The organism is Globicatella sp. PHS-GS-PNBC-21-1553, from assembly GCF_033564055.1.
Classification (GTDB): domain Bacteria; phylum Bacillota; class Bacilli; order Lactobacillales; family Aerococcaceae; genus Globicatella; species Globicatella sulfidifaciens.
In genome coordinates this window covers 1,095,755-1,211,097 of the sequence record NZ_CP085470.1, presented here as the reverse complement: position 1 = coordinate 1,211,097, position 115,343 = coordinate 1,095,755, and the positions used below count along the sequence as shown (strand labels likewise).

General features: G+C 33.2%; 99 protein-coding genes, 2 tRNA genes, 1 other RNA gene and 5 pseudogenes (2 of these 107 running past the window's edge). 13 read left to right on the top strand and 94 right to left on the bottom strand.

Annotated features, from left to right (window positions below; all coding sequences use genetic code 11):
* Both LB888_RS05685 and pgeF read right to left on the bottom strand, forming a co-directional pair.
* On the bottom strand, positions 1-468 hold the 5' portion of the coding sequence (locus LB888_RS05685) for a lactate/malate family dehydrogenase (RefSeq protein WP_318753901.1). 495 nt of this gene lie to the left of the window's left edge; 468 of the gene's 963 nt are visible here — the first part of the coding sequence; it begins with the start codon at positions 466-468; its stop codon lies off the left edge, out of view.
* A 91-nt stretch (positions 469-559) separates the two neighbouring features.
* Complete coding sequence (gene pgeF, locus LB888_RS05680) at positions 560-1,303, bottom strand: peptidoglycan editing factor PgeF (protein WP_318753900.1); 744 nt, start codon at positions 1,301-1,303, stop codon at positions 560-562.
* Positions 1,304-1,644: 341 nt separating this feature from the next.
* Here pgeF and LB888_RS05675 point away from each other — a divergent pair, with 341 nt between their 5' ends.
* A complete protein-coding gene (locus tag LB888_RS05675; RefSeq protein WP_412928324.1) occupies positions 1,645-2,256 on the top strand; it encodes an NUDIX hydrolase in 612 nt (203 codons plus the stop codon).
* 333 nt (positions 2,257-2,589) lie between these two features.
* Here LB888_RS05675 and LB888_RS05670 read toward each other — a convergent pair whose 3' ends face one another.
* The 18 genes and pseudogenes from LB888_RS05670 to LB888_RS05585 form a co-directional block, all read right to left on the bottom strand.
* Complete coding sequence (locus tag LB888_RS05670; protein ID WP_318753897.1) at positions 2,590-4,863, bottom strand: beta-glucosidase; 2,274 nt, start codon at positions 4,861-4,863, stop codon at positions 2,590-2,592.
* Between the two features lie 119 nt (positions 4,864-4,982).
* Positions 4,983-5,726 (bottom strand): helix-turn-helix transcriptional regulator, encoded by a 744-nt coding sequence (locus tag LB888_RS05665; RefSeq protein WP_318753896.1) that lies wholly within the window; start codon positions 5,724-5,726, stop codon positions 4,983-4,985.
* Between the two features lie 39 nt (positions 5,727-5,765).
* Positions 5,766-8,177 (bottom strand): carbohydrate binding domain-containing protein, encoded by a 2,412-nt coding sequence (locus tag LB888_RS05660; RefSeq protein WP_318753895.1) that lies wholly within the window; start codon positions 8,175-8,177, stop codon positions 5,766-5,768.
* Positions 8,178-8,206: 29 nt separating this feature from the next.
* Positions 8,207-9,052, bottom strand: a complete 846-nt coding sequence (locus LB888_RS05655; RefSeq protein WP_318753894.1) for a carbohydrate ABC transporter permease — start codon at positions 9,050-9,052, stop codon at positions 8,207-8,209.
* Positions 9,042-10,007, bottom strand: coding sequence for a sugar ABC transporter permease (locus LB888_RS05650; RefSeq protein ID WP_318753893.1), 966 nt, complete (start codon positions 10,005-10,007; stop codon positions 9,042-9,044). Before LB888_RS05650 ends, LB888_RS05655 begins: the two co-directional genes overlap by 11 nt.
* Positions 10,008-10,089: 82 nt before the next feature.
* A complete protein-coding gene (locus LB888_RS05645) occupies positions 10,090-11,454 on the bottom strand; it encodes a carbohydrate ABC transporter substrate-binding protein (RefSeq protein WP_318753892.1) in 1,365 nt (454 codons plus the stop codon).
* 498 nt (positions 11,455-11,952) lie between these two features.
* Positions 11,953-12,795 carry an ROK family protein gene (locus LB888_RS05640; RefSeq protein ID WP_318753891.1) on the bottom strand — a complete coding sequence of 281 codons (843 nt, stop codon included), beginning with the start codon at positions 12,793-12,795 and terminating at the stop codon, positions 11,953-11,955.
* Positions 12,796-12,928: 133 nt separating this feature from the next.
* A complete protein-coding gene (locus LB888_RS05635; protein ID WP_318753890.1) occupies positions 12,929-13,750 on the bottom strand; it encodes an aldo/keto reductase in 822 nt (273 codons plus the stop codon).
* Between the two features lie 100 nt (positions 13,751-13,850).
* Complete coding sequence (uxuA, locus tag LB888_RS05630; RefSeq protein ID WP_318753889.1) at positions 13,851-14,927, bottom strand: mannonate dehydratase; 1,077 nt, start codon at positions 14,925-14,927, stop codon at positions 13,851-13,853.
* A gap of 11 nt (positions 14,928-14,938) precedes the next feature.
* Positions 14,939-15,304: a hypothetical protein gene (locus LB888_RS05625; protein WP_318753888.1), complete on the bottom strand. Its 366-nt coding sequence runs from the start codon at positions 15,302-15,304 to the stop codon at positions 14,939-14,941.
* 20 nt (positions 15,305-15,324) lie between these two features.
* Positions 15,325-16,527 (bottom strand): mannitol dehydrogenase family protein, encoded by a 1,203-nt coding sequence (locus tag LB888_RS05620; protein ID WP_318753887.1) that lies wholly within the window; start codon positions 16,525-16,527, stop codon positions 15,325-15,327.
* Positions 16,528-16,548: 21 nt separating this feature from the next.
* Complete coding sequence (locus tag LB888_RS05615) at positions 16,549-17,298, bottom strand: Nif3-like dinuclear metal center hexameric protein (protein WP_318753886.1); 750 nt, start codon at positions 17,296-17,298, stop codon at positions 16,549-16,551.
* Positions 17,299-17,302: 4 nt separating this feature from the next.
* Positions 17,303-17,668: a Lin0368 family putative glycerol transporter subunit gene (locus tag LB888_RS05610; protein ID WP_318753885.1), complete on the bottom strand. Its 366-nt coding sequence runs from the start codon at positions 17,666-17,668 to the stop codon at positions 17,303-17,305.
* Between the two features lies 1 nt (position 17,669).
* On the bottom strand, positions 17,670-18,041 hold the full coding sequence (locus tag LB888_RS05605) for a Lin0368 family putative glycerol transporter subunit (protein WP_412928316.1): 372 nt from the start codon (positions 18,039-18,041) through the stop codon (positions 17,670-17,672).
* Positions 18,028-19,636 (bottom strand): annotated as a pseudogene (locus LB888_RS05600) (glycoside hydrolase family 43 protein). The gene LB888_RS05605 and the pseudogene LB888_RS05600 overlap by 14 nt, the downstream one beginning before the upstream one ends.
* A gap of 12 nt (positions 19,637-19,648) precedes the next feature.
* The gene (locus LB888_RS05595) at positions 19,649-21,580 is read right to left on the bottom strand and encodes an alpha-glucuronidase (protein ID WP_318753883.1); all 1,932 of its coding nucleotides are present in this window, start codon (positions 21,578-21,580) and stop codon (positions 19,649-19,651) included.
* Positions 21,581-22,122: 542 nt separating this feature from the next.
* On the bottom strand, positions 22,123-22,878 hold the full coding sequence (locus LB888_RS05590; protein WP_143412017.1) for an ABC transporter permease subunit: 756 nt from the start codon (positions 22,876-22,878) through the stop codon (positions 22,123-22,125).
* A complete protein-coding gene (locus tag LB888_RS05585) occupies positions 22,878-23,513 on the bottom strand; it encodes an ABC transporter substrate-binding protein (protein ID WP_318753882.1) in 636 nt (211 codons plus the stop codon). The genes LB888_RS05590 and LB888_RS05585 overlap by 1 nt, the downstream gene beginning before the upstream one ends.
* A gap of 278 nt (positions 23,514-23,791) precedes the next feature.
* Here LB888_RS05585 and LB888_RS05580 point away from each other — a divergent pair, with 278 nt between their 5' ends.
* Positions 23,792-24,970: an ROK family transcriptional regulator gene (locus LB888_RS05580; RefSeq protein ID WP_318753881.1), complete on the top strand. Its 1,179-nt coding sequence runs from the start codon at positions 23,792-23,794 to the stop codon at positions 24,968-24,970.
* A gap of 70 nt (positions 24,971-25,040) precedes the next feature.
* Here the strand turns inward: LB888_RS05580 and LB888_RS05575 are convergent.
* From LB888_RS05575 to xylA, 7 genes and pseudogenes are all read right to left on the bottom strand, one after another.
* Positions 25,041-25,994: pseudogene (locus tag LB888_RS05575) on the bottom strand (aldo/keto reductase).
* A gap of 93 nt (positions 25,995-26,087) precedes the next feature.
* Positions 26,088-27,119: a sugar ABC transporter substrate-binding protein gene (locus tag LB888_RS05570; RefSeq protein ID WP_078755175.1), complete on the bottom strand. Its 1,032-nt coding sequence runs from the start codon at positions 27,117-27,119 to the stop codon at positions 26,088-26,090.
* A gap of 35 nt (positions 27,120-27,154) precedes the next feature.
* The gene (locus LB888_RS05565; protein WP_318753880.1) at positions 27,155-28,111 is read right to left on the bottom strand and encodes an ABC transporter permease; all 957 of its coding nucleotides are present in this window, start codon (positions 28,109-28,111) and stop codon (positions 27,155-27,157) included.
* Positions 28,112-28,120: 9 nt separating this feature from the next.
* A complete protein-coding gene (locus LB888_RS05560) occupies positions 28,121-29,602 on the bottom strand; it encodes a sugar ABC transporter ATP-binding protein (RefSeq protein ID WP_311920792.1) in 1,482 nt (493 codons plus the stop codon).
* Positions 29,603-29,612: 10 nt separating this feature from the next.
* A complete protein-coding gene (locus tag LB888_RS05555) occupies positions 29,613-31,229 on the bottom strand; it encodes a glycoside hydrolase family 43 protein (protein ID WP_318753879.1) in 1,617 nt (538 codons plus the stop codon).
* A 274-nt stretch (positions 31,230-31,503) separates the two neighbouring features.
* On the bottom strand, positions 31,504-32,976 hold the full coding sequence (gene xylB / locus LB888_RS05550) for a xylulokinase (protein ID WP_318753878.1): 1,473 nt from the start codon (positions 32,974-32,976) through the stop codon (positions 31,504-31,506).
* Between the two features lie 23 nt (positions 32,977-32,999).
* Positions 33,000-34,307, bottom strand: a complete 1,308-nt coding sequence (gene xylA / locus LB888_RS05545; protein WP_318753877.1) for a xylose isomerase — start codon at positions 34,305-34,307, stop codon at positions 33,000-33,002.
* A 317-nt stretch (positions 34,308-34,624) separates the two neighbouring features.
* On the opposite strand from xylA, the gene LB888_RS05540 reads away from it, so the two are divergent.
* Entirely contained in the window at positions 34,625-36,319 is a 1,695-nt protein-coding gene (locus LB888_RS05540; protein ID WP_318753876.1) for a PrpR N-terminal domain-containing protein, read from the top strand.
* Positions 36,320-36,454: 135 nt separating this feature from the next.
* Here the strand turns inward: LB888_RS05540 and LB888_RS05535 are convergent, their stop codons facing one another.
* On the bottom strand, positions 36,455-38,821 hold the full coding sequence (locus tag LB888_RS05535; RefSeq protein ID WP_318753875.1) for a phosphoketolase family protein: 2,367 nt from the start codon (positions 38,819-38,821) through the stop codon (positions 36,455-36,457).
* A gap of 301 nt (positions 38,822-39,122) precedes the next feature.
* Here LB888_RS05535 and LB888_RS05530 point away from each other — a divergent pair, with 301 nt between their 5' ends.
* Positions 39,123-39,680: an IS66 family transposase gene (locus LB888_RS05530; RefSeq protein ID WP_412928315.1), complete on the top strand. Its 558-nt coding sequence runs from the start codon at positions 39,123-39,125 to the stop codon at positions 39,678-39,680.
* Between the two features lie 209 nt (positions 39,681-39,889).
* Here the strand turns inward: LB888_RS05530 and LB888_RS05525 are convergent, their stop codons facing one another.
* The 21 genes and pseudogenes from LB888_RS05525 to LB888_RS05425 all read right to left on the bottom strand — a co-directional run bounded on the left by LB888_RS05525 (position 39,890) and on the right by LB888_RS05425 (position 62,731).
* Positions 39,890-41,275 carry an ABC transporter substrate-binding protein gene (locus LB888_RS05525; protein WP_318753874.1) on the bottom strand — a complete coding sequence of 462 codons (1,386 nt, stop codon included), beginning with the start codon at positions 41,273-41,275 and terminating at the stop codon, positions 39,890-39,892.
* A gap of 15 nt (positions 41,276-41,290) precedes the next feature.
* Positions 41,291-42,235, bottom strand: coding sequence for a carbohydrate ABC transporter permease (locus LB888_RS05520; protein ID WP_318753873.1), 945 nt, complete (start codon positions 42,233-42,235; stop codon positions 41,291-41,293).
* Between the two features lie 14 nt (positions 42,236-42,249).
* On the bottom strand, positions 42,250-43,110 hold the full coding sequence (locus LB888_RS05515; RefSeq protein WP_318753872.1) for a sugar ABC transporter permease: 861 nt from the start codon (positions 43,108-43,110) through the stop codon (positions 42,250-42,252).
* On the bottom strand, positions 43,107-44,597 hold the full coding sequence (locus tag LB888_RS05510; RefSeq protein ID WP_318753871.1) for a DUF5696 domain-containing protein: 1,491 nt from the start codon (positions 44,595-44,597) through the stop codon (positions 43,107-43,109). The genes LB888_RS05515 and LB888_RS05510 overlap by 4 nt, the downstream gene beginning before the upstream one ends.
* A complete protein-coding gene (locus LB888_RS05505; RefSeq protein ID WP_318753870.1) occupies positions 44,525-45,460 on the bottom strand; it encodes a DUF5696 domain-containing protein in 936 nt (311 codons plus the stop codon). Before LB888_RS05505 ends, LB888_RS05510 begins: the two co-directional genes overlap by 73 nt.
* Positions 45,453-46,040, bottom strand: a complete 588-nt coding sequence (locus tag LB888_RS05500; RefSeq protein ID WP_318753869.1) for a YIP1 family protein — start codon at positions 46,038-46,040, stop codon at positions 45,453-45,455. Before LB888_RS05500 ends, LB888_RS05505 begins: the two co-directional genes overlap by 8 nt.
* Positions 46,041-46,216: 176 nt before the next feature.
* Positions 46,217-47,506 carry a hypothetical protein gene (locus tag LB888_RS05495; RefSeq protein ID WP_318753868.1) on the bottom strand — a complete coding sequence of 430 codons (1,290 nt, stop codon included), beginning with the start codon at positions 47,504-47,506 and terminating at the stop codon, positions 46,217-46,219.
* 9 nt (positions 47,507-47,515) lie between these two features.
* Positions 47,516-48,385, bottom strand: coding sequence for a carbohydrate ABC transporter permease (locus LB888_RS05490; protein WP_318753867.1), 870 nt, complete (start codon positions 48,383-48,385; stop codon positions 47,516-47,518).
* An 11-nt stretch (positions 48,386-48,396) separates the two neighbouring features.
* Positions 48,397-49,284: a sugar ABC transporter permease gene (locus tag LB888_RS05485; protein WP_318753866.1), complete on the bottom strand. Its 888-nt coding sequence runs from the start codon at positions 49,282-49,284 to the stop codon at positions 48,397-48,399.
* Between the two features lie 15 nt (positions 49,285-49,299).
* Positions 49,300-52,113 carry an extracellular solute-binding protein gene (locus LB888_RS05480; RefSeq protein WP_318753865.1) on the bottom strand — a complete coding sequence of 938 codons (2,814 nt, stop codon included), beginning with the start codon at positions 52,111-52,113 and terminating at the stop codon, positions 49,300-49,302.
* A 72-nt stretch (positions 52,114-52,185) separates the two neighbouring features.
* The gene (locus LB888_RS05475; RefSeq protein ID WP_318753864.1) at positions 52,186-52,425 is read right to left on the bottom strand and encodes a DUF6171 family protein; all 240 of its coding nucleotides are present in this window, start codon (positions 52,423-52,425) and stop codon (positions 52,186-52,188) included.
* Between the two features lie 3 nt (positions 52,426-52,428).
* Positions 52,429-53,870: pseudogene (locus LB888_RS05470) on the bottom strand (alpha-N-arabinofuranosidase).
* An 11-nt stretch (positions 53,871-53,881) separates the two neighbouring features.
* On the bottom strand, positions 53,882-55,387 hold the full coding sequence (locus LB888_RS05465; protein ID WP_318753863.1) for an alpha-N-arabinofuranosidase: 1,506 nt from the start codon (positions 55,385-55,387) through the stop codon (positions 53,882-53,884).
* Positions 55,384-56,594 (bottom strand): annotated as a pseudogene (locus tag LB888_RS05460) (arabinan endo-1,5-alpha-L-arabinosidase). The gene LB888_RS05465 and the pseudogene LB888_RS05460 overlap by 4 nt, the downstream one beginning before the upstream one ends.
* Positions 56,595-56,596: 2 nt before the next feature.
* Positions 56,597-57,547, bottom strand: a complete 951-nt coding sequence (locus LB888_RS05455) for a family 43 glycosylhydrolase (RefSeq protein ID WP_318753862.1) — start codon at positions 57,545-57,547, stop codon at positions 56,597-56,599.
* Positions 57,548-57,552: 5 nt separating this feature from the next.
* Positions 57,553-58,962 carry a glycoside hydrolase family 43 protein gene (locus tag LB888_RS05450; RefSeq protein ID WP_318753861.1) on the bottom strand — a complete coding sequence of 470 codons (1,410 nt, stop codon included), beginning with the start codon at positions 58,960-58,962 and terminating at the stop codon, positions 57,553-57,555.
* Positions 58,940-59,554 (bottom strand): DUF624 domain-containing protein, encoded by a 615-nt coding sequence (locus LB888_RS05445; RefSeq protein ID WP_318753860.1) that lies wholly within the window; start codon positions 59,552-59,554, stop codon positions 58,940-58,942. The genes LB888_RS05450 and LB888_RS05445 overlap by 23 nt, the downstream gene beginning before the upstream one ends.
* 4 nt (positions 59,555-59,558) lie before the next feature.
* The gene (locus LB888_RS05440) at positions 59,559-60,392 is read right to left on the bottom strand and encodes a carbohydrate ABC transporter permease (protein WP_318753859.1); all 834 of its coding nucleotides are present in this window, start codon (positions 60,390-60,392) and stop codon (positions 59,559-59,561) included.
* Positions 60,393-60,404: 12 nt separating this feature from the next.
* Positions 60,405-61,304 carry a sugar ABC transporter permease gene (locus LB888_RS05435; RefSeq protein WP_318753858.1) on the bottom strand — a complete coding sequence of 300 codons (900 nt, stop codon included), beginning with the start codon at positions 61,302-61,304 and terminating at the stop codon, positions 60,405-60,407.
* Positions 61,305-61,394: 90 nt separating this feature from the next.
* Positions 61,395-62,600, bottom strand: a complete 1,206-nt coding sequence (locus LB888_RS05430) for a sugar ABC transporter substrate-binding protein (RefSeq protein WP_318753857.1) — start codon at positions 62,598-62,600, stop codon at positions 61,395-61,397.
* Positions 62,601-62,605: 5 nt separating this feature from the next.
* Positions 62,606-62,731 (bottom strand): hypothetical protein, encoded by a 126-nt coding sequence (locus LB888_RS05425; RefSeq protein WP_318753856.1) that lies wholly within the window; start codon positions 62,729-62,731, stop codon positions 62,606-62,608.
* A 199-nt stretch (positions 62,732-62,930) separates the two neighbouring features.
* On the opposite strand from LB888_RS05425, the pseudogene LB888_RS05420 reads away from it, so the two are divergent.
* Positions 62,931-63,820 (top strand): annotated as a pseudogene (locus LB888_RS05420) (ArsR/SmtB family transcription factor).
* Positions 63,821-64,335: 515 nt separating this feature from the next.
* On the opposite strand, the gene LB888_RS12170 reads toward LB888_RS05420, so the two are convergent.
* The 17 genes from LB888_RS12170 to LB888_RS05345 form a co-directional block, all read right to left on the bottom strand.
* Positions 64,336-65,088 (bottom strand): hypothetical protein, encoded by a 753-nt coding sequence (locus LB888_RS12170; RefSeq protein WP_412928314.1) that lies wholly within the window; start codon positions 65,086-65,088, stop codon positions 64,336-64,338.
* Between the two features lie 2 nt (positions 65,089-65,090).
* The gene (locus LB888_RS12165) at positions 65,091-66,269 is read right to left on the bottom strand and encodes a glycoside hydrolase family 127 protein (RefSeq protein ID WP_412928313.1); all 1,179 of its coding nucleotides are present in this window, start codon (positions 66,267-66,269) and stop codon (positions 65,091-65,093) included.
* 15 nt (positions 66,270-66,284) lie between these two features.
* Positions 66,285-67,538, bottom strand: a complete 1,254-nt coding sequence (locus tag LB888_RS05410; protein WP_318753855.1) for a glycoside hydrolase family 27 protein — start codon at positions 67,536-67,538, stop codon at positions 66,285-66,287.
* A gap of 79 nt (positions 67,539-67,617) precedes the next feature.
* Positions 67,618-69,045, bottom strand: a complete 1,428-nt coding sequence (gene araA, locus LB888_RS05405; protein ID WP_318753854.1) for an L-arabinose isomerase — start codon at positions 69,043-69,045, stop codon at positions 67,618-67,620.
* A 16-nt stretch (positions 69,046-69,061) separates the two neighbouring features.
* Positions 69,062-69,757: an L-ribulose-5-phosphate 4-epimerase gene (locus LB888_RS05400; RefSeq protein WP_318753853.1), complete on the bottom strand. Its 696-nt coding sequence runs from the start codon at positions 69,755-69,757 to the stop codon at positions 69,062-69,064.
* A gap of 10 nt (positions 69,758-69,767) precedes the next feature.
* Positions 69,768-71,357, bottom strand: a complete 1,590-nt coding sequence (locus tag LB888_RS05395; RefSeq protein ID WP_318753852.1) for a xylulokinase — start codon at positions 71,355-71,357, stop codon at positions 69,768-69,770.
* A gap of 114 nt (positions 71,358-71,471) precedes the next feature.
* Positions 71,472-72,005 carry a substrate-binding domain-containing protein gene (locus LB888_RS05390; protein ID WP_318753851.1) on the bottom strand — a complete coding sequence of 178 codons (534 nt, stop codon included), beginning with the start codon at positions 72,003-72,005 and terminating at the stop codon, positions 71,472-71,474.
* A complete protein-coding gene (locus tag LB888_RS05385) occupies positions 71,968-72,528 on the bottom strand; it encodes a GntR family transcriptional regulator (protein ID WP_318753850.1) in 561 nt (186 codons plus the stop codon). The genes LB888_RS05390 and LB888_RS05385 overlap by 38 nt, the downstream gene beginning before the upstream one ends.
* Positions 72,529-72,745: 217 nt before the next feature.
* Positions 72,746-73,087: a hypothetical protein gene (locus LB888_RS05380; RefSeq protein ID WP_078755150.1), complete on the bottom strand. Its 342-nt coding sequence runs from the start codon at positions 73,085-73,087 to the stop codon at positions 72,746-72,748.
* Between the two features lie 581 nt (positions 73,088-73,668).
* A complete protein-coding gene (locus LB888_RS05375; protein ID WP_318753849.1) occupies positions 73,669-76,722 on the bottom strand; it encodes an LPXTG cell wall anchor domain-containing protein in 3,054 nt (1,017 codons plus the stop codon).
* A 220-nt stretch (positions 76,723-76,942) separates the two neighbouring features.
* Positions 76,943-78,253, bottom strand: a complete 1,311-nt coding sequence (locus LB888_RS05370) for a sugar ABC transporter substrate-binding protein (protein ID WP_318753848.1) — start codon at positions 78,251-78,253, stop codon at positions 76,943-76,945.
* Positions 78,254-78,312: 59 nt separating this feature from the next.
* Positions 78,313-79,146 carry a carbohydrate ABC transporter permease gene (locus tag LB888_RS05365; protein WP_318753847.1) on the bottom strand — a complete coding sequence of 278 codons (834 nt, stop codon included), beginning with the start codon at positions 79,144-79,146 and terminating at the stop codon, positions 78,313-78,315.
* Between the two features lie 4 nt (positions 79,147-79,150).
* Positions 79,151-80,080, bottom strand: coding sequence for a sugar ABC transporter permease (locus LB888_RS05360; protein ID WP_318753846.1), 930 nt, complete (start codon positions 80,078-80,080; stop codon positions 79,151-79,153).
* Between the two features lie 18 nt (positions 80,081-80,098).
* A complete protein-coding gene (locus tag LB888_RS05355; RefSeq protein ID WP_318753845.1) occupies positions 80,099-81,547 on the bottom strand; it encodes a tagaturonate epimerase family protein in 1,449 nt (482 codons plus the stop codon).
* A 2-nt stretch (positions 81,548-81,549) separates the two neighbouring features.
* On the bottom strand, positions 81,550-82,641 hold the full coding sequence (locus LB888_RS05350) for a glycoside hydrolase family 105 protein (protein ID WP_318753844.1): 1,092 nt from the start codon (positions 82,639-82,641) through the stop codon (positions 81,550-81,552).
* Between the two features lie 506 nt (positions 82,642-83,147).
* Positions 83,148-83,351: an MATE family efflux transporter gene (locus tag LB888_RS12160; RefSeq protein WP_412928323.1), complete on the bottom strand. Its 204-nt coding sequence runs from the start codon at positions 83,349-83,351 to the stop codon at positions 83,148-83,150.
* A 112-nt stretch (positions 83,352-83,463) separates the two neighbouring features.
* Positions 83,464-84,141 carry an MATE family efflux transporter gene (locus LB888_RS05345; protein ID WP_318753843.1) on the bottom strand — a complete coding sequence of 226 codons (678 nt, stop codon included), beginning with the start codon at positions 84,139-84,141 and terminating at the stop codon, positions 83,464-83,466.
* Positions 84,142-84,234: 93 nt separating this feature from the next.
* On the opposite strand from LB888_RS05345, the gene LB888_RS05340 reads away from it, so the two are divergent.
* From LB888_RS05340 to LB888_RS05330, 3 genes are all read left to right on the top strand, one after another.
* The gene (locus tag LB888_RS05340; protein ID WP_318753842.1) at positions 84,235-86,484 is read left to right on the top strand and encodes a helix-turn-helix domain-containing protein; all 2,250 of its coding nucleotides are present in this window, start codon (positions 84,235-84,237) and stop codon (positions 86,482-86,484) included.
* 87 nt (positions 86,485-86,571) lie between these two features.
* Complete coding sequence (locus LB888_RS05335; protein ID WP_318753841.1) at positions 86,572-87,066, top strand: transposase; 495 nt, start codon at positions 86,572-86,574, stop codon at positions 87,064-87,066.
* Positions 87,067-87,284: 218 nt separating this feature from the next.
* Positions 87,285-88,115 (top strand): IS3 family transposase, encoded by an 831-nt coding sequence (locus LB888_RS05330; RefSeq protein ID WP_318753840.1) that lies wholly within the window; start codon positions 87,285-87,287, stop codon positions 88,113-88,115.
* A 108-nt stretch (positions 88,116-88,223) separates the two neighbouring features.
* On the opposite strand, the gene LB888_RS05325 is transcribed toward LB888_RS05330, so the two are convergent.
* The 8 genes from LB888_RS05325 to LB888_RS05290 form a co-directional block, all read right to left on the bottom strand.
* Positions 88,224-88,649 (bottom strand): hypothetical protein, encoded by a 426-nt coding sequence (locus tag LB888_RS05325; protein WP_318753839.1) that lies wholly within the window; start codon positions 88,647-88,649, stop codon positions 88,224-88,226.
* Positions 88,650-88,654: 5 nt separating this feature from the next.
* Entirely contained in the window at positions 88,655-89,602 is a 948-nt protein-coding gene (locus tag LB888_RS05320) for a pectinesterase family protein (RefSeq protein WP_318753838.1), read from the bottom strand.
* A complete protein-coding gene (locus LB888_RS05315; RefSeq protein ID WP_318753837.1) occupies positions 89,589-90,503 on the bottom strand; it encodes an alpha/beta hydrolase family protein in 915 nt (304 codons plus the stop codon). The genes LB888_RS05320 and LB888_RS05315 overlap by 14 nt, the downstream gene beginning before the upstream one ends.
* An 11-nt stretch (positions 90,504-90,514) precedes the next feature.
* Complete coding sequence (locus LB888_RS05310; RefSeq protein ID WP_318753836.1) at positions 90,515-91,795, bottom strand: glycoside hydrolase family 28 protein; 1,281 nt, start codon at positions 91,793-91,795, stop codon at positions 90,515-90,517.
* Positions 91,796-92,002: 207 nt separating this feature from the next.
* Complete coding sequence (locus LB888_RS05305; RefSeq protein ID WP_318753835.1) at positions 92,003-93,502, bottom strand: extracellular solute-binding protein; 1,500 nt, start codon at positions 93,500-93,502, stop codon at positions 92,003-92,005.
* Between the two features lie 67 nt (positions 93,503-93,569).
* Positions 93,570-94,166, bottom strand: a complete 597-nt coding sequence (locus tag LB888_RS05300) for a DUF624 domain-containing protein (RefSeq protein WP_318753834.1) — start codon at positions 94,164-94,166, stop codon at positions 93,570-93,572.
* A 12-nt stretch (positions 94,167-94,178) separates the two neighbouring features.
* The gene (locus tag LB888_RS05295) at positions 94,179-95,087 is read right to left on the bottom strand and encodes an ABC transporter permease (protein WP_318753955.1); all 909 of its coding nucleotides are present in this window, start codon (positions 95,085-95,087) and stop codon (positions 94,179-94,181) included.
* Positions 95,036-95,167 carry a hypothetical protein gene (locus tag LB888_RS05290; RefSeq protein ID WP_318753833.1) on the bottom strand — a complete coding sequence of 44 codons (132 nt, stop codon included), beginning with the start codon at positions 95,165-95,167 and terminating at the stop codon, positions 95,036-95,038. The genes LB888_RS05295 and LB888_RS05290 overlap by 52 nt, the downstream gene beginning before the upstream one ends.
* 237 nt (positions 95,168-95,404) lie before the next feature.
* Here LB888_RS05290 and LB888_RS05285 point away from each other — a divergent pair, with 237 nt between their 5' ends.
* From LB888_RS05285 to LB888_RS05275, 3 genes are all read left to right on the top strand, one after another.
* Complete coding sequence (locus tag LB888_RS05285) at positions 95,405-96,283, top strand: carbohydrate ABC transporter permease (RefSeq protein WP_318753832.1); 879 nt, start codon at positions 95,405-95,407, stop codon at positions 96,281-96,283.
* A 119-nt stretch (positions 96,284-96,402) separates the two neighbouring features.
* On the top strand, positions 96,403-96,900 hold the full coding sequence (locus LB888_RS05280; RefSeq protein ID WP_318753831.1) for an IclR family transcriptional regulator: 498 nt from the start codon (positions 96,403-96,405) through the stop codon (positions 96,898-96,900).
* Complete coding sequence (locus LB888_RS05275) at positions 96,897-97,187, top strand: IclR family transcriptional regulator C-terminal domain-containing protein (RefSeq protein ID WP_318753830.1); 291 nt, start codon at positions 96,897-96,899, stop codon at positions 97,185-97,187. The genes LB888_RS05280 and LB888_RS05275 overlap by 4 nt, the downstream gene beginning before the upstream one ends.
* A gap of 976 nt (positions 97,188-98,163) precedes the next feature.
* On the opposite strand, the gene LB888_RS05270 is transcribed toward LB888_RS05275, so the two are convergent.
* The 10 genes from LB888_RS05270 to tadA form a co-directional block, all read right to left on the bottom strand.
* A complete protein-coding gene (locus tag LB888_RS05270) occupies positions 98,164-99,276 on the bottom strand; it encodes a glycoside hydrolase family 105 protein (protein ID WP_318753829.1) in 1,113 nt (370 codons plus the stop codon).
* Positions 99,277-99,291: 15 nt separating this feature from the next.
* Entirely contained in the window at positions 99,292-99,606 is a 315-nt protein-coding gene (rhaM, locus tag LB888_RS05265; RefSeq protein ID WP_318753828.1) for an L-rhamnose mutarotase, read from the bottom strand.
* A 13-nt stretch (positions 99,607-99,619) separates the two neighbouring features.
* Positions 99,620-99,757, bottom strand: a complete 138-nt coding sequence (locus LB888_RS05260; protein ID WP_318753827.1) for a hypothetical protein — start codon at positions 99,755-99,757, stop codon at positions 99,620-99,622.
* Positions 99,758-99,869: 112 nt separating this feature from the next.
* Entirely contained in the window at positions 99,870-100,505 is a 636-nt protein-coding gene (locus tag LB888_RS05255) for an AraC family ligand binding domain-containing protein (RefSeq protein ID WP_318753826.1), read from the bottom strand.
* Positions 100,506-100,512: 7 nt separating this feature from the next.
* A complete protein-coding gene (locus LB888_RS05250; RefSeq protein WP_318753825.1) occupies positions 100,513-101,808 on the bottom strand; it encodes a TRAP transporter large permease in 1,296 nt (431 codons plus the stop codon).
* Between the two features lie 2 nt (positions 101,809-101,810).
* Entirely contained in the window at positions 101,811-102,284 is a 474-nt protein-coding gene (locus LB888_RS05245) for a TRAP transporter small permease (protein ID WP_318753824.1), read from the bottom strand.
* 12 nt (positions 102,285-102,296) lie between these two features.
* Complete coding sequence (locus LB888_RS05240) at positions 102,297-103,295, bottom strand: TRAP transporter substrate-binding protein (RefSeq protein WP_318753823.1); 999 nt, start codon at positions 103,293-103,295, stop codon at positions 102,297-102,299.
* A gap of 547 nt (positions 103,296-103,842) precedes the next feature.
* Positions 103,843-104,436 (bottom strand): rhamnogalacturonan acetylesterase, encoded by a 594-nt coding sequence (locus LB888_RS05235; protein WP_318753822.1) that lies wholly within the window; start codon positions 104,434-104,436, stop codon positions 103,843-103,845.
* 278 nt (positions 104,437-104,714) lie between these two features.
* An RNA gene (ffs, locus tag LB888_RS05230) (signal recognition particle sRNA small type) lies at positions 104,715-104,810 on the bottom strand.
* Positions 104,811-105,226: 416 nt separating this feature from the next.
* Entirely contained in the window at positions 105,227-105,724 is a 498-nt protein-coding gene (gene tadA / locus LB888_RS05225; protein WP_318753821.1) for a tRNA adenosine(34) deaminase TadA, read from the bottom strand.
* Positions 105,725-106,164: 440 nt separating this feature from the next.
* Between tadA and LB888_RS05220 the strand changes: the two genes are divergently transcribed.
* Complete coding sequence (locus LB888_RS05220; RefSeq protein WP_318753820.1) at positions 106,165-107,034, top strand: helix-turn-helix domain-containing protein; 870 nt, start codon at positions 106,165-106,167, stop codon at positions 107,032-107,034.
* A gap of 183 nt (positions 107,035-107,217) precedes the next feature.
* Positions 107,218-108,096, top strand: a complete 879-nt coding sequence (locus LB888_RS05215) for a LysR family transcriptional regulator (RefSeq protein WP_318753819.1) — start codon at positions 107,218-107,220, stop codon at positions 108,094-108,096.
* Positions 108,097-108,382: 286 nt separating this feature from the next.
* Here LB888_RS05215 and LB888_RS05210 read toward each other — a convergent pair whose 3' ends face one another.
* The 10 genes from LB888_RS05210 to LB888_RS05165 form a co-directional block, all read right to left on the bottom strand.
* Positions 108,383-110,884 (bottom strand): ATP-dependent Clp protease ATP-binding subunit, encoded by a 2,502-nt coding sequence (locus LB888_RS05210; RefSeq protein WP_311920722.1) that lies wholly within the window; start codon positions 110,882-110,884, stop codon positions 108,383-108,385.
* Between the two features lie 13 nt (positions 110,885-110,897).
* Complete coding sequence (locus LB888_RS05205; protein ID WP_101813770.1) at positions 110,898-111,365, bottom strand: CtsR family transcriptional regulator; 468 nt, start codon at positions 111,363-111,365, stop codon at positions 110,898-110,900.
* Between the two features lie 104 nt (positions 111,366-111,469).
* Positions 111,470-112,018, bottom strand: a complete 549-nt coding sequence (locus LB888_RS05200) for an ECF transporter S component (protein ID WP_318753954.1) — start codon at positions 112,016-112,018, stop codon at positions 111,470-111,472.
* A 676-nt stretch (positions 112,019-112,694) separates the two neighbouring features.
* Positions 112,695-112,780: transfer RNA gene (locus LB888_RS05195), tRNA-Leu, on the bottom strand.
* Positions 112,781-112,817: 37 nt separating this feature from the next.
* Positions 112,818-112,890 (bottom strand) — tRNA-Thr (locus LB888_RS05190).
* An 81-nt stretch (positions 112,891-112,971) separates the two neighbouring features.
* Entirely contained in the window at positions 112,972-113,493 is a 522-nt protein-coding gene (gene msrA, locus LB888_RS05185; protein WP_318753818.1) for a peptide-methionine (S)-S-oxide reductase MsrA, read from the bottom strand.
* 11 nt (positions 113,494-113,504) lie between these two features.
* On the bottom strand, positions 113,505-113,687 hold the full coding sequence (locus tag LB888_RS05180) for a hypothetical protein (RefSeq protein ID WP_318753817.1): 183 nt from the start codon (positions 113,685-113,687) through the stop codon (positions 113,505-113,507).
* 11 nt (positions 113,688-113,698) lie between these two features.
* Entirely contained in the window at positions 113,699-113,896 is a 198-nt protein-coding gene (locus LB888_RS05175) for a hypothetical protein (RefSeq protein WP_318753816.1), read from the bottom strand.
* Positions 113,893-114,816: a D-alanyl-D-alanine carboxypeptidase family protein gene (locus LB888_RS05170; RefSeq protein ID WP_318753815.1), complete on the bottom strand. Its 924-nt coding sequence runs from the start codon at positions 114,814-114,816 to the stop codon at positions 113,893-113,895. Before LB888_RS05170 ends, LB888_RS05175 begins: the two co-directional genes overlap by 4 nt.
* Positions 114,817-115,343, bottom strand: partial view of a HAMP domain-containing sensor histidine kinase gene (locus LB888_RS05165; protein WP_318753814.1) — the end only. 559 nt of this gene lie beyond the right edge of the window; only the last 527 of its 1,086 coding nucleotides appear in the window; its start codon lies beyond the right edge, outside the window; it ends in the stop codon at positions 114,817-114,819.

The following is a 115,343-nucleotide window of genomic DNA, read 5'->3' as shown; positions in this document are numbered from 1 at the left end:
TCTTGCGGAATCTAAACTACAACCGGTCCCAATCACTTTATTTTTAGGATAGTCAAACTCGGTGGCCGCCATATACACGACGGTATCAGCAGGGTTTGTAATAAATAATAAAATTGGCTCATGAGTAACCTGAGTAATATTCGTCATAATTTCTCGAATAATATAGGCGTTTTGAGTTAACAACGCTTGTCGATCTTCTGGTAGTTCACCATTGGGATAAACATAGGACGCTGCAATAATACAAATATCGACATCGATTAAATCACTATATTGTCCCACATAGATTTTAGTATTATGCCGACTTAATAATCCTGTCGCATGGGCCTGATCCAACGCCTCACCAGTAGCCAATTCTGTACGGGGATCAATTAAAATAATTTCTGAAAATAAATGGGAATGAAGCGCACTTGCTAATACTTGCGTCCCCACATGTCCTACACCTATAATCGCTAATTTATGAGTTTTCATCCAATCGCCTCTCATCGTTTTTTAATTTTAATGATATACTAATTCATCTAATTTTTCAAAAAAATTTTACCCCAGGATAATCAGTTCATTTTTATGAAGGCAGCATGACTAGTAAGGCATTTAATTGGTAATCTTTACCTTCTTTTCTAGCTGAATGAAGTCTCTCACTCACAAATGTTGACTCGGTAGAAAAATCAATATTTTCTATTTTTACACCCGCTAATTTTAAAACTTCAATGTTGGCCTGGATCATATCTAAAATGAATTTGTCACCTTTTGCTTTAAAATAACGATCGCGATGACCAATTGCTTCAAAAGCCTCATAGACTTCTGAACCTACCTCATAATGCTCTTGGTCAATTGAAGGACCGACATAAGCAATTAAATCAGAGACATCGGTTCCAAAATGATTAACCATCTTAACAATCGCTTGCTGACTAATTTTTTGAACGGTACTACGCCAACCCGAATGAAGGGCTGCTATTACCTTACTGATAGGATCATAAATAACAATCGGTGTACAATCCGCCATCCGTACTAAAAGAGCTACACCGGCTTCAGCTGTAATAAAGCCATCTGTTTCTGGTGATAGTGGGTAACCTGCAAACAGAGGATGTTCACCTTTATCTGCATTGACAATCTCTACATTTGCACCATGCACTTGGTTACCATGATGAACTTGCTTTGGCTCTATGTTTAACGCTTTTAATATTTTATTTAAAGATTGACGATAAACTTCTTCGCCAACTAATTGTTTAAAATTTAGCTCACTCCCTCCAATTGCATGGATAATTTGATAGTTGTTTAATTTTTTTGACGGTTGTTTAATAATCATCTGCCTCACTCCTAGCAATATATATTTAGAAGGTCATTTCACACCCTTCTGATCGTCTCTGTTTCTCATAATTTTACCGAACAATATGTCATGGATAAGGTCTTACCCGCTATTAGACTGGACAATTTTGAAGAAATCGAACAGGGTGACAATGGTAAGCAAACGAAGCGTACTAGCTAAGCCTCATTTGAATTCATAAAATGTTCAATTGTTCCTTCATATTACTTTTTTTCAATCTTAGCACGAAGTGATTCAAACTGTCTATTTGACTTTAAAATTTGTTTCCGATAAGATGAGATTAATGTATTTCGAATTAGAAAGGAGTCGCCATGTTAAATAATATTGAACAAGCGTTAATCAACTATCAAGCAAAACCCATTAGTCAAAAACGTATATATGCTGTCTTATTGCCTTTAATTAAAGTAAAGAACGAATGGCATGTCTTATATGAAATCCGAAGTGAACAAGTGCCACAACCTGGTGATGTTTCCTTTCCTGGTGGAGCAGTTGAAGCCAATGAATCACTTGTCCAAGCAGCGATCCGCGAAACGACTGAAGAATTAAACATCTCAGAAAACCAAATCCAAATTCTAGGAGAAATCGATTATATCGTCAATGCTCAAGCGACCATTCATTGTTTTGTCGGCAGACTTTTGATAGACGATTATCAACAAATTACCCCCAATGAAGAAGTTGCTAAAATATTTTCCGTTTCTTTAAAAGACTTAATTAATCATCCACCTAGATACTATCAATTAGCGTCAGAAATCGTCCCTAATGAGGATTTTCCATTTAATAAAATCCGTAATGGCAAACAATATCGCTTTTCGCAACGTAGTAATGCGATTCCTTTTTATGATTTAACAGATGAAACAATCTGGGGAATGACAGCTCAATTCACCCATCGTTTCACGCAAATTATCACTCAAAACAAAAATAACAACGTTGAATAACGTAGTGCCTTGTTTTCAGTACAAGGATTACGTCCACTCAACGTTGTTAAAATTAGGTTCTATAATTTTTAGTGTTGGCGGAAGCTTCACCAGCGCTATTTTTATATGCAAAAAGCTCGTGATTTCCTCTAAAAATTAAGTTGTACACAAAAAAATATAGAGCCTTACTATTTTACCAACATTACTTGCCTTAGAGCTCATTTTTTATCATTTCTCCCGCTACAAGTTGTAGAACCATTTTTCTTACTAAAATTCTTTGCTTCTTTTTGAGAAAATCAATAAAAAATATATAACCTAAGTTTATTCACATAGGTTTTCAATTAACCTAGCCTTTTATTTTTTTATTAGATTTAAAACATTCAAAGCTGAATGTTGCACTTCTTTTAAAGTAATTCCATCGAGATGCTCTAGCGATTGAATTAAAGAATCATCAGATTCCTTTGTTACAAAATCTTTTCCACCAGGCATTAAAATATCAACTTGTGCTCTGACTCGATAAGCATTGTTTTCAACATGTTCGAAATTTGGGTCTTTAGCCATTCGCATCCACCAATCAGTTAAGATACACCCTTGATATTTCCATTCATTACGTAAAATTTCTGTTGCTAAATCAAAATGATAATGAGCCCATACCCCATTTATCTTATTATATGACGACATGATTGAATAAGGATTAGATTCCTTCACGCAAATTTCAAATCCTTTTAAATAAATCTCACGCAAAGCACGTTCCGATACGCGCGAGTCATTATAATTTCGATTTGTTTCTTGATTATTACATGCAAAATGTTTTGGGCAAGCTGCAACTTGATTGCTTTGCACCCCCATAACATAACTTGCAGCCATTTTACCTGTTAAATAAGGATCCTCTGAAAAATACTCAAAGTTTCGCCCACCTAAAGGATTTCGATGGATATTCATCCCTGGTGCTAAAATCATATCGGAACCTAAGTCCAGTAATTCTTTTCCAAATTCAATCCCTATCACTTCCAGTAATTCTAAATTCCACGTACTTGCAAAAGCAGTACCACAAGGTAAAAGTGAAGCGTAATAATTTAAGCGAATACCTGCTGGACCATCTGTGGTAATAACCGGAGGAATTCCTTTTTGACGTAATGATTCAATCGTTCCACCAAACATTCCAGCATTCCCTTTCGGACCAAAGGAGCTATTCATTGGTCCTTCACCGCGCGTTAAGGCGTCTAACTCTTCTTTAGAAAAAGAATGAATCAACTCTGATACTGTTTTACCGGTATCTAAGAAAGTCTCTTCAGAACTTACTTCTGATAAACTTTCCAGATGCTGCAACACTCTTTCCTTTACTGATTCTTTTTGTAAAGTTACGGGTTGATAAGTTTCAATCAATTGTCCTTCTTCCAACGTAGCAACTAAACGATTAAAATTTTCCACTGGAGCGGCAATTTGTTTCAATTTTTGAATTACTAATAATTTTTCTAAATGATAATTGCCCACCAATTCTAAGTTTATTAGACTATCGCCCACATAAAATTGATACTCTCCCGCCTCAAGAACATAGCTAAATGGATGACCTGTTACACCACTATCATCATAGGAAGCTAAGTCTTGTAGTTTAATTTCAAAATTCAAATTCTCTGTTTCACCAGGTTGAAGAAGCTCTGTTTTTTGAAATTCAATTAAATTGCGTTTAGGTTTTCCTAATTTTCCTTGTGGAGGCTCATAATAGACTTGAACCACCTCTTTACCCGGCATTTCTCCAATATTAGTCACAGAAACATTAATCGTCACACTTTTATCATTTACTAATAATTCTGAATCCATAGCAAACTGAGTATAACTTAACCCATAACCAAATGGATAAATAACTTTTTCAGGATGGAATGTTTCAAAATAACGGTATCCGACATAGATATCCTCTACATATTCTACATACTCTTCATGACCAAACTGTTTAGCACTTGGATAATCTTCGTAATGACGCGCAATCGTGTCTGGCAATTTAGCTGAAGGATTCACATCTCCCATCAAAACATCCGCAATCGCATTGCCACTTTCCATACCACCTTGCCAAGCAAATAATATAGCTGAAAAGGCATAGTTTTCCGTCCAGGATAAGTCGATGACATTTCCACTATTGATAACTAAGATGACTTTTTCAAAATAATGGGTCACTTGATCAATCATTTGCTTTTCTTTTTGAGTTAAATAATAGCTACCTTCTTCCAAGACATTTTCACGATCTTCACCAGCCGCGCGTCCAATCACTATTAATGCAATTTCGGAATCTTCGCTAGCTGACTTTACTTCTTCATTCGTTAACGTCATTTCCTCTAAGAAGCGTGGCCATTGTCCCCAAATACCATCTTCTACTATATTATTAGCAGAAAATGTTTGATATTTTTTTATTAATACTTTATTTAATAATAAATCTTTTTCTTCTAATCCCTGAATAACATTGACTAAATAAGGTGGATTGACTTCTCCACCAGAACCATATCCTACATAAAAATAGTCTATTTGAGAACGTCCAAAAACTGCTAATTTGCTTTGTGCTTTTAAAGGTAATACACCCTCATTTTCCAAAAGGACAATACTTTCTGCTGCTGCTTGTCTCAGTAATGCTGACATTTTAGGATTGATCTTTTTTCTCCTAAAATGCCCTCTTTAATATTTATATGTTGTACTAATTCACTTACATTATCTTGGTTACTCATTGGTTTCCTCCCTACTTCCACTCACATTATTGACTATTTTTCTAATGTCATATAGTATTTATCGCGAAATTTCTTAGGTGTAATACCCACAAATTCTTTAAAATGCTTGATAAAATGGCTTTGTGATGAGAAAGAAAATTTGTTCGCTATATCCAATACGGACTCATCAGAATACCTTAATAAATTCATCGCCAACTTTATTTTTTGTTGATTAATGTACTTACTGATAGGCATTCCCATTTCTGATTTGAATAATCTTGACAAATAGCTTGGTGTTACATCCAATTCCAATGCAATATCCTCAACTAAAATACGATCTTGAATATGCGTATAAATATAATTTTTACATTCTACAACATGTTTGGAAATCGCATCACTAATTTTTAACATTCGCATTTTATTAGTAAAATCCCAAACCATTTCATCATGAAGCTCATGAACTTCTTCAATCGTTTGTAAATTATCTAACTTTTGAATATAATAATCACTTAAACGAAAAGCGCGTTCAGGTTCCATTCCGTAATTACTACAATATCTTGTTACCATGGCGGTAGTGATGACAAAATGATATTTGATATTTACTAAAGGATTTTTGGATAGTTTACCTACGCCTTCAACTTCAATAAATTTATTTGCTCGTAAATTTTTATCTATCGCACCCAAATTGCCATCTGCTACTGCTTTATAAAATAAATACTCTTCAGATAATTTGCGGTGTTTTATCCCTATTTGCTCTAAATCGGAATTAATAATCCATTTATCATTCAACGGGTTCATTTTTACACCTCAACTTCATTCCATTTATTGTCTTCTCTTTTAGTTTACTTCTTCTAATTCAATATCGTCAATAACTACGCGATGTTCTTGTTCGATGACTTTATCTTCCACGGCACCTAACGAAATACTCAACATTGCTTTCAAATCATCGGGTTCTTCCATCGTAAATTCATATCGATACTCTTGATAGTCAGCTTTTAACGGTACAATCTGTTCCGGCAAATAAGTCGTCCATACATCATCTGCTTTCCCATCTCGTTGCAAAGCATACATAATACTACGTTCTACACTACTTTTGGCCTTGAAGGTTAAGCGATATGTCTTCCCTTTTATTAAAGGAACTTGTTCTTGAATCAATTGAATTTTCCATGCCTGGTCACCGGTATTATAAATCGTAAAATCAGCTGCATTGTCCTCATTCAAGCTATCCACCACAACCGTTGCATTAGCAGAAGCATCAATAAAAGGATTATAACCTGTTAAGCCAGCATTAAAGCTACCATTTTTAATTAAACGATTTTCTTGCACTTTTACATTATCGACTCTGACTTCATTCACATTATCAAAAGTTAACGTTAAATCGGTATTATTGAGTTGTTCTTCCTCTAAGGTAAAACTATAACGATAAGGATTTAACCCTTTTTCTACAGGTAACTCGAATTCAGATTCACCTATCTTGCCTTTTAATGTGAAGTTTTCTTCAGCTTCAACATCTAGTGAAAATTCATATTCTACCCCTGCATCTAATGGTAACTGTTCTTGAAGTAATGTACTCGTCTTGCCACCAGCAACAATTAAACGGCGACCGTCTTCCAAAGGTGAAATAGCTTCTTCTAAGGCACCACCATCCCATTGCCAGAAACCAATATGATAATCGCCTTCTTGGAATTTGCCATTATAAACATAGTTGCCATCTGATAATACGGTTTTACCTTCTGTCGTTTCAGAACCTTCAGTTTTCTCTAAACGCTTCACACTGACGTCTTTTAAGTAAAATGGAGTGGCTTCATCGTAACCACCTAAATTAAATTCTAATCGTCCATTTTCATCTGAAGCTTCATTCATTGCAAATTCAAACTCAAACGTCTGGGGCTCTGAGGTTAATTCAAATTCTTGATCCTCAAAATATCGAATATAACCATTATCTGGACCAGTTACATTCACTCTACCCAAACGTTCTTGGTCACTCCATGCCGTAAAGCTAACTTGATACTGATAATTTTGTTCCATTGGCAAATGAGCTTGAACTAACTGAACACTATAATCCACCTCACCATTAGCAGTGGTATTAATCGATAACTGATTATCCGCAATACTCGCTTCTGCCTCGCCACCTTGCGTCGTCAAGAAAATCCAATTGTCTTCATCCGATAATTCTTCACTTTCTGAAAAATCACCATTAACAATATAATTACCTGATTCATCGGCTTCACGTGCAGCAAATTCTTGTGTAGGTTTTTGAACATTTTCATCATAAGCTTCTTTTTGATAGACTCTGACATAATCAATATCATAGGATTGACCTTCAAATTCGGTTGAATCGTCTGGATAGCCAACCCAGCTACCACCTACTGCTAAATTTAAAATCACATAAAATTCTGAATCAAATGGCGCAGGGTAGGTAATTTCACCTTGTCCTTCGGTTTTTGAATACCATTCGCTTTCAGAATGAATCAGTTGTCCATCGACAAACCAATTGATTTTTCCAGGTAACCATTCGAGCGCAAATACATGATACTCTTCACTAAAATCCCCTTCAGTCAATTGCATTTCACCTTGACTTTCACGATGTGGATTGCCGTAATGGATTGTTCCATAACTTTTAGTCGTATCACTACCATGCACTTCCATGATATCAATTTCACCACAACGCGGCCACTGTCCATAGACATTTTCATCTGCAGACATCAACCAAAATGCAGGTAAATAGCCTTGCCCTTTAGGGACTCTTACTTTTGCTTCAAAAAAACCATATTTAAAATTTTGTTTGTTTTGTGTATTAACACGACCAGAATAATACAGGTCTTGACCATCAACCGACTCTTTTACTGGTTGAATTACTAATTTTCCATCATTTACTTGTAAAACTTTTTCATCATCAATATATTCTTGCCACTCTTCGTTCACCCAACCTGGCTCATGCAATTCAACATTCCAATCATCACGATTTAGCTGATCTCCCTCAAATTCATCGCCCCATACAAAGTCATACTCTTCAAAGTTAACTCCTTGCTCTTGGTATTTTTCAAGGTACTCACTAGCGTATTCCACTTTAGATGTTCCTTCATTTGAGCTTTCTGTCGTTGTTGAATCGTCTGATTTAACTGCTTGTGTTTCAATCGATGTTTCTTCCACACTTGTTGAATCCTCTGCTAAGATATTAATCGGTGTTAAATTTCCTAATGCCATAACCGATAATAAAGACAACCATTTCTTTGAACTTTTTTTCACCTATAACAGACCCCTTTATCTATATATTTTTATTCCTTCACACTTCCTAAAGTAACACCAGCAATGATGTACTTAGATAGCAACAGATAAACAATCACAATAGGAATGATAGCAACCACAATCATCATATAAACCTTCGCCATATCGAAGTTCATAAAGTCCGCTCCACGTAAAGTCGCAATTAAAACTGGCACAGTCATTTTGTCTTTTGAGTCAATAATCAATGCTGGAATAAAGTAATTATTCCATGCTCCTACGAAAACGAAAATGGCTTGAACCGCAATCGCCGGCTTCATTATCGGCAACACAATCCGATTAAAGATAGCAAACTCTCCACATCCATCTATACGAGCCGCCTCAACAATTGATAGTGATAAGGAAGCTTGTAAATAGCTGTACATAAAATAGAAAACGGCTGGGGAAGCAATTGAAGGTAAAATTAATGGCCATAAAGTATCATTTAATTTCATATTCGTAATTAAACGTAAGAATCCCATCGCCGTTACCTGAGTTGGCATGACTAAAATTGCCATAATAAATGTAAAAGCTAATTTTTTTAATTTAAAATCATAACGATAGATACCATAAGCTGTTAAGGCTGAAAAATAGGTACAGATTACCGCTACCGCAGAAGAAACCCAAACACTATTCGCAATCCCTCTAAACATTGGGAAAGTACCGTCATTAGCAACTTTCTTTAAATTTTCCCAAAAGAATTTTCCTGGTAAAGCTGAGAAGCCTTTTTGTAAATCAGCGTGAGAACGAGTAGAATTAATTAACAAAATATAAAAAGAGAACAAACAAAGGATTGATAAAATAATTAACACAATATAGCGAAAAACCTTACTTACCAAAAAATTATTTTTATTTTGCATTTGTTAACACTCCCTTTTTACGACTTTGTTTTGCTTTTTCTCGCATCATTCCAGTCGGATCTTTCTCTTCTAACATTTTATAAACGAAATAGCATAAAATACCACTTACGATAAATAAATAGACAGATAATGCCCCAGCCATACCATAGTTTTTACTCTTCAAGTGACTGTTTAAGAACATAATTAGAGTCATGGAAGTTCTATTTGGCGAACCTTGTCCATTCGTTAAGATTTGTGGCACGTCAAACATTTGTAACCCACCAATAATCGAGGTAATTAAAGTATATGCCAATATTGGTCGAATTAATGGCAATGTAATATGGAAAAATTTTTGTAATGGCGTACAACCATCCATTTCAGCAGATTCAAATATTTCCTCATTAATCCCTAAAATAGCAGCCATTAATAATATTGCGGTGTTTCCAAACCACATTAAAAAGTTCATAAAAGCAATCATAGCGCGGGTTCCAAAAGGCGTTCCTAAAAAGTCAATTTTTTGATTAATCCAACCTAAATTTAAAAGAATTGAATTGACCGGCCCATTAGTTGAAAATAGCGCGAAAAACATCATAGCAAAAGCAGAAGCCATAATTAAGTTCGGTAAGTACATTACGACCTTAAAAAATTGCAGACCTTTAATTTTTAATCTTTTGTCTGTAAACCAAACAGCTAATAACATAGCAACTACAATTTGCGGAATAAATCCTAATAACCATAAAATCATGGTATTAGTTGCATAACGCAACATATCAGATTCTAATAATGCCTGATAATTTTTTAACCCTACAAAATTTGGTCCAATTTGACGAATTCCTGATCTAAAATATTCAAAAAAACTAAAACGAATGGTATCTAACAATGGTATTAAAGAAAAAATAAAGTAAGTTATGAAAAATGGTAGAATAAAGTAATATCCCCATCTTGAGTAATCGACTAGCTTTTTATTTTGTTTCATATTCATTCCCTCCAAGAAATAAAGCGAAGTAAAGCAAGTTATCGACTGCTTACTTCGCCTTATTAAATATTATTTTACTTGATTATTCTGGCCATTTAATTTCAGTAATTTCTGGATGGCGTTCTTTAATCGCAGTTTCAAAGTTTGCTTTTGCTTCATCAAATGTAACTTGATCTTGGAAGTAATCGCCAAATGCATTTTGAATTTCTTCCACACACGCTTGATCATAAGCTGATAATGGTGCTACTTTAATATTTTCGGCAACAGGTGTAAAGTAAGTAAATGGATTTTGTCCACCTAAGAATTCATGTGAGAAGGTATCATCTTCACTTACTTCTTTCATACCGCTTTTAGTATTGGTAAAGTCTAAGTACTCTTTAGAAATCTTCATTAAGTTATCTTTATTTGCTGTTAATTCCATGATAATTTCTTTTGCATGTTCGACGTTATCTGTTCCAGCAGCTGCATGAATGTAAGAACCACCCCAGTTATATTCTTGAGGAGGAGTAGTCACTGCCCAAGAACCAGCTTCGCCATCCCAGTTTGGTTTTAATACGAAGTCGATACCCCAAGCAGGGAATAAGAAAGCAAATGACTTAGATTCTGAACCCATTGCTTTATTCCAGTCATCATTCCATTGCGCTTTTACTGTCTCATCAAAATAACCTGCGTCTTTCCATTCTTTAGAATCATTTACCCAATCAAGAATTTTTTGATCGACATTAATGACAGTTGAATCTTTTTCAACCCAAGGATGTTCAATCGCATTACCATATAAGCGGAAAGTATCAGCATAAGAAGAGAAAACATGGTAACCTTTAGCTTTTAATTCATCCGCTGTTTGTTTTAAGACATCCCAATTTTCAGTCTTTTTAGCAATTTCTGCTGGGTCATCGGTTCCAAATACTTCTTTCGCAATATCACGACGATAAACTAATAGCCCTGGTGTTCCTTGCCAAGTAGAACCTCTTTGAACACCACTTTGATCAGAAGGTGTTGATTTAGCGAAATCAAATTGGTCCGCTAAATCTTTTTCTGGGTCAATACCTAAATCAATTAATGGCATTGCCACATCAACTGCTTCGTCTACGTATTTATTAACATAGTCGGTTTCAGATAAGAAAATATCCACTTTTTCATCGGCACCAGCGTCTGCTTGTCTTAATAATGCCTCGTCTAATTTTTGTTGATACACACCATCTTGGTTAGGATTTACAATCCAGTGAATTTCAGTACCATCTGTTAATTTAGTTACGGTTCCATCTTCAGATGTACTCTCTACTTTAGAATAAACTGCCGTTACACGGTCACGGAACTCATTGTTCCAAGAATAAATATTAATGACTTTACCTTCTTCAGCATTTACCTTAACTAAAGATGCTGCAGATGATAATAAAACTGAACTAAGAGTCAATGCTAAACAACTTTTTGCCAACAATTTTCTCATAAAAACCCTCCTAAATTTTTGCCATTAATTACTTAATGCCATTTGATGTCTTTATCATATCAATATCTTATGATAGCGTTTACCATGTTTCTGACAAAAATACCATATTGATGACATTAAATTATCCGCTTACATTAATAAAAAATATAATATTTTAAAATAATTTCAAAAATATTCAAATTATAATGTTTATTAGAAACATTATATAAACACTGTTAACACAGTATTTTATCTGTTTTTCAGCTAACATTAATGTTTTATATTTTATTCTTAATAATGTTGATATTTTATCATTATAGCAATAAAACCGCATAAAAATGACATTTTTATCATCAAACAGGTACAAAAAATGACATTAGAAGAAAAATTGATTTTTCATTTCCAATGCCGTCCAATAAAAATAAATTGAAATTGATTAATATTAGTTAATCCATAAATGAATCTAGTCACTTAAAATTTAAAATCGTAAACTATCTTCCATTTATCTCAATTATTGCTCTAATCTTTTGTATTTTGATAATTAACCGCCGCACCAATTAAGTTCGCATTTTGCAGAAATTCACAACGATCAATCTTAATCTTCAAATCACCTGCACCGTTTGCTTTTAAATAATGGTCAAGCTTTACTTGAATCGGTGCCAGAAAATCATCCCTTTGTGAGATGCCCCCTCCAATTAAAATGAGTTCAGGGTCTAGCATTAAGGCCACATTATACATACTTCTAGCCAAAGTATCATAGACTTCCTCAACACCTACCTTCGCTTGTTCATTTCCTTTAGCTGCTAAGTCAAATAACTCTTTACCGGATTCAAAATGATAGCGTTTAGCTGTTTCTACCGGACTAGCAATTTGACTCAATGTTTTTTTACCATCCATTAACATATACCCTATTTCGCCACCAAATAGATTCGCCCCTTTAACAAGTTGTTTATTGATACTAACAGCTCCACCAATACCCGAACCAATAATATAAAAAACGACATTGTTTAAGTCTTTTGCTCTGCCATAATAAAGTTCTGCTAAAGCCGCTGAATTCGCATCATTTTCGATGGTTACTTGTTTATTAAATAACTCTGTCAATTCTTTAACAATTTCAAAATTATGGATATAAGGAATGGCACTAATGCCTCTAATCACCCCTAATTTTGAATCGACAGAACCAGGCGAGCTAATACCGACCCCTTCAACATCAGTGAATTTAGTTGCCACTTGTCTCATTTGTTGTTTCATTTCATCCCAAGTTGTTGGAGTTTTAAACGATCCAATATTCGTTATCTTGTCGTCATCCCAAACACCATATTTGACAGCTGTTCCTCCCATATCAAAACAGAGTATTTTCATTTTTCTTCCCACCTTCATCAAAATAAACTAACCTTCTCTCTTTAAAGATTAGTTTATCATTTTTGCGTTCAAGTGACTAGAGCGCTTTCTTATATCCTATATTTTTTATCAAAACTTCCCAATAATTTGCATTTTATTGAATAGAGTCTAAATATTCCATATCCTCTAATTCAATTTCAAAATCTAATTTCGCATTCTCAATAATATATTTTTCATGAACAGATTTTGGTAGAGGTAAAATGTCTTTTTCTAATAAATAGCGAATACAAATTTGTGGAATTGATTTATCATATTTAGAGGCCATCTTTTCAATTTGTTCATTGCCTAATAGTCGCCCAGTAGCAATCGGTGAATAACCTTCAACTAAAATATCATTGGCTTTACAAAACTCTAACACTTCAGGGTTGGTTTTTCCGATATGATATATAATTTGGTTGACCATTGGTTTTACTTTACAAGCTTCCATAATATTTTCTAAATCTTTAACATCAAAGTTTGATACGCCAATCGCTTTGATACTTCCTGCCTCATAAGCTTCTTCTAATGCACGCCACACTTCACGGTTTTCTTCAAAATATTTCAAATTTTCCGGATTTTCATGCATGATTGCCCATGGACGTGGGGCATGAATTAACATTAAGTCAATATACTCTAAGTCTAATTCTCTTAAAGCTTGTTCAATGCTCTCTTTGGCTTCTTGATAAGTTTTACGTTCCGCCGGCACTTTAGTGGTTACGAAAACATTCTCACGTTTTTGACCTGAATCTCTAACTGCTCGGCCAACCTCTATTTCATTACCATAAACAATTGCAGTATCAACATGGGTATATCCATTTTTTAAAGCAAATAACGTTGCATTATAAGCATCTTCAGGCGCTGATTGCCATGTCCCTAATCCTAATTTGGGAATTTTAACACCATTATGCAGTGTAAAAGTTTCCTCTAAAATTGTCATTGTGTATCCTCCTAACATTGATTGCTACTTTAATTATAATGGTAACGCTGTCTTTTGTATAGAAGAAGTATTTTTTTAATTTATTTATTGCAACATTGTATTACTTGGTTGTTAATTTTAAAGTATCCCAACATCCATTTAAATACATGACACCTAAAGCTCTGTCGTATAAGCCATACCCTGGTCTTACATTACTCTCGTTTTCTCCAAAAATATGTCGGCCATGGTCAGGACGGATAAAACCATCAAATCCAACTTCATATAGAGCTTTTACTACCCCAAAAATATCCACTGTACCGTCTTGGGTTCTATGAGACACTTCACTAAAGCTACCAGTATCGTCTACTCTAACATTTCTTATATGCATAAAATGAATTCTATCTGAGAAATCATGAATCATTTCAATCAAATTATTGTTTGTATTCGCTCCCAAAGAACCAGTACAAAATGTTAAACCATTATACTTACTAGTATTTACATCTAGAAGTTTTTTAATATTGTCTTTGTTACTTACTAAACGAGGTAATCCAAAAATAGGAAAAGGTGGATCATCAGGATGAATAGCCATTTTAATATCCCATTCTTCGCAAATCGGAATGATAGAATCTATAAAATATTTAAAATTAGCGCGTAATTTTTCTTCTGTTATACCCTCATATGCTTTAAAAAGTTCTTTAATACGGGTCATTCTTTCTGGTTCCCATCCGGGTAAAGTCAAATCTCCTTCTCCTTGTTTAAATAAATCTAATAATTCATTTGGTTGAATTGATAAAATAGTATTTTTATCAAAATAAAGTGCAGTTGATCCATCCTCTAAAGGATGAAACATATCTGTTCTCGTCCAGTCGAAAATAGGCATAAAATTATAACAAACTATTTTTACATCATTTTTTGCTAAGTTTATTAAAGTTTGTTTATAGTTCTCAATATATTGATCTCTAGTGGGTAGACCTAACTTAATATCATCATGAATATTTACACTTTCAACTATACTCCCACTTAATCCTGCTTTATGAATAACTTTTAATTCTTTTTGAATTTCTTCTTGAGTCCATACTTCGCCTGCCATTTTCTTATGCAAGGCCCACACAACTTCTTTTACACCTGGAATTTGCTTTATATATTCTAATGGTATGGGATCATTTCCTATTCCATACCATCTAAATGACATTTTCATCATTTCACCTCTTATACTAAAAATTTTTCCAAGGTTCTTCTTACAGATCCTGTACCTTGATTCATTTCCATATAATACTGTTTAATCCTATTAGATAAACCTATTTGAACCAAATCAACGCCAAAGATTTCTTTCCTAGATAATAATCCATCAATTTTATTCAGATGTTCTTCAGAATCGTAATCTTGATCACTAAAAATATTTTCAATTTCTTCTAATAACGGATCAGGACTTTGTTCAATTTTCTCTAGTTCATCGTTTGTTCCCTGTAGGTATCTCAGCCAACCAGCAATAACCAAGGGTATACCAACTAATTTCTCTAAATTTTTCTCTTCATTCAAGTATTTTTTTAAAGTTTCACCAAACCTTACACTCATTTTTTGAGATGTATCGGTGATTATTCTTTGGGGGTATCCGGAATAAACTTATTTGGGAGCCGAACCATGATAACCTCATCTAGAAATGTTTTGGGATCAATAATGATTGGGTCTTTAACTACAGGTAGACCTTCTTGATAACCAATTCTATTAATTAATTTTAATAACTCTACATCTTTCATTTCATCTGCAATTGAATGATACCCTAATAAACATCCAAAGATAGCTAGACCTGTATGCAATGGGTTTAAACATGTAGTAACTTTCATTGTTTCAATTAAATGAACTGTTGATCTATCAGTAAAAATAATACCCACCTCTTGAAGTGGTGGTCTACCATTAGGAAATGAATCTTCAATTACTAAATATTCCGTTTCCTCCCCATTAACAAACGGTGCTACATATGTGTTTCGACTTGTTGTAATCGGTTGTATCTCTTCAAACCCATCTTGTTCAAGTTTCTCTGCAATTTGGGTTGAAGGTCTCGGTGTAATTTTATCAATCATTGTCCATGGAAAAGAAATGTAATTTTTATTATTTAAATATCTTAAAAATTCTGACTCAACTAAATTGTTTTCTACCCATTTTTTTGCATACATCATAATGGAATTTTCTAAAGTCTCTCCATTTCTAGACATATTATCCATGCTAACTATTGCTAATGGATATGGACCGCTTTTAAATCTTTTATATAATAAACTAACTAATTTTCCTAAATAGCTTTCAGTTCCATTTGGTCCTGATTCAAAATCATTTTTTACATTATGAAAATAATTTCCTGATGAATCAGACAATTTATAACCTTTTTCTGTGATTGTTAAGCTAATAAATTGCAAACTTGGATTTTCAAAATAATTTACTAAGTTTATAAAATCATCTTCATCCCTTTTCATTTTTAAATATTCTGCTACACTAGCTAAAATATCTTTTTCAATTGCTCCGTTGGATTTCAAAGTCACGTTTATAGTTAAATTATCATACTTTTTTAGATAGTCTATAAGTTCATAGTCAAATCCCTCAGCTACTATAATCCCTCTATCCGTTAATCCTTGATTTAACATTTTTTGTTGAGCATTTGCCAAAAAAGCTCTGAATATATTTCCTGCACCAAAGTGAATCCATTCTGGTGATTTTTTCGTATTATAAATCATTTTATCTATATCAAAGTTAGGATTTTTGTATATTGAATTTTGTTTTTTTACAAGTTCTTGAGTTAAAATCATTCTCTTCACCTCCACTAACATTTACAAATAAGTTACTTTTAACGTTGGAAATTTTTGTTTTAAATTATGCATAAACATTTGCATACCATATTTTTCACTTACCTCATGTCCAATAATAATTAAAGATTTTTTGTTAGAATTTAAAGTATTATAATCCTTAATATAGTAAGGAATTTCCCATTCCGGACCTTCTCCATATATTATCAAATCAACATCTTGATTTTCTATTACAGGAATTAGATTTTCTGAACTACCTCGGTAGCCGACAAGAACACAGACTTTTTTAATGATTTGATTATCTTCTCCAAAATGTTTTATAGTTGAAACCTCTAAGGATTCTTTAACTTTTTCAACATATTCTTTTAAATATGTCGGTGAAATTTCACTAATAGTATAATACGAGCTTTGAGTAATTACTCTGTCAGCTAAATCTAATTGTTTTACAAGTCCTTCAGTGATAGTGTCTGGCAATATCCTATGAACCATGTCGTGATGTCGGTAGATAGTTAAATTATGTTTTTTAATATAGTCCTGTTTTTCTTGTGCTAATTTGCTATTTTCTAAAAATTTTTTATTATCATGTGAGTAGTAAATTCCCTCATGCGAAATAATAAAATTTGCACCTATTTGTAAGGATTTTTTTAATATTTCCATAGTTGCTAAAAATGTAACCACTACTTTTTTACACTCTTGATCAGTATTTCCTTCAACTAAACCATCCACATCCGTCTGTTTAAATAAATCTATCTCTAAAATCTCTAGAATTTTCATGTTTTTACCTCATAAAGTGTAATATTATTCCGGCTAACGTACCGCCAACAATTGCTTGTATTAATAAAGACCAGTTGATTAATTTAAGAATGTTCAGAGTTTGGTTTTTATTTTTCAATTGAAAAATTGATTTTATCATGACTCCTATCTCAGCTGCTAAAGCCATATCAATCCAAATTGGCCCACTTTGGACTATCATATGTGAATCAATACCATGATTTAGTAACCAAAATAGGCCAATTAAGGAAAAAGATGTGAAATAACCATTATAAATAACATTATCTTTAATAAATTCATTAAAAAATCTATTAATGACGAAGGAGTACATCATGGCACCTAAAAATGTTATAATCATTTCTTTTCCGGACATATTAATTCATCTCTTCTCTTTCTGATATATATGCCATAATTCCGCCTATACATCCACCTAATAAGACAACTATAAAAGTAGGAAATGATTTATATAATCCATCCACACCCGTTTGTAAAAAATCTCGAACAATACCTGCAGTAGCAATGCCTAATGCCATATCAATAAAACTTAATTTTTCATCATTCATAATCAGTTTCATATTATGATTAATATTCCAAAATAGTCCTATAATAGCACCACTAGCTAGCATTCCTCCAATTAATCCTAATTCATCGTACATAGGTCCCCAAATACTCATTACAAATAACCCTGATAATAAAAATCTCAAAACATTAAAAATATTTTGCTCATATCTGTCACTCTTCAACATATGAAAAATAGTCGAAATCTGCATGCAATTTTTGACCAGTTAAATCTACAGCATGAACACCAACGAATGCTCCGGTAAAGAATCCACCCGATTCAACATAATCATCTGAAAGTTTAATACTTTCAAATTGAATCTCTATTTTATTCCAATTTATTCCATCAAATGAGTATGAATAGTTATAACTCAATCCATCAACATCAACAGCCAAATACACACCAGAAAGTGAAGTAGGAATCTCTATCTCTCTTCCTTCAAGTTCGTTCTTTAATTTAAATTGATCACATGAAAGAATATCTAATATGCGTCCTTTTTCTTCATTCATTGTCACATGAATGGATGTCCAGTTTTTTATTGAATAATAATTAACTAATCCCGCAAATTGTTGGTATGTTTTAGGTGAAAACTCTACATATGTTTCTGCTCTAAACTTTAAACTTTGCCATCTTCTTGCTACCATTGATTGCTGAAATAGGTTATGTGGTGAACCACCACCATATAATCTTAAATAACCAGGTCGTTCTGTTAATGAACCCATTTCCTCATTAAAAGGTATTCTTAACGTATTAAAATGGATATTTAAGGTGGAATCTTCAAAATCGTCTTTTTCTAAATAAGTATCTTTCCATTTAACCTCTTTAATTTTAGGTCCATTAATTTCTAGAGAAGGATAATTTCCTCCTTCAACATATGGCCAATCATTTTCCCAATATAATCTTTGAATTGCAGTTTCTCTACCTAATGGGCAATATCCTCTAAATTCTGAAACTCTCGTTCCCGCCTTATTAATGGGTCTTCCTGTTAAATGAACTAAAAAACATTCATCCGTATGAGTCTTAACAATGGAAGCATGGCCAGCTTTTTGAAGAGGATTAAATGGATGCAAAGCTGAAGATATCAATGGATTATCTGGATGAACTTCATAAGGCCCATCTATTGTTTCACTTCTAGCAATTGTCGCTGCATGTTCGTATTTAGTTCCTCCTTCAGCTGTTAAAAGATAATAATATCCATTAATTTTATATAAATGAGGTGCCTCAGTTAATCCCCATTCTGTCCCTTTAAAAATTATCTTAGAATCCCCAATTAATTTTTTGCTTTTTATGATCATATTCTTGTAAAGAAATTCCATAGAATCGATGATTGTATGAGCGGTAATCCCAAACCATATTTACTAAATATTTTTTCCCATCCTCATCATGGAATAAAGAAGGATCAAAACCTGAGCTATTTAAATAAATGGGATCACTCCACTCACCATCAATAGTGTCACAGGTAATTAAATAATTATTTACATCTTTGAATACATCTCCTTCAACAACTTTTACATCAGAATAAATCAACCAAAATTTTCCATCACTGTAACTCAATGCTGGAGCCCAAACACCACCAGAATCACTGTTTCCACGCATATTTATCTGGCTCTCTCTTTCGACTGGATGTTTGATTAACTGCCAATTTTTTAAGTCTTTGGAATGATGAATTTGAACTCCTGGAAACCACTCAAATGTAGATGTTGCTATATAATAGTCTTCTCCTACTCTACAAATACTAGGATCCGGATTAAAGCCTTTTAAAATTGGATTAATAATTTTCATATTTTTCTCCTTTTATAAATATATCTTTCGTCCATTCTCATCTTCTATCCCTGATTTTCTATAAAAATAAGTATTAATTTGATCTCTCCATTCAATACTTAGCCTATATTGTTCATTTAATCTGTCCAAAACATTTTCAAAATCGACGTGATCAACTACATCTTTAAAGTTTTTCCATTGTTCGATATATTTCTTTACTCTTTCTACACCTTCGAAATGATTATCATAAATATCTTGAATTAATGTTTTTCCATTTTGTAACACATGGGTATATGGAACGTGGTGGAACCATAGTAATAAATCATCTGGGCATGTTTCTAAAGAATTATAATAATCACATATTTCATCTGAATATTGCTCGACATATCCTGTTCCAGTTTTTGATCTATCGACACCAACACCATCTCTATCAGCAAAATGGTATGTCCCCCAACGATCAAATTCATAACCATCTATATCCGGACCATAATGATGATTAGGTCTGCACATGAAGCCAACACCATTTGGGGCATTATACAATTGGTAAGTTTCTCGAGATGTATTCAAAATCTCTTCTAATATTTCCGAATAGTCATCAGTTAGATTAAACGTTAATTTTACCCATTCTTTAGATATTTCTTCTGTTGTCAGACAATTATTCCAAGCTAAGCGTCCGTACGCATATAGATTTATTTGCATTAACTTATGTCCAGTCCAATTATTATCTGTTCCAACTACACCTACTGCACAAATCCCCGAATGTTCGCTAACAGGTGAATTTTCTTTTATCATGTCTTTTACGAAACTTCCTACTCCATTGTGTTGCGTATCGAAATCTAAAGCTTCTTTCCAAACGGGTACTTGATAATATATTGCTTTTTGTTGCCCTGTATACTCTTGAGTTAATTGAAACTCAATAATATGGTTCGTTTTTTTCAAAGCTCCAAATAAAGGTGAAACAGGCTCTTTCACCTGAAAATCAAGTGGTCCCAATTTAATTTGCAAGATGACATTATTGTTAAATTTTCCATCGTATGGCATAAAATGATCATAAGCAGCTCTCGCTCTGTCGGTACTTCTATCTCTCCAATCTTGTGTACTATTATAGACAAAGCAACGCCAGATACATAATCCTCCGTGTTCTTCTAATAGTCTGCCAAACATATTTGCACCATCTACATGTGATCTATTATAAGTAAATGGGCCAGGTTCTCCTTCAGAATCTGCCTTTACTACAAATCCACCAAAATTTGGAATATAGCGATATAATCTATCAATTGTTTCTTTCCAAAAATGTATCACATTTTCATCCAAGGGATCTGAAGTATCTAAATTTCCCACTCGCTTGGGTGAAGCAAAATTAATTGAAAGGAACATTTTTATGCCAAATCTATTAAAAATTTGATTTAAAATTACTAATTCAGGTAAAAATTTTTCTGTTATTAACTCAGTCTCTATCTTATGCACATTTACATTATTGATTGAAAGAGCGTTAATACCAACCGATGCTAATAATCTTGCATACTCTTCTACCAATGTAAAATCTCTTCTAAAAGAGTTATCTTTAAAGAATATTGATTCACCCGCATAGCCTCGTTCTATTGTTCCATCCATATTATCCCAATGATTAATCATTCGAATGGATTGGTCTGGATTTGAAATTATTTCCTCATACTTATTTTTTAAAATTTCTCTTCTGTACAGAGTATATAACCCATAAAGTAAACCCATGGTATTCTTTCCGATAATTTCAATTATTTCATTTTTATTTATTATTTTAAAACCATCTTTAATGAGATCTGCGTCATTTTGAATTTTAAACTTTATAATCCTTTTCCCATTTGAATGATTTTCTTTACAATTATCAAATAACAATTTAATTTCTCTACTAATTTGTTTAGTAATATCATCGACTTGATCTATTACAAAGCCATCAAAACCTTTTACTTTTTTTCTAACCAACACTTATCCATTATTTTTCTCCTTTCGTAGCTTAAACATAATCTCTAAAAAGAACGGAAAAGCAATAACAATCAATATAATTAAGTAAAATCTTCTCTTTCGTCTTGAGATCAAATATTGTTCTGTATATTAATTCTAAATTTGAACCAACAACAAATACAGTGGTAATAAAAAATAAAATTGAAAATACTTCTAATTCCTTAAAATAACTAATTATACTTATTTCAATAATTATAATTGAATTAACTAACATAATAAGGAGCATTTCTAAAAAATATCTTTTTGTCTCATCAAAAATATTATTAACAACATTTTTCAACTTCTTATGTTTTATTGCCAAAATATAAAACCAAAGACTAATTGTGAAGATAATATTACAAATTAAAAATATTACCAGATTATCTCTACTAATTCGAAACACAATAAATATAACTATCACTGGAATATTTATAATATAGAAAACCAATATACGAGGTAATACTTTATAAATCCATAACATTAAATCTATTAAATATTTTGATAATAAGTCTATAATATTCATTAAACTAACCTTTTATACCCGAAGAGGTAACACCTTCAACAAAGTATTTTTGAGAAGAAAAATATAATAATATAGCTGGTAGTAAAGATATTATTGACATTGCCATTATTTGATTCCACTCAACTACTCCACTACTTGTATCTATATTCATTTTCAATGCCACAGAAACTGGATGTTTTTCAACAGAAGTAATATAAATTAACGGTCCTAAATAATCATTAAAACTCCATACAAATTGAAATATTACACAGGATACTATTGCTGGTTTTAAAGAAGGTAAAAGTACCTTTGTCAAAAATGGTGTTTGTTGCATATTAGGTACTTCTAAACCATATTCATACCCTTCTTTTACTACTCCGTCAATCTGTTCATCCTCAGTTAGTACTTCAACGGCAATTTTAGAAGCTGGAATACCTCTCGACGTACCCATCAGCTTAATTCCTTCTGGATCATTTAATATAAAATTGAGGAATTTAGCACTTAATTCAGGATTTTTGGTATTTTTAGAAATAGAAAATAACATTGTTGGTTTTGACATTGTTCCATCAAATTTAGCATTCTCTATTACTGGCATTGGTGCGATTACTAGTTCTTGATTAGTTTCTTTTAATGTTGCCTCGTTTGATTTTAAACCACCATTCCACTCTAGTACGCCTGCATATTCACCATTAATATACTTAGCATTTTGAGCAACTGATACAGGTTCAGTTCCTACATTTTCAAGATATGATTGTCGAGATACAAACACTCTAGAATCCACTAAATCCTTATACCATGTGCTTCCTTATAATCCTCTTCTGAATAATTTATATTTCCGTTCACATCAAATTCAGGCTTTCCAGTCTTTTGCTGTAAATAAAGAGTAGCAGCAAATTTTGGTGTTGGTGATACTAAAAGGAAAGAGCCTTCTGGTAGTTTTTTTGCTATTTCCTTGTATTCATCCCAAGTAGTTTGTATTTCAGAACCAAGTTTGTCAAGAATTGTTTTATTCATAGCAATAATGAGAACATTTTCTACTTGCGCTATCCCTTGTAAAATCCCATTAGATTCCCCAAATTTAAGAAATTCTTCATCAAATTGAGATAAATCGATAATATCTTTTAACTCATTTATATCATAAAAACCATCTCCGTTAGGAGAAAACTGATCAATCCAGTTATATAGAACAGTCATCACATCAGCTTCTGTACCACCAGCGAATTGTGTAGTAAAATTTTCAACGAGACTACCAAATCCCGAATATTCTGGTTTTATTTTAGTATCTGGATTAAGCTCTTCAAACTTTTTAATTGTCTCTAATGTTAATTGATGTCTATCATCATTGCCCCACCATGAAACTCTTATTTCTTCTGCTGATGCAGCTATAGGATTTAATATCGTAGAAGTTATTCCCACTGTTAATAATGATTTAAAAAAACTTTTTTACTATTTTATTCATAATATTACTCCTTTTTCTATTTTGATTGTCATATTCCAATTAATAAATTACCTAAGTATCAATTATCCCTCCTCATCCCATTATTGACTCAGGTTTGTTTGTGTGTTAAACTAACTTATATATGAATTGTATCCCTTTTCATAATGGGGGTCAATTGTTTTTTGTAAAAACATTTAGTCTTTTTTTGTTCTCTTTCTATGATATAATTATTACACGAATAAATAGGAGATATTTTATGATTTCATCAGTATATAGTATTAGAAATAACAACGAATCTTTAGTATTAAAAGCCATCATTGAAAATGGCCCTATCTCACGAGCAAGCCTTTCGGAATTAACTACTTTAAACAAAGCTTCTATCTCATCAATTGTTAAAACGCTGATTGAGGAACGTCTTGTTAATGAAACCGGAATCGGTGATGCTAGCTCTATGGGAGGTCGTAAACCGATTTTATTAGAATACAATAGTTCCTCAGGAGCAGTTGTTGCCATCGATATTGGCTACAACTATATCAATGTTCTGGTTGCTTTCTTAGATGGAAAAATCATTTTGGAACAACAACTAAGAAAAATTGAAATTAACACAAACACCATTAATGACTTATTAACTGACATTTTAGACTATGTTATAGAAAATGTTCCCAAAACAAATAAAGGGATTATCGGATGTGCACTTTCAATTCATGGTATCACGCAAAACAACACGATTAATTTTTCGCCAATTTATGATTTAATTGGGGATGATTTATACCAATTCTTATCCAATAAGTATGACTTCCCATTTTACTTTGAAAATGAAGCCAACTTAGCAGCTTTGGGTGAGTATACCTTCGTTTCTCGCGCGGAAGATTTACTATGTATTTCGATTCACGGTGGAATTGGACTAGGTATTATTGAAAATGGATTACTTCATCATGGCAATGCTGGAAAAGCTGGTGAAATAGGACATTCAATCATTTTCCCTGATGGTAAAGCTTGCCGTTGCGGTAACAAAGGCTGTCTAGAAAAATATGCGTCTCAACAAGCAATTTATGAGAGTGTATCGGAAGCCTTCGACATTAATATTGATAAAATAAATTCAGATTATTTGGTTAAAATGTTAAAAACCGAACAAAGATCTGCTCTTTTAGATTTGCTAAGAGAAAAAGCCATGTACTTAAGTTTATGTATTAATAATATTATTCTTTTCCATGACCCAGAAGTTGTTTATATTGACAGTTCTGTATATGAAAAAATCCCTGAATTGCTAGAGTTCATTCACGATTCATTAAATAGTCGTTTCACAGAAGGCGTTAAAATAAAAACTTCCGCATTTGAAGGACGCTCTACTTTATTTGGAGGGGTGGCACTGGTATTACGTAACTTCTTAAACATTCCAGTCTTTAAACTCCGCAATTATTATCAAGAAAACTAAATATTTTCATTAAATAACACCTATCAAACTGACTGTTCTCGTCGCTTTGATAGGTGTTTATTTCTACACTCTAATAATCTCCACGAATATGATTATGGACTTCATTCCAATAAAAATCTTTCAATCGTGTGAGTTCTTCATCTGTGTAGTCTTTAGCGTTAAAGACCTCAAGATTACTTTTAACTTGTTGAATGTTTTTAAATCCTGGTATTGCCGCTGTGATACCCTTTTGCTGAACAACCCATTTTAAAGCTGCGACCGGCATACTAATCCTTTCTTCTTTAATCCATTCTAACTGATTAACCAATTCAATACCTTTTTTGAATGGTAAGCCACCAAATGTTTCTCCAACATTGAAAGCTTCACCGTTCTGATTATAATTACGATGATCATTTTCAGGAAAAACAGAGTTAATGGTATATTTCCCTGTTAATAAGCCACTTGCTAGGGGTACCCGTGCTAAGACCCCAACGTGTTTTTGTTCTGCTAATTTTATCATTTAATCAATGGGCTTTTGTCTTAGCATATTAACAATTACCTGAAGACTACTAGCTTTGGTATTATTTAAGACAAATTCACCTTGTGCATCTGTTTCAACACTGACACCATAATAACGTATTAACCCTTCTTTTTGTAATTGTTCTAACACATCAAATACGGCTAACTGTTCTAATATTTCAGTACTGGGGCAATGAATTTGATACAGATCTATCGAATCCACACCAAGGTTCTTTAAACTATTTTGAGCATAACTTTTTACTTTCTCATACGTATAATTATCTGGGTTAGTAAAATCATCTTTCCGTCCAAATTTAGTTGCAATATAAATTCTTTCTGTTCGTTCTTTTAAAACTTCTCCTAGAATCTGTTCGCTTTTACCCATTCCATAAACATCAGCCGTATCAAAAAAGTTTACGCCTTGATTAATTGCATAATGAATTGCTTGTTTAGCATCTTCTACAGATACATTGCCCCAGTCACTTCCCATTGCCCATGTACCAAAACTTAGTTCACTGATTTTCATATCGGTATTACCTAGCTGTTTATAATTCATTTTCATGCTCCTCTCTTTTTAAAACTTAAGACCGCAACAAATGTCACGGTCTCATATTCAATATTATTCTGTTGTATCAGTAGATTGTTTTTGTTTTTCTTTACCGTACTCTACTAATTCTTCTGCACGTACAAACTTAACATCGATAGGAATATTATCTTCTAATTCTTCACCATCAATTGCTTTAACTAAGTTTTCAATTACTTGAACTCCAATGTTATAAGCGTCTTGGTCAACAATTGCTGTAATACGTCCGTCTTCAATTCCTTTTTCCCATGTTGGAGTGTAGTCAAAACCAAAGTGTAAGATTTCTCCCGCTTTATTTTGAGCTGCTAAAGCTTCCATAACTCCTACGTCTGGACCTTCTGAACCTAAAGAGAATACTAGTACTAAATCAGCATTACCAGTAATTTGGCCTTCTAATTGTTCTTTTGAAACTGCAGCTTGGTCTTTATCTTGAATGGTTTCCAAGAATTTAAAGTTAGCAGCATCGTCACCCATTACTTCGTTAAATCCTTCTTTTAATCCTTTTTCACGAGCAATCATTGTCGGTTGTGCACGGTCTACACAGACAACAGAGATTGAACCAGAAGTGATTCCTTTTTCTTTCAATTCTTCTGCTGCTTTCATCCCTAAATCACGACCTGCGAGAACATTATCTGTTCCTACATAAGCAGTACGATCTTCGGGGTTTTCTAAATCAGCATCAAATGTTATAACTGGAATATTAGCGTCCATAGCTGCTTTGATAGGCGCCTTAAACATATTAGCTTCAATCGGTGCAATCGCAATACCTGCAGCTTTATTCGAAACGGCTTCATTAATGAATCCAATATGTTTTTCATTTTTTTGCGCTTCTGCTGGGGGTGAAGTTTTGACAACTAAATCATATCCTAATTTCTTAGCCGTATCTTCAGCCCCTTTTCTCATTGGGTTCCAATATGCACCAATATCAACGATTGGAATAAAATATAATGTTTTATTTGCTTCTCCAGAATCTGCTGTTGTATTATCTGAAGAACCTGTATTACCGCAAGCTGCTAAAAAAGTTGAACTTGCTAATAAACTTAATAACATTTTTGTTATTTTTTTCATGCTAAATGCTCCTTTTTCTTTTTTAAATGATTTTTTTAGCTGTTCATTTCAGCTTTTCTTCTTAAATAATCGATGATAATAGAGAACACAATGACAACACCTGTTACCACTTGTTGCATAAATGCGTTAACGCCTAGGATTGCTAACCCATTATTAAATAGTTGTAATGTGAAAATACCAACTACCGCACCACCAATAGTACCAACACCGCCACTAAATTGTGTCCCCCCCATAATCGAAGCAGCCATCGCTAGTAGGTCTAGCCCTTGGCCTTCATTAGGACCACCGACGTTAAGATTACTCATTAATAAAATACCCGCAATTGCTGCTAATGCGCCTTCAATTGCAAACATTTTAATGACATGTTTATCGGTTTCAATACCAGATAAACGTGCTACTTCACTATTAGAACCTACTGCATAGCAGTAACGTCCAAAACGTGTATTTTTCATAATATATGAGAATAATACAATAATTAAAATAAAAATTAATGTGTTAGTATAAATGATATTACCAACTACTTTAGTACCTGCGATTTTTCCAAACCAATCTGGGGTACCCGTAACATAAATTCCATTTGTTATGAACATAATGATACCGCGAATAACATAATTAGTACCTAAAGTTAAAATAAACGAAGGTAGGTCTAACTTTTTAATTAAGATACCATTGATTGTCCCAAAGAAAACCCCAATTAAAATAGCAATTGGAATGACTAAAATAGGCGACCAACCTAATGAACCTAAGTAAACTGCTGTGGTCCCTGTAAAGGCTGCAATAGATGCAATTGATAAATCCACATAACCGGTTATCAATACCATACAGTAAGCCACTGTCATAATGCCAACCGGTGGAATTTGTCTAAAAAAGTTAGAGATATTACCTGCTGACAAAAACATAGGACTTAATAGCGAGAACATTATAAATAAAATAACTAAAACGACATATACCGAGTACTGTAAAAATAAATTTTTAATATCAAATTTTTTCATCTTTATCACCTATCCTAGCGTTGCTAATTCCATTATTTTTTCTTGTGTACTTTCTTCGATGGACAGCTCACCTGTTAATCTTCCTTCGTTAAGGACATAAGTTCGATCGACTGTTCCTAATAATTCCGGAATTTCACTAGAGACTATAATAACCGCTTTGCCATCCGCTACTAACTGATTAATAATGGCATATATCTCACTTTTAGCTCCGATATCAATACCTTTGGTAGGTTCATCAAAGATGTAAATATCATTTGAAGTATTTAACCATTTTGCAAGTACAACCTTTTGTTGGTTACCTCCTGATAAGGAAGATACTGGCTTGTCAACACTACTAATTTTTATTTGTAGGTTTTCAACCAATTCATCAACTTTTTTCTTAACTTCCTTGTGATTAATAATATTAGATTTTAAGGCTGTCATATTAATATTGTCTTTAATAGAAAGTCCCAAAGCAACACCTTGGTTTTTTCTATCTTCCGTTAATAAACAGATTCCATTGTTGATTGCTTCTACTGGTGATTTAATATTAACTTTTTGTCCTTTTACAAATATTTCCCCGCTTTCAACAGGATCTGCTCCAAAGACTAGTCTCATTAATTCCGTACGGCCACTCCCCACCAAACCTGCAAAACCTACCACTTCACCTTTTCTAACGTTAAATGATACATTTTTTACTGCACCTTTAGTATCTGATAGATTTTTTACTTCTAGAGCAATTTCACCAACCTCAACATTTCTTTCTGGATATAAGTTATCCAAGTTACGTCCCACTAATTTTTTAATAATTTCTTGGTCTGTTAAGTCTTTAACATTATCTGTACTTATATATTGTCCATCACGTAATATCGTGATACGATCACATAATTGGTGGATTTCCTCCATTCTATGCGAAATATAAACACTTGAAATACCTTTTTGTTTTAAAGCATTGATTATAATGAATAGTACTTCAACGTCTTTATCTGATAATGAAGTTGTTGGTTCATCAAAGATGATAACTTTAGCGTTTAAACTGAGTGCTTTTGCGATTTCAATCATTTGCTTACTTGCAGTTGATAATTTATAAACCACGTCCGTAGGTTTAATATTGACTCCTAACATATTTAAATAATATTCTGTATTATCATGTAATTTTTTGTAGTCAACGATTCCTAATTTTTCATTTTTATATGGTAATCGTCCCATATAAATATTTTCTGCAACTGTTAATGATTCAGCCAAGTTAAATTCTTGATGGACAAATCCAATTCCCAAATCTTTAGCAATTTGTGGAGAGTGGTTTTCTATCATTTGGTTTCCGAAGAGAATTTCCCCAGAATCTTTTTGAATTACTCCACCAAGAATGTTCATTAAAGTTGATTTCCCTGCACCATTTTCTCCCATTAAAGCATGTATCTCACCTTTTTCTACTTCTAGTTGAACATTCTTTAATACTTTTACTGGTCCAAAAGATTTGTTAATATCTTTCATAGAAAATAGTATTGTCATTATTACACCTCTAATCCAATTCTTGATACTTGAAGTAATCTATGTAAGATTTCAATCCATATCCCGAATAGTCAATATTAGCCATTCCTACAAAAGCCCCTGTAAAGAAACCTCCATAGTGCATATTGACATAATCATCTGATAAAATTTTAGCATCTAAAATGATATTAGTTGCTTTCCATTCTTTTCCATCGAATGAATACTCATAGGTATAATGAGTCGTTCTTACCTTACTTCTTAAATAGACATATTCTACATTTTCGGGGATTGCAATTTTATTTTTTGCAAAATAACTTGTTAATTGTCCATTATCACTTTGTAATATTTCTAATGATTTACCTGTGTTTTCATCCCAAGTTATCGCAATCATTGACCAATGATTAGAATTATAGTAATTAACTAATCCTGAAAGTTGTTGGAATGTTGTCGGTTCATACTTAATTTTTATTTCAGCATCAAATTCAAATGCTTGCCATCTTCTTGCAACTAGAGAATTTGTATGTAAATTATTAAATGATCCTCTACCATTCAATACTAAATGGCTATCTTTAATTTCTCCCATTTGAGCATCAAATGGTACTCTTACTGTATTGAAGTTGATATCTAGCTCGTCATTATCAAAGTCATCAAACTGACTATTAACTTGATTTCCTTCGATTTCTGCAGTTACAAAACTAGGCGCTTCGACTTCTAGTGAACCTTGTTTTCCACCGACAATATATGGCCAATCGTTTTCATCCCACTCTACTTTTTGTATAGCTGTTTCACGACCAAGTGTACACCAACCTCTTGGATCTGTGACCGATTCTGTCTCATGGTGCCAAGGTCTACCAGTTAGATGTGCGAAGTACCATTCTCCGGTTTGAGTTTCTACTAAAGATCCATGTCCACATTTTTGTAATGGATTTCTCGGAGAATCAAAAGCAGTTAAGAAAATATCAGGTTGACTTTCGTACTCCCCATATAGTTCGGTACTTCTTGCCACCACTTGTTGATGTGTATAAACTGTTCCACCTTCAGCACAGAATAAGTAATAGTATTTTCCAATCTTATAAATATGGGGTGCTTCGGTCAGTTTAACTTCTGTCCCTTTCCAAATAATTTTGCTTGTTTCTGGTAATAAACGTTTTTCTTCATGTGAATATTCCGTTAATTTGATTCCATGAAACGGATGCATGTATTCGCGATGATCCCATTCCATTTGTACGAGATATTTTTTGCCATCTTCATCGTGGAAAAGAGATGCATCAAATCCAACACCATTTAATACAATTGGATCACTCCAAGGTCCCATAATAGAAGGTGATGTAATTAAGTAGTTTGTAACATCTTTAAATGAGCCTTCCACAACTTTTACATCACTATAAACAATCCAAAACAATCCATCTGCATATGAAATATCCGGTGCCCAAACCCCACCAGAATCTGGATTCGCTTTCATATCTAATAAAGTTGTTGTAGATAATGGATGTGTTAATAATTCCCAATTAATTAAATCTTTTGATTGGTGAATTTGTATACCTGGGAACCATTCGAAAGTTGAAGTAGCAATATAGTACGTATCATCTACTCGAATCATCGATGGATCCGGATTAAATCCTTTCAAAACTGGATTTATTATTTTCATTTTAGATACCTCCAAATTATTATTGAGTTCGTTAGTTCTCTAAACTAACTAAAGTATACCGTTTTTTGTCTGATTTGTAAAGGCTTTTTTTATATAAATTCTTAATTTTTCGCTATTTCGAACTTAATAGAAATTTAGCTGACCAATTTTTTGCTTTCACTAATTCATAAATGTTTTCAATATTTTCATTATAATTTTTCAACTCTCACTAAATTGATTAACAATAAATGAATAAAAGATGTTGGTGAAAAACACCAACATCTTAACTAAGGGGCTAAATTTGTTTAATTGCAGGATATACTTTTTGATATCTTTCATAAACTTCTTGATATTTCGCTACATTGTCGGCATTGGGTTGATAATTCTTGTCATATTTCACAAATTTAGAAATACAATCTTCTACAGAATCCACCACACCACTACCAATGGCAGCCAACATCGCTGCACCTACACCTGGTCCTTGCTCTGTTTCTAGTGTAATAATCTCAGCGTTAAATATATCTGCTTGCATTTGCAACCAGCCTTTATTTTTGGCTCCACCACCTACTGATACTAACCGATCAAACTCTTGATTGGAAACATTACTCATAATCATTTGGGCGTCTTTTAAAGAGAAAGTAATCCCTTCTAAAACTGCTCTGGCAAAATGTTTTAATCCATGACGAATATCGATATTGGTAAAACTTCCACGAATTTCACTATCATTATGCGGAGTACGTTCCCCGGTAATGTAAGGGGTAAATAATAATCCTTCTGAACCTGGTTCTATTTTATCAATCCCTTCAAGTAATTCTTCAAATTTTAAATTGCTTGCAAAGGTATTTTTGAACCAGTTTAATGAATTTCCAGCTGCCAAAGTCACTCCCATAGCATAATATAAATCGGGAGCACTATGATTAAACAGATGGACTTTCCCTTTATAATCAACATCGGCTGTTGGTTCACTTGCTAAGAACACGCCACTTGTTCCAATTGAAATCATACCTAAACCTTTATCAACTATCCCTGCACCTAAAGCAGCACACGCATTATCAGCTCCGCCGGCATGAACACTCACATCATGAGTAAAGCCATAACGTTCTTTTATGTCAGTTGTAATGGAGGCTACTTTATCGATTGAACGATGCAAGGTTGGTAAAATGGAACGGTTAATATTAAATTGGGTTAAAATTTCTTCCGACCAATCCAATTTTTCTATATCCAATAATAGAGTACCTGCAGCATCCGAATAGTCCATTGAATATTCTCCTGTTAGAGTATGAACCAAATAATCTTTTGGTAACATTAAATGCTTCGTTTTCTGCCAATTTTCTAGTTCATTTTCTTGAACCCATAAAATCTTTGGTAATGTGAAACCTTCAAGTGCTATATTTTTAGTAATCGCTAATAACTCTGGTCCAAATTCAGCCATAATGGTTTGACATTGTTTAGTGGTTCTAACATCATTCCATAAAATCGCCGGTCTTATCACTTCGTTATCATGGTCAAGTAAAACTAAACTATGCATTTGACCGGAAAAACTAATGGCAACAAGACGATCTGAAAAATCATCAACACGATGGTTCAACTCATCCATTACATTAAACATAGCCTCTTTCCAATCCAATGGATTTTGCTCACTATACCCTGGTTTAGGCTGTAATAAAGCATAATTTTGATCAGCGGTGGTGATTAATTCGCCAGATTCATTAAATAATAAACCCTTTAATGACCCTGTTCCTAAGTCAATACCTAAAACATAACTCATCTGTCCCACCTCAACTTTCTAAATTAGAACAATAAATCGTTTAAACGAGACTTCACAACTTCTAAATGACTTGATTCTAAATGGATGTCTTGATTTTCTAAAGCATAAGCTGTTAGGCTTTCTAAATCTTCTGCTCCATCTACAATGCGTTTACCAATTCCTTCAGTATAACTTGCATAGCGTTTTTCACGTAATTCATCTAAATAACGTGTTTCTTTTAATTTCGCTGCCGCTTTTAAGCCACGTGCATAGGTATCCATTCCGGCAATATGCGCTAATAATAAGTCTTCCATTTTATGTGATGATCGTCTTACTTTCGCATCAAAGTTAATACCACCCGGTGCAATACCGCCATTTTCTAGGATTTCATACATGGTAAAGGTCGTATCATACACATTTGTTGGGAATTCATCTGTATCCCAGCCTAATAATAAATCTCCTTGGTTGGCATCAATTGATCCTAATGCTTGATAGTTACGCGCAACATTTAATTCATGTTCAAATGTATGACCCGCTAATGTCGCGTGGTTAGCTTCTAAGTTTAATTTGAAGTCCCCTTCTAAACCGTATTTTTGAATAAAGGCCATCGTAGTTGCTGCATCAAAGTCATATTGATGTTTTGATGGTTCTTTTGGTTTTGGTTCAATTAAGAATTGTGGTTTATGACCAATTTTTTCGCCATAAGCAATCGCCATTTTGAATAAACGCGCAATATTATCTTGTTCTAATGCCATATCAGTATTTAATAATGACTCGTAGCCTTCACGACCACCCCAGAATACATAGTTTTCGCCACCTAATTTTTTACTGATGTCTAAACCTTTTTTCACTTGGGCTGCCGCATAAGCAAATACATCTGCATTATTAGATGATGCTGCACCATTGTTATAGCGTGGATGAGAGAACATATTAGCGGTATTCCATAATAATTTAATTCCTGTTTCATCCATTTTCTCTTTAATTAAATCGGTAATTTCATCTAAATTTTGGAAGAATTCTTCTAATGAATCCCCTTCTGGTGCAATATCCACATCGTGGAAGCAGAAATATTCTACCCCTAATTTTGTTAAGATTTCAAAGAAAGCCTCTACACGATTACGCGCTGTATCCATTGGTGTTTCACCAAACCAAGTACGTTCATTAACCGGGTTACCAAATGGATCGCTACCATCTTGGGTCATGGTATGCCAATAAGCAACCGCAAAACGTAAGTGCTCTTTCATTGTTTTACCTAAAACCACTTCTTCTGGGTTATAGTGACGGAAAGCAAATAAATTATTGGTTTCTTTGCCTTCGTATTTAATTTGACTAATCTCTGGGAAATAACTCATTTTTCATTCTCCTCTTCTTTTTAGGTTTGTTTGTCTAATAAACTAACTAAATAAATTGTAACGTTTTCAAATGTTATTGTCAATACTTTTTATAAATTATTTTTTTATTCTTAATATAAGCATCATTAAAAATAAATGTGTTGTTATTCATCTTTTTTTAATATCTGATGCATTTTCAACTTAATACGATTATTATCGGTTCTTTTTGAATAGCTTTTTTGACGTTTACAAAAATTAAATTTATTTTTGTAAAAAAGAACCTGTTTCGTTATCTTTAAATGCTATAATCTGTTCAAAACGAACAGGTGGTGTATAATATGAAAATTAATCTTTTAATTATTTGTAGCGATTCAACCATTATCACTAAAATTCAACAAGTCATGCATGATTTTCCTGAAATTAACTATCTAATAGAGAATTTGAGTTATCAAAATTTAAAAAACTTTTTAATAAGTACACGCGATCAATTTGATGCCCTTTTAGTTCACGGTATTTTTAACCAACCGATTGCTGAGGAAACCGGCTTACCAACCTATTATTTACGTGAAAATACAACGGATATCTTAATGACTATAAAGTTAGGTCAAAATAATTTGCATCAAACGATTATTTATACTACTGATTCTCTTTATAAAGAAACTAAACAAGTTATTGACTCCCTCGATGTCACAATACCCATCATTGCGATTCATTCGTGGGAGCATTTGACGGATGAATTAAATAAATTATCCGAGAAAGAATATTCTACACTGATTACTGATTCCTATTTATATCCAATTACTCGCTTAACTGCTTATGAAACTTTAACTTATTTGATCTCTAGCGAAACCATCAATCGTCTAATAAAACATATCATTGAAGTCATGTTACCTATTAAAAAAATAAAATTTTATAATTCACTGTTAAAGTATTTACTTACTAAGAATCAAATTGACTATTTAATTTATGATGATCAACAACAATTATTATTAGAACACGAAACATTACATTTTAAATTACCTATTTCTCCTTCCATATTAGATTTATCCAATCAGAATTATGAAACAGAGATAGATAAATTTGTTTTTGAAAATCAAATTTACCATCTATATTCTAAAAAGAAAAAGCAAAATATTGTTGAACTCGTACATCCTGCAGTAACGCTTCATTCTCTAACAACATTTAATGACTTATTGCCAAATAACTACCTTCGACCTGTGTTAAATAAATATTTAGATAATATAAAGTTTAGTAAAATTGCTACGAACTATTCCTCATTCTTTGTCTATGGTAATGTGAATACCTTAAAAAGCTTGATGGGTATAGTAATCAGTCAACACAATAATTTAACCATTCAGAATTATTATCTAATTGATTGCCGTCGACTTGATTCAAACTGGTGGGTTCTCGCTCCAATTTTGCTATCACAATACAATTCTCGTTATATTTTTCAACATACTGAGTTTCTGTCCGAATTTGACCAAGATAAATTAATACAAGTTGTCAATAATAACTTACAAAATGAACTTTCGTATTGTGTTTACCTTTATGAAACTGAGGAGTCAAATACCGTTGTACGAAATTCAATTTATTATCAATCTTTTCCCATACGAATGCTCAATCTAAATGAGTATGTTGATTTTGAGGTAATTATCCGCTTGATGACGCATCATTATTGTCAGATAATGGATAAAACCATCTTTCATTATGATCAGCCTGCACTTGAACTGCTTGAATCTTATCATTGGCACTTAAATTTTGCTCAGCTTGAAGCAGTCATTAAATGGATTGTTGCTTCAAATGAAGAAATTCGTGTGACCACAAATCGCGTAAAAGAAAGTCTCAAAATTGTCCAAATGAATCAATTTAAAAAATCGTTTCTCAAGGATGCAACAGTGACCAACAATCTTAAACTAGATGAATACATTCAAGAAATTATTCAAACAAAATTAAAAGAATTTGGTAATAATAAAGAAAAAACTTTACAAGCATTAAACATCAGTCGTAGTCGGTTAAATCGCTATTTGAAATAAATTAATCCATCATTGGCAAGGGGGAGTGACTAATATTCTTTAAATCCAATTCGACATTGAGCCAAATAAACAAGCCCCTTAGGTAAACAATTATTACCTAAAGGGCGTATGCATGATACAGAATAAATCAGAGCCTTATTTGGTTAATGGTTCCCATTTCCAATCTAAAACTTCCGGAATATCACTTCCATGTTCACGGATATAATCTGTATGATAGGCAACAGTATCTAACATTTTTTCTTTAAACGCTCCCGCTGCATCACCATAAACAGCCTCAGCTGCATCTTTTGCTAAATGGAAACGATCGAGTTCTGATAATACACGCATATCAAATGGTGTGGTAATATCCCCATTTTCACGGTAACCGTGGATTGAAATATGATGATTTTGACGTTTAAAGAACATATCGCGAATCATACCTTCATAACCATGGAAAGCAAAGATAATCGGCTTATCAGTGGTAAATAGATTATTGAACTCATCGTCAGTCAATCCTCTAGCATCAACATCTGGATGTCGTAATTTTAATATATCGACTATATTTATAAAGCGAATCTTCATTTCAGGGAACGCTTTGTTCAATATTGATATTGCTGCGAGTGCTTCTAAGTTTGGCTCCGTACCGGCCGCTGCAATGACTACATCTGGAGTTTCCCCATTATCTGTAGATGCCCAATCAATTACTTTATAGCCTTTTTCCACCAATTCTTGCGCTTCATCAGCTGAGTAGAATTGCGGACGTGGATGTTTTGAAGAAACAATTAAATTAATTTTATCTTCGTCTTGCAAAGCTTTATCCATTACAGCTAATAAACTATTAGTATCTGCTGGTAAATATTCACGAATAAATTCAGGTGTTTTTTCAGCTAAATGTGTCAATAAACCTGGATCTTGGTGCGTATAACCATTATGATCTTGTTGAAATACTGTCGATGTCGCAATCAGGTTTAATGACGGATAATTTTTACGCCATGGTGCATGTGTTTTAGACTTACGTAACCATTTAAAATGTTGGGTAATCATTGAATCGACTACTCGCAAGAATGATTCATATGAAGCAAAGAATCCATGACGTCCAGTTAAGACATAGCCTTCTAAGAATCCTTCTGCTTGATGTTCGGATAATTGTGAGTCAATGACACGACCAACTGGTGAAATCCATTCATCATATTCTTTATTCACACGCCCTAACCATTGGCGGTTTGTCGCATCAAATACATGTTGTAGACGATTAGATTTTGTTTCATCTGGTCCAAAGATTCGGAAGTTTTTTGGATTTTCTTTTATTAAATCAGCCGCATATTTACCTAACTCAATCATATCTTGTGCGATTATTTCACCAGGTTGTCGTATGTCTAACGCATGTTTTCTCCAATCGGCTGTGTTCATCTTTTCAACGATCCCTGCATTCGTTACAGGATTCATTGACATTCTACGATGGCCTTTCGGTGAAAGAGCACGAATTTCTGCTTTAATATATCCTTTTTCATCGAATAATTCTTCGGGCTTATAAGATTCTAACCATTCCACCAAATATGGAGCAGTCGTCATATCTTTCCCTGTAACTGGAATTGGAACTTGATGGGCTCTAAAACCTCCTTCAATTGGTTCACCATTCCATTCTTTTGGCCCCGTCCATCCTTTAGGGATTCTTACAATAAGTACTGGCCATTTTGCTTGCGTTGCTACTTCCGCTGGTTGTTTTCTTGCCTCGGTTTGAATATTTTTAATTAATTCAATTGCTTCATCTAATTTTTTGGCCATTTGCGGATGAACCACTTCAGGATCTGTTCCACCTACAAAAATAGGGGTCCAGCCCAATCCATTGAACATATCCATTAATTCTTCATTAGTTTTACGTTCTAAAATAGTTGGATTATGAATTTTTCCACCATTTAAATATAAAATGGGTAAAACAGCACCGTCATTCACAGGGTTGATAAATGTATTTGAGAACCATCCAGCTGCTAGTGGTCCTGTCTCAGCTTCTCCATCTCCAACCACTGTTGCTGCAATTAAATTTGGATTATCTAAAATCGCACCGGTAGCATGAGAAAGCGAATAACCTAATTCTCCCCCTTCATGAATTGACCCTGGCGTTTCAGGCGCAGCATGTGAAGCAATTCCTCCAGGAAAAGAGAAAATTTTACATAATTGTTTAAAACCAGCTTCATCTGGTGTGATTTCTGGATATAGTTCTGAATATGATCCATCAATAAATGAATTTGAAACCATCACTTGTCCACCGTGTCCAGGTCCTTCAATATAGAACATATCTAAATCATACTTGTTAATTACACGATTTAAATGAGCATAAATAAAATTTTGACCTGAAATAGTCCCCCAGTGTCCAATTGGCGTTAATTTTACATCTTCACTTGATAACTCTTTACGTAATAAAGGATTATCTTTTAAATACATCTGTGCCACAGAGATATAGTTCGCTGCTCTCCACCATTTATCTACTTTTTCCAAGTAGCTTTTATCATCATAATTAGTCATTGTTGACTCCTCTCAATAAGTACTGCTTAAATCTTTAGTTAGTTTGTACTCCAAACTAACTTATGAGTATATTGTAAAATAACAATAAGTTTATGTCAATAGTTATATAAAAAATTCACAAATAAAGCCTCTAGAGTTGTCAAACATATGTTACACATACTGAAACTTCTGATGCCGTAGACCTAACGACTAACTATTCTTTCGTCAGGCATGCGTTGGTATCAGTAATGAACATTTATACGCCACTTTACATCGCTGGCTTTATACAGGTGAAAAAGGTTATCTTCAGGACTACTTCAAAGTGCGACTCAACGATCCGTCGCTACCCGACTCTTCGAAACAAACGCTTCAAAAGGTTCGTCGCTATCTAATAGGCAATTGGGATTCTATCCAAAGACAAAGGGACCCTCAATATATCGGTTGTAGTGCCGAAGGTCACGTCAGCCATTGGTTAAGTGCTCGTTTAAGTTTGCGACCGCTAGGATGGAGTACAACAGGAGCAGAAAACATCGCTAAAGCCATCCAATACGCACTAAATTATGAAAATACTTTTAAAACATTATTGGAAGATGGCCATTTAGTCTTATCGAATAACTTAGCGGAGCGAGCTATAAAGAACTTGGTGATTGGTCGAAAGAACTGGTTGTTTTCCAAGAGTTTTGAAGGGGCTCAAACGAACGCTGTCATTCTAACAATGATTGAAACAGCGAAACGACATGGACTTGATTCAGAAAAATATATAAATTATTTACTGACCCACTTACAGAATGAACCCATTTTTGAAAAAAATGAGGTCTTAGAGGCTTATTTGCCATGGAGTGAAATGGTCCAACGTCATTGTCAGTTAAATATCCAATAAAAAAGTAAATCCACTTCCTTTTTTGATTAAAAAATTTGGAAGTGGATTTTTTTATGTATCAAGATACTCTGATATGGGACGCTTACATGGGATTTAAGTTTAAATAAGTTATATTTTGTAATAAAAAATAATACTAGCAAGATGCCAATTATCCATCGACATCTTGTTTAGGAGTTTATTATTGTTGTTACTTTACACTTTCAAAGTCTTTAGAAGATTTCTCTCATAGCTGCTTCATGATATTGATTTAACAAGTCTGTTAATTCTTTGGCAATATCATTTGGATTTAATTCACCAGCTGCTGCAGCTTGCTCAACATTTCCATATTCACCATTGAAGTAAACTTCTTCTAAGAATGTTTGGAATCCTGGAATCACTGCTCCAGATAATGGGATAGGTTCTTTCGCATATTGTAAGAATTCCCCATAATATGGATTATCAGGTAAACCAGCTGCAACTTTGTCCCATAATTCTTCATTTTGAACTAGAGGTAATCCTTCAGGATAAGGAAACACTTTATTACCACTGTCATCAACCAAAGTATCAAAGGCTTCTAAACGCACTGACCATCCATCAGAGCCCCAACCCATGAATTTTAATAATTCATATGCTTCACGTGGATGTTCTGTTGCACTCGAAATCCCACCCATGTCAACAAAGGCTGGTTTATGTAAAGTAGTCGCATTTTCACCACGAGGTACTGGATAAGGCACAAATTTAATCCCTTTATCAGTAAATTCTTTTGAATTAAAGAGATCTTTTGTCCACCAAGCGTCTAATTGCATTGCGATACGTCCTGAAGAAGCAGACCACATTAGGCGATCACCAAAAACTGCTTCTGCTTCATCAGAATCGAACAGTGGCGCATGCACTCCGGTACGGATATATTCTGCTTGTTGGCTTAAAGCTTCAGCCCATTCACCAGTCATATCGAAGGTTTCACCATTCCAACCAAACTCGCCTTCCGCATCGTTTTTAACAATTGGTGCCATGGTCAATAGTAAAGTAAAATCATTGTAACCAAAAATTCCTTGTTCAGGAACCGTCATTGTTTGCATTAATTCGATCATTTCATCATAAGTCCAATCCGTACTTGGCATTGGCACATTTAATTTCTCAAAGACTGCTTCATCTAAAAAGATAGTATACGGTTGATAAGCGACAGCTGCTGCTAATTTACGCTCGCCATCTAAATAACCTTTATCTTGTAAAGTAACCAACACATCTTCTGATTCGGGGTCATTTTCCCAATATTCTGTCATATCACCTAGCCATCCATTTACAATCGGAACATCCACATTACCTAAATACCAAAATGCATCTGGCATTTCTCCAGCAGCAGCTAAATTTGATAATGTATCCATATAGCCATCTAATTGCATATCTATGATTTCTACTGTAATATTAGGATATTTCTCCATAAATCTTTCTGCTTGCAATTGCTTCATATCGGAATGAGCCCAACTTGCAAAAGTTAAAGTAATTTCTTCTTCTGTCATAGGGGCTAGTTCAGCATGAGCAATATTTCCAACAAATAATGTTGAAGCTAATGATGTCATTAAGATTGTTGTTAAAACTTTTTTAAATAAATTCATATTTTTCTCCTCTTTCTATTCTCCAGTAATACCCGTTCGATCAACACTTTCAGTAAAATACTTCTGTAAACAAACGTAGGTGATAATGAGTGGAATCAATGTAATCATCGTTCCAGCTAATACAATGCCTTCGTTAATAGTCATCGATCCTGTCTCTTTTACTGGATAAATTAATTCATAATTTTGTTGAAATTTCTGTAAGTTTAGCAACATTGTGGTCCATTTAGTTCCTCTGGGATTTCCAGTAAGATATAAATTCATTAAATAAACTTCATTCCAATACCACACAAACGAAAAGAGAAACACAATTATACAAGCTGGGATTGCCATCGGTAATCCAACTCTATAAAAATTCGTCCATTCATTGGCGCCATCTACTTCAGCTGCTTCATAAAGAGCTTTCGGTGTTTGTTTGAAAAATTGATAATATATCAAGACGAAGATGGTGCTTTTAATGCCTTGTCCTAATGCTGCTGGGATTAAAAATGCATAGGCTGAGCCCACTAATTTTAAATCTTGATACAACACATAAGTTGGCATCATTAAGACTTGCGGTGGCACTACTAAACTGAAAATCATGAAAAATAATAATGTTTTCTTAAATCTAAATCTAAACCTCGCAAACCCATAACCCACTAAGGCGGTGACACATACTTGAAAAACCGATGGCACAATTGATAAAACAATACTACCATAAAGCGATTTTTTGATATTTAAGACAGATAGTGCCCTAGTATAATTATCAAAATATAAAGTAGAAGGTAGCCATTTAATTGAACTGTCTAATAAATCATCTAATGACATAAAACTACTCACGAACATATATAGCAGTGGATAGACATATACAAAGCCGACAATCGATAACAATGTATAAACCACCACTTTATTAAACAAACCCATGCGACTATTAGTACCTAACAAATATTTTTTCAATTTTGTAAGGGGATGATTTTGTTTCATTTTTTGACTCCTTCCTATTTATTTGACTTTGGTCTGAATAATAAATAAATCACCCCCACCATCGCAAATACGATTAATGCGTACATCCACGCCATCGCAGATGCAAAACCATAGCCTCTCGTCGCTGAGAACATATTGACATAAATCAGATTAATAATATTATTATCATTACTATTGGCTAATGTTATCAGTGTATACATCGCATTTAAAAATATCATCGGTTTTAACGTCGGGAGCGTAATTTTCCAAAAACAAACCCAAACGGATCCCCCATCAATTTTGGCTGCTTCATATAAACTCTTATCGATTTTTTGCAAACTCGCAATAAATATCAAGATTTGAACGCCTGAATTCCATAAAATAATAATGATTTGTGAAAACAAGTCTAAAATCGGTGTCACTAGAAACATCGGCATAATATTATTCAATAATGCACCAATACTTACAGTGTCAAGTATCGGAATACTGGTAGCACCTTGACTCATTAATTGTTGTAAGACAGGTCCAGAGGCAATGACGACTGGCAAGAAGAAGATTGATCTAAAAAAGCCTTTAAACTTGATTTTCGTATTTAGTAAAAGTGCAATAATTAATGAAAAGACGACGATTATAGGCACTTTTAGTAATGACGATACGAGAAAGGCCAATAATTGTTGCACAAAAAACATATCTTTCAACCAAATATCTTGATAATTGAGAAAACCATCAAAACGAAAGGCTCTGCCCGTGGGACGAATCCGAATTGTATTCAAACTATAGTAAAAAGATTGAATGAGGGGCCAAAAAACGAAAATTAAAAAGCCGATTAACCAAGGTAAAATAAACATTAACCCAATTTTAGCTTTTCTTTTTGAAATGCTTTTTTTACGTTTCATTTTTCCACCACCTTATATGATTTTGGCTCTAGTTGAATACCATCCATTTCAGCGACGGCGCCATTATGATTCACATAAATAACAATATGATTATCATACTCTACGCGCGCTAGCCCTTTGTCTTTTTGATAAGCGATGATTTCTGCTGTTTTAACCTTTTCGTTGATTGCATCTAATTCTTGATATAAGTCCACTAGACTTTCTTCATAATCTGAAAACATCGAAGTATAAACGTGTGCATAATTGGTATTATGTAATAGACTCGAATTATTGATTGTTAAAAAGTACGAAGGTTGAACCCCAGTTTCTACCATTTTCAATAGAAAGTCGACATAATTAGATTCAAAATTGAGATATTCGGAATATAATGGCACCAACCCTCTTAATACCAATGGTAAAAATGGCACGCTTTCATCTTCAAAAATATATCCTGACGAATCTAATGGCACATTTATCATCGAATCGATATATTGCCAATAAGGTTGAATTGGTTGATTTAAAACTAATGAGCGCTCATTCGATATTGTAGCAATAGCTTCTTCAAAAATCATTCGTGTATGAACACGGTCATAATCTTGATTGTTCTTATAATATGAAAAGAGATATTGACCGATGCCAGAAATCATAAAATTCAATTGGGTATTAAAATGATCAAGTTTTCTTCTTAATCTAGACACTGCTTCTTCTGGAGCTAAATATTGATAACTGCTAATCACTTTTTCCCCAGTATATTCACTGAATTGTTTACGATTAATTTTATCCATTGTCACACTATTAATACCTATCATCGATGGCGTATATCTTAAAGGATGGTCATGTAAATATAATTTGCTCGTATCATTCAGCGCGGCACTCAATTGTTCCAGCCCACTTAAGCCTCCCAGTAAATTAGATACTTCAAAATTATTTGAATAGGTAGCGCCACTTTCACCATCTTTTTGCCAACCAAATAGTCCAATAAACTGACTGGTCACGCCTTTTGATGTTAAATTCGTTATTGCTTCTCCAATCTCTTCAAAGGTCGACATCACTACTTGCTGATAATTTAATAAACCATTTTCAATGTCATTGCCTAAAAAATCAAGTCGGACTGAAAAATCAGTCGGTTGAGTTTCAAATTTATACCGATCAATTAAATAGTTGCGATAGGTTGACGCCATGCCAAACAAATTAGCATGATCATCGCGCATAAAACTATAGCGTATTTTCACACTAATATCATTGCGATTCTTTTGCCTTTGGGTAATAGTACCACTTGATTGACTAGTTGCTTGCGTATAAAATTGTCTAAAGATGTATTTCCCTGTTATCCAATTATAAGGGAGGATGGCACCACTCGGATAAGCTTCAATTCGCGAATGCACATCACCCTCTTCAATCATCCCGATAAAACCGAATTGTTTATCCTCATGCATCATACCAAACACTGGGAATAATATATCATAAGGCTTTTCGGTAGTAACCATCCCATACAGCTCTGATAACACATAGGATCTTCTAAACCGAGATTGCTACCATAAATCATTTCAGAATAGGGTTGACGATACTTGCCATTATTATCAGCCAACTTGATAGTAGCGCCGCTCCCATCGGGTATAAACATAAAACCGCTTACTTCGGCTAACTTGCTATAACCTAACATTGGATAAACATACATATTGCCGATTTTATAATGGTCCGATTTTTCTTCAATTGAATCTTTAGGCACTTCAACGATTAAATTATTTTGGTCGAGGGCGACGATTAAATCAAATTGAATTTCTAACTCTGGATAATGAATCTGAGCTTTAAATCCATCACCCGTTTTAATCAATTCGATTTCTGGATTGCCTTGAATCATATCTACTTGATTATAAACAATATTATTATCAACTAAATATTCAATAACGACTGCACTTTGAACAAAGCTTTCCCATTTAACATTACTTTTCACTGGTTTTTCAACTGTTGAATACATCACCGCACCATTTTGAGCGTCTTGTATGATAATGGATAAGGTCTTATCATCTAAGAATAACCTCAAGTCCTCATTTTCAGCTATTAGACGATGAGAACCGATAGTCTTAATATTGGTTGCAAATTTTTCTTCCCGATTATCTAAAAAATCCACATCTTCATCTAAAAATTGTTCAATCGGTTCTTCTTCTACGATAACCATTTCTGTTTCTTCAGCATCTTCCACGGCGACTTCTGAAGATTGGACTTCTGGAACGTATTCCTCAGTCACTGTCTGTTCATTTTTTTCCGGTTCTTTTGAATTTTCAAAATGTAAATAGACGGTAATGCCTAACAAAGAGATTACATAAAAGATAATAACAAAGTACTGTCTATATTTTTTAATCTTATCCATATCTATTCACCACCTCTGAAAATACTGCCATAATAAATGATACAAGTTGAATTGATAAAGTATACACAATAAAAATTGTTAATGAAAGTACGAGCACAGTAAATAAAGTTAAAAATATCGTGCGAATCATTTCTAAATATCGATAACCATTTAATTCAGCTAAGCCAACAAACATTATGGCAATGACCCAGGTAATAATTAATACACTACCAAAATCAATAATAAAACGTTCATTAAGTGTTAAGACATTGCTCAAGCCAATCATTATCCACTGTAATATTATATAAGGCGTTAAGCTATACACTACGGTATGAAGAGTTTGTTTAAACGTACTCTCTCCATCGGTAATCGTCACAACTAAATACGAACACATAGTCGTAAATAATATCACAACCGTAATGGTTAAAATATCAAGCGGGATATTATATTCACCTTCTTGTAAAGGATTAAAAATATAACCCCAAAAATATTTCCTAATAATGAAGGTGAATAAGAATAAACCATATAAAATTGCGGTCGATACATGACTTGTTTTATTCTCAAAACGAATTCCATAGGCACCATCAATGGGATGTTTCATATAATACCAGGCAAATTCTATCTCGGCCCATAGCCGTTGCCTTCTATTTGAAGGATTTATTTCAGTTTTTTGATAAATTGAAAAACTCTTAGGCTCCCGTTTCTGGTGTCGGGTCAATAATTTGAATAAAGCCCAAATAGCGATTAATCCCAATAAAATCATTGGAATATATTTTCTTAACCAAACATTACGAATTTCCCAAAAAGAGTCAGAATAACCTTCTTTGGTTTTGGATTTTCTAAAAAAGTCAAAGCATCATCATAATTATTTTCACGATAAAATGCTTCAGCCAAACCCAAATTAGCAAAATCGAATTGCGAATTAAGTGCTAAAATCTCTTCCCATAACGCTTTACTTTCGGTATATTTCCCATCTCGGTACAAGTCCAATGCTTGGTGTAATTTATCAGCAAATTCGGTTTTTTCAAATAAATGGATAGCTCCTTTTTGCTGGTCTAATACATAGACACGATCATGATCGTCGACCGCAATCGCACTCCCTCTACTTGTTAACCCTTCCCGTTGATAACCAACATCTGGTCCTGAGAATAAGAATAATAGGTTCCCTTCACTAGAATATTCATAAATATATCCATTTTCACTTAAAACATAAATATTATCGTAATTGCCCATTGTAAGAGCACTTGGATATTCTAAATAATTTGGATCAAGTAAATTTCTCCCACCCATATTCATTTTCTTCAGGCTCTCATTGACATTTTTTCCTGTGGTAACCGTATAAACAAGGTTCTGCTGATCAATCGATAAGTTGGTAATACTATTCGGTACGGTTGATAACATACGGTCCCTTTGATCATCAGTAAATATCACTTTCCGAAACTTGGTAAGTAATGATTCTCGTGCAGTATTAGGTGCAAAATATCCTAAAAAGCTACCTGGTACATCCGCATTCAGCATGATTAACCCATTATTATTACCACGTGAGATGACATAAATATTTTCACGACTATCAATCGCCAATTTTAATGGATAAAAAGTCGCATTCTTACCAAAAGAAGGCGTTTCAGGTCGCTCAAAAACGCTTTCGATTTGATGATTTTCATCAAAGACAAATACTTTTGAAGCTCGTTCATCTGCGACAAAAATCTTTCCTTCTGGGGAAACGGCAATACCAGATGGATACATTAGTTCTTCGTGGGTCACTTCTGCTATTAATTCACCACTTAGACTCATAATCAAAATGCGCCGATTGCCGGTATCAGCAATATATAGGTTGTCTTCTGGGCCGATTTTTAAATCTCCAGGTCCATTTAACTTAATATCTCCCATATCTAAAGTGCCGATTGCATTATAACCCGCTTGTGTTTCAACGTATTGTCCATAGCCATCTTGCGTATAGGTCTTATAAGCATCCTTTGCAGAAGCTGTCGACAGAAAGGTCACACTATTCACCATGAAAATGAGAAGTCCAAACATCAATTTTTTGAACAAATGCTTAATATTCATCGGCACCACCTACTTAATACCGGAATGACTCATTGTATTCATTACTTTACTTTGTAACAATACAAAGAGAAGAATATTAGGTAAGAACATAATCAGTGATGCGGCCGCTGCAATCCCTTGCCCTACTACAATATTCGTTTGGGTGGCAAAAGTTCCTAAGTAAAAGGCTAATGTCCGTTTGGCCTCATCAGTAATAAATAAATCCGATGTTTCCATATTATTCCACACCACTTGGAAAATCAGCAAAGCAGCTGTTGCAATTGCCGGTCTAATCAATGGTAAAATCACTTTTGAAAAGATTGTCCACTCACTCGCACCATCTATATAACCTGCTTCTATTAACTCATTAGGTATCTGATCAATAAATTGTTTGATTAAAAACAAGCCAACTGGCATTGCCAATAAAGGTAAGATATGCGCCAAAATAGTGTTTTCCATTCCTAAAACACTAATAACTAAATATCGAGGAATGGTTACCGCTGTAGGGACAAACATTAAGGCCGCATTGTTTAACTCTAAGCCCCATTTTTTCCCGCGGAATTCTTTCTTAGACAAGACATAAGCCGCCATTGAAGAGATAAGTACAGAGACAAATACCACTATAATGGTAATCACTATACTGTTAAAGAGATATCTCGAAAATGGCACATTGGTTTGCTGTGAAGCTTTGAATAAATTCTCAAAATTATCGAGGGTTGGTGACTTAACAAAAAAAGTTGGTGGGAAAGCGAATAATTCTCCCATCGGTTTAAAAGCATGATTCACTATAAAAATAATCGGAAGTACCATAAAAGCAACAAAGGGTGCTAAAATGATGTAATATTTGATTTGACTCTTATCAAATCGAGATGGATTAATTCCTACTTTTCTTAATGCCATTAATTTCCCTCCTAACTACCAAATAATTTTTTAGCCAAGTAACTAAATGCATAGATAATAAATAGTAATACGACTGAAGCCGCTGCTGCATAGCCCATTTCATAACGTAGGAAGCCATAGTCATCAATATGGTTAACTATTAATTGACCCGCATAACTACCCGTGACCGGATTGGCTCCTGTCAACTGCACTCCAATTAAACCGTTCGAAAAGGCACCCACAATGGCCATTACCGCACCAAAGAGCATTTGAGGTTTCATTGAAGGTATCGTAATATAGATAAGTTCTTGAAAGCGATTAGAAATACCATCAATCGCACCTGCCTCATATAATTCACGATCCCCATTGACAATTCCTGCCATCATCGCTAAAAAGCCGACTCCCATACTGCCCCAAAGTGCAATAATAATCATAATCGGTAGTATTAAACGTGAGTCCGTTGTCCAAATAATAGGCTCATTAATTATCCCTAAGCTGAGCAATAGACCATTTAAGTAACCGGATTCATTTCCTGAAAATATAATCTTCCACACAACGACCATCGCCACACCAGATGTCATCGAAGGTGAATAAAAGATTAAAGAAAGAATCGTTCTTGGTAACTTAGGTAACTGCGCTAAAATCCATGCCAATAAAAAGCCCAATATATAACCACCCGGTCCCACTATAATGGCAAAGGTAACCGTATTAGGTAAAACATACTGCATAAATATTTCATCTTGAGTCAGAATATTAATGTAGTTTAATAAGCCGACAAATTCTGGTGCTTGAACCGCATTATAGTTGGTAAAGGATAAAGAAATCGCTAATACCACTGGAATGATAATAAAAGTAAAGAAGACTAATGCATAAGGAAGTAAGAATAAATAAGGCGCTTTTTTATTTTGATTGTGTCTCATTTCTTGCTTCCCTCCTTAATCTTTAATATTTAGGTCTGCTGGCATCTGATATTCTTTAATCCATTCACCATCACGCATAAACCCAAATTCTTCTAATTTTTTCAAAATTTCTCTATCGATTCGCTTAATCGATAAGTCATTCGATTTTCTTAAATTATCACCATCTACTACTACTGAAGTGTAGAGACGACTTACTTCACGTTCAACCATATAGCCACCAAGGACTCTGGGAACTTCCATAATCCATTCGCTTTGCATTAAGATCGTCTCCTTATGTTGGGAGCTCCAAGGCAATTCTGCAAACGCCTCTAAATTTGCTGTATTCCACATATACTCTTGCCCATAGTAAGTTTGGAGTGTCGTTCCAAATTGTAATTGAACGTCTTTACTATGCCACCACTTTAAGAATTCCCAAGCATTGTCTTTTTGTTTGCTCGCTTCAAACATAATGCTACTTTCAGCACCTCCAGAAGACCAACGTTCAATTTCTTGATTTTCATTTTCATAACCAGGAATTAACGCAATATCCCATAAATTGGAAATTTCCGGAGCAGCATTTGACATTAAAATATAAGATCCAAAATCAGAAATCCCCAATGGCAAAGTCCCATTTCTAAATTCTTGATAAAAACTTGGGACATCAACTGGCAAACTATACACAGTAAATAAATTCGTTAATTCTCTCATCCCTTCAATGGTTTTATCTTCAGCTAATCCTGATTGTAAAATCGATTCTCCAAAGAAACTGCCACCATTTTGATAAACAATTGGCATCGTCCATGGGAAAATCTTAAACGAGGTTCCTAAAGCTGCAGTCGGATAAAAGATGCCCATCCCTCTTTGTTTTAAGACTGGCATCATTTCCGCCATCTCTTGAATCGTGTCCGGTATGGTCATGCCTAACTGCTCTAAAATATCTTTACGGTAGAACATGACATAAAAATTCATCGTTTCTGGAATCGCATAAGAATGTTCACCTATCATTCCAGGAATTAATAGATTAGGTGCAACCTTGCTAACTACTTCTTCATAATCCTCAAACTGTGTCAAATCCGCTAACGCATCGCGAATCGCTAAGTCAAATGGTAAAGCATAGCCAACACCCAAAGCGATATCAGGCTGTTTTCCTGCACTATTAGCCAAAATCAATTTATTTTGGTTTGGCATTAATGAAAAATCTACTTTAATCCCAGTCTCTGGCGTAAAATATTGATCAGCCATCGTTTGTAAAATTTCAATATATTGACGTGGACGATTCACCCAAACTTGTAAATTTTCTGAGTTCGTATTAGCTGAATAATCTTGTTTTTTAAATGAATAATAGAAACGGCTGACACTATCGACTATATTGGTGAATATTGACGGGCTTTTAGCCTCTACCTCATTTTGATGAACCCATAACTTATCAATTGAGATTCCATTATTAAGTTGAGATTGTAATAAAGCTGCTAATTTTGAAGTGACGGAGGCCCCTCCCTTAGCCAATTCGTTCCATCGATTTGCAATGGTCCGCGGTTTAGATGCTAATTGGCGTAATTGATCTTCAGCTAATTCAACTTGACTAAACGCTCCCGGTATAGCATTACTATTCGCCAATATTTTGACGTCTGCTAATACTTGATTTAAACGATCTGCCCAATGAATTAATTTATCTGGTACATTATCAATATATTCATTTAAGTCAACGTCACGGTTCTTATCCATCACGCCACCTAATATTAATTCTATTTCTTGGGACAATTGGTTGATTTCTGAAATAACAGTTTCAATTTCAATAATAATGTCTTGCAGTGGTTCTCTTGTAATCTCAAAAGATAGACGATGCTCGCCTTTGGTTAATGACAAAGCAATAGGTAATCCTTGATTATTAGTAAAGGTATGCACATCATAACTACTGGTATAGGGAATCCCGTACGCTAGTAAATCATCAGCATAATTCGCACCATCAATTAATATCTCCAGAAACACTGGAAAATCCACTTGTGCTGACTGCTCATAATTTAATGATAGAAAATACTGACCATCTTCTGGAACCTCAAATTGATATTCAATTTTATCTCCAGCATTTTTAAACGAATTTCCATCTAAAGTATTTAGCACTTTAAATTCATTATCATAAGGCGACAAACGATTATTAAAGACACTAACAGGTCTAATGTAAGGGGCATTTTGTTGATAAATATTTTCTCCTTCAATTTCAATGCTGATATCGTTTGCTTCCACTTCATTTCTCACTTTATCCGTTACCGCAATTGTTTGATTGGTTTCTAAAGTGACCGAAAAAAGTTCAATCGAACCTTCGATACTCTCGATTTCAATCTCATGGCTTCCTTTTGTTAAATAGACAGCTAAATTATTACCGAATAAACCTGTTTTATCCACTAAATGTGCTTGTTGATTTTGTGCAACCCTTACGACATCTGGCACGATTTCATTACCGAAACGATCCGTTTGTACCGCACCTTGACGCGTCCATTCTGTTCTCAAAACCAAATTACTTGCCTCTGAAAAAGGGACTACACCATCTATTTTCATCTTATATGAAAAAGGTAAAATGGTATCTGAATTGCCTTGGTATTCAAAATTCAAATGATACCAAGCCGACTCAGCAACCGTTATTGTAAACGTATTGGATCCTTGATTTTCAACTTTAAGTCCTTGGTCAAATTCAACTTCAATTGCTTCACCATCATAAAACGGTTCACTTTGATACTGCTCAACATAATGTTGGTAGCCGATACTTTCCTGCGCTAAAACATGCTGTCCTGAACAGAAAAGAAGTAATAATGAAATTAATATTCTCCCAAAAATTAAATAATATTTATTCATACTGACACCTCTATTAAATTGGACGTCGTATTCCAATTACTTGTTTCATTCATTTATCCCATCATTATTTTTTTACTTCCAATAATTCATCGGACAATGTTTAGTTGATAATGCGGTTCTGAATTTATAAAAGCAACCGCAAACGCTACATGTATGCTCTTGACGATAAGGGCAACTTTCACAGATAAGTTGTCGCTTTCGCCATTCATTTTCATTGACTAGATTGATTTCCAAGGCCAATTGTTCATTGACTAACGCTTCAATATCTGTCGCTAAAAATGCTGCTTGTCGCTCGCAATCCTTACATGACATTGACTACACTTCCAACTCAATCGTTACTACAGACATCGGTGGCAATTGAAGCTTAAGGGTTTGTCCATCAATGGTCGCATCATTAAATGTTTCAATCCGAACGTGATTAGGATTTTCAAACGTATTATGTGCATCCATTGTCGCAGCAGTTAAAATTTTTCCTTGATAGTTATTTATGTCAGAATCCAATTTTAATTCAAGATTTTGCGACGCTTCAAGTCCAAAATGACAGATTGAAATCGTCATTTTATGCTCTTTTTGTGATATCGATAAAGAAATATTTTCAGGTAAACCTCCATAATACTCAATTAATTCAGCATCTTGATGATTTTGATATAAATCAAAAACATGGTACGTAGGTGTTTTAATCATCGCTTGACCTTCAGTTAAGAGTAGAGATTGCAACACATTGACTGTTTGTGCTAAATTCGCCATATGTACTCTATCGGCATGATTATTAAAAATATTCAAGGTAATCGCCGCCACCATCGCATCGCGAATTGTATTCTGTTGATATAAAAATCCTGGGTTGGTGCCCGGTTCTACGGCTAACCATGAACCCCATTCATCCACAATCAAACCGACTCTCTTTTCAGGATCATATTTATCCATAATCGTTGAATGTCTAAGGATTAACTCATCCATTTTTTGAGCACTTTTTATTAGCGACCACCATTGCGCTTCAGGGAAACCAGTTGCTGGTCCTTTATCTAGCCATTCTCCGGTTAGCGCATAATGATGCAAACTAATGCCATCAAACCAAGGAGCAGCTTGCCTCATTAAAGTGTCCATCCAGTAATAATCATCTACATTAGGACCGCAAGCAATTTTATAAATCTTATCTGCCCCATATTGGCGCACATAAGTTTGATACTGACGGTATAAATCTGCATAATATTCTGGACGCATATTTCCACCACAACCCCAGCTTTCATTTCCAACTCCGAAAAATTTCATTTTCCAAGGTTCTTCTTGTCCATTTTCTCTTCTTAGATTTGCCATCGGAGATTCACCGGCCATTGTAATATATTCAACCCATTCTTGCATTTCTTGAACAGTACCACTGCCCACATTACCATTCACATATGCTTCGCAATCTAACTGTCTTACTAATTCAAAAAACTCATGTGTTCCGAAATGATTATTTTCAGTTACTCCACCCCAGTGAGTGTTCACAATTTTTTTCTATTCTCTTTTGGACCGATACCATCTTTCCAATGATATTCATCCGCAAAACATCCACCCGGCCAACGTAATACCGGTATTTGAATTTCTTTCAATGCCTCCACAACATCGGTCCTAATCCCGTTAACATTAGGTATTTCTGAGTCTTCTCCAACATAAATACCTTCATAAATACATCTTCCTAAATGCTCTGAAAAATGACCATAAATATATTTACTAATAGTTGGTCCGTTTTTTAGATTTAAAACATTAATTGTCATTTGTTGCTCCTTTACTCCTTAACTAAGCATCTTATAACATTCCAAGACAAACCACTTAAACTAGTTAAAACATCCGATGAATTAAACGACACATTCTCTTTCACCGATGGTTTTACAACCTGATTATTCACATCATTATCTGCTTTAATATCATAGCCAGCCATCTCAATCGTTTCTCTAATCTCTATTACTTCGTATCCTGATAATTCTACTTTAAAATCCAACGATTCTTTCGAACGATTGACTGCAAAAATCGTTATAATCGATTCTTCTTCATTATACACAGCAATACTTTCAACAAATGGTACTTCATTAAAGTCTTTAGTTGCGTAAGTTGGACTGTCAACCTCAGGGTCTAATGCTATTCCACGACCATAATTTGACATATGCATAAAAGGATAAAATATTGTTTGCTTCCATGCTAATGATTCATCATCTTGTTCTGTAGATATAGGGGCAATAACATTTACTAATTGTGCTAAACAGGCAATTTTTACTCTATCTGAATGTTTTAATAATGTAATCATCAAACAACCAATTAAAAGCGCATCTTCAAAATTATAATGGTCTTCCAAAATTGGAGGAGCAATTTGCCAAGGTTCCACATTTTTATCTTGTTCATTAGAGTGATACCAAACATTCCATTCATCAAATGATAAATTAATTACCTTCTTACTACGTTTCTTTGCCTTAATCGCATCACACATAGCAATAACACCTTTTATAAATTCATCCATTGCTAATGATCTTGCTAAGTAGTGCTCTAAATCATTTTCGTGATTACCATAATATTGATGTAAAGATAAATAATCGACATGCTCATAAGCATGATCTAATACTGTCAATTCCCATTCACCAAAGGTGGGCATTTGATCACTTGAACTCCCACATAATACCAATTCAATTGAGTCATCAACCAATTTCATGACTTTGGCAGTTTCCTCTGCTAATCTACCATATTCATCTGCTGTTTTATGGCCAATTTGCCATGGGCCATCCATCTCATTTCCTAAGCACCAAGTTTTAATATTAAAGGGCTTTTGTTGACCGTTCTCAATTCTCAGATTACTCCAGTAAGTCCCGGACGGATGATTACAATATTCTAATAAATTTCGAGCTTCTTCAATTCCACGAGTGCCTAAATTGACCGCCATATTAATCTCCATACCAACTTCTTTTGACCATTCATAAAATTCATGTAGACCAACCTCATTAGTTTCCACACTTTTCCACGCTTGGTCTAATCGTTTGGGTCTTTGGCTTACTGGTCCTATTCCATCTTCCCATTTATATCCGGATACAAAATTTCCACCTGGATAACGAACTAAAGGGATATTTAGTTCTTTTACTAAGTCTTTCACATCGTTTCTAAAACCTTTATCATCTGCCGTTTTGTGACTAGGTTGATAGATTCCTCCATATACAGCCCTACCCATGTGTTCAATGAATGAGCCATAAATACGTTCATCAATTTTTGAAACTACTCTCTTATTCGAAATTTTCAATTTAGCTTTCATATACTATACCTCTCAATACATGATTTCTTTCCAAAAAAGGCTAAGCCATTTTTATTTAAACCAGATAATATGATTTCTTGGTGACTGCCATTCAAACTAAAAACTTTAAAGATTTTACTACCATACTTATATTCATTATTTCTTATTTGTATCAACTCATCTTGAGTAATCTCTATATTAGTACTAGTCACAATTTCAGAGCCATAATTCAATTCAATCATATTCCAATTTCCAACAATTTTTTTCGAATCTGTAATTGGTCGTTCTTCGAGATCAGTAATATTTTTTATACTTACTACTGGCCAACCATTTGATAACCAGTAGATTTTACGAATATTCAAAATAAACTGATCCGAAAAAGGTTGTAATCGAGCGTGATGAACTAGATAATGCGTATTTTCAAATGAGAAAATTGAATTGTGTCCCGGAGCAAATATAGCGTTCTCATTTTGGAATTGATAACTTCCTAAAAGTTTAACTCCTACTTTTTCAGGGGTTTCATCTTGTACCATCTTATTACCTAACAAGTCCACATACGGTCCTTTAATATTTTTAGAACGCCCCACTCTTATATTGTAAGTATCATTTAACGAATCAAATGAGGCGAACAAATAATAATAATCAAAACATTCATTATATAGGATAAAAGCTCCTTCAATTGCTGTGTCTACACTTTTAGGTCTTCGCGCAATTAATGTTCCAAAACTATTATCCTTTAATTTTCCAGTTTCTTTATTGAGCGGTGCAATGTAAATACCTCCAAAAAAGATCCATATACTATCCACATCTCTTGATTTTTATCTAATACAACATTAGCATCGATAGCGTTATACTGTGATAATTGAGGTGATGTTTTAATTACTTCGCCTTTATCATGCCATGGTCCTTCAGGCGAATTAGATTCTGCCAAACCAATCATTGACACAGTACTTCCAAAAGTAGAAGCGGAATAATATAATCTAAAGATATTGTTATATTTGATTACTTCAGGAGCCCATAAACCTTGAGCATTACTCCACTGTTTTGCTTCCGTAGGAACACCATTAAAAACAGTCCCAATAAACTTCCAATTTACCAAATCTTTTGATTTTCTAATAGGTATTCCAGCGGTCAATGGTTGATTTGTATCTGTTGAAAATAAGTAAAAATCACCTTGATGGTCAATAATCGTTGGGTCATGAACTCCTCTTTCGTAGTTACAATACATTGCTACTCTCCTGGTTCACCAAAAACAGGAAATCCTTTTTCATTCCAAGTAAATATTTGGGCATGGGCATGTCGATTAGGATTATTTAAAGGATCGCCAGTATCGTTTTTAGCGGGTCTTGCATGATAAATTAAAACATCTTGTTTGCCATCTTCGGACTTAGTAAAAGAGTTATGCCCTGGGCCAAACAACTGATTTTTTTCTGATGATTTGAAAACAGGTTCTTTTTCTTTATTCCATGAAAAACCATTGAGTAAATCATCATCAATATTCGCCCACAGTAATCCCATTGCATAGTTTTCATCAGTTGCGCTAGCAGAATAAGTAATAAATACTTTATCATTTCTAATTAAAGCAGCAGCGCCTTCATTTACTTTAAATCCAATTTTTTCCCATGGATACTCTGGAATCGATAGTAATGTTTGATACCCTTTTAAAGTCCAAGGATTTTCCATTTCTGAAATATAGAGATTTGAATTTCCAGGAATACGTGGATCTTGTTGAGCCCAGACATAATATAAACGTTCTTTTAATTCAAATACTGTCCCATCGATGCTGAAACTTTCAAATTGAGTTGTAATCTGACCTTTTTCAACCCACTCTCCCTCGAAAGGATCATCATTGGTATTTTCCAATACAAACATTCGATGATGTCTATCTTTATTTCTTATTTCCGCGTCATCCGAAGCTGCAAAATAAATATACCAAGCTCCTTTTAAATAATGTAATTCTGGCGCCCAAATTAATTCACTTAACTTTCCACTTTCATGCGCTTTCCAAATTGTTTTTACTTCTTCTGTCTTACCTAATTCATTGATTGATTTTGCTCTTCTAATTTCAATGGACTGAAAGTCTGGTACAGAACCTGTAAAATAATACATCCCATCAAAATGCTTATACACCCACGGGTCCGCTCTCTCTATTACAATTGGATTATTATATTTGTTTGTCATACTGGTTACTCCTCTACTTTAATTAAATAAATAGGTTCTCCTTCTTGAGATAGACCTGAAAAATTTATTACTTCTTTTTGCTGTAAATCATCCCATTCTGCAAATACAAGACCAGAATATTCTTTACCATTTTCTAATGTAATATTTACCTCATTTCCCTCTCGTTTAATAATCTCACCCTCAACATCTCCATTAATTATTTCATTATCAATTTCTATATGTTTTGGTAGAGTAATATTATCCACGATTAACTTATCCATTATTATCGCTTTATATTTTCCATTTAATAATTTAGCATCTATTGATTCTGCTAGTTTACCAGAGTATCTCGTTGGTGAAACTACTGGCCATCCATTACTTAAAAAATGTAACTGGTGAACACGAACCTCATGTAATTCACCAGCTTGTGGAAATCTGGTGTGAAAAATCAAAAAGTAAGCATTTAAATCTTTATGATATAGTGTCGAATTATGACCCGGTGATACATACCCATTATTCTTATTTGGCTTCTCATCAAAAGCAAAATTACCAATTATTTTGACACCAAAATCTTGAATACTCGCATCATCGAATAACGTATTATACTTTCCTTTAACATCAGAGAACAGTGTCCCTTCCATATCCTCATAAGGTCCATCTGGATTTTTAGAACGTGCAACTCTAATATTATAGCCGCCTTTAGTATCAAGTCCTCCAAAAGAAGTAAATAAATAATAATAGCCTGTATCCTTGTTATATTGAATATAAGGCCCTTCAATTCGGCTATGATTTCCACCACCTAAATGAGTTCCATAAGTATTGCGATCAATTGGAAGTCCCGTATCCTCATCCATTTCTAAGATAAAAATCCCACCGGAATATGATCCGTAAACCATCCATAATTTTCCATCATTATCATAAAATACATGTGGATCAATAACATTAGGATGCTTTGTTGCATCATAAGTTTGTCCAAACTGTGTTTCTGTTCCAGAATAAAGGAATGACTCAATTTTCTCGTAAGGTCCTTCTATGTTATCTGACACTGCAACACCTAAAACTGATAAAGGACTACTACCTTCACATAAACAATAGTAAAGGTAATATTTACCATTTTTTAATTGAATAATATCGGATGCCCATAATGTATCAGTTTTGGCAAATTCAAAATCTTCAGCTAATTGTTCCTTTATATTTTCAAACAATTTACTATTATTGACATTAGTGGAAATTTGGGTCCACGAAATTAAATCCGAGCTTTCAGCAAAAGCAGCATGAGAACCAATAATATAATAATGATTATCCACTTCAATAATTGATGGATCATGTACAGAAGCATCTTTATATTTTGGATTTTCTGCAGCGATTTGCATCGGAATAAAAACACAAAAAACGACTAATACAACATAAAAACTAAATAAGCACCGTTTCTTCATTTATAATTCCTTTCAATATTAATTTTCTAGATAAGAGTTTCCCCATAAATACTATAAAGAAACTTATTGTTAACAATATAATTAATGAATTTACGTTTATTAATAAATAATAAAGTATAAAAAACAAAAACATAATTGTCGTTTCCATCAATGTTATCAATGGTGAAAATAAAGTTTTAATTAATAATTTTTTCTTACTAAATTTTTCTGACATATGGAGTATTGAATAGTTCAATATCATACTAATGAAATAAATAATTAAAAAACCTAATGGTAGTTTAAAGATGGCAAATAATATCGGTATTTCATCGACCATTTTATATTCGCTCAATAATATGATTAGCAATAATGATATAACGGTTGAATCAAGCCATGATTGTCTAATCGATAAAATATAATGTTTTATAAAGCATTTAATGATCTTAGAATACTCTATTTCATCTTTCACTATTGGTGCGGTTCTTAAAACAGCTGATATAGACGGCAATAAACCGAAGATGAACAATCCTAAAACTAAGCCGATCCAAAATAAAATACTAAGTAAAATACCATTAGTTATTCTTCTTAAATAAAGCATTATTTTTACACTCATATTACTAACCTTTCACTCCTGAAATTGCAATGGATTCAATTATTTGTTTTTGGAAAACAATAAATACTACTAAAACTGGAATGAGTGAAATTACTGAAGCAGCCATAATTAACGGATAGTCTGTTTGAATAGCATATGCTGCATTCAAATTAGCAATAACCACTTGTAAAGTTTGTTTTCTCGGTGTATTCAAATAAATTAATGGTGCCAAGTAATCATTCCAAACTCCCATAAACCATAAAATAAACTGAGCAGCTACTGCTGGTTTAATTAATGGGAATATTAATTTTGAAAATATTGTTAAATAACTTGCCCCATCAATTTTAGCCGCTTCTACAATTGAATCAGGTATATTTGATAAATACTGTCTTAAAAAGAATATCATTGTAATATTCCCAAAAAGACCTGGCACTATTAATGGTAGTAAAGAATCTATCCATCCAATTTTTGAAAACATCATAAATTGTGGAATCATAACAGCTGGATACGGAACCATAATTGCAGATAACAAAATTAGGAACAAGACATTTTTATACGGTAGTTTTAACTTCGCGAATGAAAAAGCAGCCATACTAGATGTTAATGTTCCAATAATTGTGACACTAAGCGAAACAATTATTGTGTTTTTTACTCCATCAAATAATGTGTCTAACTCAAGCAATCTTTTATATGCATCAACAGTTATTGGATCTGGAATCCATTGTGGTGGTAATTGAAATACACCTTCTTTATTTTTTAATGATGTTGAAATCATCCATAATAAAGGTCCCACCATAATAATTGCACCTATAGAAAGAATAAGTACTATAAGAATATTTGTAATATTTTTCTTCTTCATCATTACACGCTCCTAATCAATTTGATAAGATTTTTTATTATTAATATAAAATTGTAGGGCGGTAACTACAAAAACAATAAAAGCAAGGACTAAAGCCATACTACTTGCATAACCCATTTGCCAATTTTTAAAAGCTTTTTGCCAAATATACCAAACAATTGTTGCAGATCCATATCTTGGTCCACCTGTTGGTGTCATAATATTAATTTCAGTAAAAATTTGTGAACCACCAATTATGTTAGTTACTACTAAAAAGAAAGTAACTGGTTTGACCATTGGCCAAGTTATAAATCTAAATTTATGAAATGAAGATGCACCATCTAATTCAGCGGCCTCATAAAAAGTTTTAGGAACACTTTGGATAGCAGCCAAATATAATAACATGGAATATCCTAAACCTTTCCAAATTGTCATAATGATTATTGCTGGTTTAACAGTAGCAGTGTTTTGGAGCCAATTAGGTCCCTCAATTCCAAAAATATTCAACACTTGATTTATAAGTCCAAAATCTCCATTATAAGCCCATTGCCATAAAATTGACACAGCTGCTAAAGAAGATATCACCGGTATATAATAAATAGTTCTAAAAATCGATGTGCCTTTAATGCCTCTACTCAAAGCTGAAGCCAAAGCAAAAGATAAAAGTAACCCAATAGGTATTCCAATCATTAAATAGAAAGTATTATATAGTGTTTGAAAAAAGTATGGATCATTAAACATTTGAACAAAATTATCTAATCCAATAAAATTCATTCTTCCCAATCCATTCCAATCTGTAAATGAAGCATAAACTGAATAAATTAAAGGAATTAATGAGAATAATACGAACCCTATCGTCGGTGCCAGAACAAATAGAAATGCTACTTTATATTCTTTGCTATGAAGATTTCCTTTCCGGTTTTTTATTTCCATAAAAATACACTCCTTTTTATAAAAAAAGAAGTGAGTTTATAAATCTGTTAATAAATACCCACTTCTTTTTTACATTATCAATACAACCTACTATCTATTCGTATTTGCTGCATCTAACTTCTGTTGCATTCTTGGTTGTACTTCAGCAACATATTCTGCAGCAGTCTGATCACCATCTAAAACAGCTTGAATATTAATAAAGAATTCATCATACCACTCAGCATTGTAAGTTCTTGCTGCTGGCATAGCTCTACCGTATTCCTCAACAACATCCAAAAATTCTTGCTTGTTAGATGGTTTAGATTCAGTATCTGAAGCCCATTCATTCGCCATATCAATTAAGTTAGGAATTTGAATTTTTGCATCAACCAATTGTTGTTGTCCTTCTACAGAAGCACTTAAATACTCAACTAGTTTTGCAGCTTTCTCAGGAGCTTGAGTTTTCGAAGATACTCCTATTCCAAGTGATCCAATCCAAGTTGCGCTTTGTCCAGTTTTACCTGCTGGCCAAGGCATTAAATCATACTCGAATGGTAATTTATCATAAGTACTCATATCCCAAGGTCCTACTGGAAAGAACGCAATTTCACCATTCATCCATCGTTGATAAGTATCTAAAGTCTGTGCATCTGAAATAGATGGAGTAACTTCATGAACATTTTGTAAATCTGCTAAATATTGTAATGCCTCAGCAAATTCAGGTGTATCAACAGTAACTTTATCCATTGAGTCATTAATAAAGTCTGCACCGTTACTCCAAACAAATGCTTGTAAGCTCCAATTTATATTAAACCCAGTCCCCCATTGATCCAATTGACCATCGCCATTTGTATCCAATGTTAATGCTTTCGAAACTTCTAAAAACTCATCCCAACTATACGGTTTATCAGGATCAGGTAACTCTACTCCGGCCTTTTCAAACATATCTTTGTTGTATCCTAATGCAAATGGCCCTAAATCTTTAGGTAAACCATATAAAGGGCCGGTTCCAACTTGTTCACCATCATAACGATAACTTTCAGAACCATATTCCCAAATATTATCCAAGTCAAAATCTGATTCCTCAATATATTTAGTGATATCTAGTAATACACCATTATCGACATAAGCCATTAGGTTAGACTGCTCGATATAAAATACATCTGGGACGTTCCCTCCCGAAATTGCAGCTTGCAATTTTGTTGCATATTGATCTGCATCAGTTGCGATAATTTCTACAGAAACATTTTCGTTTTCCTCAAACTTTTTAATCGCTGCTTCATAAGCTTTCTTCTCATCTTCACCACCTCTAAACATAAAAGTTAATGATGACGCTTCTTCTTTTTTGATGTAGCCGATTCATTATTCGTGGAATTGTTTGATACCCCGCAACCTGAAAGAAAAGCAAAACTAACTAGTCCCAATAAGCCTAATTTTTTTAACCTCATTTTATTAACCCCCTATTTTTTAAACGCTTACATTACTATAATTCCATTATAACTGTGCGCAAATTTTTGTCAACACTTTTATTAATTATTTTCATTATTTTTTTACTTAATTAACTTTTATGTTAATTATAATGTTGTAATTCCACTTTTTTTATGTTATTATTTACTATAGTATTAATTGAGAGTGAGGTTTTTTATAATGCAAACATTTATAGATGAAGATTCTCTTGTAGTTTATGAAGCACTATCCAGTAAAGTTAGACTAGATATTATTCAATTATTATCTCAAAAAAATTAAACATTAAAGAAATTGCAAAAGCGTTATCTCTTAGTAGTGCAATCATTACTTCACATATAAATAAATTAGAAAGTGCCAAAATAATTAAAACTGAAAAAGTTGGTCAACAAAAAATTTCTTCTTTGGCTGTTGATAAAATTGAAATCAATTTTCCTAAAAAAATTTTTTCTGCATTTGATGTTGATTTTATTTCAATTCCTATCGGACACTATACTGATTTTAGTATTAAACCTACTTGTGGTCTTGCTTCAGATACGCATTTTATTGGAAATGTCGATGACCCTAAATATTTTATGCTTCCAGAAAGAATTGATGCACAAATTCTGTGGTTCACTCAAGGTTATATTGAATATCAAATACCAAATCTCATTCAAGTTTCAAATAATCTTGAAATGATTGATATTACGTTAGAAATATCATCTGAATTTCCTTTTGCTAACGATAATTGGCCATCAGATATTACTTTTTCATTAAATGATGTCGAAATCGGCACTTGGACGAGTCCAGGTGATTTTGCAGATACAAGAGGAGTGTATACTCCAGAATGGTACCCGGATAATTTAAACCAATATGGACTATTAAAAACCATTAGAATTACATCCCACGGAACATATATTGATGGCGATCCGTTATCTGACATAACTACTCAAAATTTCTCTGTAGATTCTCAAATTTGGAAATTTCGTATAGAAGTAAAAGAAGATGCGCAAAACGTTGGAGGATGTACTTTATTTGGAAGTAAATTTGGTAATCATCCACAAGACATAATTTTTAAAACTTATACTAGCTAAAATATTCTGTAATATTTTATAATCAGTATTAATTAAAAAAAGTATATAAGAGTTAAAATAATAAGGAACAAATAAAGAAGCATTCGATTTTTTTTCATCGAATGCTTCTTTATTTCAAATTTTTTGCATATTATCCTAAGTGGTGGAAAGTTTAATTTAAACGCACACTATATTAGTCCTTTTATTTTTGATAATTTTCATTCACAAGACTATGTCTTATTTTAATACACATTTTGCCTAGTAATTAAGAATTTATCAAGTTTGTCCAGTCATTTTTCGAAATTTTCTGAAAATAAAAACAACACTCAACAAAGAATTGTATTGTGTCTCAAAATGAGACACAATGAAAATTTATAAATCAAGTTAAATTTTTTACCCTAAGAGAACCAACTCTGTTTCAATTGATGATATAAAATTTTGTTAATCCTTTTGTGTGAATCCCCTCATTAGAAAGGCATATTATCTTGAGAAGACCACACAATTAAATTTTTACAGCTTAATTTTAATATTCCAAGCTATAAATAATTGAACCAAATTCTCATTTCATTTTCATTGCGATTTCCCCATAGAAAATAAGGTATCATTGTAAGCTTGGCATCCTCATATTCTGGTGCTACAGAAAGATATTGATACAACTCTTCACACTGCCAAATCTTTAGTTTTTTAGCATTTAGACATATTTTTTTATACTCACTTTGTTCTTGTTCACTTGCTTCCTCAATTTTAGATAATTCAATCAGATAGCGATGTAAACTTTTTTCATTATCTATTTCCTCAGCACAGTAAATGAACGGTCCTTTCTGAATAGCAACTTTATGCGCATCAGCTACTACGTATGGATTGGCGACATTCGCAATAATTTCTTCTTTACCATCAAAATTAACCTCAATGGTGCCTTCCTTTGTTTCAAAAACCATAAAACCATTGTCTATCCCTAAATAGTTTCCTTGTATAACTTCCACTTTTAATTTATGTAGCCAATTAGGTAAATACACTTTAACTACAGTATTTTTACCATTAAATTTTAGGTAGTATTTTGGATATTCGGCTTTCTTTTTTAGCTCTAAGTCTCCGTTAAAATACTTAATTTTTGATGGTATTAATAAATTAAGGTAATTAATATCATCCGAGTAGGAAGCTATAAATTTACCTAAAGCACCTATTGTTCTCGTAAAATTAGGTGGACAACAAGCACATCCAAGCCAATCTGGTCTCTTTAACTTTACGTGACCTTTACTAGGATTATAATGGCAAGAAACAGGTTCCACTTCTAAAGGGTTAACATAAAAAAATGTTTCCCGTCAGTGCTGATACTTGCAATAATTGTATTGTATAAAGCTTTTTCAATAACTTCTAAATATTCAGTTTTTGGGTTTAGTTTAAATAATTCTAATGCAAAATTTATCAAGGCAATCGAAGCACCCGTTTCACAATACATTGTATCATTGGGTAAATCATACTTTCCTGTGAATGCTTCGCCGTGAACGGTCGATCCAACCCCACCTGTTATATACATCTTATACTTAACAATATTCTTCCAAAGCACCAAGCAAGCATCATACAAAGGTGCGCTCATATCATTTTGTACAATTTTGGCCATTGCAATTGTCATATATAACAATCTTACGGCATGACCAACTGCTTCTGTTTGATTTTCAGGCTTTTTATGTGCTTGATGATAAAACACATTAATTTTTGGTTTATCGTTAGACAGATTTTCCTCATACAGACGATTAACTTCTTCCTGAAAAGCATTTATATTTTCTCCTCTAATGTCAATAAAAAATTTAGCCAATTCTAAATAAGATTCATCAGAAGTATATTCATAAAGTTTTACCAAAGCTATTTCTATTTCCTGATGTCCATCTGCGATTTGTAATTGTTCTGATTCTCTTCCAAAATTCCTTTTTATATTTTCAGCAAACTTAATCGCAATTTTTAACAGTTTATTTTTATTTGTTGCTTGATCATAGGCAATCGCCGCTTCAATCAAATGACCAGCGCAGTATAGCTCGTGACTTCGATATAATTCACGGTATCTCAAATGTGGGGATCTACATTGATAATAGGTATTGATATAGCCATCCTTCTCTTGAGCCTTTTCAATAATGTCAACTATTAAGTCCACCTTGTTCTCTAGTTCCTTATCTCGTTTCATCATTAAAAAATAAGAAACTGACTCAATCCATTTATAAACATCAGTATCTTGAAAAACCCATCCAAAATGATCACCATCAACAAGTCCAGCAGTAATAAGTAAATTTTTAATTGCATGACTTTTTCCTGACGGTAAGTTTTCATCTTTTCTTTCAGCTTCTACATTCACTTTTACACTATCATTTAACACCTCAAACTGATAAGGTAATGTTATGGATTTGACTTTTTCTTGCATATTTTTCCAAAACGAATCCATTATTTCAATGTTTTTTATATCAACTTCTTTTAACACCTTTTTCCTCCTGTTTTATAGTTTTACCAATAATACACTGTGTTGATTTAGTCTATAACCACTAAATGAAAGATGTTTTTGCCTCCAAATATCATAACCTTTACTAACTCCTACTAATTCTGCGATTTTAGTTGGAATCTTTCTTGATTTTTCGGAAAGATTAAAAATTCCATAATATTTATTCTTTTCGGATAGAGCTTCCCAGACAATTAATTCATCTTGACAGTAAATCTCTTTTCTCTTTAAAACTGTCCGATGCATCTCCAAAACTTCTTCATTGGTGATAAGTGAGTAAGTAAATTCATCTATATCAGGCAAGGTGCCTCCGAACATTAACGGGGAACCAAATATACTCCATAAACTCATCATGACGTATTGCTCGTCCTTTGTTAAACGAGTCCAATTATCACCACCTCCTCCATCAACAGCCCTAATTCCAATATGCCCAAGTGGTAACATATCACAATCAGGATAAGAACCAATACTTACATATTTACTCCATATTCTTGCTTTCTCAAACATATGATAAATCGATTCCCATTTATCCCATAAATCATCTGTCATACGCCACATATGAGCATTTTTAACAAAAAACTCTGCATCTGAAAGTTGTGCTGGTCCAGGAGATAAAGATAAAACCATGTTTCGTCCGCTTTTTTCAATCGATTTTCTAATTGCGATAACTTCTTTTTTATGTGCCTCATGGTAAAGTTTAGAATAAGCAATATCATCCACTTTTACAAAATCAACTCCCCACTCAGCGTATAATTCAAATAATGAATCATAATATAATTGTCCTTCAATTAAATCAACATTTACGCCATACATATCGCTATTCCATGGACAAATATTATTTAATGCTATATCTCTTGCGGTTTTTATTGTTCCTTTAATAAAAGTATTTCGATGTACTGCTTGTCTAGGAATTCCTCTCATGATATGAATTCCAAACTTTAAGCCTAAAGAATGAACATAGTCTGCTAATTCTTTAAAACCTTTTCCATTTCGACTACTTGGAAAACGATTTTCAGCTGGTATTAACCTCGAGTATTTATCCATACATAAAGGATAAAAGTTATTATAAAGAGTTGATTGTGCTTCTGGCTCACTCCATTGAATATCAACTACAACGTACTCCCATCCATGAGATTTTAAATTTTCAGACATGAACTTTGCGTTTTCCCTTACCTCCTCTTCTGTAACAGAAGCTCCATAACAATCCCAACTATTCCATCCCATTGGTGGTGTTTTTAAAAAATCGTTCTTCATACAATTCTCCTTTATTTTCTATAAGTAGAATAGGGAGTAATAACTATTCTCAATTAGTTATTACTCCCTATTAAATTCCCTATCTTATCACCACATACTCCAAGCCAACTAATTTAGCCCATGCAACTAATTGATCTGTCGTTAAAGCTAATGAAACAACGGTATGGTGGCCTCCACCCGCTTCAATCCAAGCGTGCACACCTTCCTTGAAGCTTGGCAATACTTCCCACATTACGCGTGCGACTGGTAATTTAGGCGCCGGTTCTTCAGGTGTAAAGGCTTTAACTTCATTGATTAATAACTTATAGTGTGTTCCAAAATCGGCAATAGAAGCCACAACTCCGTCACCAGCTTTGCCATCAAATACCAGTCTGGCCGGATCATCTTTCCCACCAATGCCAAGAGGTGCGACTAATATTTTTGGCTTATTGACCGCTAAGCTTGGATCGACTTCTAGCATATGAGATTGTAAGATAGCTTCTTTCCCTTCAGCTAGTTCATAGGTATAATCTTCCATGAAGCCTGTAGCTGTATTGTGAGACATTACTTTCATGAAACGATCTAAAGCGGCAGTTTTCCAATCGCCTTCTCCTGCAAAACCATACCCTTGAGCCATTAATCGTTGAACCGCTAAGCCTGGTAATTGTTCCATACCCCATAGATCTTCAAAATTACTAGTAAAGGCTGTATAACCACCTTCATCTAAGAAACGTTTTAAGGCAATTTCATAACGCGCTTGGGTCTTAACATGTTTTTCCCAGACATCTTTTTCGTAGTCAGCATAATCAAAATCATAGAGCTTTTCATATTCAGCAAATAAATGATCGACTTCTTCATCAGTCACCTTCTCCACCACGGCAACCAAATCACCGATTCCATAATAATCGACAGTCCAGCCTAATTGAATTTGGGCTTCCACTTTATCTCCTTCAGTTACCCCAACATTACGCATGTTATCACCAAAACGAGCCACTTTTAAATTAAAACTTTCACCATAAGCTACTGCTAAATCCATCCAACGGGCAATTTTTTGTTGAACATCTGTATTTTTCCAATATCCGACTACGATTTCATTATTTTTTTGCAAACGAGCATTAATAAAACCATACTCGCGATCGCCATGAGCAGATTGATTGAGGTTCATAAAATCCATGTCAATAGTAGACCATGGAATTGATTCATTAAATTGAGTGGCTAAATGTAATAATGGTTTTTGTAATAATTTAGTTCCACGAATCCACATCTTCGCTGGTGAGAATGTATGCATCCAAGTAATAACACCGGCTACTTCATCACGATAATTAATTTCTTTCATTAATTTTGTGATAACATCAGCAGATACTGCTAATTCTTCTTGAAACACCACTGGATAAGGTAAATTACCTTCTTTATTTAAGTGATCAACAATAGTACGGGCATCTTTTCTTACTTCTTCTAATGCTTCTGGTCCGTATAAATGTTGTGACCCTACTACTAACCAAAACTGTTTATTTGATACTTCTAACATCTACATCCCTCTTTCATTAATTTTGCCCATAGTAGGCATCTTTTCCATGTTTTCTTTGATAATGTTTTTCCAATATATAATCTGGTAATTCTGGAGCATCAGAATTCAATTGCATTGTATAAAAGTTCATTTTACAAACTTCCTCTAAAACAACCGCATGCATCACAGCATCTTTGGCATCTTTTCCCCATGTAAAAGGTCCATGCCCTTTTAATAAGATACCGGGGACTGCTAAGGGTTGAATCTTACGTTCAGTAAGTGTCTCAACAATCACTTCACCTGTATTGGCTTCATAACCTGCTTCGACTTCTTCTGAGGTTAAATAACGAGCACAAGGGACTGTTCCATAAAAAGTATCGGCATGAGTGGTACCAAAGCATAAGACATCTTTTCCTGCTTGTGACCAAACGACAGCCCAAGGTGAATGTGTATGCACAATTCCACCGATATCTGGATAATGACGATACAAGGCCGCATGTGTCAACATATCAGAAGAAGGTCGATTTGTTCCTTCAACGATATTTCCATCAAAATCACAAACAACCATATCCTCTGGTGTCATCACATCATAATCTACACCTGAAGGCTTAATGACAAATAATTTTTGCTCATGGTCGGCTTGACTAACATTCCCCCATGTATATTTAATTAAGCCTCTTTTTGGTAATTCTAAATTCTCTTCATAAACGATTCTTTTTAATTCTTCTAACATTTTATTCTCCTCAAGATTTAAAATAACTAATGGCTGCTTTTTCGATTGGTAATCCTAATTTATAACTTGATAAATAGGCTTTTGCGTTCTTTACTTCTTCTCCTTCTGGTTGAACGGTGACATTTTCTATTTCCTTAAAGACAATTGTTTCTAAATACTCATTTAAATCTAAATCAGCATAATTTAAATAATCGGCCAATAATGCCATTCCCCAGGCACCACCTTCATTTGAAGTTGTTGTGACCGTGACTGGAATGTTCAAAATATTTGCTAAAATAGTTTGCGCCACTTTAGGTGTAGTAAAGATACCACCATGACCTAGTAATTGATCAATCTCGATTTGTTCATTTTGCGTTAATAATTCCATCCCAATGGCCAAAGTACTAAAAGCTGATAATATTTGAGATTTAAATAAATTCGCTAAGTTAAATTGACTGTTAGGTTGACGGACAAGTAATGGTCGACCTTCTTCAATTTGAATAATATTTTCTCCTGAGAACAGTCCATAATTTAATAATTGACCACAGTTTGGGTCACCTTCTAATGCTTGGTTGAATAACAGTGTATACGTTTGATCAAGAGATAAAGTACTTCCTGCCTTTTGAGCAAACTCATAGAAGAGATTTACCCAAGCGTTAATATCCGAGGTACAGTTATTAGCATGTACCATGGCCACATCATCTCCGCTTGGAGTGGTAACCATATCAATCTCAGGATATATATTACTCAAAGGTTGTGCGAGTACAATCATGGCAAAAATAGAAGTACCTGCTGAAACATTACCTGTTTTCGGACTCACACTATTGGTCGCAACCATGCCGGTTCCTGCATCACCTTCCGGAGGGCATAGACGACTTCCTGGCTCTAAATCACCCTCTGGATCAAGCAACAAAGCGCCCGCTTGTGTTAGTTGCCCTGCATCTTGACCCGCAATGAGTACTTCAGGCAATACCATTTCAATCTGCCATGGAAATACTTTGCTCTCAATCAATTTATCAAACTGCATCAATTTTTCTTTATCATACTGTTGAGTTGTCGAATCAATTGGAAACATCCCAGAAGCATCTCCTACTCCTAGTACTTTTCTATCTGAAAGCAACCAGTGGATGTATCCGGCTAAAGTCGTCATAAAATCTAATTCATAAAGATGGGGTTCTGAATCCAAAACTGCTTGATACAAATGAGCGATGCTCCAACGTTCCGGTATATTAAAATGAAATTCATCCGTTAATAATTTGGCAGCTTCTGTTGTATTATTATTGCGCCAAGTTCTAAACGGTACTAACAGATTTCCTTCAGCATCGAAAGGTAAATAACCATGCATCATCGCACTAATGCCGATTTGTCCAATCTTCGTTAAGGTTACTCCATATTGATCTTTTACTGCTGCTTTTAGATGGGTAAAGCAAGTTTGTAATCCTTCAATAATGGCATCTTGACTATAAGTCCAAAAACCATCTACTAATTGGTTTTCCCATTGATAAGAACTATCGGCTAATAATTTTTGTTGGTCATCGATTAAGATGGCTTTAATTCTAGTAGAACCGAATTCAATTCCTAAACTTGTTTGTCCGAGCAATAATTTTTCTTTTATTTCCATTTAATCACCTCTTAAACACAATGTATCCCCTTACAATATAAATTATAAATATTTTGTCCGTACATGTCAATGGTCAATTTTATTTGTTTGTACAAAAAAAGAGATACCTTACGGTTATCTCTCAATTAATTCACCTGTAAAAATTTCCGTCTCAATAGCTTTATTTTTTTCGATTGATTCGATGATTTTATTAGCCGCTATTCTTCCTAATTCATCTTTTATATGTTGGACACTACTAAAACCGCCTACCACTGAAAGGATAGAATTATCGTGACTGGATAATTGTAGCTTACTTCCTAAAATAAGGCTTTTTGATTCTACTAATTGTTGTAATTTTAATGCCACCTTATCATTATAGCAAACAAAAGTTCGAGTCGTCGTTTCATCATTTATGATTTGGTTAGCAATATTAGCCAAAGCTGCATCGAGTGTTTCAGTTGTATAAGTATGAATAGCTTCTTTACTAAAACTAACACCTTTTTCTTCAAAGGCTTTAATAAACCCTTTCATTCTTAATTTTCCTTGTAAATCATCAATCTTAGTAATTAAACCAATATTCGTGATTCCTTGCTTAAGCCAAAACTCAGTTGCTTTTTGCGCGGCTTTTCTATCATCCATCGCAATATACGGTAAATCGAGTGTTCTCATAATAAGCATTAATAAACAATATGGGGATACCCAGTTCTTTAAATTTTGAATAGTAAGCAATATTAGGATTGAATAAATTACTCTTTGTTGGTTCGACAATTAAGCCAGCTACTTCCTCATCCAACATACGTTTTAGACAAATTTCTTCTTGGACAATATCATTATCGGTACTTGCTAAAACAAGGCTGTAATTATTTTGTCGTAGTACCTCTTCAATTCCTCTAATAATATTGGGGAAAATATAATCAGACAGATAAGTAGTGATGACACCAATTTTTCGCGTTGAATTGTTATTAGTCGACTCAATCAAACGATTTTTTACATAGGTTCCTGATCCTTTTTCAGAGCGTAAATAACCTTCATTGATTAAAATCGAGAGTGCTTGTCTAATGGTATGTCGACTAACATCAAATTGTTCCTGTAATTTGGCTTCGGTGGGAATCACATTGCCAACGGCATAAGTTCCCTTTATTATTTCTTCTCTTAAAACTTCAGCTATTTGCTGGTATTTCGGTAAACTCATCTCTTAATCTCTCCAACTATAATTTGTACGTACATTTATTTTAACGGATTATCAATTAAAATACAATATAAAAAAATTGGAGAAAATTAAATTTTATCCTCAACTTACTCTTTTCTTCAATTCAATGGCATTGGGAGTAATCACACAAAACTATTTTGATTGAACGAAAAATCAATGATTCGATTATTATGCAATTGATTTGCCAATTTATGAATATTTATAATAAATCGACACGTATTGGATTGAAAAAATCCATAAAAATTGAGTTTTCTGCTAATGGAATGCATCCATGTTCAACATTAGAGCGAAGTGCTAAGGTGTCACCTTCATTGACAATTCTTTCTTCCTGTTCACCATTTTCGTGAATAATTAAAAACTTGAATGTTCCTTTTTTAATATAAGTAATTTGTTCATGAAAATGCTTATGGGTCGCGATTGCTGAATTTTCATCAACTGGATGTTCAAATGCCATCTCCACTAACATACTTCCATCCAAAATTTGGGCAATACGTCTTTTAGAATTATCCGTTAATTGTACCCATTCTTGATTAATTGCCATATTCATTCCCCCTTGTTATAAGTTTATTTTATCAAATAATTAAGTTTTTGAATATACAAAGTTTTGTAGACCCAGCTTTAAACTTTCCCTTTGACTCGCGTTATTTAAATTTATAATGACAATTGCTTATCTTAAATAGGAGAACAGGGGCATTGCAAATAATTAATCGTCTGTAAATGGTAATGTACTTTAAAATGCAAATATTTTTTAAAGGTGATTTCTGATCCTACAGAATCTTTATTACTCAAAGATGTTGCTAAAAAGTATCAATTGACAACCACTGAAATTTTCGATGCTTTGCTACAATTCTTGTTTGAGCAACATAATCCTTTCAATTATTCTTATTTAACAATGAATATGCAATAATAAAGTAGTTGCAAAACAAAAGTAAAAAATTGAATAATTTTCTCTTCATTATTTCCTTCACTAATGATGGAACCAATCTGAATATATATCCAGTCTATATACATATAAAACTTTATGAGACTGGGTAGCTCATAAGTTCTAACCAGTCTCAACGTTGTGATTTCGAAACTACTCAATAAAAAGACTTATTCTATAAATTTTTCATTTTCAAAATTTTATTTTTTTCGCTTTAAATAACTTAAAACAAAGCCACTTATCATCAATGGTAATGCCAAAATTGGATTGATTCTCTTTTCGCCAGTTGCTGGTAATTGGCTTGCTTTGGTTAATTTAACTATCGGGTGTTTGTTATCCTGCGCTTCTTTAGAATCATCAGAATCTACTACTTTATCATTATCTTTTGCTTGTTCTGTTTCTTCAGCTTCTGTTTCTTCGTTTTCAGTATCTTCTTCAGTATCATTCTCTTTTTCTGTATCGCCGATATCTTCTGTTCCATTATTATCGTCTTCAATTACATTATCATTAGGATTTTCTTTATCCTCGTCTTCGTTGCTATTTTCTTCAGGTGTATTATCTAAGACAAAGTACGGAACTAAAGGTTGACTACTAATTGGTGATACAACTGATTTACCATTTGTGAGAACAAATAAACCATTTAAGTTAATACTGCCATCTTCATTACGAGTAGGCAATAATGAAAGGTCTGTTTTTTCAAACCAACTCTCATCAACTTTATCTCCTTGGATATTTTTGCCATTAATATAGTTTTCTGAATTGTTTAATACCGACTCGTTCCCTGGACGATCCTCTTCTTGTGAATCCCATGTAATAATGCCTTCAACCTTTGATACAACTTCAGTATTTCCTTTTCCATAAAGACTTAAATTGGTTCCTTTATTTTTTACTGTAATGACATTATAAACATTAGCAGCTGGATTACTATTACTTGTTACCCCATCCGCATCATTATCAAATGAAAGTGAATTACGCAGTATATGCTCAATTGCTATACCATCACCACCTAGTTTAAAACCATTACCATCCCCTGATGCATTTTTTTCTAAGTTAGTCCCATTACGAAAAGCAATACTATCCTCAATTGTTACTGTACCGATTAAGCCAGATTCTAATTTAGCGAATAAATCCCATCCATCATCGACGTTATTATAGGCAATATTTCCTCTAAATAGATTTCCTTCTCCAACAGTAATTTTAGCTGCAAATCCATCGGCATTATTATGACCAGGATCCACATTATTATAGGAGGTGCTATTCTCTATAACATTATATTTTGGCCATAAATCATAATGTTCTGTAGCATTGCCTGATATTTGAATTCCAGTATCCCCGTTATTATAAGCTTCAATTCTTTGTAAATGATTATAATTTCCACCAATTGTCATGCCTTTAATATTACCTTGAGTATTTCTAACATGAATATTATCAATCTTCCAATAGTCACCATTGATAAGGAACGCACCACCTTTTGTAAAATCGAATATAGCTGGATCTTTCGAGACTGTTCCCATCAATTTATTTAAAGTGTTCGTACCATTATTTCCACGATGTATAATTACATTACGATTCATTTCATAAACTCCGCCCATTAATTCAATCATTTGTCCTGGTTTTATATAATCAATCGCGGTAAAAATATCTAATGGATTTTCAAGTGTTCCATCACCCTCTGCGGTTCCAGATGGTGAAACGGTTAAATAAGTTCCAATATTACCTTTATAATGACCATCAAAAGTCTTATGATGAATGAGAGTTTCAGATATTAAAGGTTCCGAGTCAGTCAATAATTCCGGATTGCTGGCTTCAAATTTTGCAGTATATTGGTTGTCTCCTTCTAATAAATCAACTTCTACAAACTTAGGATAGTCTGCTTCTAAAGTAATTTCACTAATAACATTTTGTTCTGAATCATAAATAGTAGCTTTTCCAGGTACATTTGTTACTAATTCTAAGTTGTATCGTTGATTACCAGTCTTATTATAATTATTAAATTTAAATGATGGTTCGATTAATTCTAAAGGTTCTTCTTCAGCTGGTGCGTCAGTATTCGGATTTGTTATTTCTAATATCATATCGGAAACAGTAGTCACAACCCCTCTAGCAGCCGCAATTCCAACATAGATTTTATCTCGATCAATCTGAAGTAATTTATCTGTCCCATATAAAATGTTTTCAAGAATTTCACCGTCAACTTCATACACTGTATGATAACCTGTATTGGTCTTTTTAACTGTGAAGGTATATTTCTTACCTTCTTCGACTTTCATCGTCATATCGTCTTTAAAAGGAATCGTTTCACTTTTCCCTTTAGCTGAGATAGAAGTAGCACCTTCTTCTATAATTTCCTCTGTTAAACCGGTCACAAATCGTGTAGCGAGTCCTGGTTTTAAGGTCGTCGACTTACCATTTTCATCTGCAACTTTTACTTTAGTAGCAATTGCTGCGACAGAATTACTTGGAAATTGTTGATCACCTGTATTCGAATAACCTATTTGATCGCGGACAATAATACCAAATCCTTCTTGTCCATCTGCCTTTGGATTTAAATAATCAACGTTAAAGGTAGCACTAAAGGTGAAATTTTCATGCTTTGCATCTATTTCAGTATAATAATAGGTAATCCCATCATGATATGAAGTAAATTTTCCCCCTTTATCTTGAATAATCTTGGTCTCAGGATCAAAATTAGCTGCTTTCAAAGTAACGCTACCATCGTTATTAATCGTTACGCTATTTTTGCTTTCATTGGTAGACTCACCAAAAAATGTTCCATGCCATTGATGCTGATTAGTAATGTCATTTTTTTCAATTACGGGCTGTTCTATATCGTTAGTTTTATGATTTTCTTCAATTAAAGTATCTAACATAATATCTGATTGTTCGTCACTAGTTATTTCAGACTCTACTTGCTCACTACTTTCAGTTACAGTTTCCTCTTTTTCACTCATCCTATTTAGTTCAGAATCTTCTGCTACAAGTTGAGCTTTTTGAGCATCCAATTCAACTCCTCCTTCATCCATTACCACTTCTGATGTATTAATCCCTTCCATTATTGTTGTGTCTTCTTCTATTGGCATAATTTCCGCATTAGCCTCTATTTCTACAAAAGGTTCAGATTTTTGAATAATTTGACTCGATTGATTGGTATCTGAAACTACACTTTCATCTAATGCTGATACACTCACTGTATTTAAAAGCGCAACACTACCTAATATACTTAAACCACAAATTTTTATATCTTTTTTCTTCATTATTTGTTCTCCTCATAATAGTAATTTCTGGATCAAAATGATATTCTCTTTCAATCATCCGTAACACTTTGAAGGAAGGGAATAAAAACTTACGAGCTCTATGATTCAACCTTAAAATATTAAGCGCTATCATTCGATGGAAAAGGACTGAGCTTATTTAAACTCAGCCCCTTATATTCAATTACTCTATTTATTAAATAATTTAATTTCTTGATTCAAACTAATTTTCTTTATTAAACACTTCCTGGTATTTAGCATTTGATTCTTCTATTGCAGTTGCCCATTCATCTAAAAATTCATCAACTGTCATATCACCCGCTAATAATTTTTGAATATTTGGATCAACTAAATTATCTAAAATTGAACGATAGTCTGGTAAATAGAATGGTGGTTGATATAACTTAGTTTCTGGATTATTGTATACTTCAAATGCAACAGCAATATGTTGTGCATTTTGAATCCACTCATCATCTAATGTATCGACATGTGTTGGAATTTGACCAACTGATTCATTCCAAGTACTTTGACTTTGTTCACTATTTAAGAATTCTAATAATCGAAAAGCTTCTTCAGGATGTTCGGTTCCACTAAATACTGATAATCCAATCGCATTTCCACCTTCTAAAACATAATTTCCTTCTTTTGAAACTGGTAATGGAACTGCTTCAAACTGATCTGGCTCTAGTGCTTCACTATGTTCACCAAATGAACCAATATTATGATGTACAATTGCTGCTAATCCCGAGTCAAATGTAGCAACCATTTCTTTATATCCATTGGTAATATCGCTTTGTGGTGTATAAACATTATAAAGTTTAATATATTTTTCTAAGAACTCTTTATGGAGTGGATCATCAATCGTAACTTGCCCATCTTCAGTAATATAGTTTTCTATTCCTGAATATGCGTACATTAATCTTTGGATATGTAATGCGCCGCCTGCACCACCTCTTAATGTATATCCAAACATATCATCATTCGTTAAAGTTTCAATATCTGCAAAAAAGTCATCCCATGATTTAGGTGCTTCCAAATTATTTTCTTTAAATATATCTGAACGAATCCATAAAACGTCAATATTTTGAGTATAAGGGATACCATATAACTTCCCATCTTGAACTATATTTTTATTAAATGTTAAGGCTTGTTCATTGATTTTTCCATTTAATTCAGATTTTTCGTAATACTCATCTAATGGTAATAATGCCCCACGGATTGAAAACTCTGGCAACCAAGTTGATTGTAACGAAGCTACATCTGGTGCGTCATTTGCTGCAATAGCCGCATCAATTTTCGATTTAGCTTCATCCTTTGGTAATCCGACATATTCTACCTCAATATCAGGGTTTTCTGCTTCAAATTTAGCGATTAAATCTTCCCATAAGGGGGTTCTTTGTGGTCCTGCGTTTTCATCCCAAAAAGTTAATGTTACTTTTTCTTGAGCTGAAACAGTTTCTACCACCATTGGTGTGGCAATAGTCATTGCTAATAAAGCGGTACATGCAGTATTAATCAGTTTTTTAATATTCATAAATACTCTCCTTTTTGTTTTTTCTACTGACGATAACCCAAGATACTATGACTTAAAACTTACCCTTTGACTGCACCTCCCATTCCATTTACTAATTGTTTTTGCGCAACAGCAAATAATATAATCGAAGGTATTAAAGCTATGATACTTCCTGCTGCTAATGCACCATAGTTAACATTAAACTCTCCCATCATAAAGCTTAGACCGACAGGTAAAGTAAACTTCGCTTGGTTATTGGTTAGCATTAATGCTAATAAGAATTCATTCCAAGCATAAACAAATATATTAATACTTGTAGCTACTATTCCGGGTAATAAGAGGGGTAAAATTACTTTATATAATATTTGATACTGTTTAGCTCCATCAATAGAGGCTGATTCTTCTAATTCTTTTGGAATCCCACTAATAAACCCACTCATTAAAATCGCTGAAAATGGTATTTGAACAGTCGAATATATTAAAATTAATGATAAAGGGTTACTAATCAATCCCAATTTACTAAAAAGTACAAAAAGTGGAATTATTAACATTGATCTAGGAATAAACTGTGTCATTAATAGAACCATCATAAAGGCATTTTTTCCTTTAAACTGATAACGTCCTAAAGCATATCCAGCTAATAATGAAACAAAAGTAGTAAATATTACAGTACATACAGAAACAAATAAACTATTCCCAAAATAGGTCTCAAAACCAACATCATTCCAAGCGTTAATATAATTTTGCATTGTGATATTTTCAGGAATATATCTAATGACTCGTTGAACAATTTCACCTTCAGGTTTTAACGATGTATTTAATGTCCAATATAATGGGAAGACGGTCCACAACATCATCATAGCTACTGGTATATAAAACCATAAGGTCTTACCTTTTTTACTATTTATATTCATGCTATCACTCCTTCTCATTATAATTTGATAATTTCAAGTAAATTAATGCCACAATCGTTAATATAGAAAATCCAATTACAGTCAAGGCAGAACCATAACCAAAGTTCGATCCTTTAACCGCTGTATTAGCAATATACATGGCATAAGTCATCGTTGAATTAGCAGGTCCCCCACCGGTTAAGTTATAAAGTAAATCTACGTTATTAAATTCCCAAACAATCCGTAATAATGTGGTTAATACAATTGTATTTTTTAGTTGTGGTAATGTAATGTTTTTTAACTCATCTATCCATGTTGCACCATCTACCTTAGCCGCTTCATATAGTTCATCAGGAATATTTTGCAAACCAGCAAGTAGAGTTACAGCAAAGAAAGGAATTCCACGCCATAATTCAGCAATAACAACAGAGATAAACGCAGAATTAGTGCTTGATAAGAAAGATATATTTTTGTTAATTAAGCCTAATTTACGTAAAATATCGTTAAAAACACCTATATGTTCGTTATACATCAACATCCACATAACTGATGTTAAAACACCTGAGATAGCCCATGGTAAGAATGTTACCGTTCTAGCAAATCCTCTGAATTTAAATTTTTCATTTAATAGTAGTGCAAAAATTAAGCCAAATACTAATTGTAAGCCGACTTCCGAAACAACCCATTTCACACTATTAATTAAACTAGAGTAAAATAACTTATCTTTTGTAAAAATTTTAATATAATTATCTAAACCTGCGAAACCATCATAAAACGGTGCAGAAATATCATAATGTTGAAAACTATAATAAAAAACTGTCCCCATTGGATAAAATAGGAAAGCAACAATCATAATAAAACTTGGTAGTAATAGCAAATAAGGTGTTGCATTTATCACTATTTTCTTTTTCTTGGCCTTATTATATGTACTTGGTATATTAGTTGTTTTTTCCATTAATACACCTCTTCTCTTTTATTCTTCTGGCACATCTAATTTTATTAAATGATTCCCAATATGTTTTTCTAACAAGTGTGAATAATCATCAAAATCACGAGTTAATAATGCAAAAAACTCATCTTTAAATTGATACTCATTCATTTCATTTTTTTCTGTCAATAATAACCCATAAGTGACATGCAATAATTGTCTTGCATTATCATCATTTAAGAATTCTGGTAGCTCTTCATCGGACACTAAATTAATATCTTTAATCTTTGATAAATCTGGGGTTATATGATAATATTTCTGTGCTTCATGAAAATTTTCATCAGCAAACTGATACATTGATCTAAATAATTTTGCATTTTTCATTGCAACTAAGCGGAGAGCTTCTAGCCAATTTGTGCCGGCTGTTTTAACATGGAATAGTCCATTTGTATGTTTTGCGACCGATGGGAAAACACTAAATTTATCACTTCCAGAATGAACACTTACCTTATATCCAAAATGTTGAGCAATTTTCGCATGAACTTCAAAATCCTTCTCAAATTCTTCTACATTTCCGATATAATCAATTCCCTTTTGGAATTCCCCGACAAACCGAGGCGCTAAACTCGTGACAGCCACTTGATGATTAAATAATTCATTTGCCACAAAAAAATGTGATTCTGGTGATGTCACGGTCATGGTTTCATCAATTGAAATTTCAAAATCAATCTGGCGATCAACCGATTTAACATATGTATTGTAAATATAAATCATATATTCAATTGCTTTATGATATTGCACCACATTATATAACAAATGCTCACGATTAAAATTAATTTTTTGCCCTTCTACATCAAATTCTTTATTCAAGTAAGTCTCCTCATAAGATTGACGTTCGCTTTCTGATGTAATTTCTAAATAGGCTTCTTCTAATTCATCTAAGCTCATTTCAGGAACTTTATTATCAATATAGTCCGAGCAATCTAAAGTCAACATTGACATGCCGACACCGATCGCATATTCAATATCTTTTTCTAATTTTAAATGGTCACCATCTGCTCCGTAACCTTTTTTGTAACCTGCTTGATATACCGAGAATGCCGCAGCATCTAATACATCTTCAAACGTTCGTTCTGTTAAATTTAACTCTCTGATACTTTGTTGAGCTAATACCGGACGAATTTTCTTGTTAGCAATTGCTTGCAATTGTCCATAACCAGCTAAACCAAGTCTGTCGCCTAATCCCATTGTAGAAATTTCTGTTCCAAAAGCTCGTGGGATAGTATAATCAAAATATTTATTTAGCACTAAACGATTAGAATGATTGGTTGGTGCTAATTTTTTATCTTCTTCTATTAATTCACCTTCAAATTCATTAAACAACTCACTTCTTCCTTCTAAAAGTAGAAAAAGTCCTTCAGTTGTTAAAACAGTTGTAATGGTTGTACCTGATACTGTATTACTTGATTCTTTATAATATTTAATAATCTCCATTGTTAAACCTCCAAATAGTAGCAAGCCATAATAGCAAATAAATAAGTTCCAACGCCGTGCAAATCATCTTCTGATTGTGGTCGACTAACATAATAATCATAAACCCCTGCTGACGTACCAATACAAATTCCATTTAGATGAGCATATTCTTCTTCTTCAATAATAAATTCTTTAACCAAACCGATAACACTTTCATCTAATACACTCAAATAATCTTTAGACACATAACCTTTATTAATAGCATTAGCTAAGGTGTAGATATAAAGAGCTGTTGATGAACTCTCTATCCAATTATCAGCTAAATCTATTTTATCTACGACTTGATACCAAACATGTTTATCTGGATCTCTGAACTTTAAAACATTATCAATATATTCTTTAACTTGAGGAATTAATGGTTTTTGTCCAAAATCCCCTGTTTCTAATTCCTTCAAAATATCTACTAAAGCTGCTCCGTACCATCCTACTGATCGTCCCCAAAATTCGGGTGAACATCCGGTTTCAGAATTAGCCCAAGGTTGTATTTTTCTCTCATCCCATGCATGATAAGGTAGACCAGTTTTCGAATCGAACATATGTTTCTTCATTAATCGTTCTTGATATAGTACTTGTTGAATTAACTCTGGACGATGTAAAAACTTTGCGGCTCTTAACATAAATGGTCCCGCCATGTACAACCCATCAAGCCACATCTGATAGGGATATTTATCTTTGTGCCAAAATCCAAATTCTTTGGTCATATTAAAGGTATCAATCATGTTCACGAGTTTTACAATTGCAATTTTATAACGCTCATCTTTTGTAATCTCATACAAATCAAAAAGCAAAAAACCAACTTGCAAAGTATCAAGTTCCTCACGACGATATTCGAAATTACCATTTTCATCAATAATATTATTGAAATAAGCTATAATATAATCCAGATACTCTTTGTTTTTCGTTTCCTTATACACATCATAAGCTCCCATTAAAAAGACACTCTGGTGATAATGAAAACGACTTGCTGGAGGTAACTCACTTGGACTAAACTTATTAATTATCGCCTTGACTGACTTCTCAGCTAACTCTAACAGTCTTTTTTTATTTTCAATCATTGATATCTCCTCTTTCATTTACTTTTTCCTTCTTCATTCTATATAACAAGCCTAAAAAAATGAAGCGTTTTCTTAATGGTGATTATAATATGATTATCCTATTAATTTTTTCTATAATTCAAAGTTTCCTTTTATAAGAAAATGATTATCATGATTATTCAATCATCTGTCTCTTTTTTTGAACACCCGATATAATACATACATAACGCTCCTAGAGCGTTAGTAAAACCACACTGTACCAAATCACTTCGATTGTTTTTCCGAAGTAAGAGGAGTATAATCTCGGTGCAATCAGCCTGATCAACCATATTCGCATAATGTCCACTATAACTGAAACTCTTGGTTTTCCTAATCCATTGAATGGCGCTATAGTTAAAGTGTAGATACCATTTATAAAACTATAAATCGCTAGAATTTTTAACATAGCTAATGGTTAAGATAAGTGTCTCAGAAACTTTAACGAAGACTCCTGCTACTATGGTTGTAATAGGATTAAATGCAAGAATTTATCCTAATATAAACAAATAGAATGTTGAATAATTGCGAACTTTTCGATAAGAAATTATAACTCGATTAATTTGTTTTGCTCCAAAATTGTATCCTACAATAATTGTTAATGCATTCCCGACGGAATTTACAGGAATTGTAATTAAACTACTAATTTTATTTCCCATTCCATAAGCTACTAGAGCTTGGTTTCCAAAATTGATTACATTTTTCCCATACTCATAAAGCCTATCTGAATCGCCGCACCACCGAAATATAAGGGTAAAGCAACTTTCATAATGGACTTTATTATCTGGAGATTTAATATTACTATCCTTAGTGAAATGAAGTAAGGCGATTGATAATTGAATAATTTGGTGAAAATTTCAGTGATGGAATAACTCTGGATAATAAACCAGCAATACCTACTCCCAAAATACCTAATTTAGAATATATAATTAATAATGGTGCTAAAATTAAAATAATAATCAATCCTATGACATTAGCGTAAAAAGCAATTTTTGTATTGCCTAATGAATTTTGTAACGCAGCATAAATATTGGTAATGAAGTAAAATTCTATCCCGATTAAAATTAATCTAAAATAGAGACTAGCATCTGTTATAATCTCAGCATTTCCACTTAAGAAAGTAAGTAGCGAGTCACTCATGTAACCTATAATAAAAAATAATACTCCTCCACCAATAGTCATAACTATGAATATATGATTGAGAATAATTTTGCTTTTGTCATCATCATTAGTCCCTATTTTGTGGGAAACAATAATACTAGCAGCCGTCGTCATGCCCATCCCAGTATTAATTAACATTTGTATTACAGGATTAACTAACGTAATCGCTGCTAATTCTGATGTGCCTAACTGACCAATCCAATAGACATCAACCAATCCATACAAAGTCTGTGCAATATTACCAATCACTATCGGAACCGATAAATATAAAATTCCTTTGTTAATCGGATTAGACATACTATTTATATGCTTAATAGATTTCAACAGAATCCCCTCAAACTTTATTATTTTTTTCTATAATATGTGCTATAATGAAAAATGTAACCGTTTAAAATTATGACGATGAAAGGACTTAATATGAAACAAAATAGGATATTTTACCAAATTTTTATTCCAATACTCACACTAGCAACTATTTCCATCATTATCATCACATCCTTTGTATCGTATAATTCGACTAAAAAAATGCAACAAATTCTTGATTTATCTGTCAAGGATAATCTGCAACAATTAGTCTTTAATATTGAAAATGATTTAACATTATTAGAGAGTACCTTAACCGCCTTTAGTACCTCTACCAGTTATAATGATATTGTCAGTAGTCCATTGTTACCACAAAATATTAAGGATTATCGCTCAATATTAAATCAGGTTCAATATTTAGAAGCTTTAAATGGTAATAATAATGTTACCTATAGTATTACAAGTATTGATGGAAAATGGAACATACGTAATGGGACACTACGACAATTAACTTCTAACGATTTAGATCAACTCAAAAAAGAAGTTGAAAGTATTAATCAATCTACTCGCCAAATTATTTGGTCAAATAAAGAGGGAAAAATAAGCTTTACTGCTTACTTACCCTATTTTTCTATCAATAAAAACTCTATCGCATCCGGTAGCATCGATGAAAAAACATTAATAGAATCTGTCGATAGCAATACCACTGATAATTTAGCAATTTTAAACCGTTCTGGTGACATTTTGCTTGCGCAAAAAGATTTTCCTATCCCATTAGAAGATTTATTTTCGCAAATAAAATCTGAGAATAAGAATCAAGGTATCATAGATATTAAAAATAAAAAATATTATTTCGCGACCAATTCACTAGGTAATCGTTATTATATTATTCAATATGACAGTCTTGCTAACAAAATTCACCAAGATAATAATCTCTTGATTGTTCCGATATTAAGCACACTTGCTATCTTAGTTATCTCATTTACATCCTATGTAGTAGCAAAGAAAATTGCGACACCTATCAGTAATCTGAAAAAATCAATTGAAAGCCTTCCTTTTTCAGGTCAAATTTCAAGTGAAAATGTGGATGATTTAACTTACCTATCTACCTCAATACAAGCGATTGTTGATGAACAAGAAACATTCAATCAATTTTACGAAAGTGGAAAAACAATTCTAAAAAACCAATTCATTGTTAGGTTGCTCAATAATCAAGTCTCAAAACATACTATTGATAATCGTCTTAAAGTGTATGACTACAATATTCGGAATGAAGTGGTTTATTTTGTATTATTAACAAAAATTGATTTTTTACGTACTTCTGATGATACTAATCTTGATTTATGGTACTTTGGTATCAATCAAGTTATTAAGGAAACAATCGATCCACAATATATTTTAGAATCAACTATTCTAAATTCCGATACGCAAGTGACTATTTTAATTTTAGATGCTAACAATACGAATCAGCACCAAGATTTGGTTCTGCAATTCGCAAACACAATGATTCAAAGTATCTCAACTGTCCTTAAATTGCAGGTGTCAATTGGTATTAGTAACGGATATGAACATTTAGAAGATTTGCATATAGGATATAAAGAAGCGCTACAAGCACTTCAACAAAAACGTAATTTTAGCGATAGTTCTGTGGTTACTTTTGCAGACATTAATAATCAAGGAAACGATTTACTATTATCTTTCTACCCAGAGGATATTGAATCAAAAATTAAAGAAGAAATTTTAATAGGTAATAAAACAAAAGCTTTGGAACTAGTTGATTTATTCTTTAGCCGACTAAAAGAATATGCTACTAGTTCAGTCTCAGTTGAAATAGCTTCAATACGTTTGATAAATACTCTGCTGATGTTAAATCAACAATTAGGATTGCAAAAAATTAAAAATATTCAAACCCGACAATCATCAAGTATTTATCAACGAGTAACCGAATTTCAAAATATTCATCATATCAAACGTATCATTAACGAAGAGATTATCGTACCTATGATTGATGAGAATCAAGAACAGACAGACAATATTTTTAAAACATTATCTAATGAAATTAAAAATATTATTAAACAAAATTATGATCTCGATATAACTTTAGAGTCGATTGCCGATGAACTGCATTACAATCCGAACTATCTAAGTAATATTTTCAAAAAAGAAGTCGGTATTTCCTTTACAGACTATCTCAATAATTACCGACTTAAAATGGCGAAACAATTATTAATTGAAACTGATTTGTCAATTAAGGACATTGCAGAAAAACTGCGCTATACTAACTCACAAAACTTTATTCGATTCTTTAAAAAAATTGAAGGCACTACACCAGGTCAATATAGAAAGGAAAATAAAAAGCTATAAAAAATATATAAAGAAAGCAGTTAGCTAATGATATGCTCCCCCTAAAGTAGACACTTAAATAAGTAAACTACTTTAGGGGAGATTTTTTTGCGTTCAAACAGAAAGCACACGACAGCAGATTTAATTTATTACATTCATCTCTATGAGGACGGTTATTCTTATAGGGAACTTTCCGAAAAATTTGGACTCTTGTTAAGTGAGGCTACCTTTTACCGTTATTATCTTAAATTTATGGAACATGGAATGGTTGGACTCGAATCCTCTAGAAAAAACAACTCTTATAGTCAAGCTTTTAAAGAAAGCACCGTTCAAGAATATCTTCAAACTGATTGCTCCATAATAGGGCTTGCTAGAAAATATAATATACCCGCCCCGTCAACTGTAAAAAAATGGATTATCAAGTATAATGAGGGTGAACAAATAAGGGACTATCGTCCTAAACCCGAGGGGTATACTATGAATGGCCAAAAGAAAACACATCAAGAAAAGATGACGATTGTCAATGACTTTTTAGAAACCGGAATGTCATATAAAGAAACGGCAGCCAAGCATCAGGTTTCTTATAATAATATCTATTCTTGAGTTAAAAAATATCAACAATTTGGACCAGATGGTTTAACAGATAGTCGAGGGCGGAGAAAACCTGACACTATTCAAACAGAAGAGGAAAAACCACGCACAGAAAATGCTGCTCTTAAAGCACGAAATGAGTATTTAGAAACGGAAAATATTGCCTTAAAAAAATTGAAAGAAGTGGAAAGAGAGTTGATGTTAACTGAACTCAATACCAAGCGGAGTACATGACGATTGCGAAACTTAATCAAGAAGGCTACAAAGTGACGATATCATGTGAGGCGCTTGGCGTTAGTCGTTCGGGTTACTACAAGTGGCTCAATCGAAAACCGAGTAATACACAAAAGCGATTAGAAAACTTGATGAGACAAATTCAAGAAGCTTATGATCATTATCAGGGGATTTATGGTTATCGCCGAATCACCATTTATCTTAATTATTTTAAGCGTGCAAAAGTTAATCATAAGTGTGTTTACCATTTGATGAAACAAATGGGGCTTAAAGCAATTATTCGACGTCAACACTATCGCTATAAAAAGCATTCCTCCCAACATATTGCAGAAAATGTGTTAAATCGTGAATTTAATAAGGTTTATAAAGCGATGCAAGTACTGTTAACAGATATTACAGAGTTTAAGTATGGAGACAGCTGTAAAGCTTACCTGAGCGCGATTCTTGATTATGGAACGGGAAAGATAGTTGCTTATCAATTATCGAAGCGTAACGATAATAAATTAGTTAAGGATACGTTTGATCAGATTGAGGAATACCTGATTCCAGGTGAAACTTTAATTCATAGCGATCGAGGGTTTCAGTACACTTCCAATTTCTTTAAAAAATTTATTAATGACAAGCAGTTAATTCAAAGTATGCCACGTGTGGGGAAATGTATCGATAATGGGTCGATGGAGAATTTTTGGGGCATTATAAAAGTTGAGATGTACAGTTTAAGAAGCTACGAAAACTTTGATCAATTAGAGAAGGATATAAGACAATACGTTCGGTTTTTTAATACAGAGCGAGTTACACTCAAAATGGGAGTAAGAATCCCTGCATAAAAAAAACATGCATCAACTCAATGACGCATGGCATAAATTTTTGTTTATTTGCCTGTTTACTTGACAGGGGGCAGTTCATAATCCTTAGTAATCTGCTTTCTTTTTTCTTTATTCATTTTGAACGCTTATTTCCTTTTTTCGATACAAACTGTAACCCATTGATACCCAATAAAAAAGGGCGTTAAAGGATAAAATTCCTTTTGTACCAACATACGTCACCATACCAGCGACAAAAAATAAAAATGAACATAACATTAAGAAACGATCTTTATTAAGTAAATAGTTAGCAATTGCGGTTAACACAAAAACAATTATTAAAACAATAGTAAAACTCATCGCCATATTTATTGCAAAAGCGAAACTTTCTTCTAAAGTAAGTTGATCATTTATCTTTGAGAAATAAGTAAATAAAGACGTTTTATATTCATTTATCGTTTGGCCATTAATTATACTTGCAACACTACCAATCAAAATTAACATCACAAAACAGTTGATGATATTGCCCCAATAAAAAAATCTTTTCAAATTTCTCACCATTCCTACTCAAAACATGAGTCTATTATCTCGTCAATTGTTTTATAATTGCTTTTTACATTCACCCAATTAACCCTAGTTTTCTCAAAATATTTTACATATTCTTTATTAGAATATCGCTCAATATACCGAACATTTTCAATATTCGGAGTATGTTGTTGCCATTCACTCCACCCCTCAATTTTAATATGAGAACCAAAAACACAGTCAATTAACTCAGTTGCACTATAAGCTCTCCAAGGTCTTCCCAAATATACAGTATTCTCTCTTGCATCGCCTGTAAACAAACACTCAATAAAGGTAAACCCTGACTTTGAGGTTTGAGGAGTGGAGGCTGCAGTTACATAGCCAATATCATTTGGGTTGAGACGGCATAGACTCTTCACTTCACACTGTATAAATACGGCTGTGCCACCTCCAAATATATAATCTATCGTCCCTTCGATAAAACAATGCTCAAATAGAACACGATATTGCTCAAAATATCGACGCTCATTTTTTTCAGGAAAGTCGCTTCCATTTAATTGTTTTGGTGGCAAAGGTCCAATACATAATGTATCTTGAAACCCCTTAAATTGACAATTTAAAAATTTAATATTGTCACCATGAACAAAAACTGCAACTGCTTGTCCTCTTAAATCACCTTGTCCTGCATCATTCACAAAGATGATGTTTTCAAACACACAATCTTTACCTTCAATATAAACCGTTGGTGTTGAAAAGGTGCCAATGTCATTCCCATGTTCATCTTTTTCCCATGCATATCGTCCATAAACTATTTCTACTGAACCTAGCCCGATTAATTCAACGGCATCAAGGTCAATATGCAATCTTTCTCTATAAACACCTGCTAAGATAAAAATTTTTCTTTTTTCCTCTGGATGTTCTTTTAAATAAACAAGCGCATCACTTATTTTTCCAAAATTTGCAAATTTAGCATTACCTACAATCATTCGAATACCCTTCTTTCAAAAAATTGACCCATATTTGACGCATTTCCAATGTTTCTTCGTGACCGCCTTTCACAATATGACTATGCCATTGATTATCTTTTCCCATCTGGTGATAGGCTTTAGTTAAAAATTTTTCAAGTTTGATAACACCTTCGATTGGACAGTTCAAGTCAGAATTTCCAACTATTGACAATCTGCGTCTTGGTGCAATTAGCTTTTGAATATCAGTCGTGGAAAAATATTTTAAGAAACTTGGTACATAATAATAATGACCATGCTTATTTAATAAATTTTGTTTTTCTAATGTTTCAAGATCTACTTGTGCTGCAATATCAACAATCCACTTAATCCTACTATCAAGAGCTGCTAACCACCAACTCATTAATCCTCCCATTGACATTCCTAAGGCTCCTATTTCAGAAAAATGATATTGTTGTTGGTATTCAATAAAATCAAGCAGATACACTAGATCATTTAACATTAAACCCCATAAAGTTGAACCATGAATTAATGCAGTTTTAACTAATTCAGCTTCTGTTAAAACCGCTCTTGTTCCAAATCCTCTTGCATCGATTGAAATCGTAGCAAAGCCTAATTGACTGAGAGTTTCTGCAAAAGACGGAGACGCTAAATATTCAGCACCTTCAAGTATTTCTTTTTTACCTACCTGATAATTACCACCATGAGAGTGATTACAAAGCACTAATGGGAGTGCCTCTCTACTTTTACTATTATTGGGAATCGTTACCTGAACTTCGACGATTTCATTATGCAGTAAGTGAACGTCAAAGAGTATAAGCGTATAATTTGCATATACAATTTGTCCTGTTTGTTTATAATGAAAATTTCCCTTCTCAGGGACATCACCTAATAATTTTTTCAATATAACAAGTTGATTCATTAACATTTAACCTATTTTTTTAATTCAATATCTTCACTATCAAAAATTTCAAAAGTTTCGCCTATAACATTTGATATTTTAATTCCCATTAAATCACACTCTTTGGCATTACCAATCCAAAATCCTGCTTGTGACATTTTAGGTAAATCCGTCATCATAGCAGGATAATCGGGTTCCGCTTTATCTGCCATCATAATATCAACATTTGAAAACTTAATGTTTCTAATAAGGCTTTCCGGTAAACCATAAATGAATCCAGCAGCTGCACGGGCATTAATAGCCTTAACATTCGAAATTGTAATATCATAAATAGCTGGTGTTTCTTCTGTGACAGGATAAGCAGCTTTATCCCATACATATTTTTCTTTGCCTCCGGGACCGCAGAAATAATAGAGATTCATTACAATTGGACACATAACACCATCCATAATAATATTATTAAAAACAATATTTTTGATTGTTCCACCACGCCCTCGTCTTGTCTTCAAACGAATACCGCGGTCAGTATTTTTAAATACACAGTTTGAAACAACCATATTTTTAACATCACCACTCATCTCTGAACCAATTACAATACCACCATGCCCATCCAACATATTACAGTTCTCGATTGTGATATTTTCACATGGAATTCGTTCAGATGCCCCTTCTGTTCCTGCTTTTATCGCAATACAATCATCCCCTACACTAATATAACAATCCGAAATGCGCACATTTGAAGATGATTCTGGATTAATCCCATCTGTATTAGGCGAATCTTTTGGATTAATGATTGTTACATTATTTACGGATATGTTATTCGATTTTATCGGATGAACCGTCCAGCTTGGAGAATTAATAATTTTAATTCCTGAAATTTTTACTACATTACATCTGTTAAAACTAATAGCAGTAGGTCTTGGGTATTTTAAAATCGGATTATTCTCTCTAAATACCTTCCACCAGCTAAAACCATTCCCATCTATAGTTCCCGTACCACTAACACTTACATTTTCTGCATCTTCTGCATAAATCAATGAACGAAATACTGGCCGATCAACACCTTCCCAGCGAGAGTCAACAACCGGATAATCAAAATCATTTGTTTCAAAATATAGAGTCGAACCTGGTCCTAAAACAAATTCAATATTGGATTTTAACTCTAAGGAAGTTACATGAAATTTACCAGCTGGTACTTTTATCCTTCCGCCTCCTTTACTACTAACTTCTTCAATTAATTGATTAATAGCTTTTGTATTCTCTACATAATGATTATCAATACTTGCACCAAAATCTATAATATTATATTCCATCTTTATTATCCTTTCTAAAATAAATAAGGAGTGGGCCTAAAGTAAAAAATCAATGATTTTAACTTCTTCAGCTCACCCCGTCGAGTTCATACTTTGAGAACTCATTCTATTAAAGCCATTTTAATCTGACTTACTCGTCCTCTATTGTCGCTGTATAAAGGTTGAAATAAGATTATTATGATTTACTCTGACTAGATATATCATTCATTATTCAGCAGATTGGGAAAGTTTATATGCTTCTTCATATTCTAAAATAATTTGATCGCCACCTTGTTCTCTCCATTGAGATACTGCGGCTTTAAACCCATCTTTATCAATCTCTCCCATAATGTATTGAACCGTTGCGTCTTCAATAATTTTAGTTAATTCAGAACCACGTTCGTTCATAGTAGCTGAATCTAGAGGAACTGAAGGATCCATGACTGCAAAGTTATCATTTTCAATAATTAATTCATCAGATAGTCGTTTTCCTTCGTAGTCAGATTTCAAATTAAATTTAACTTCGGCTGGTCTAGATCCAGCATATGGTTGAACTTCTTGCGCCCATAAATCTGGATTAATCACAGAATAAACACCATTCTCATCAAAATCATAGTGAACGCCTTGAATACCACCAGTCATTAACATATGTGCTTCTTCATCCATTAAATCATTGACAAATTGTAAGCAATTACGTAGTTCCTCTTCTGTCTCAACGTTTGTTACAGGAAAGGCTAAGACGCCATTCACACCATTTCCTTCAGACCAAATATGATATTCACCTGTTCCAGTACCATCAATTTTATTAACTGGAATTAATTCAAAGTTACCTTCTCCTAATGCATCATTCATTTTATTAAAGTGACCATTAATACTTACCATACCAGTATAAACACCTGTTTTACCATTTACAAATTGATCGTCTTGGTCTGCTTTTGAAGTGACTGCAAAATCTTGTTGTAGAATACCTTCTTCATATAATTTTCTAGAGTAATCTAATGTGGTCATATATGCTTCAGTCTCAAATTCAGGAATAAATTTGCCTTCTTCAGTAACTTCCCAACCATTTGGTGCTCCAAAATAAGAAGAAAAAGTTTTAAAGCTACTATAGCGTAAGTCGTTTCTGTCTCCTAACCCAACTGTATCATCTTCACCATTTCCATCAGGATCATCATATGTAAATGCTCGCATTACTTCGTAAAGCTCATCCATTGTGGTTGGAACTTCTAAGTTTAAATTATCTAACCAGTCTTTTCTTAGTGTTAAGCCTCCACGAGCATAAGCTTTTTGAAAAGGAATACCGTATAATTTACCATCAATTGATGCTGCTTCAATACGATCTTCTGAAATTTCAGCTAAGTTAGGGTAATCTTTTAAATAGGGTGTTACATCCCAGAACATTCCTGCTTTCATTGCATTTCTTACAGAAGAATTTTTCATTAATGTAATCGTCACAATATCTGCTAAATCATTTGAAGCTAATGCAGTCGTTAGACGTTCTTCTTTGGAGGCATCAGGAATCCATGTAATTTCAAGGTTGGTATTTGTATAATCTTCTAATAATTCCTCGATAACATTATTTGGTGGTGAAGCTGTGTGTAACATATTCATCCAAGTAATGGTCGGTCTTTCTTCATTCGCAAAAACATTTTCAATATTAATTAATCCTCCTGAGAGTAACGAAACTAACGATAGCATCGCTGTTGCTTTTTTTAATTTTGAAGCCATTTATATTCCTCTTTTCATTTAATATTTTTTTATTTGAGAGCCTTATTTATTTTATACCCTCCTCTATTTAAAGCTCCCATACATTTTCCTTTATATAAATTTTTTTTAAAAAAAACGCTATTAGATAATGAGTTCCTGCAATACCAATTAATATAAAGTAAGCAGGCAACCAACGAATCATAAGATAAACAAACAGAATTAACGTTACAAACATAATCAGACACCATAAAATATTTCTGATAAATAATTGATAAATTAATTTGAAACAATCTTTATAGTTTTCGAAATCAAAATGAGCTTTTATAGGAAAATATAACAAAATAATGGGAGCTGCTAAAAATGTACTGATAAATAAGCCAGTTCTTAGAATAAAATGCTTTACTGCGAGTAAATCTATTAAAATAATCACAATGAAAGCCAAGAATGAAATCCCAAATATTATATTATGTTTTATATTTTCTTTTAAATATTTTGAGTAATAAAACCATGTATTATGAGCTAAACCAGATTTTTGCCACTGACGAATAGTAGAATAAGAAGCATAAGTTGCTGGCCCGAAGCCGAAAATAATAAATCCTAAAATTACTGTCATTATCCATAACATATTCAGAAAAATCAGTTGTATTATCCATTGACAGAATATATTCCATTTCTCACCAATCATGCTCTTCCACCCCTAATAAACACCATCTTCTCCTAAATAATTCGCAATCTTATTAGTAATATATACCATTATAAAACCAACAACACCTTTAAAAACACCCATTGCCGTTGAAAAACTCAATTGTCCATTTTTTAATCCCGCAGTATAAATATAAGTATCAAATATTTCGGCACGATCTCTATTCAATGGATTCACTAATAAATACATATGTTCAAATCCTAAATTTAAAATATTTCCAACTTTAAGTATTAATAATGTGATAATGACTGGTCTAATAGCCGGTAGTGTAACATGCCACATTTTTTGAAGAAGCGTCGCACCATCAATATCTGCTGCTTCATATAGTTGAACATCCACAGCTGTAATTGCTGCCAAATAAATAATGGTTGACCATCCTAACTCTTTCCAAATTACCTGCACAATGTAAACAACACCGACCCAATTTGAAGACGTAAGAAAAGGGATCTTAGCTAACCCAATATTTTTTAGCAATTCATTAATTAAGCCTCCATCCATTGCAAGTAAGACAAAACTTATTGAAACAATGATGACCCATGACATAAAATGTGGAATGTATATTATCGTTTGAACAACTTTTTTAAACACTTTATGTCTTACTTCATTCAATAGTAATGCTAAAATTATTGGTAACGGAAAAAATATAACAATATTCAACATAAAGAAATATAATGTATTTTTTAATAATACTCTAAATGTTGGTTCAGTAAAAAGTCTTATAAAATGTTTCATATTTACCCATGGACTTTTTAAGATTCCTAAAAAAGGTTGATAATCTTGAAATGCTATGATTATTCCTCCCATTGGTAAGTATTTAAAAATTAAAAAATAAAGAACTCCCGGCAAAATCATTAAATAGAGAGCCTTATTAGTCCATACCGTTTTTCTTTTTTTATTTTTAATTCTTTTTCTAATGACTTCAATTTTTCTTTAGGTAACTTTTCGAATGGATTCTTTTTAATTGGTGTTACGATCCCTTCCATAGATATTCCTCCTCACTTATTTGTTTACAGTATAGCAAGCGCTTACCATAATGTTAATAATCATTTCATATGATAGTGAAAAACACTGTTGTAATCACATTATTATCCATTTTTAAATTTCATTATTATCATCATATTATTTTATTTTATACTTACTATTTTAAAATGATTATATATGTAACGGCTTACATTTGTTAAAATAATATTAACAACTAATATATTTAGGAGGAATTTTCTATGAACAATCGATCTTCACAAAGTAGAGGGTATAAAATATTTACAATCTTCAATTATATATTTCTAACTTTATTGGCCGCAATATGTTTATTTCCATTTTTAAACATTATCGCCAGCTCCTTCGCCACACCAGCTGAGATGGCACGCAAAAAGTTTATTCTCTTTCCAGAAACTTTTTCATTAGATGCTTATCGCTATATTTTATCTACACCAACAATCTTTCGATCAATGGCTGTATCAGTCATTGTAACTTTGGTAGGTACAATTTTCTCAATGATTGTTACGAGTTTAATGGCATATGGTTTATCAAGAAAATATTTATATGGGAGAAGTTTGTTTAACTTTCTTATTGTCTTTTCAATGTTATTTAGTGGTGGAATGATTCCCCATTTTTTAGTAGTAAAAAGTTTAGGTCTCTTAAATACTTACGCATCACTAATCTTACCTGTAACTGTCAATGCTTTTAATTTAATTATCATGAGAAACTTTTTCCAAGCATTACCAGATAGTTTAGAAGAATCGGCTAAAATTGATGGTGCCTCTCATTTAACTATTTTTACAAAAATAATGGTTCCATTAGCTTTACCTTCAATTGCAACCATTTCATTATTCTATGCAGTTTCTTATTGGAATACCTATATGAATGCTATTTTATACATAAATGACTCTAATAAATGGCCAATACAAGTATTGCTTAGACAAATTGTCATTGTATCAAGTGGGTTACAAGTTGATGGTGCCATGTTTGAAGTAGTGCCACCTGCACAATCAGTAAAAATGGCTGTTATTGTTATCGCAACAGTGCCAATGCTATTGGTTTATCCATTTATTCAAAAATACTTTGTTAAAGGGGCTTTAGTAGGTTCTGTGAAAGGATAATTTTACACATAACTAATAAGGGAATACGAACAAAATAGGGCGTATTCTCTTCTATTTTTGACTATCTTTATTATTTAGATATAATAATATTATAGTTGACAATACACGGAGGATTATAGATGCACAATGAAAAACCACCTGTTTATGGTACCGTTTTACTTAAAGCGGCAGATATATTAAATGTTATATCCACTTCAATAGAACCATTAACTTTAAATGAAATTTCTCAAGAAACTAAAATCACTGTAAGCACCACTTCAAAAATTTTAGATACACTACAACTGCTAGAGTATGTACACAGAAATCCAAAAGATAAAAAGTTTTCTTTAGGAGTTGGCTTAATTCAGCTCTCCAATGCTGCGCAAATGCAATTTGATATTATTCGCGATTCCTATTTTTCGCTAAAATCGTTATTTGATCAATTTCATGAAACCGTTCATTTAGGGATGCTAAGAGATAATAAGATACTTTACATCAATAAATTTAGTTCATCTGAAAATAATAAATTAATGTTATCTAAAATCGGATCAACACGCGAATTATATTGTTCAGCGATGGGTAAAGCTATATTGGCTTCGTTTAATGATGAGAAAAAAGAGATTATATTGATTCAGTGAAATTAACTCCTTTTACCGATCATACAATTACCGAAAAGTCTATTTTAAACGAAGAAATAAATAATATACAACTTCTAGGCTACGCTACTGATAATAGAGAAATAGAAGATCATCTTTTTTGTATTGGCGCTGCAATAAAAACACGAAAGGATCGGTCTCCTATATATGCATTTAGTGTTACTATTCCTTATTATCGTTTATCCGATGAGTTAAAAAATAATTTAATCGAAAACGTTCTTAAAACCAAGGAATCAATTGAGAAAATTACACTATCCTCTTATCATTAAGAAACTAAATAAAATATAAGAATTTGGAGCAAAAATTCTCAATAATAACCGAGAAACATTTCAAAAATTTGAGATGTTTCTCGGTTATTATAAAAAATATTTAAAGAAAAAATAACACTTTTTCTTTTCATCCTATAATTTTTATTAACCTAGCAAATCCATTGCCTGTAACAAGTTTGCGATATCATATGAATTCCCTATGTTCCTCTTAGGTGAACTTCTCTCACTTCAATGTTTCGCTTCATTTAAACAAAAACTGAGTCAACTACTATTTTACGTTAGATGTATACCTAGCTACCTGGATCACAATCTAGGTATTCTCTTTTTATAGCTGTCACACATTTGATTAATACTTCCCCCATTGTTTACAAGAAGTGTTAGTGACAGTTTATCTAATTCCGGAGTTAATTAAATTTGGTCTACTTTATAAAATTTAAATCCGCGTTAAGAACCGTTGTATCTTTTCACTTGCATAATCACTAAAAATGAATTAGATAGCTAATTATCTATATAACAATGCGGTTTTTCAAGATAATTTCAATTGTGAAGAAGCTTAGAATCATCTTTTTCTTAACGCCTATAATGGCGTCAGTTACAATACAGTTAAACTGTCAGAAATAGTCATTCGAAATTTAAAGGCAGAAAAAATCGTGCTGTATCCTATCAATTAAATTAGAATGAAGATAAATTATACGAAGTTCTTTTGATTGGCAATTTGAAATTATAATTTAGATTTTGAGGCTGGACAAAAACTTAAAAAATCTTGTTTAATCTATTTAGTTTATCGCGCAGTGGTTGGAGAGGTCTCAAACTTCGTCTTCAGAACTTGTTTGGGACCCACTCCCTCCTGTTTGTATATTATTATCTTATGAGTTTTTTGCGTTTATTAAATCGATAAAGCAAGGTCATTATCACGATTGCGATAATGACCTTGTCTTTTTACGGATTAAACTTTTGCATATCTTTATTTGTTGCATCAAATAAATGTATAAAGATACTCAGTCAATGCTAAAACAGATAATGACTGGCCATAAGGCATGGCTGTTTTTGCTATATTGCGATAGAAATCAAGATCAGGTCCCATTCCTGTTCCAACCGAAACATTTTGAACCTCACCTTTTTCATCTATCTGTTCAATTAAAGCGGCTACTGATTGTTCAATCGCATCTAAGTATTCACTCGATACATAGCCCTTTCGTATTGATTTTAATATGCCATATATAAAACCTGCGGTGGCAGATGATTCTACATAACTATTGGGGTCATCTAATAATGTTGTCCATAAACCACTCACGTCTTGACATGCCATCAATGCTTCTATTTGTCTCTGTAAGGTTGAAACTAAAAATTGATGTAAGGCATCCTCTGGTTGTAAGTTTAATATTTCGATGATTTCTGGTATCGCAATCGTTATCCAACAATTCCCTCTTGCCCATAACGCTTCTGCATAGTGATGATGACCTTCAAATGTCCATCCATGATACCATAAACCTGTTTTGCGATCTTGAAGATACTTCGCATGGATCATAAATTGACGCTTTGATTCTTCTACATAGTCTTTGCGCCCTAATAACATCCCGATTTTTGCTAATGGTAACACCGTCATCATCAATGTGTCATCCCATAATTGTTCAACATTCTCCGGTCCATAAGTTAAATGCTCAAATCCTCCCTCTTGCGTCCGTGGTAATTGATTCATTGCCCATTCTGACCAATTTTCTAAGTAGGGTAAATATCGAGAATCTTGAGTTTCTTCATATAAATAGGCCATCACAAGTAACGGAGCCATTGTATTTATATTTTTTGGTGGAGCTCCTATATCAAATTGTCTTTCAAACCAATCCGTTACAATCTTCAAAGCTACTTCGTCTTTGGTTAACTGATAATATTTGAAAATACCAAATAATCCTACTCCTTGTGGCCAATTCCAAACATTCCAACTTTTATCATCTACAATGACTTCATCGAAATGTAGTAAATATTCTCCTGAATCCTTGATGGTTGTCAGATTATCCATCATTAGTTTTATTTTATTGACGACTAATTCTTTGTCTACCAAATGTTCAACAACGTTGTGGTCTCTTTGCATTTTATCCCCTTCTTTCTATGCTAAATAAAATACTTCTTTCAATTCTATCGAATTGGGACTATTATCAGCATTGGTTTCCATTATGTCTTTCATATAAGCCCACCATTTTTGACAAACACTCGTTTCACTTATTTTGGCATATTGCGCTTTATCTTCAACTTCTAAATAAGCAAATAATTGACCGGTTGTTTCATGTAAAAAAATCGAATAATTGGTAGCACCATAGGTTTTTAACGCCTCTACCATTTCTGGCCATATCTCGTCGTGTCTTCTTTGGTATTCTTCATATTGGTTTTGATCCACTTGCATTACTGTCGCAATTCGGTACATTGATATTCCTCCATTATCTTTTATTGATAATTTTATCATTTTCTTCTGTGAGCTTTAAAAACTCTTTTGGGGCTATTCCAAATTCTTTCTTAAATGCTCTTAAATAATTTGTGTAAGTCTTAAAACCGCATTCCATATATATATCTACCACACTTTTGTGTTTAATTAGTAACGTTTTTGATAGCAATAGTCTTTTTTTAGTACATACTGATAGAATGACATGCCAGTATGTTTTTTAAACGCTCTAATGATATGAAACTTACTTAAAAAAATTTATTCTCCATAGTTTCTAAATTAAGTTTATTTTTTAAATTTTCAGAAACATATGTTAGCATATCATTCATAATAGGATCACTTTTGCCATTTACTTCTTCAACAATATCAAAGTCGTGAAGCCATCTATTAACATACACTAAAAGAGTTACCAAACGATTCTCATACTCAATATCTGATCCAAACTGTTTTACATCGTATTTATTATAATTTAAAATAAAATCCAAATTTGTTATTAACGTATTTAAAGGTATTTTAATTACTTTACTTTTATGATTATTTTTATCCCATGAACTGAAAGCAAGTTCCAAGTCACTTTCTGGTGTTGAATGCTTTTGTAAAAATTCACTAGTAAGAAAAATATAAACTCTTTCAAAATTATCTGAATTCTGTTTCATAATCCTATGTAAATCATTAGAATGGATTAATAGAATAGTTCCTGGAGTTAGAGTGTAAACTTCTCCCTCAATAAAAAACTCAGCTTCTCCTGATAATGTTACATGTAATTCATAATGATCATGATAATGGTAAATGTCTTTTTCATTAGTAATTTTGTCTTCCACATGCCATATTTCATATTGTTCTGATAACATTGTATTTACTCTAGAACCTGAAAATTTTTCCATTCTTCTTTCACCCTACTAGACTTGGCAACCACATTACGATTTGTGGAAAATAAGTAATTAATAATAAGACCACTAGTATCGCACCAAAATATGGCAACATAGGTTTAATCATTTGTTCTGGTTTTACCTGACCGACACTGGATCCTACATATAATCCTGTCCCAACAGGCGGAGTAATTGATCCAAAACATAAATTCATAATAGAGAATAATCCAAAATGAACCGGATCGACTCCTACACTTGTGACTATTGGTAAAAATATAGGTGTAAATATCATAATTGCCGGACCAACATCCATAAACATTCCTACAATCAATAGAACTAAATTAATTAAGAGTAAAATTAATATTTTGTTTGTTGTTATCCCTAAAATTAGGTTACTGATTGCTTGAGGTATACCAGTAAAGGACATAGCAAACGACATCATAGAGGAAGTCGCAAGTAAAAATGCTATCGTACCAGTCGTTATTATTGATTCCTTTAATATAGCTGGTAAATCAGATATTTTTACTGTTTTATAATAAAACATTGAGATTAACAGAGAATATGCTACAGCAATTGCAGAAGCTTCGATTGCTGTAAATATCCCTGTCAGTATTCCTCCTATGATTATGACTATTAACATTAAACTTGGAAATGCTTCTTTAACAATAATTAGAGATTCTTTTTTATTAATTTTTTCGGCTAACGGATAATTATTTTTTTTAGCATGAAAATAAGCTACTATCATGATACTTAAACACCACAATATGCCAACTAAGTATCCTCCTAAAAATAGAGAAGAGATTGATGCTCCAGATGCTACTAAAGAATACATAATAAAAGCAGAGCTAGGTGGTATAACCATTCCAGTTGGTGCAGAAGCTATATTAACTGCAGTAGCAAATTTTCTATCATAACCAGCATCAACTTGTTGAGGAATTAGTACACCGCCAATTGCTGTAGATGCCGCAATAGCAGAACTTGACATTGAACCAAATAAAGCATTTCCTAAAATATTTGTATGGGCTAAACCACCAGGTATTCTTCCAACAAACAGTAAAGCAAACCGAACTAATTTATTTGCAATCCCACCACGGTTCATAATAATTCCTGATAGTACAAAAAATGGAATAGCAACTAATGAAAAACTATTTAAACTTGAAACCATTTTTTGTGCTGAAGAAAATAATGAAATATCAAATGGAATAACTAATAATAACGTTGCAATTGATGACGCCGCAACACCAATAGCAATTGGCATTCCTAAAATGAGTAAAATACCAAAAAGAACAAATAATATTAAACCTGCTTGTAATGCCATCTTTATCCTTCACTCCCATCAATTGAATCAAAAATATTTAAAACTGTATAAATACAGATTAACAAACCAGAGATCGGTACAGATAAATAAATATAACCCATTGGCAATGATAAGGATGGTGAAAGTTGAACTAATGTTATCCCAAATGATTTTATTCCACCATAAACCATTACTGTTAAAGAAAATAATAAAAACAATACCTGAACTATTATATCTAAAAGTCTTCTATGCTCAATGTTTAACTTTTCACTTAACAATGTCACAGCCAAATGGGATTTTTTTCCTACAACATATGCTGATGATATAAGCGAAACCCATACCATTAAAAAACGAACTAATTCTTCTGTTATTGTGTTAGGATTATTTAAAACTACTCTTGTGAATATTTGATACAATACTATTAACACCATAAAAACTAGTAAGGATGAACACAATATTTCTAGAACTTTATCTAAAATCTTTCTTATTTTTTTCATTTATTTCTCCTATTATTTTGCTAAACTACGAATTTTCAAATACAACTCTCCATATTCTTCACTGTTTTTATAATCATCGTGAAGAGGTTTAACCACCCTTTGAAATTCTTTATTATCAACTCTATTATAGATAATATTATATTTCTGAGTTGCTGCATTTTTTTCGTCCTCAACCGCTTTTTTGAAAATTTCTTTTTCAAACTTGGTTGATTCATATGCTGCTTCTTGCACAGCTTTAAGTTGGTCATTTGATAATTTTTTCTCAACAGAATTACTCATAATTATTATATCTGGAATTCTAGTATGCTCATCATATGAATAATACTTTGCAACTGCCCCATGTCCAGCTGTATACAGAACAAATTCATTATTCTCAGATCCATCAATTAAACCAGCTTGTAATGAAGTAAAAACTTCACCACTTCCCATTGGTACAGGAGATCCACCAAGTAGTTTTATCATTTTGATAGCAGTTTCACTTTGCATAACACGGATTTTCTTTCCTTTTAAGTCTTCAACTCCATTAATAGGTCCGTTCTTCATGTAAAAACTTCTCTGACCAGAATCATAGTAAGTAATACCTTTAAACCCCAAATCTTTAGTTGAAAGATATATTTCACTCATAATATCCTCATTTTCCATGACTGCAAAAAAATGATTTTCATCATCAAAAAGATAAGGGATACTGAATATTGAGTAGTCTTTTGAAAAGCCTTCTAAAGCAGAGGCACTTACTTTTGTAAAATCTATTGCCCCAGTTTGAGTTAATTCAATTAACTCGACCTCCCCACCTAATTGACTATCCGGATAGTAGGTAACTGTTACCTCACCCTTAGTTTTCTCTTCTACTAGCCTTCCAAATTCCTTCATTGAATCAATTACTGGTTGACTATTGCTGGCGTAAGCAAATCTTAATACTATTTTTTCCCCATTAGACTGAGTTCCATTAGTACAACCTGTTAAAAAAATAGAAATTGCTAAAATAACGACTGTAAAAAATTTATTTTTCATATCTTTCTCCTTACTAAAAATAATGTATTATACATATTTATACCTTTAAAGATTCTAAAACGTTTTCATTAACAGTTATTATGATAGCACTTTCTTTTATGAGAATCTATAATATTAATTGTCAGAAAGATATTAAATATTGCGGTATATAAATTTAAAAGAATGTTTTGTTGATTACAAAAAATCATCTACCTTATGCTCTACTCTCTGTGTACTAAAATAATAGCTTTTTCAGTGGATTGAGGCTTAATAACATCTGATGAGGGATAATAATCCCCACCAAATGTTTTAAATTGAATAAACTGCTCTAAAATAACCTCCTATTGATAATAATCTAATGATTGTATTATCAGTAAGAGGTTAATATTTCGGATGTAATTATGATATTAAATTGTTTGTATCGTAACAATTAAATATATCTTTTCAAGATATTAGTGACTTTATTGCCCTAAATGCTAGTACACAAATTATATTTTACAATAGTCTACGTTCACACCTCAAAAAGTGATTTGTATAGGAAAATAAATTTATCTTAATTTGACAATTCCTAAATTTGAAAATTTTCTAATTCTACAAAACACTTCCCTAAACCATTTTTCTTCAATAGTTTATGAATTTGAAAAGCGACAAAAAGAGCTCCAAAACCAGAAAAGTGTGTATTATCTTCAATCCCATTCGGATAATGTCGATGTTTGTTTTCGGGTATGTGTAAAAACAAACTTTTTGATTCTTCATCTCCCATTTCTTCAATTTTTTCTTCCATCACTTTATTTATATCAATTAATAAAACTTCTTCGATTCTAGCTACTTCACGCATGACTTCTGGGTAAATTCCAATATTATCTTTGATGAAACGACCTTCAATAAAGCATCTTCTAGATACTGATGTCAATAAGATTGGTATTGCGCCTTTATCTTTTGCTACTGATATATATTTTTTTAAATTCTCTGGATATTCATGCATTGGAGATGTATATCTAGTTTTATCGTTTATTTTTTCATCATTATGACCAAATTGAATTAATAGAATATCATCTGATGAAATCTCATCTTTAATTTTATCTAACCAACCTTCTTCAATAAAAGATTTTGTGCTTCGACCGTTTAAAGCATAGTTCTTTAATTCTATTTCTGTTTTCAAAAAAAGCGTAATGCCTCACCCCATCCTGATTCTGGGTATTTATTTTCATTTTTTATTGAAGCGGTTGAATCTCCTGCAATAAATATTTTTGTCATAAAATCTCGTCCTTTTAATATTTTGTTTATTAATATTATCTTAGCATATGTATTTATAAAAAAAGGATCAATACTGAAATCAATGTAAAAGTGATTATATGAGTACTAACTAGAATTAAAAAAGCGTTGAATACGATTATATTCAACGACAAAAAATTAAAATCTCATTTTATAACAAAATGATTTCTCAAACAAAAAAAGGCACATAACTTCATCACTTATAGCTGCTACCTTCCGGTCCTGACTCGATTCGTGAATCCGTTATTGCCTTTATTCATTATAACATATTTATTTTGAGAATTCCAATCTTTTTCAATGTTTAATAATGAACATTTTCGATAGTATCCCAATAAAGTTATACACATCCAAAACTCCTGAGGAAAGCTAACCATAGTAATCTTTAAAAATATCTCAAGTAGTCAAAAAGATGTTACAAACGTCAAAAAATTCTGATAACACGGTTACCTTTATTGAGCCTGTTGTTTGTTTAAGCATTAATTTACTTTATACGATGCTTTCATCGTTTTTGGTCCATATTGATGGCACCTGTTGATACATAAATTTTAATTCCACCAAAAGAGCTAATAAACATCAACCGTTAACTATTTTTTAGCGAATTGTGCTAGTTTATCAACAAGACAATGATAGTTATCCACAGTTAATGTGTAAAATGTTGACAGCTTTGTGGATAACTATTAACTCTTTGTGGATAACTTTTTCTTTTTCCGTAAGTTTCTGAAAAAATCAGTCAGTTTTGCTCCACATTCATCTGCTAGTATTCCCGAAATAACTTCTGGTTGATGATTAAAACGAGGTTCTTCTAATAAATTGAGCACACTTCCTACACTGCCTGCTTTTGGATCATGGGCTCCATAGACCACTGTTTTAACTCGCGACAATATAATGGCACCTGCACACATGGCACATGGTTCTAACGTTACATATAGTGTCGCATCCTCTAATCGCCATTTTTCTAAAATTTGATTAGCTTGGTCGATGGCCAATAATTCAGCATGTGCAATCGCCCGTTTAGAAATTTCTCTTAAATTATGTGCTTTAGCAACGACTTTGTTATCTACAACTATGATGGCACCGATGGGTACTTCTCCTTGCATTTCAGCTAATGAGGCTTCCATCATTGCTATTCGCATAAATTTTTCATGTTTCAACCGTTGTGTTTCAGTTAATTCCATTTCTTTGCGACTCCTTACGATTATCTATTTAGGCTAATAAAGATTATCTCTCATTCTTTTAGCATAAAATTAAAGATGGCATATAGTTAAAATTGACATGATATTTGCTTCGGGTAGTCATCCTGCTTTTTAAATAGCCTTTATACAAACCATTCGTTAGTCATCTAGCACTATAGTTACAAGTAAAATACAGTGATTCTCATCAAGTATGAGGATGGCTCTTTAATTTTTCCAACATGATTCCTCTTATCTTCAAGCCTATTACAAAAATTGAGTTTAATAAGTAGGATTTTCATACTCTGTATTATTTTATATGCCTAAGATCCATTCGACATTTTTTATTACATCCTTGTTTTTTGTTGCATTCTTACTCTAAAAATATACTTTCAAGCTGCACTTATGGTACACTATTAATAACTAATTTTCAAGGAGAGGATATTTTGATAAATTCCATTATACAGCTCTTTCCAGAAGCGCTGATTAATCCAACAAATGTTGAGGATTTGAGACAGACGCATCATATTATTACCGTTGAAAGTCAAATAATGGCGATTCCTTTTTCTTCCTTATCTCATAAAGAAATATCGTTACTTAACATTGTCAGTGATCAAGGTGACATTATTCCAATTACTCGAAACTCTCATTGGCAAAACTTTCTGGAAAATAAATCAAGTAATATGCCAATTATTTCAGGAAATCTTCAAATTTTGCATATCAATTTCAGAAAATTGCCAGAAAACTTTGACGATGAACTTTGGTTTAATACACTAAAGGAATCAAGCCATCAGATTATTGATTGGTTTACTAAAAATGAGCGTCGATATAGTGTTGTTTTAAGAATCAAACCCAACGATGAAATCTCAATTGATCAACTCCTTGGTGTTATTCAATCGTTAGATGCTGATTTTGATACGGTAACTCAAGCAATTATTGGTTTAGTCCATCAATTATCAGTCAACTTACCCATGCGTTATGAGGAAGAACTTGCTATTGTTGAACAAAGTTTTCAAACGGAATTATTAGGTGTATTAACTCAAATTACCCCTGTCTTATTAAAACAAATTGGTAAAAAAGCGCTCAGCGATTTACCCCTATTGACTCCTTTAAAACAAGTTATTATGAATAATACGGAATATTCTTCTCTGGTTGAAACATTATTTGAAAATCAAGGAAACTTGTCCCAAACTGCTGATAAACTCTTTATTCATCGGAATACTTTAACTTATCGTTTGCAAAAATTTTATAAAGAAACAGGCATGCAATTACAATATTTACCTGATTTAATGATCTGCTTCCTCTGCCTTGCCTAGTAACTATTTTTATTACAACTCTTAGTCGCTTCTATGAAATGATTAGAGTCCCTGTTATTTTTATTACATTATTCTAGTGTTCGATAAATTAATAAATAGTGCTTATAATAGGCTTTTATGCTATAATAATGAATGAATTTAACATTATTCTTTTGATACTCACTGAATATTTTGGAGGTTATTATGAACTTACGAGACTTAGAATATTTCAAATATTTAGCTGAAAGTTTGAGTTTCACTAAAACAGCTGAACATTTTTTTGTGTCTCAACCTTCTATTTCGATTGCTTTAAAAAGATTAGAAGATGAATTTGAGACCACTTTAATTCAAAGAGAAAGATCAGCTAAAAATATCCATTTAACACCGACTGGACATACCTTATATCAACGCACTATCGATATGCTAGGTTTATATGCCCAAACGAAGCTAGAAATTAAAGCAGTGGGGATTGATACGATTCAGCTAGGTTTAGTTCCATCAATTGGAAATTTATTTTTACCTCAACTTTTAGCGAATGCTAACGATTATTTACAAAACTTAAAATTGATTGAAGAGAATACAACTGATGCATTATTCGATTCATTAAGAAAACAAAAATTCTCAATTGCTATTATTGCTCACGATCAACCAACATTTGCTAATCTATGGGTTGATACATTTCCTATTGCGAAAAGTCCATTAAAGTTATTCGTCTCACAAAACCATCCTTTAGCTAGATATCGTGAACTAAGCTTAATGGAACTCGTTGATTTACCTTATGTTTCTTTATCAAATGGTACTATCCACGAAAAATTATTCCAAAATTGGGCCACAACAAATCAATTATCGTTGGATAATGTGTTTTACTGCAATGATATGAATACTCTCACTTCACTTGTTGCTTCTGGTGAAAGAGTCGCACTTTTAATGGAAAATGTCTCTCTAAATCGTGATGATTTAGTTGCGATTCCGATTAAGAACCCACCAGTTGGTTACTTGAATTTAGTTATTAACAATGAAATGGTGTTATCTGATACGCAAAAAGCCTTTAATGATTTATTAATTAAAAGTATTGAGGGTTAATCAATAGAGTTCGTACCGTTATATCCAAAAATAAATCAAACAAAAAGAGTTAGAACCTATTCCTATTGGAGTAGTCCTAACTCTATTTTTTGAGCCAAAATTTATTATCATTTTGACAATTGTCTTTTTTTAAATGGCATTCTGAAAGTCACAAGGGAATTAAATTTTTTTGATATTGATTGCTGAACGACCGTCATATCAGTGACCCTAAAAGTAAGAAGATTTTCTATCATTTTTGGGAGTCACTGTCGAATGATTATCTTGATTTCTTAAATGAATGACTCGATTATTTACTTCGCTCTTTACTACGGTTATTAATATTTATCGAACCACTTCTACCACCAATCGTGATTTTGTCACCTAAGGCAATTGTACCACTTAATAGTAGTTCACTTAATTCATCTTCAATTTGTTTTTGAATAGCGCGTCGAATTGGTCTTGCACCATACTCTGGATCAAACCCTGCTTCAGCAATAATATCGACTGCGGTATCCGTTACACGGGCTTCAATTTCTAATTCTTCTAAACGTTTCACAATTTCAGCAGTATGTAATTTAACAATCTCGCGAATATTTTCCTTACTTAATGAGTGGAAGACAACTGTCTCATCAATACGGTTTAAGAATTCTGGACGGAATGCACGTTTTAATTCTTCACGTATTCTAGATTCCATCGCTTCATGGTTTTGTGTTACTGATACTGCACCAAACCCGACTGATTTCTCATCCCTTAAGGCTGTTGCTCCTAAATTGGACGTCATGATAATAATAGTGTTTCTAAAGTCTACTTTTCGACCTTTACCATCTGTTAAATGACCATCATCAAATACTTGTAGTAAAATATTAAAGACATCTGGATGAGCTTTTTCGACCTCATCTAATAATATAACACTATACGGCTTTTGACGTATTTTTTCAGTCAATTGCCCTGCTTCTTCATACCCCACATATCCTGGAGGTGATCCTACTAAACGAGAGACACTATGTTTTTCCATATATTCAGACATATCAATCCGAATCATACTATCTTCACTACCAAACATTGCTGTCGCTAAGGTTTTGGCTAATTCCGTTTTTCCAACACCAGTAGGTCCTAAAAATAGGAATGATCCAATTGGACGTTTTGGTGATTTCAAACCACTACGAGCTCTACGAATCGCTCTGGCAACTGCTTTGACCGCTTCATCTTGCCCGATTACACGTTCATGTAATTCAGCTTCTAGATTAATCAATCGTTTGCTTTCACTTGATTCCATTTGTTGGACTGGCACTCCCGTCGCTAAAGCAACTACCTGCGCCACATCTTGTGCTGTTACTTTCAATTGTGATACAGCTGAATCATCATTTGCTTTTTCTTTGGCTTTATCAAGTTCTGCTAATTGCTCTTCTAGAGCCACTTCTTTTTCTCTTAAATTTGCGGCTTCTTCAAAATCACGATTGAGAATTGCGGCTTCTTTTTTATTGCCAATTTCAGCTAACTGATGCTCAATTGTTTCAGTCGTGACTTTGTTTGGCATAATCGCAGAATCAATACGAACACGTGCAGAAGCTTCATCAATTAAATCTACCGCTTTATCTGGCAATCGTCTTGCTGTCATGTAGCGAGAACTTAATTTTACAGCGGCATCGACTGCTTCGTCAGTAATTTCGACTTTATGGTGATCTTCATATTTTTCTTTTAGCCCGTTAATAATTAAGATGGATTCTTCTTGACTAGGCTCATCAATTTGTACTTTAGAGAAACGTCTTTCTAATGCTGCATCTTTTTCAATATACTTTTGGTATTCATCTAAAGTAGTGGCACCTACTACTTGTATTTCTCCACGAGCTAAAGCAGGTTTTAATATATTGGAAGCATCAATCGCTCCTTCAGCTCCCCCAGCACCGATTAATGTATGCAATTCATCAATAAACAGAATAATATTACCATCTTCAGAAATTTCTTCGATAATTTTTTTCATGCGCTCTTCAAATTCACCGCGATATTTCGTTCCCGCTACTAATGCTCCCATATCTAACATAATTAAACTTTTCTTAGCGATATCTTGAGGAACATCTCCTTGAATCATTCTTTGAGCTAATCCTTCTGCTATAGCTGTTTTACCGACACCTGGTTCCCCAACTAAGACCGGATTGTTTTTGGTTCTACGACTGATAATTTGCACAATTCGGTGAACTTCTTTTTCACGTCCAATCACCGGATCTAATTCATTTTGTCTAGCTAGCTCAGTTAAATCTCTAGAAACAGAATCAAGTGTTGGTGTTTTAGACGTCTTTTGTGGCTCTTTATTGTTACGAGGATTTCTTCTACGTCGATTGTTACCACCACTGCTTGGGTCTTGACTAGCTAGGCCAATTAATTCATAAATTGTTTTACGTAATTCATCAAAATCGACACCAACGTTTCTTAGTAAAACTGTTGCTAAAATTTCTTCTTTTAAAATACCTAATAATAAATGCTCGGTTCCAACTTTTGGAGCGCCTAAGCGTTTCGCATCATTGGAAGCATTCATAATAACTTTTTTGGCACGTGGAGAATAAGGTATGACTCTTTCGGCATTGAGTCGTGGTTGGCTAAATTTTCCATGAATGGCTTCTAATTCTAGAATTAATTCATTGAAAGTAGCGCCATGTTCTCTTAATGCTTTTCCAGCAATTCCAGTTTCTTCACGAGATAAACCTAATAATATATGTTCTGTGCCGACTGCTTGATGTTGCATATAATAGGATTGTTCTGCAGCATAAATCATCGCTTGTCGTGCACTTTCTGTAAATAGTTCTTCAAACATTTTTATTCACCTCTTATTCGTATGTATAACGGAGTTGGTATAGAAAAGTTTTAAGTAATTGAGCTCTCGCAATTTGTTCTTCCTCCGTTATTGTTTGTAAAACAGCTTTTTCAATTACAGATAAAATCAAAGCAGCTTCCCTTTGAGTTATAATCTTTCTTTCTGTTAAAGTTTCGATGATATTGATCCCGTTTCGCTGACTTATCTGATTGCCAATTAAATCAATCATTTGATCGATTTCGTCTACTTCATCTACCAGATGGACTTTCAGTATTCGGATATAGCCTCCGCCACCTCTTTTACTTTCCACTAGGTATCCATGTTCTTGTGTAAAACGAGTATTAATAACATAGTTTATTTGCGAAGGCACACAATCAAATCGATCGGCAATGTCACTTCGCTTGATTTCAAGATGTTCTTGATTTTCCAAATACGCTTTTAAATACGCTTCAATAATATCCGTCATATTTCGTTGGGTCACAGTCTCGCCTCCTTTAACATTGACTTTCTTTGACCATTATACAATAATAATTCCACTTTGAAAAGAGGAACGACTTAAAACCTTATATTTCGATCCTTATTTAGCTAATTTTGTTTTAATTCTTGATAATTGACCGCATATCGTTGGAATAATTTATTCAACAATGGAAATAATAAGATAAAAAATACCACATTACCAGCTGAATGAGCCAAATCAAAAGGTAAACCATTTAAATAATAAACCCAAAAGTTTTCTACTTGTATTAAAAAAGTCCACAACCACGAAATACTAAAACCAAATAATATACCTGCAATACCGGTAACTACTGCTCGACTACCAAATAATATATAATCACTTTTTACCATTTTCTCTAATAATCTATTGCTGAAGTAGACAAAAATAACGACGATAAGATAACTTATAATTTGTAACACGACCCATGGACCCATTCCCAAAATGAGATTTGAAACTAGCATCGTCAAAGATGATACGATAACGCCATCTTTAAAACCTAATAAAATGGTCACAATTGCGATAATAGCTGTAACGGGTTGTATATTCGGTATGAATGCAAAGAAAATTCTCCCCACCACACATAATGTTGTTAATAGAGCAACTTGCGTAATCCATAATGTAAAACTTTTTTGTCTCACCAATTTATTCCCACTCCTTACGACATTCGAAAATGCTTTTATCTATTTATATTCACTCACTATTATACCCGGAAACAAAGTCATTGAGTTCAAATTTTAAATAGATACACAATTATTTGGTGATTATAACGGGAGTGGGCAAGAAGTAAAAAGTTAAATAATTTCACTTCTTCTGTCCACCTCCGCACAGTTGGGAGGGGACCAGATGTAGAAAATTGAATGATTTTCACTTCGTCTGTCCACCCCCGCACAGTTGGGAGTAGACCAGAAGTAGAAAATCGAATGATTTTCGCTTCGTCGGCCTACCCCCGCACAGTTGAGTAGGCCTCAAACAAGTCGAAAGACGCAGGTTGAGACCACTCAACCACTGCGCTTTTAATTTATGAATCATAACTTGATTGAGTTTACCAAATTTATCTTTAACCTCATTAAGACGCAGTTTGAGGCCACTCAACCACTGCGCTTTTAATTACCGAACAATAATCTTGACTAAAATTTATTAAGTTTAAGTCCAGCCTCATGAGCAGTCACATAAGAACTACTTTACATAATGACTACTAATAATTGAATAACTGACCAGAGAAAGAGTTGTTTTATTAGTACCTAGCCAAAAAAAGACCCCAGTTGCTACTACAACTGAAGTCTAAGAAACACTGACAGATCAATGTTTAAATTATGCCGAGGACCGGAATCGAACCGGTACGGGTATCACTACCCGCAGGATTTTAAGTCCTGTGCGTCTGCCAGTTCCGCCACCCCGGCAAAGGACATTTTGGAACCATTGATTATTATTAATCAATGCCGGCTAAAGGACTTGAACCCTCGACCCTCTGATTACAAATCAGATGCTCTACCAACTGAGCTAAGCCGGCCTGTGAATGTGATTCACAACATGATTAATAATACCTTATTTACATCTATATTGTCAATACAAATTATGACATTTTTACGAATTATTGCTGAAATCTCTCAATAAATTGGTCTCTTCCGGAACCTTGTCGATACCGTTGATAATGAGTCGGATTTTTCTTATAAAAATCCTGATGATAATCTTCAGCAACAAAAAATTCTGTTGCTTCAGTAATCGGTACTACAATTGGTTTTGAAAATCGTTGACTCAAATCTAAATGTTCTTTGGATTGTTCAGCTAATTCTTTTTGTTCAGGAGTAGTATAAAATATTTCTGGTCGATACGAAGAGCCGCGATCAACAAATTGTCCTGCTAAATCCGTAGGATCAATGACAGACCAGTATACTTCTAATAGCTTTTGATAAGAAATTATCGCTGGATCATAGGTAATTTTTACCGCTTCAGTATGGCCAGTCATTCCTGTTTTTACTTGTTCATAACTTGGATTCAAAACATGACCACCTGTATAACCTGATTCAACTGAAATAACCCCTGGCCACTGATCAAATGGATGGACCATGCACCAGAAACAACCACCTGCAAAAATAGAAACTTCTTGACTCATCTATATCACCTCTAATTAAATATGTTAGTAAAAAATTTTCGAATTGCTTCGATTATCGTTATAATAAATCTCATTACTGATTGTAAAAATTTTCCAAAAATAGATTTTTCAGGTATCGATTCATTCGCCACTACCTGTACTTCACTGTTTTGAGCCGTTGGTAGGTACTCAATGGCATAATGTTGAAAATCCATTTTTAATGTTCCTAAAAATCTCCTTTATCTATTGGAGCGGTTATATAATTTTGGTATCCAGTTTTCTCTTCATTGGGTATAAATTGATAATCAATGTTTAATTGATTATCGCCTTTTGGTACACTAAGTACGAAATCATCTGTATAAACAGAATGTATGACATCTCTTGTACCTCCATCTACATTTATAACAGGGATTTCATCGGTCAAACTCTCTTTTTTACAATAATCTTCGTATCAAAACTGCTCTTAGCATATTGAATCAATTGTTCAACAGGATAATAGGGGTCTTCTTGATTCTCTGACACACCGATTACTACCGCTAAATAGGTCGTCTCTTGATCACTGCTACTTATCACTTGATTATAGCCATTTTGGGGAGCATAGCCAATAAACATTCCATTGACTGACAGTTTGGTGTCTTTTAATAATGGATTATTGCTTGTTGTTTGAAAAGCATCATCTGTATCTGCTTTAAAATTTAATTCCTTAGTCGAGGCATATTCTAAATATTGTGGATAATCTTTGTATAATCTGAAAGCCACTGTTGTAATAGCCTCCGCACTCATTTTATTAGTTTGACCTTGATACTCTCCTACACCTGTCTCATAGTCATTAGGTAACCCCAAACTATCGACAAATTGATAATTTGAAAGTTGCCATTCACTTAACTTTTGTTCCATTAATTTTATAAAATCTGCTTCATTGGATGCAATTTTTTCAACTAGAGCCAACGCTGCACCATTCGCATTTTTTACTGCGATGGCCGTTATTAACTCTTCTACCGTATATGAAAAATCCTGTCTTAAAGGAACGTTCGGTATATCATAATCTTGACTGAGCTCATAAGCAGAATTAGAAATAGGGACTATATCCTCTAAATTAATTTTTTCTGTTTCAATTTGTTCAAAAACTATATATAGCAGTAATAATTTTGACAAGGATCCAATTTCTAAAAGATCTTCAGAATTTTTATTAAAGAGAACCTGCCCATTATCACCATTGACTAACATCATAGACTGAGCAGGTAAATTTTCAATATTTAATTCTTGAGCACTGACTAAACTATGCTTTGGTAGCACCAGTAATACAGATAATAATAAAATCAATATCTTATTAATCATCTTCATTTATAATCTACTCATCTCGATTCTAAATATCATTTCGTTATTCTCAATCATAGCATAAATGATACCATTATGTAACTCTACAATATTTCTAGCGATTCCTAAACCAAGACCCGTCCCAGGAATAGCAGAATTTCTTGAGGTATCTGCCCGATAACTTCTTCGGAAAACTTTTTCCAATTCTTCTAATTTTAGAAGCTCACCGTTATTGACTACATCCATAATGATCTGGTCATCATCTATTAGGTTAGCATTCATTTTTATTTTAGTGGCACCATGTCCATATTTTAGCGCATTTGATAATAAGTTATTAAATACTCGTGCCATTTTTTCTGGGTCAAAATGAACAATTAAGTTTTTAGGCATCACATTGATTTCAATTTCAATATTTTTTTCAGCTGCTTCTAATTCAAATTCTGCTGCCAGTTGTTCAAAGAAAAAATCTAGATGAACTTCTTCAGGGGTAACTTCATATGAAACTAATCTCGAAGCGGCGTAATCAAACAAATCATTGACCATCACTTGCATAC

Coding starts and splice junctions, on each gene's coding strand:
- LB888_RS05620 (WP_318753887.1), bottom strand. CDS start 16,527: ATGATTTTAACTCAAGAACTTGTAAAAAAACAAAATTCAATATACAAA.
- LB888_RS05635 (WP_318753890.1), bottom strand. CDS start 13,750: ATGACAATTTTAGAGGAAACTTTTACACTGCATAATGGTGTTAAAATT.
- LB888_RS05645 (WP_318753892.1), bottom strand. CDS start 11,454: ATGAGAAAATTGTTGGCAAAAAGTTGTTTAGCATTGACTCTTAGTTCA.
- LB888_RS05330 (WP_318753840.1), top strand. CDS start 87,285: ATGACGATTGCGAAACTTAATCAAGAAGGCTACAAAGTGACGATATCA.
- LB888_RS05320 (WP_318753838.1), bottom strand. CDS start 89,602: ATGATTGTAGGTAATGCTAAATTTGCAAATTTTGGAAAAATAAGTGAT.
- LB888_RS05610 (WP_318753885.1), bottom strand. CDS start 17,668: ATGTCCGGAAAAGAAATGATTATAACATTTTTAGGTGCCATGATGTAC.
- LB888_RS05395 (WP_318753852.1), bottom strand. CDS start 71,357: ATGGAAATAAAAGAAAAATTATTGCTCGGACAAACAAGTTTAGGAATT.
- LB888_RS05240 (WP_318753823.1), bottom strand. CDS start 103,295: ATGAAAAATAAATTTTTTACAGTCGTTATTTTAGCAATTTCTATTTTT.
- LB888_RS05665 (WP_318753896.1), bottom strand. CDS start 5,726: ATGAACCCGTTGAATGATAAATGGATTATTAATTCCGATTTAGAGCAA.
- LB888_RS05290 (WP_318753833.1), bottom strand. CDS start 95,167: ATGGAAGGGATCGTAACACCAATTAAAAAGAATCCATTCGAAAAGTTA.
- LB888_RS05410 (WP_318753855.1), bottom strand. CDS start 67,538: ATGAAGAACGATTTTTTAAAAACACCACCAATGGGATGGAATAGTTGG.
- pgeF (WP_318753900.1), bottom strand. CDS start 1,303: ATGATTATTAAACAACCGTCAAAAAAATTAAACAACTATCAAATTATC.
- LB888_RS05350 (WP_318753844.1), bottom strand. CDS start 82,641: ATGATTGAAAATAAAAAAAGACTGTTAGAGTTAGCTGAGAAGTCAGTC.
- LB888_RS05505 (WP_318753870.1), bottom strand. CDS start 45,460: ATGGATAAGATTAAAAAATATAGACAGTACTTTGTTATTATCTTTTAT.
- LB888_RS05520 (WP_318753873.1), bottom strand. CDS start 42,235: ATGAAACAAAATCATCCCCTTACAAAATTGAAAAAATATTTGTTAGGT.
- LB888_RS05400 (WP_318753853.1), bottom strand. CDS start 69,757: ATGTTAGAAGAATTAAAAAGAATCGTTTATGAAGAGAATTTAGAATTA.
- LB888_RS05465 (WP_318753863.1), bottom strand. CDS start 55,387: ATGAAAGCTAAATTGAAAATTTCGAATAAGAGAGTAGTTTCAAAAATT.
- LB888_RS05670 (WP_318753897.1), bottom strand. CDS start 4,863: ATGTCAGCATTACTGAGACAAGCAGCAGCAGAAAGTATTGTCCTTTTG.
- LB888_RS05255 (WP_318753826.1), bottom strand. CDS start 100,505: ATGGAAAAATTTTCAGGTTCTAGAGTAAATACAATGTTATCAGAACAA.
- LB888_RS05625 (WP_318753888.1), bottom strand. CDS start 15,304: ATGAGTGTAAGGTTTGGTGAAACTTTAAAAAAATACTTGAATGAAGAG.
- LB888_RS05425 (WP_318753856.1), bottom strand. CDS start 62,731: ATGAGGTTAAAAAAATTAGGCTTATTGGGACTAGTTAGTTTTGCTTTT.
- LB888_RS05580 (WP_318753881.1), top strand. CDS start 23,792: ATGATTTCATCAGTATATAGTATTAGAAATAACAACGAATCTTTAGTA.
- LB888_RS05430 (WP_318753857.1), bottom strand. CDS start 62,600: ATGTTTAGAGGTGGTGAAGATGAGAAGAAAGCTTATGAAGCAGCGATT.
- LB888_RS05245 (WP_318753824.1), bottom strand. CDS start 102,284: ATGAAAAAAATAAGAAAGATTTTAGATAAAGTTCTAGAAATATTGTGT.
- LB888_RS05535 (WP_318753875.1), bottom strand. CDS start 38,821: ATGACTAATTATGATGATAAAAGCTACTTGGAAAAAGTAGATAAATGG.
- LB888_RS05525 (WP_318753874.1), bottom strand. CDS start 41,275: ATGAATTTATTTAAAAAAGTTTTAACAACAATCTTAATGACATCATTA.
- LB888_RS05495 (WP_318753868.1), bottom strand. CDS start 47,506: ATGAATATTAAGCATTTGTTCAAAAAATTGATGTTTGGACTTCTCATT.
- LB888_RS05305 (WP_318753835.1), bottom strand. CDS start 93,502: ATGGCTTCAAAATTAAAAAAAGCAACAGCGATGCTATCGTTAGTTTCG.
- LB888_RS05360 (WP_318753846.1), bottom strand. CDS start 80,080: ATGGAAAAAACAACTAATATACCAAGTACATATAATAAGGCCAAGAAA.
- LB888_RS05170 (WP_318753815.1), bottom strand. CDS start 114,816: ATGAAGATGATTAATAAGATATTGATTTTATTATTATCTGTATTACTG.
- LB888_RS05285 (WP_318753832.1), top strand. CDS start 95,405: ATGAACAATCGATCTTCACAAAGTAGAGGGTATAAAATATTTACAATC.
- LB888_RS05310 (WP_318753836.1), bottom strand. CDS start 91,795: ATGGAATATAATATTATAGATTTTGGTGCAAGTATTGATAATCATTAT.
- LB888_RS05370 (WP_318753848.1), bottom strand. CDS start 78,253: ATGAATATTAAAAAACTGATTAATACTGCATGTACCGCTTTATTAGCA.
- rhaM (WP_318753828.1), bottom strand. CDS start 99,606: ATGTACCGAATTGCGACAGTAATGCAAGTGGATCAAAACCAATATGAA.
- LB888_RS05280 (WP_318753831.1), top strand. CDS start 96,403: ATGCACAATGAAAAACCACCTGTTTATGGTACCGTTTTACTTAAAGCG.
- LB888_RS05555 (WP_318753879.1), bottom strand. CDS start 31,229: ATGAAAATAATAAATCCAGTTTTGAAAGGATTTAATCCGGATCCATCG.
- LB888_RS05640 (WP_318753891.1), bottom strand. CDS start 12,795: ATGAAAATACTCTGTTTTGATATGGGAGGAACAGCTGTCAAATATGGT.
- xylA (WP_318753877.1), bottom strand. CDS start 34,307: ATGAGTTATTTCCCAGAGATTAGTCAAATTAAATACGAAGGCAAAGAA.
- uxuA (WP_318753889.1), bottom strand. CDS start 14,927: ATGAAAATGTCATTTAGATGGTATGGAATAGGAAATGATCCCATACCA.
- LB888_RS05565 (WP_318753880.1), bottom strand. CDS start 28,111: ATGAAAAAATTTGATATTAAAAATTTATTTTTACAGTACTCGGTATAT.
- LB888_RS05270 (WP_318753829.1), bottom strand. CDS start 99,276: ATGCAAAGAGACCACAACGTTGTTGAACATTTGGTAGACAAAGAATTA.
- LB888_RS05480 (WP_318753865.1), bottom strand. CDS start 52,113: ATGAATAAATATTATTTAATTTTTGGGAGAATATTAATTTCATTATTA.
- LB888_RS05615 (WP_318753886.1), bottom strand. CDS start 17,298: ATGAAAATTCTAGAGATTTTAGAGATAGATTTATTTAAACAGACGGAT.
- LB888_RS05340 (WP_318753842.1), top strand. CDS start 84,235: ATGAAACAAAATAGGATATTTTACCAAATTTTTATTCCAATACTCACA.
- araA (WP_318753854.1), bottom strand. CDS start 69,045: ATGTTAGAAGTATCAAATAAACAGTTTTGGTTAGTAGTAGGGTCACAA.
- LB888_RS05180 (WP_318753817.1), bottom strand. CDS start 113,687: ATGGATTTTCAACATTATGCCATTGAGTACCTACCAACGGCTCAAAAC.
- LB888_RS05485 (WP_318753866.1), bottom strand. CDS start 49,284: ATGAGACACAATCAAAATAAAAAAGCGCCTTATTTATTCTTACTTCCT.
- LB888_RS05445 (WP_318753860.1), bottom strand. CDS start 59,554: ATGAGTGTAAAAATAATGCTTTATTTAAGAAGAATAACTAATGGTATT.
- LB888_RS05605 (WP_412928316.1), bottom strand. CDS start 18,041: ATGTTGAAGAGTGACAGATATGAGCAAAATATTTTTAATGTTTTGAGA.
- LB888_RS05435 (WP_318753858.1), bottom strand. CDS start 61,304: ATGGAAATAAAAAACCGGAAAGGAAATCTTCATAGCAAAGAATATAAA.
- LB888_RS05655 (WP_318753894.1), bottom strand. CDS start 9,052: ATGCAAAATAAAAATAATTTTTTGGTAAGTAAGGTTTTTCGCTATATT.
- LB888_RS05375 (WP_318753849.1), bottom strand. CDS start 76,722: ATGAAGAAAAAAGATATAAAAATTTGTGGTTTAAGTATATTAGGTAGT.
- LB888_RS05390 (WP_318753851.1), bottom strand. CDS start 72,005: ATGAGAACACTCGATTTACCGTATATTGCGATGGATGATAGAAAAGCC.
- msrA (WP_318753818.1), bottom strand. CDS start 113,493: ATGAGTCAAGAAGTTTCTATTTTTGCAGGTGGTTGTTTCTGGTGCATG.
- LB888_RS05315 (WP_318753837.1), bottom strand. CDS start 90,503: ATGAATCAACTTGTTATATTGAAAAAATTATTAGGTGATGTCCCTGAG.
- LB888_RS05450 (WP_318753861.1), bottom strand. CDS start 58,962: ATGAAGAAACGGTGCTTATTTAGTTTTTATGTTGTATTAGTCGTTTTT.
- LB888_RS05500 (WP_318753869.1), bottom strand. CDS start 46,040: ATGAAACATCCCATTGATGGTGCCTATGGAATTCGTTTTGAGAATAAA.
- LB888_RS05490 (WP_318753867.1), bottom strand. CDS start 48,385: ATGGCATTAAGAAAAGTAGGAATTAATCCATCTCGATTTGATAAGAGT.
- LB888_RS05475 (WP_318753864.1), bottom strand. CDS start 52,425: ATGTCATGTAAGGATTGCGAGCGACAAGCAGCATTTTTAGCGACAGAT.
- LB888_RS05455 (WP_318753862.1), bottom strand. CDS start 57,547: ATGACAAACAAATATAATAATCCAATTGTAATAGAGAGAGCGGACCCG.
- LB888_RS05560 (WP_311920792.1), bottom strand. CDS start 29,602: ATGACAATACTATTTTCTATGAAAGATATTAACAAATCTTTTGGACCA.
- LB888_RS05440 (WP_318753859.1), bottom strand. CDS start 60,392: ATGAAGAAGAAAAATATTACAAATATTCTTATAGTACTTATTCTTTCT.
- LB888_RS05355 (WP_318753845.1), bottom strand. CDS start 81,547: ATGGAGATTATTAAATATTATAAAGAATCAAGTAATACAGTATCAGGT.
- tadA (WP_318753821.1), bottom strand. CDS start 105,724: ATGGAATTAACTGAAACACAACGGTTGAAACATGAAAAATTTATGCGA.
- LB888_RS05215 (WP_318753819.1), top strand. CDS start 107,218: ATGAACTTACGAGACTTAGAATATTTCAAATATTTAGCTGAAAGTTTG.
- xylB (WP_318753878.1), bottom strand. CDS start 32,976: ATGAGTTATGTTTTAGGTATTGACTTAGGAACAGGGTCATTAAAGGGT.
- LB888_RS05380 (WP_078755150.1), bottom strand. CDS start 73,087: ATGGCAATTAATCAAGAATGGGTACAATTAACGGATAATTCTAAAAGA.
- LB888_RS05300 (WP_318753834.1), bottom strand. CDS start 94,166: ATGATTGGTGAGAAATGGAATATATTCTGTCAATGGATAATACAACTG.
- LB888_RS05570 (WP_078755175.1), bottom strand. CDS start 27,119: ATGAAAAAAATAACAAAAATGTTATTAAGTTTATTAGCAAGTTCAACT.
- LB888_RS05515 (WP_318753872.1), bottom strand. CDS start 43,110: ATGAAACGTAAAAAAAGCATTTCAAAAAGAAAAGCTAAAATTGGGTTA.
- LB888_RS05250 (WP_318753825.1), bottom strand. CDS start 101,808: ATGGCATTACAAGCAGGTTTAATATTATTTGTTCTTTTTGGTATTTTA.
- LB888_RS05540 (WP_318753876.1), top strand. CDS start 34,625: ATGAAAATTAATCTTTTAATTATTTGTAGCGATTCAACCATTATCACT.
- LB888_RS05385 (WP_318753850.1), bottom strand. CDS start 72,528: ATGAGTTTACCGAAATACCAGCAAATAGCTGAAGTTTTAAGAGAAGAA.
- LB888_RS05365 (WP_318753847.1), bottom strand. CDS start 79,146: ATGAATATAAATAGTAAAAAAGGTAAGACCTTATGGTTTTATATACCA.
- LB888_RS05210 (WP_311920722.1), bottom strand. CDS start 110,884: ATGTTTGAAGAACTATTTACAGAAAGTGCACGACAAGCGATGATTTAT.
- LB888_RS05650 (WP_318753893.1), bottom strand. CDS start 10,007: ATGAAACAAAATAAAAAGCTAGTCGATTACTCAAGATGGGGATATTAC.